This window comes from Streptomyces sp. CB02980, assembly GCF_014451325.2.
GTDB lineage: Bacteria > Actinomycetota > Actinomycetes > Streptomycetales > Streptomycetaceae > Streptomyces.
Genome location: NZ_JACSCH020000025.1, coordinates 1 through 107,551 on the forward strand (window position 1 = coordinate 1; position 107,551 = coordinate 107,551).

The 107,551-nt window shown below is 71.5% G+C and carries 104 protein-coding genes; 45 read left to right on the forward strand and 59 right to left on the reverse strand.

The features are described 5' to 3' along the window. Positions 1 to 205: 205 nt before the first annotated feature. Positions 206 to 1,036, reverse strand: a complete 831-nt coding sequence (locus E0F75_RS35615) for an LLM class F420-dependent oxidoreductase (protein WP_229315119.1) — start codon at positions 1,034 to 1,036, stop codon at positions 206 to 208. Between the two features lie 99 nt (positions 1,037 to 1,135). Between E0F75_RS35615 and E0F75_RS35620 the strand changes: the two genes are divergently transcribed. The 3 genes from E0F75_RS35620 to E0F75_RS35630 all read left to right on the forward strand — a co-directional run bounded on the left by E0F75_RS35620 (position 1,136) and on the right by E0F75_RS35630 (position 4,094). After that, on the forward strand, positions 1,136 to 2,614 hold the full coding sequence (locus tag E0F75_RS35620) for a CehA/McbA family metallohydrolase (protein ID WP_229315120.1): 1,479 nt from the start codon (positions 1,136 to 1,138) through the stop codon (positions 2,612 to 2,614). Positions 2,615 to 2,755: 141 nt separating this feature from the next. Further along, the gene (locus tag E0F75_RS35625; protein ID WP_308189637.1) at positions 2,756 to 3,496 is read left to right on the forward strand and encodes a GNAT family N-acetyltransferase; all 741 of its coding nucleotides are present in this window, start codon (positions 2,756 to 2,758) and stop codon (positions 3,494 to 3,496) included. A gap of 130 nt (positions 3,497 to 3,626) precedes the next feature. Then, the gene (locus E0F75_RS35630) at positions 3,627 to 4,094 is read left to right on the forward strand and encodes a carboxymuconolactone decarboxylase family protein (RefSeq protein WP_229315122.1); all 468 of its coding nucleotides are present in this window, start codon (positions 3,627 to 3,629) and stop codon (positions 4,092 to 4,094) included. 30 nt (positions 4,095 to 4,124) lie between these two features. On the opposite strand, the gene E0F75_RS35635 is transcribed toward E0F75_RS35630, so the two are convergent. Continuing rightward, positions 4,125 to 4,598 carry a GNAT family N-acetyltransferase gene (locus E0F75_RS35635; protein WP_229315123.1) on the reverse strand — a complete coding sequence of 158 codons (474 nt, stop codon included), beginning with the start codon at positions 4,596 to 4,598 and terminating at the stop codon, positions 4,125 to 4,127. A 69-nt stretch (positions 4,599 to 4,667) separates the two neighbouring features. On the opposite strand from E0F75_RS35635, the gene E0F75_RS35640 reads away from it, so the two are divergent. Continuing rightward, on the forward strand, positions 4,668 to 4,883 hold the full coding sequence (locus E0F75_RS35640; protein ID WP_229315124.1) for a hypothetical protein: 216 nt from the start codon (positions 4,668 to 4,670) through the stop codon (positions 4,881 to 4,883). 130 nt (positions 4,884 to 5,013) lie between these two features. Here the strand turns inward: E0F75_RS35640 and E0F75_RS35645 are convergent, their stop codons facing one another. The 6 genes from E0F75_RS35645 to E0F75_RS35670 all read right to left on the reverse strand — a co-directional run bounded on the left by E0F75_RS35645 (position 5,014) and on the right by E0F75_RS35670 (position 13,093). Then, the gene (locus E0F75_RS35645; protein WP_229315125.1) at positions 5,014 to 6,597 is read right to left on the reverse strand and encodes an APC family permease; all 1,584 of its coding nucleotides are present in this window, start codon (positions 6,595 to 6,597) and stop codon (positions 5,014 to 5,016) included. Between the two features lie 238 nt (positions 6,598 to 6,835). Continuing rightward, a complete protein-coding gene (locus E0F75_RS35650; RefSeq protein WP_229315126.1) occupies positions 6,836 to 8,287 on the reverse strand; it encodes an aldehyde dehydrogenase family protein in 1,452 nt (483 codons plus the stop codon). Beyond that, entirely contained in the window at positions 8,284 to 10,023 is a 1,740-nt protein-coding gene (locus E0F75_RS35655) for an amidohydrolase family protein (protein WP_229315127.1), read from the reverse strand. The genes E0F75_RS35650 and E0F75_RS35655 overlap by 4 nt, the downstream gene beginning before the upstream one ends. 145 nt (positions 10,024 to 10,168) lie before the next feature. Next, positions 10,169 to 11,293, reverse strand: coding sequence for an LLM class flavin-dependent oxidoreductase (locus E0F75_RS35660; RefSeq protein WP_229315128.1), 1,125 nt, complete (start codon positions 11,291 to 11,293; stop codon positions 10,169 to 10,171). 109 nt (positions 11,294 to 11,402) lie between these two features. Next, positions 11,403 to 12,164, reverse strand: coding sequence for an SDR family NAD(P)-dependent oxidoreductase (locus E0F75_RS35665; protein WP_229315129.1), 762 nt, complete (start codon positions 12,162 to 12,164; stop codon positions 11,403 to 11,405). A gap of 11 nt (positions 12,165 to 12,175) precedes the next feature. Beyond that, complete coding sequence (locus E0F75_RS35670; RefSeq protein WP_229315130.1) at positions 12,176 to 13,093, reverse strand: LLM class F420-dependent oxidoreductase; 918 nt, start codon at positions 13,091 to 13,093, stop codon at positions 12,176 to 12,178. A gap of 242 nt (positions 13,094 to 13,335) precedes the next feature. Here E0F75_RS35670 and E0F75_RS35675 point away from each other — a divergent pair, with 242 nt between their 5' ends. Then, on the forward strand, positions 13,336 to 13,812 hold the full coding sequence (locus E0F75_RS35675) for a DUF2690 domain-containing protein (protein ID WP_229315131.1): 477 nt from the start codon (positions 13,336 to 13,338) through the stop codon (positions 13,810 to 13,812). 124 nt (positions 13,813 to 13,936) lie between these two features. Further along, positions 13,937 to 14,413, forward strand: a complete 477-nt coding sequence (locus E0F75_RS35680; protein ID WP_229315132.1) for a DUF2690 domain-containing protein — start codon at positions 13,937 to 13,939, stop codon at positions 14,411 to 14,413. Positions 14,414 to 14,489: 76 nt separating this feature from the next. Here E0F75_RS35680 and E0F75_RS35685 read toward each other — a convergent pair whose 3' ends face one another. Then, the gene (locus E0F75_RS35685; RefSeq protein ID WP_229315133.1) at positions 14,490 to 15,707 is read right to left on the reverse strand and encodes an amidohydrolase family protein; all 1,218 of its coding nucleotides are present in this window, start codon (positions 15,705 to 15,707) and stop codon (positions 14,490 to 14,492) included. A gap of 184 nt (positions 15,708 to 15,891) precedes the next feature. On the opposite strand from E0F75_RS35685, the gene E0F75_RS35690 reads away from it, so the two are divergent. Continuing rightward, positions 15,892 to 19,026: an AfsR/SARP family transcriptional regulator gene (locus E0F75_RS35690; protein ID WP_229315134.1), complete on the forward strand. Its 3,135-nt coding sequence runs from the start codon at positions 15,892 to 15,894 to the stop codon at positions 19,024 to 19,026. A gap of 224 nt (positions 19,027 to 19,250) precedes the next feature. Then, positions 19,251 to 19,481, forward strand: coding sequence for a hypothetical protein (locus E0F75_RS35695; RefSeq protein WP_229315135.1), 231 nt, complete (start codon positions 19,251 to 19,253; stop codon positions 19,479 to 19,481). Positions 19,482 to 19,721: 240 nt separating this feature from the next. Here the strand turns inward: E0F75_RS35695 and E0F75_RS35700 are convergent, their stop codons facing one another. After that, complete coding sequence (locus tag E0F75_RS35700; protein ID WP_229315136.1) at positions 19,722 to 20,384, reverse strand: hypothetical protein; 663 nt, start codon at positions 20,382 to 20,384, stop codon at positions 19,722 to 19,724. A gap of 219 nt (positions 20,385 to 20,603) precedes the next feature. Further along, positions 20,604 to 22,160, reverse strand: a complete 1,557-nt coding sequence (locus tag E0F75_RS35705; RefSeq protein ID WP_229315207.1) for a FadD3 family acyl-CoA ligase — start codon at positions 22,158 to 22,160, stop codon at positions 20,604 to 20,606. An 89-nt stretch (positions 22,161 to 22,249) separates the two neighbouring features. Between E0F75_RS35705 and E0F75_RS35710 the strand changes: the two genes are divergently transcribed. The 3 genes from E0F75_RS35710 to E0F75_RS35720 are packed head-to-tail and all read left to right on the forward strand — an operon-like array spanning position 22,250 to position 24,613. Next, positions 22,250 to 23,392 carry a lipid-transfer protein gene (locus tag E0F75_RS35710; RefSeq protein ID WP_229315137.1) on the forward strand — a complete coding sequence of 381 codons (1,143 nt, stop codon included), beginning with the start codon at positions 22,250 to 22,252 and terminating at the stop codon, positions 23,390 to 23,392. 13 nt (positions 23,393 to 23,405) lie between these two features. Continuing rightward, a complete protein-coding gene (locus E0F75_RS35715) occupies positions 23,406 to 23,831 on the forward strand; it encodes a Zn-ribbon domain-containing OB-fold protein (RefSeq protein ID WP_229315138.1) in 426 nt (141 codons plus the stop codon). Then, entirely contained in the window at positions 23,828 to 24,613 is a 786-nt protein-coding gene (locus E0F75_RS35720) for an enoyl-CoA hydratase/isomerase family protein (RefSeq protein ID WP_229315139.1), read from the forward strand. Before E0F75_RS35715 ends, E0F75_RS35720 begins: the two co-directional genes overlap by 4 nt. 13 nt (positions 24,614 to 24,626) lie before the next feature. Here the strand turns inward: E0F75_RS35720 and E0F75_RS35725 are convergent, their stop codons facing one another. Continuing rightward, positions 24,627 to 25,205: a hypothetical protein gene (locus E0F75_RS35725; protein WP_229315140.1), complete on the reverse strand. Its 579-nt coding sequence runs from the start codon at positions 25,203 to 25,205 to the stop codon at positions 24,627 to 24,629. A gap of 124 nt (positions 25,206 to 25,329) precedes the next feature. Between E0F75_RS35725 and E0F75_RS35730 the strand changes: the two genes are divergently transcribed. Next, on the forward strand, positions 25,330 to 25,938 hold the full coding sequence (locus tag E0F75_RS35730) for a hypothetical protein (RefSeq protein ID WP_229315141.1): 609 nt from the start codon (positions 25,330 to 25,332) through the stop codon (positions 25,936 to 25,938). Positions 25,939 to 26,009: 71 nt separating this feature from the next. Here the strand turns inward: E0F75_RS35730 and E0F75_RS35735 are convergent, their stop codons facing one another. Then, complete coding sequence (locus E0F75_RS35735; protein ID WP_229315142.1) at positions 26,010 to 28,445, reverse strand: PQQ-binding-like beta-propeller repeat protein; 2,436 nt, start codon at positions 28,443 to 28,445, stop codon at positions 26,010 to 26,012. Positions 28,446 to 28,582: 137 nt separating this feature from the next. Beyond that, positions 28,583 to 29,368 (reverse strand): VOC family protein, encoded by a 786-nt coding sequence (locus E0F75_RS35740; protein ID WP_229315143.1) that lies wholly within the window; start codon positions 29,366 to 29,368, stop codon positions 28,583 to 28,585. Between the two features lie 352 nt (positions 29,369 to 29,720). Here E0F75_RS35740 and E0F75_RS35745 point away from each other — a divergent pair, with 352 nt between their 5' ends. Then, positions 29,721 to 30,368, forward strand: coding sequence for a TetR family transcriptional regulator (locus E0F75_RS35745; protein WP_030315615.1), 648 nt, complete (start codon positions 29,721 to 29,723; stop codon positions 30,366 to 30,368). 138 nt (positions 30,369 to 30,506) lie between these two features. Here the strand turns inward: E0F75_RS35745 and E0F75_RS35750 are convergent, their stop codons facing one another. Together E0F75_RS35750 and E0F75_RS35755 are read right to left on the reverse strand one after the other, a co-directional pair. Then, the gene (locus tag E0F75_RS35750) at positions 30,507 to 30,977 is read right to left on the reverse strand and encodes a nitroreductase family deazaflavin-dependent oxidoreductase (RefSeq protein WP_229315144.1); all 471 of its coding nucleotides are present in this window, start codon (positions 30,975 to 30,977) and stop codon (positions 30,507 to 30,509) included. Next, complete coding sequence (locus E0F75_RS35755; RefSeq protein ID WP_229315145.1) at positions 30,978 to 32,180, reverse strand: acyl-CoA dehydrogenase family protein; 1,203 nt, start codon at positions 32,178 to 32,180, stop codon at positions 30,978 to 30,980. Between the two features lie 105 nt (positions 32,181 to 32,285). On the opposite strand from E0F75_RS35755, the gene E0F75_RS35760 reads away from it, so the two are divergent. The 3 genes from E0F75_RS35760 to E0F75_RS35770 all read left to right on the forward strand — a co-directional run bounded on the left by E0F75_RS35760 (position 32,286) and on the right by E0F75_RS35770 (position 35,609). Beyond that, entirely contained in the window at positions 32,286 to 33,521 is a 1,236-nt protein-coding gene (locus tag E0F75_RS35760) for an acetyl-CoA acetyltransferase (protein WP_229315146.1), read from the forward strand. Between the two features lie 109 nt (positions 33,522 to 33,630). Further along, positions 33,631 to 34,959, forward strand: a complete 1,329-nt coding sequence (locus tag E0F75_RS40515) for an FAD-dependent monooxygenase (RefSeq protein ID WP_229315147.1) — start codon at positions 33,631 to 33,633, stop codon at positions 34,957 to 34,959. Then, positions 34,956 to 35,609: a pyridoxal 5'-phosphate synthase gene (locus tag E0F75_RS35770; RefSeq protein WP_229315148.1), complete on the forward strand. Its 654-nt coding sequence runs from the start codon at positions 34,956 to 34,958 to the stop codon at positions 35,607 to 35,609. Before E0F75_RS40515 ends, E0F75_RS35770 begins: the two co-directional genes overlap by 4 nt. Before the next feature lie 3 nt (positions 35,610 to 35,612). On the opposite strand, the gene E0F75_RS35775 is transcribed toward E0F75_RS35770, so the two are convergent. The 4 genes from E0F75_RS35775 to E0F75_RS35790 form a co-directional block, all read right to left on the reverse strand. Beyond that, complete coding sequence (locus E0F75_RS35775; protein WP_374115495.1) at positions 35,613 to 37,493, reverse strand: long-chain fatty acid--CoA ligase; 1,881 nt, start codon at positions 37,491 to 37,493, stop codon at positions 35,613 to 35,615. Between the two features lie 186 nt (positions 37,494 to 37,679). Then, the gene (locus E0F75_RS35780) at positions 37,680 to 38,324 is read right to left on the reverse strand and encodes a TetR/AcrR family transcriptional regulator (RefSeq protein ID WP_229315149.1); all 645 of its coding nucleotides are present in this window, start codon (positions 38,322 to 38,324) and stop codon (positions 37,680 to 37,682) included. 106 nt (positions 38,325 to 38,430) lie between these two features. After that, positions 38,431 to 39,771 carry a dicarboxylate/amino acid:cation symporter gene (locus E0F75_RS35785; RefSeq protein ID WP_229315150.1) on the reverse strand — a complete coding sequence of 447 codons (1,341 nt, stop codon included), beginning with the start codon at positions 39,769 to 39,771 and terminating at the stop codon, positions 38,431 to 38,433. A 374-nt stretch (positions 39,772 to 40,145) separates the two neighbouring features. Beyond that, entirely contained in the window at positions 40,146 to 40,406 is a 261-nt protein-coding gene (locus E0F75_RS35790) for a DUF4229 domain-containing protein (protein WP_229315151.1), read from the reverse strand. Between the two features lie 166 nt (positions 40,407 to 40,572). On the opposite strand from E0F75_RS35790, the gene E0F75_RS35795 reads away from it, so the two are divergent. Next, complete coding sequence (locus E0F75_RS35795) at positions 40,573 to 41,106, forward strand: GNAT family N-acetyltransferase (RefSeq protein ID WP_229315152.1); 534 nt, start codon at positions 40,573 to 40,575, stop codon at positions 41,104 to 41,106. A gap of 130 nt (positions 41,107 to 41,236) precedes the next feature. After that, positions 41,237 to 42,118 carry an AraC family transcriptional regulator gene (locus E0F75_RS35800; RefSeq protein ID WP_229315153.1) on the forward strand — a complete coding sequence of 294 codons (882 nt, stop codon included), beginning with the start codon at positions 41,237 to 41,239 and terminating at the stop codon, positions 42,116 to 42,118. Positions 42,119 to 42,164: 46 nt separating this feature from the next. On the opposite strand, the gene mqnE is transcribed toward E0F75_RS35800, so the two are convergent. Beyond that, the gene (mqnE, locus tag E0F75_RS35805) at positions 42,165 to 43,343 is read right to left on the reverse strand and encodes an aminofutalosine synthase MqnE (RefSeq protein ID WP_055600340.1); all 1,179 of its coding nucleotides are present in this window, start codon (positions 43,341 to 43,343) and stop codon (positions 42,165 to 42,167) included. A 50-nt stretch (positions 43,344 to 43,393) separates the two neighbouring features. Beyond that, positions 43,394 to 43,849 (reverse strand): Lrp/AsnC family transcriptional regulator, encoded by a 456-nt coding sequence (locus tag E0F75_RS35810; RefSeq protein ID WP_030324379.1) that lies wholly within the window; start codon positions 43,847 to 43,849, stop codon positions 43,394 to 43,396. A gap of 113 nt (positions 43,850 to 43,962) precedes the next feature. Between E0F75_RS35810 and E0F75_RS35815 the strand changes: the two genes are divergently transcribed. After that, the gene (locus E0F75_RS35815) at positions 43,963 to 44,100 is read left to right on the forward strand and encodes a hypothetical protein (protein ID WP_167537137.1); all 138 of its coding nucleotides are present in this window, start codon (positions 43,963 to 43,965) and stop codon (positions 44,098 to 44,100) included. Here E0F75_RS35815 and E0F75_RS35820 read toward each other — a convergent pair. The 3 genes from E0F75_RS35820 to E0F75_RS35830 all read right to left on the reverse strand — a co-directional run bounded on the left by E0F75_RS35820 (position 44,097) and on the right by E0F75_RS35830 (position 47,210). Beyond that, on the reverse strand, positions 44,097 to 44,768 hold the full coding sequence (locus tag E0F75_RS35820) for a UbiX family flavin prenyltransferase (protein ID WP_229315209.1): 672 nt from the start codon (positions 44,766 to 44,768) through the stop codon (positions 44,097 to 44,099). The two genes, E0F75_RS35815 and E0F75_RS35820, sit on opposite strands and share 4 nt — an antisense overlap. An 85-nt stretch (positions 44,769 to 44,853) precedes the next feature. Beyond that, the gene (mqnP, locus tag E0F75_RS35825; protein ID WP_229315154.1) at positions 44,854 to 45,756 is read right to left on the reverse strand and encodes a menaquinone biosynthesis prenyltransferase MqnP; all 903 of its coding nucleotides are present in this window, start codon (positions 45,754 to 45,756) and stop codon (positions 44,854 to 44,856) included. Beyond that, complete coding sequence (locus E0F75_RS35830) at positions 45,753 to 47,210, reverse strand: menaquinone biosynthesis decarboxylase (protein ID WP_229315155.1); 1,458 nt, start codon at positions 47,208 to 47,210, stop codon at positions 45,753 to 45,755. Before E0F75_RS35830 ends, mqnP begins: the two co-directional genes overlap by 4 nt. Positions 47,211 to 47,299: 89 nt before the next feature. Between E0F75_RS35830 and E0F75_RS35835 the strand changes: the two genes are divergently transcribed. After that, complete coding sequence (locus E0F75_RS35835) at positions 47,300 to 47,668, forward strand: PLD nuclease N-terminal domain-containing protein (protein ID WP_229315156.1); 369 nt, start codon at positions 47,300 to 47,302, stop codon at positions 47,666 to 47,668. Continuing rightward, entirely contained in the window at positions 47,668 to 48,552 is an 885-nt protein-coding gene (locus tag E0F75_RS35840) for a LysR family transcriptional regulator (RefSeq protein ID WP_229315157.1), read from the forward strand. Before E0F75_RS35835 ends, E0F75_RS35840 begins: the two co-directional genes overlap by 1 nt. Here the strand turns inward: E0F75_RS35840 and E0F75_RS35845 are convergent. Next, entirely contained in the window at positions 48,455 to 49,384 is a 930-nt protein-coding gene (locus E0F75_RS35845) for a DMT family transporter (protein ID WP_229315158.1), read from the reverse strand. The genes E0F75_RS35840 and E0F75_RS35845 overlap by 98 nt on opposite strands. Positions 49,385 to 49,521: 137 nt before the next feature. Then, the gene (locus tag E0F75_RS35850) at positions 49,522 to 49,713 is read right to left on the reverse strand and encodes a hypothetical protein (RefSeq protein ID WP_229315159.1); all 192 of its coding nucleotides are present in this window, start codon (positions 49,711 to 49,713) and stop codon (positions 49,522 to 49,524) included. A gap of 239 nt (positions 49,714 to 49,952) precedes the next feature. Between E0F75_RS35850 and E0F75_RS35855 the strand changes: the two genes are divergently transcribed. The 6 genes from E0F75_RS35855 to E0F75_RS35880 all read left to right on the forward strand — a co-directional run bounded on the left by E0F75_RS35855 (position 49,953) and on the right by E0F75_RS35880 (position 56,868). Then, entirely contained in the window at positions 49,953 to 50,405 is a 453-nt protein-coding gene (locus E0F75_RS35855) for a nucleoside deaminase (protein ID WP_229315160.1), read from the forward strand. Further along, positions 50,398 to 51,369, forward strand: coding sequence for an isopenicillin N synthase family oxygenase (locus E0F75_RS35860; RefSeq protein ID WP_229315161.1), 972 nt, complete (start codon positions 50,398 to 50,400; stop codon positions 51,367 to 51,369). The genes E0F75_RS35855 and E0F75_RS35860 overlap by 8 nt, the downstream gene beginning before the upstream one ends. Before the next feature lie 109 nt (positions 51,370 to 51,478). Next, on the forward strand, positions 51,479 to 52,291 hold the full coding sequence (locus E0F75_RS35865; RefSeq protein WP_229315162.1) for a TetR/AcrR family transcriptional regulator: 813 nt from the start codon (positions 51,479 to 51,481) through the stop codon (positions 52,289 to 52,291). 97 nt (positions 52,292 to 52,388) lie between these two features. Then, positions 52,389 to 53,078: a hypothetical protein gene (locus tag E0F75_RS35870; protein ID WP_229315163.1), complete on the forward strand. Its 690-nt coding sequence runs from the start codon at positions 52,389 to 52,391 to the stop codon at positions 53,076 to 53,078. A gap of 120 nt (positions 53,079 to 53,198) precedes the next feature. Continuing rightward, a complete protein-coding gene (locus E0F75_RS35875; protein ID WP_229315213.1) occupies positions 53,199 to 55,292 on the forward strand; it encodes a hypothetical protein in 2,094 nt (697 codons plus the stop codon). Between the two features lie 4 nt (positions 55,293 to 55,296). Next, positions 55,297 to 56,868, forward strand: a complete 1,572-nt coding sequence (locus tag E0F75_RS35880; protein ID WP_229315164.1) for an ABC transporter substrate-binding protein — start codon at positions 55,297 to 55,299, stop codon at positions 56,866 to 56,868. A 6-nt stretch (positions 56,869 to 56,874) separates the two neighbouring features. On the opposite strand, the gene E0F75_RS35885 is transcribed toward E0F75_RS35880, so the two are convergent. The 8 genes from E0F75_RS35885 to hemL all read right to left on the reverse strand — a co-directional run bounded on the left by E0F75_RS35885 (position 56,875) and on the right by hemL (position 65,421). Then, positions 56,875 to 57,408 carry an SRPBCC domain-containing protein gene (locus tag E0F75_RS35885; RefSeq protein ID WP_229315165.1) on the reverse strand — a complete coding sequence of 178 codons (534 nt, stop codon included), beginning with the start codon at positions 57,406 to 57,408 and terminating at the stop codon, positions 56,875 to 56,877. Positions 57,409 to 57,465: 57 nt separating this feature from the next. After that, a complete protein-coding gene (ccsB, locus tag E0F75_RS35890) occupies positions 57,466 to 58,551 on the reverse strand; it encodes a c-type cytochrome biogenesis protein CcsB (RefSeq protein ID WP_055599592.1) in 1,086 nt (361 codons plus the stop codon). Then, positions 58,548 to 60,332, reverse strand: a complete 1,785-nt coding sequence (locus tag E0F75_RS35895) for a cytochrome c biogenesis protein ResB (protein ID WP_229315166.1) — start codon at positions 60,330 to 60,332, stop codon at positions 58,548 to 58,550. The genes ccsB and E0F75_RS35895 overlap by 4 nt, the downstream gene beginning before the upstream one ends. Before the next feature lie 5 nt (positions 60,333 to 60,337). Then, on the reverse strand, positions 60,338 to 61,075 hold the full coding sequence (locus E0F75_RS35900; RefSeq protein WP_229315167.1) for a cytochrome c biogenesis CcdA family protein: 738 nt from the start codon (positions 61,073 to 61,075) through the stop codon (positions 60,338 to 60,340). Between the two features lie 4 nt (positions 61,076 to 61,079). After that, the gene (locus E0F75_RS35905; RefSeq protein ID WP_229315168.1) at positions 61,080 to 61,685 is read right to left on the reverse strand and encodes a TlpA disulfide reductase family protein; all 606 of its coding nucleotides are present in this window, start codon (positions 61,683 to 61,685) and stop codon (positions 61,080 to 61,082) included. Between the two features lie 98 nt (positions 61,686 to 61,783). After that, positions 61,784 to 63,079, reverse strand: a complete 1,296-nt coding sequence (locus tag E0F75_RS35910) for a hypothetical protein (protein ID WP_267499959.1) — start codon at positions 63,077 to 63,079, stop codon at positions 61,784 to 61,786. 291 nt (positions 63,080 to 63,370) lie between these two features. Next, a complete protein-coding gene (locus E0F75_RS35915; RefSeq protein WP_229315169.1) occupies positions 63,371 to 64,078 on the reverse strand; it encodes a histidine phosphatase family protein in 708 nt (235 codons plus the stop codon). Continuing rightward, positions 64,075 to 65,421: a glutamate-1-semialdehyde 2,1-aminomutase gene (gene hemL, locus E0F75_RS35920; RefSeq protein WP_229315170.1), complete on the reverse strand. Its 1,347-nt coding sequence runs from the start codon at positions 65,419 to 65,421 to the stop codon at positions 64,075 to 64,077. The genes E0F75_RS35915 and hemL overlap by 4 nt, the downstream gene beginning before the upstream one ends. A gap of 230 nt (positions 65,422 to 65,651) precedes the next feature. Between hemL and E0F75_RS35925 the strand changes: the two genes are divergently transcribed. Beyond that, the gene (locus tag E0F75_RS35925; RefSeq protein ID WP_229315171.1) at positions 65,652 to 66,275 is read left to right on the forward strand and encodes a hypothetical protein; all 624 of its coding nucleotides are present in this window, start codon (positions 65,652 to 65,654) and stop codon (positions 66,273 to 66,275) included. Positions 66,276 to 66,357: 82 nt separating this feature from the next. Here E0F75_RS35925 and E0F75_RS35930 read toward each other — a convergent pair whose 3' ends face one another. Beyond that, positions 66,358 to 68,331 carry an APC family permease gene (locus E0F75_RS35930; RefSeq protein WP_229315172.1) on the reverse strand — a complete coding sequence of 658 codons (1,974 nt, stop codon included), beginning with the start codon at positions 68,329 to 68,331 and terminating at the stop codon, positions 66,358 to 66,360. A 126-nt stretch (positions 68,332 to 68,457) separates the two neighbouring features. Here E0F75_RS35930 and E0F75_RS35935 point away from each other — a divergent pair, with 126 nt between their 5' ends. Further along, the gene (locus tag E0F75_RS35935; protein WP_229315211.1) at positions 68,458 to 68,877 is read left to right on the forward strand and encodes a MerR family transcriptional regulator; all 420 of its coding nucleotides are present in this window, start codon (positions 68,458 to 68,460) and stop codon (positions 68,875 to 68,877) included. 123 nt (positions 68,878 to 69,000) lie between these two features. Here the strand turns inward: E0F75_RS35935 and E0F75_RS35940 are convergent, their stop codons facing one another. After that, a complete protein-coding gene (locus tag E0F75_RS35940) occupies positions 69,001 to 69,849 on the reverse strand; it encodes an ABC transporter substrate-binding protein (protein ID WP_229315173.1) in 849 nt (282 codons plus the stop codon). A gap of 268 nt (positions 69,850 to 70,117) precedes the next feature. Between E0F75_RS35940 and E0F75_RS35945 the strand changes: the two genes are divergently transcribed. Continuing rightward, positions 70,118 to 70,366, forward strand: a complete 249-nt coding sequence (locus tag E0F75_RS35945; RefSeq protein WP_229315174.1) for a hypothetical protein — start codon at positions 70,118 to 70,120, stop codon at positions 70,364 to 70,366. A 43-nt stretch (positions 70,367 to 70,409) separates the two neighbouring features. On the opposite strand, the gene E0F75_RS35950 is transcribed toward E0F75_RS35945, so the two are convergent. After that, a complete protein-coding gene (locus E0F75_RS35950) occupies positions 70,410 to 71,012 on the reverse strand; it encodes a TIGR03086 family metal-binding protein (protein ID WP_229315175.1) in 603 nt (200 codons plus the stop codon). 84 nt (positions 71,013 to 71,096) lie between these two features. On the opposite strand from E0F75_RS35950, the gene E0F75_RS35955 reads away from it, so the two are divergent. Together E0F75_RS35955 and E0F75_RS35960 are read left to right on the forward strand one after the other, a co-directional pair. Next, positions 71,097 to 72,035: an AraC family transcriptional regulator gene (locus E0F75_RS35955; RefSeq protein ID WP_229315176.1), complete on the forward strand. Its 939-nt coding sequence runs from the start codon at positions 71,097 to 71,099 to the stop codon at positions 72,033 to 72,035. Positions 72,036 to 72,049: 14 nt separating this feature from the next. Beyond that, positions 72,050 to 72,604: a GNAT family N-acetyltransferase gene (locus E0F75_RS35960; RefSeq protein WP_229315177.1), complete on the forward strand. Its 555-nt coding sequence runs from the start codon at positions 72,050 to 72,052 to the stop codon at positions 72,602 to 72,604. Here the strand turns inward: E0F75_RS35960 and E0F75_RS35965 are convergent. Beyond that, positions 72,601 to 73,050 (reverse strand): GNAT family N-acetyltransferase, encoded by a 450-nt coding sequence (locus E0F75_RS35965; RefSeq protein ID WP_229315178.1) that lies wholly within the window; start codon positions 73,048 to 73,050, stop codon positions 72,601 to 72,603. The two genes, E0F75_RS35960 and E0F75_RS35965, sit on opposite strands and share 4 nt — an antisense overlap. Positions 73,051 to 73,174: 124 nt before the next feature. Between E0F75_RS35965 and E0F75_RS35970 the strand changes: the two genes are divergently transcribed. Beyond that, positions 73,175 to 74,026 carry an NAD(P)H-binding protein gene (locus E0F75_RS35970; protein WP_229315179.1) on the forward strand — a complete coding sequence of 284 codons (852 nt, stop codon included), beginning with the start codon at positions 73,175 to 73,177 and terminating at the stop codon, positions 74,024 to 74,026. Positions 74,027 to 74,077: 51 nt separating this feature from the next. After that, the gene (locus tag E0F75_RS35975; RefSeq protein ID WP_229315180.1) at positions 74,078 to 74,818 is read left to right on the forward strand and encodes a Mut7-C ubiquitin/RNAse domain-containing protein; all 741 of its coding nucleotides are present in this window, start codon (positions 74,078 to 74,080) and stop codon (positions 74,816 to 74,818) included. A 91-nt stretch (positions 74,819 to 74,909) separates the two neighbouring features. Here E0F75_RS35975 and E0F75_RS35980 read toward each other — a convergent pair whose 3' ends face one another. Then, positions 74,910 to 75,395 carry a MarR family winged helix-turn-helix transcriptional regulator gene (locus E0F75_RS35980; protein ID WP_229315181.1) on the reverse strand — a complete coding sequence of 162 codons (486 nt, stop codon included), beginning with the start codon at positions 75,393 to 75,395 and terminating at the stop codon, positions 74,910 to 74,912. A gap of 73 nt (positions 75,396 to 75,468) precedes the next feature. Then, on the reverse strand, positions 75,469 to 76,029 hold the full coding sequence (locus tag E0F75_RS35985) for a TetR/AcrR family transcriptional regulator (RefSeq protein ID WP_229315182.1): 561 nt from the start codon (positions 76,027 to 76,029) through the stop codon (positions 75,469 to 75,471). Between the two features lie 115 nt (positions 76,030 to 76,144). Here E0F75_RS35985 and E0F75_RS35990 point away from each other — a divergent pair, with 115 nt between their 5' ends. Then, positions 76,145 to 77,632 carry an FAD-dependent monooxygenase gene (locus E0F75_RS35990; RefSeq protein WP_229315183.1) on the forward strand — a complete coding sequence of 496 codons (1,488 nt, stop codon included), beginning with the start codon at positions 76,145 to 76,147 and terminating at the stop codon, positions 77,630 to 77,632. A 4-nt stretch (positions 77,633 to 77,636) separates the two neighbouring features. Here the strand turns inward: E0F75_RS35990 and E0F75_RS35995 are convergent, their stop codons facing one another. Continuing rightward, complete coding sequence (locus E0F75_RS35995; protein WP_229315184.1) at positions 77,637 to 78,119, reverse strand: hypothetical protein; 483 nt, start codon at positions 78,117 to 78,119, stop codon at positions 77,637 to 77,639. Positions 78,120 to 78,283: 164 nt separating this feature from the next. On the opposite strand from E0F75_RS35995, the gene E0F75_RS36000 reads away from it, so the two are divergent. Next, positions 78,284 to 79,048 (forward strand): SDR family NAD(P)-dependent oxidoreductase, encoded by a 765-nt coding sequence (locus E0F75_RS36000; RefSeq protein ID WP_229315185.1) that lies wholly within the window; start codon positions 78,284 to 78,286, stop codon positions 79,046 to 79,048. A gap of 153 nt (positions 79,049 to 79,201) precedes the next feature. Further along, positions 79,202 to 80,062 (forward strand): LAGLIDADG family homing endonuclease, encoded by an 861-nt coding sequence (locus tag E0F75_RS36005; RefSeq protein ID WP_229315186.1) that lies wholly within the window; start codon positions 79,202 to 79,204, stop codon positions 80,060 to 80,062. Positions 80,063 to 80,123: 61 nt separating this feature from the next. Here the strand turns inward: E0F75_RS36005 and E0F75_RS36010 are convergent, their stop codons facing one another. Further along, positions 80,124 to 81,317 (reverse strand): RtcB family protein, encoded by a 1,194-nt coding sequence (locus E0F75_RS36010; protein ID WP_229315187.1) that lies wholly within the window; start codon positions 81,315 to 81,317, stop codon positions 80,124 to 80,126. Between the two features lie 174 nt (positions 81,318 to 81,491). On the opposite strand from E0F75_RS36010, the gene E0F75_RS36015 reads away from it, so the two are divergent. From E0F75_RS36015 to E0F75_RS36025, 3 genes are all read left to right on the forward strand, one after another. Continuing rightward, positions 81,492 to 82,454: a DUF3558 domain-containing protein gene (locus tag E0F75_RS36015; protein ID WP_229315188.1), complete on the forward strand. Its 963-nt coding sequence runs from the start codon at positions 81,492 to 81,494 to the stop codon at positions 82,452 to 82,454. 87 nt (positions 82,455 to 82,541) lie between these two features. Continuing rightward, positions 82,542 to 83,279, forward strand: a complete 738-nt coding sequence (locus E0F75_RS36020) for a DUF3558 domain-containing protein (protein ID WP_229315189.1) — start codon at positions 82,542 to 82,544, stop codon at positions 83,277 to 83,279. A gap of 154 nt (positions 83,280 to 83,433) precedes the next feature. Next, positions 83,434 to 84,651 carry a DUF2637 domain-containing protein gene (locus E0F75_RS36025; protein WP_229315190.1) on the forward strand — a complete coding sequence of 406 codons (1,218 nt, stop codon included), beginning with the start codon at positions 83,434 to 83,436 and terminating at the stop codon, positions 84,649 to 84,651. Between the two features lie 79 nt (positions 84,652 to 84,730). Here E0F75_RS36025 and lysS read toward each other — a convergent pair whose 3' ends face one another. After that, positions 84,731 to 86,512, reverse strand: a complete 1,782-nt coding sequence (gene lysS, locus E0F75_RS36030) for a lysine--tRNA ligase (RefSeq protein ID WP_229315191.1) — start codon at positions 86,510 to 86,512, stop codon at positions 84,731 to 84,733. A gap of 161 nt (positions 86,513 to 86,673) precedes the next feature. Between lysS and argS the strand changes: the two genes are divergently transcribed. Next, entirely contained in the window at positions 86,674 to 88,470 is a 1,797-nt protein-coding gene (argS, locus tag E0F75_RS36035; RefSeq protein ID WP_229315192.1) for an arginine--tRNA ligase, read from the forward strand. Between the two features lie 63 nt (positions 88,471 to 88,533). Here argS and E0F75_RS36040 read toward each other — a convergent pair whose 3' ends face one another. Continuing rightward, positions 88,534 to 88,803, reverse strand: a complete 270-nt coding sequence (locus E0F75_RS36040) for a DUF1876 domain-containing protein (protein WP_229315212.1) — start codon at positions 88,801 to 88,803, stop codon at positions 88,534 to 88,536. 110 nt (positions 88,804 to 88,913) lie between these two features. Here E0F75_RS36040 and E0F75_RS36045 point away from each other — a divergent pair, with 110 nt between their 5' ends. After that, positions 88,914 to 89,690, forward strand: a complete 777-nt coding sequence (locus tag E0F75_RS36045; protein ID WP_229315193.1) for a DUF4253 domain-containing protein — start codon at positions 88,914 to 88,916, stop codon at positions 89,688 to 89,690. Here the strand turns inward: E0F75_RS36045 and hemB are convergent. The 6 genes from hemB to E0F75_RS36075 form a co-directional block, all read right to left on the reverse strand. Next, a complete protein-coding gene (gene hemB, locus E0F75_RS36050; RefSeq protein WP_229315194.1) occupies positions 89,687 to 90,691 on the reverse strand; it encodes a porphobilinogen synthase in 1,005 nt (334 codons plus the stop codon). The genes E0F75_RS36045 and hemB overlap by 4 nt on opposite strands. 587 nt (positions 90,692 to 91,278) lie before the next feature. Further along, positions 91,279 to 92,949: a uroporphyrinogen-III synthase gene (locus E0F75_RS36055; protein ID WP_030324274.1), complete on the reverse strand. Its 1,671-nt coding sequence runs from the start codon at positions 92,947 to 92,949 to the stop codon at positions 91,279 to 91,281. Beyond that, entirely contained in the window at positions 92,946 to 93,932 is a 987-nt protein-coding gene (hemC, locus tag E0F75_RS36060) for a hydroxymethylbilane synthase (protein ID WP_229315195.1), read from the reverse strand. Before hemC ends, E0F75_RS36055 begins: the two co-directional genes overlap by 4 nt. Next, positions 93,929 to 95,311 (reverse strand): glutamyl-tRNA reductase, encoded by a 1,383-nt coding sequence (locus E0F75_RS36065; RefSeq protein WP_229315196.1) that lies wholly within the window; start codon positions 95,309 to 95,311, stop codon positions 93,929 to 93,931. Before E0F75_RS36065 ends, hemC begins: the two co-directional genes overlap by 4 nt. Further along, positions 95,308 to 96,105: a redox-sensing transcriptional repressor Rex gene (locus tag E0F75_RS36070; protein WP_229315197.1), complete on the reverse strand. Its 798-nt coding sequence runs from the start codon at positions 96,103 to 96,105 to the stop codon at positions 95,308 to 95,310. The genes E0F75_RS36065 and E0F75_RS36070 overlap by 4 nt, the downstream gene beginning before the upstream one ends. A 272-nt stretch (positions 96,106 to 96,377) precedes the next feature. After that, positions 96,378 to 96,659: a glutaredoxin family protein gene (locus E0F75_RS36075; RefSeq protein WP_055599622.1), complete on the reverse strand. Its 282-nt coding sequence runs from the start codon at positions 96,657 to 96,659 to the stop codon at positions 96,378 to 96,380. Between the two features lie 93 nt (positions 96,660 to 96,752). On the opposite strand from E0F75_RS36075, the gene E0F75_RS36080 reads away from it, so the two are divergent. From E0F75_RS36080 to E0F75_RS36090, 3 genes are all read left to right on the forward strand, one after another. Then, entirely contained in the window at positions 96,753 to 97,712 is a 960-nt protein-coding gene (locus tag E0F75_RS36080) for an HAD family phosphatase (protein WP_229315198.1), read from the forward strand. 438 nt (positions 97,713 to 98,150) lie between these two features. Then, positions 98,151 to 98,939, forward strand: coding sequence for an ECF subfamily RNA polymerase sigma factor, BldN family (locus E0F75_RS36085; RefSeq protein ID WP_229315199.1), 789 nt, complete (start codon positions 98,151 to 98,153; stop codon positions 98,937 to 98,939). 298 nt (positions 98,940 to 99,237) lie between these two features. Beyond that, positions 99,238 to 100,482: a DUF5667 domain-containing protein gene (locus tag E0F75_RS36090; protein ID WP_229315200.1), complete on the forward strand. Its 1,245-nt coding sequence runs from the start codon at positions 99,238 to 99,240 to the stop codon at positions 100,480 to 100,482. Between the two features lie 72 nt (positions 100,483 to 100,554). On the opposite strand, the gene E0F75_RS36095 is transcribed toward E0F75_RS36090, so the two are convergent. From E0F75_RS36095 to E0F75_RS36130, 8 genes are all read right to left on the reverse strand, one after another. Beyond that, on the reverse strand, positions 100,555 to 101,628 hold the full coding sequence (locus tag E0F75_RS36095; RefSeq protein WP_229315201.1) for a lysophospholipid acyltransferase family protein: 1,074 nt from the start codon (positions 101,626 to 101,628) through the stop codon (positions 100,555 to 100,557). A 15-nt stretch (positions 101,629 to 101,643) separates the two neighbouring features. Then, on the reverse strand, positions 101,644 to 102,756 hold the full coding sequence (locus tag E0F75_RS36100; RefSeq protein ID WP_229315202.1) for an NAD-dependent epimerase/dehydratase family protein: 1,113 nt from the start codon (positions 102,754 to 102,756) through the stop codon (positions 101,644 to 101,646). A gap of 138 nt (positions 102,757 to 102,894) precedes the next feature. After that, on the reverse strand, positions 102,895 to 102,993 hold the full coding sequence (locus E0F75_RS36105) for a 30S ribosomal protein bS22 (RefSeq protein ID WP_003948845.1): 99 nt from the start codon (positions 102,991 to 102,993) through the stop codon (positions 102,895 to 102,897). A 164-nt stretch (positions 102,994 to 103,157) separates the two neighbouring features. Then, positions 103,158 to 103,367, reverse strand: a complete 210-nt coding sequence (locus E0F75_RS36110; protein ID WP_015034391.1) for a helix-turn-helix domain-containing protein — start codon at positions 103,365 to 103,367, stop codon at positions 103,158 to 103,160. 127 nt (positions 103,368 to 103,494) lie between these two features. Next, the gene (locus E0F75_RS36115; RefSeq protein ID WP_229315203.1) at positions 103,495 to 104,310 is read right to left on the reverse strand and encodes a phosphatase; all 816 of its coding nucleotides are present in this window, start codon (positions 104,308 to 104,310) and stop codon (positions 103,495 to 103,497) included. A 96-nt stretch (positions 104,311 to 104,406) separates the two neighbouring features. Continuing rightward, a complete protein-coding gene (locus tag E0F75_RS36120; RefSeq protein ID WP_229315204.1) occupies positions 104,407 to 105,582 on the reverse strand; it encodes an acetoin utilization protein AcuC in 1,176 nt (391 codons plus the stop codon). Next, positions 105,551 to 106,771, reverse strand: coding sequence for an MFS transporter (locus E0F75_RS36125; RefSeq protein ID WP_229315205.1), 1,221 nt, complete (start codon positions 106,769 to 106,771; stop codon positions 105,551 to 105,553). Before E0F75_RS36125 ends, E0F75_RS36120 begins: the two co-directional genes overlap by 32 nt. Positions 106,772 to 106,814: 43 nt before the next feature. Next, positions 106,815 to 107,462, reverse strand: coding sequence for an HAD family phosphatase (locus E0F75_RS36130; protein WP_229315206.1), 648 nt, complete (start codon positions 107,460 to 107,462; stop codon positions 106,815 to 106,817). Between the last annotated feature and the right edge of the window lie 89 nt (positions 107,463 to 107,551).

The following is a 107,551-nucleotide window of genomic DNA, read 5'->3' on the forward strand; positions in this document are numbered from 1 at the left end:
CGGCCGCCTCACCGACATCGAGCGCGACCCCGTCCCTGGCCCGCTTCAGAGCACGGCGCATGGCATTCGCGGTGGGGCGAGCTTCCTGGTCATCCGTCATGAACCGAGCATACGAGCGGGCACCACGAGCAGGCTTCGGGTCCCCGCAGGAAGCAGCGGATCCGGCCACGCGGTGAGTCGGTCCCCTGGGGACGGAGCCGAGGAGTCAGAGGTACTCGGCGTACGCGTCCAGGACGCGCAGGACCTCCGGTTCGGCCGCCGGGGGGAGCTGGAGGACGACCTCCTCGCAGCCCAGTTCCGCGTAGTGCGCGAGCTTGCCCGGGGTCGGGAGGACCGCGTACGGGACGATCTCCAGGGTCTTCGGGTCTCGGCCCGCCTTCTCCCACGCCTCCTTCAGGACCGGGAGCGACTCCGTCAGGCCGCGGCCGCCGATCGGCATCCAGCCGTCCGTCTGCGCGGCGATCCGGGCGAAGAGCTTCGGGCCCGCCGCACCGCCCATGAGGATGCGGGGCGCGCCGCCCGTGGGCTTCGGCCAGGCCTCCGAGGCGCGGACCGAGTGGCCGAACTCGCCTTCGTACGCGGTGGGTTCAGGGGCCCAGAGTGCTCGCATCAGGTTCAGGCGGTCGCGGCCGAGCTCCCGGCGGGTGCGCCAGTCCACGCCGTGGTCGGCCGCCTCCTCGCGGTTCCAGCCGAAACCGAGGCCGAGGGTGAAGCGGCCGCCGGAGACGTGGTCGAGGGTCGCGATCTGCTTGGCGAGGGCGATCGGGTCGTGCTCGGTGATCAGGGTGACGCCGGTGCCGAGCGCGAGGCGTTCGGTGACGGCGGCGGCCTGGCCGAGGGCGACGAAGGGGTCGAGGGTGCGGCCGTACTCGCGGGGCAGCTCGCCGCCCGCCGGGTAGTCCGTGTCCCGTGCGACGGGGATGTGGGTGTGTTCGGGGAGGTAGAGCCCGCCGAACCCGCGCTGTTCGAGCTCGCGTGCGAGCCGCACGGGGCTGATGGTCTCGTCGGTCAGGAAGATCGTGGTCGAGATCCGCATAGCGGCACGGTAGGGCGTACGGCCCGGATTTCCGAGGGGTGCGACACGAGTGCGTTCCGCGTTGGCCGGGCGTTCACGGGTACGCACCAGGGTGCCTCCATGAGCGAACCGAGCAGACGTGTACTCCTCGCGACAGGCATCACGACAGGCATCGCTTCGGCCCTGACCCTGGGCGGTGTGAGCTTCGCCCACGCCGAGGGCGGCGAACAGACGGAGACCGTGACCGGCACCCTGCCGCCCGGCTCCCCCGACTACGTGTACCTCCCCGTCGAGCTGCCCCGCGGCGTCCGCGAGCTCCATGTCGCGTACTCCTACGAGCGGCCCGCCGTCCCCGCCGGAACCCAGGGCAACGCCCTCGACATCGGTCTCTTCGACCAGCGCGGCACCGCACTCGGCGGGAACGGTTTCCGCGGCTGGTCGGGCGGTGCGCGCAAGGAGTTCTTCGTCCGGACGGACGAGGCGACGCCGGGCTACATCGCCGGGCCGCTGAAGGCCGGGACCTGGTACGTCGTCCTCGCCCCCTACACCGTGGCCCCGCGGGGACTCCCGTACGGCGTCACGATCACCCTCCGGTTCGGTGCCGCGCTGCCGGTGCGCCGTCCCGCGTACCCGCCGGAGCGGGCCGCGGGGCGTGGCCGCGCCTGGTACCGCGGCGACTGCCACCTCCACACCGTGTACTCGGACGGGCGCCGCACCCCCGCCGAGGTCGCCGCGCTCGCCCGCGCCGCCGGGCTGGACTTCCTGACGGCCACCGAGCACAACACGCATGGCGGGCACGGCGCGTGGGACGGGCTCGGCGGGGACGACCTGCTGATCCTGCTCGGCGAGGAGGTCACCACCCGCAACGGGCACGTCCTCGCGATCGGCACCGATCCGGGCACCTTCGTCGACTGGCGCTACCGGGCCCGGGAGAACCGTTTCGGGCACTTCGCACGCGAGATCCGCCGGGCCGGCGGCCTCGTCGTCCCCGCCCATCCGCACGCCACCTGCATCGGCTGCATGTGGAGGTTCGGCTTCGGCGAGGCGGACGCCGTCGAGGTGTGGAACGGCCCCTTCACCCCGGACGACGAGGTGTCCCTGGCCGGCTGGGACGCGGCGCTCGCCCAGGGCCGCTGGACCCCCGCGATGGGCAGCAGCGACGCCCACCGCGACCCGGATCGCGTCGGCACCCCGCAGACCGTGGTCCTCGCCGACGACCTCAGCCGGCGGTCGATCCTCGCCGGGCTGCGGGCGGGCCGCTCGTACGTCGCCGAATCCTCCGCGGTCTCCCTGGACTTCTCGGTGACGGACGGCCGGGGGCGGACGGCGGGCATCGGGGAGCGGCTGCGGGTCGACGACGACGAGCCGGTGACGGTACGGCTGAAGGTGACCGGTGCGCCTGAGGGCGGCACGATCCGCTTCGTCACGGATCAGGGGGTCCTGCACACGACGCCGGTGGCGGCCGGGCCCGCCTCGTGGTCGACGACGGCCGCGTACGCCACGTACGTACGCGCCGAGGTCCGCCACCCGGCGGCCCTGCCCCCGCTGCCGGGCGCCCTGGTGGCCTTCACGAACCCGGTGTTCCTGGAGGCCCGCTGACGAACCGGGGCCTGGCGCCCGCCCCGCTCACCCCGGTGCGGGCACACCACGCCCCGGGTGGGTGGGCACCGCCCCATGGGTGGGGGCGGTGCCCCGGGAAATCCGCAGGCGGGTTCCCGCTTCGGCGCCTACCGTGACCCCGTGCTGAAGCAAATCGAGACGTACTACGACGCCGTCCCCCGTTCCGCCGCCCGCGCCGAGGAGTTCGGACCGCTGACCCTGTTCGTGCGGGAGGGGGCGGGCTGGCCGTACTACGCGCGGCCCGCGCTCGGGTACGACGGGGAGGCGACGGTCGCCGACGTGGACCGGGTGCGGGCGCGGCAGCGGGAGCTGGGGGCGCCCGAGGCGTTCGAGTGGGTGGCGGAGACGACGCCGGGGCTGCGGGCGGCCGTGGAGGCGAGCGGGCTCACCGTGCACGAGCATCCGCTGATGGTCCTGGAGGGCGACGTGCTCCCGGTGGCCGGGCCCGAGGGCGTCACCGTACGGATGGTCGGCGCGCGCGATCCGTTCCTGGCGAGCGCGGTCGCCGCCCCGTACGCGGCCTTCGGCGCCGAGCCGGCGCCGGACGCCGTCGCCCAGGTCGCCGGTCGGATCACGGCGGGTCTCACCCATCTCTCGGCCGCCCTCGACGACGCCGGCACGGCGCTCTCGGCGGGGCAGCACCAGCCCGTCGGGGCCGTGTCCGAGGTCGTCGGCGTCGGCACCGTCCCGGCGGCCCGGCGGCGGGGCCTCGGTCTTGCGGTGACGGCGGCCCTGGTGGCCGACGCCCGGTCGCGCGGCGTGGAGCTGGTGTTCCTGTCGGCGTCGGACGCGGACGTGGCCCGGCTCTACGGGCGCCTCGGTTTCCGCACCGTCGCCACCGCGCTCATCGCCGAGGCGTAGAGGCGTAGGCGTAGAGGTGCGGAGGCCTGGAGGTGTAGCGGCCTGGAGGATGTCACATCTTTCGCGTCCGCTCCGTCAGTGCGGTGAAGGCAACCGAAACGGCACACCGAAACGCTGAGGAGCGATCACCATGGCGCACGCGACCACCCCCCGGATGACCAACCCCGCCTACGTCCTCCCCGGAGCCGGCCCGGCGATCCAGGAGCTGGTGAAGGCGACCCGCGAGGGCGGTGTCCCGGAGTCGACCCTGGAGCTGGTGCACCTGCGGGCCAGTCAGATCAACAGCTGCGGGTTCTGCGTCGACTACGGCGCGAAGAGCGCCCGGAAGAACGGCGTGAGCGACGAGAAGCTGTTCGCCGTCGCCGCCTGGCGCGAGGCCCCGTACTTCTCCGACGAGGAGCGCGCGGCCCTCGCCCTGGCCGAGGCGGCGACCCGGCTCGCCGACACCTCGGACGCCGTGCCGGACGAGGTCTGGGACGCCGCCGCCGACCACTACGACGAGAAGCAGCTCGCCGCGATCGTGCTGATGGTCGCGGTCACCAACCTGTTCAACCGGATCAACGTCACCGTCCGCCAGCCGGCCGGAGTCGCCCTCTGACGAGGCGGCCGGTCGCGCGCGGCCGGCCGGTCAGGCGGGGGCTGCGGCGACCCGTGGCTCGCGTACGAGCAGCACGTCCACCGGGTCCTCGGACTCGTACGTGAAGCCCTGCCGTTCGTAGAGGCGGCGGGCGGCGCTGCCCTGGAGCACGACCAGGCGGACCGGGGCCGCGGCCTCGTCCGCCCGGGCGAGGAGCTCCCGCAGCACCGCCGTCCCGAGGCCCCGCCCCTGGGCCCCGGGGGCCAGGTAGAAGTGCTCCAGGTAGAAGCCTCCGCCACCTTCGTACGGGCGCATCGTCACGCAGCCCGCGAAGCAGCCGTCCACCTCGACGACCGAGGTGTGCTCCGGCGAGAAGCCGTCCCGCAGCCGCTGCCGCACCCGGTGCTCGTCGTAGCGTCCGAGGCGCACCAGGTCGTCCCGCATGACGACCGCCCGCAGCTCGGCCATCGCCTCGACGTCCTCGGCCCGCCCGGGGCGCAGCGACCAGTTCGTCTCCCCATGCATGGATGCATCCTAGGGAGGCTTCGGGAGCGCCCTCGTAACCGGATCCATGCCGTCCGCGTTGGTGCGGGCATGAAGAAGATGCTCACCGCAGTCGCCCTGACCTGTTTCGCCGCGACCGGCGGCCTCGCCGCCGCCGGAACCGCCGCCGCCGACGCGGGCGGGATGAACCTGCCGTCGGTCGTGCCGCTCAGCGGCGTCCTGACCCCGAAGGCCAAACCGGCCGGTACGCCGGACCTGCCGCCCGCGAACGCGGCGGTGGAACGCCTGCTCCCCGGACACCACTGAGCCGTACGGCGGGCGACGAGAAGACGAAGGTGGCGGGACCCCCACGGGCCCGCCACCTTCGCGTTCTCGATGACTCAGGAATGCTCCGCCGGACCCGCCGGACTCACCGGACTCACCGGACTCACCGGACTCAGTCGGCGACGACCAGCGACGGCGTCTCCTTCGTCAGGACCTCGCCGCGGAAGAACGCGGGGCTCCGGCGCTGCATGACCAGCATGATCACCACGCCGACGAGCAGCAGTCCGACGCCGATCACGAAGACCGAGCCGACGCCGAAGACCGCGGAGCCGGAGCCGTACGCCGGGTCCCACATGTCGTACAGCGTCTTGCCGAAGACGGCCGTCAGCATCAGTCCGCCGAGCAGCGGCATCAGGCCCTTGTAGGCGAAGTTCCGGCCGGAGCGGAAGAGCTCGCCGCGGAAGTACCAGACGCACGCGAAGGCCGTGAGCGCGTAGTAGAAGCAGATCATCAGGCCGAGCGCGTAGATGGTGTCGACCAGGACGTTCTCGCTGAGCAGGGTCATCACGGTGTAGAAGACGCCGGTGGCGACACCGGCCACGATCGTGGCCTTGCCGGGGGTCTTGAAGACCGGGTGGACCTTGGTGAAGGACTTCGGCAGGGCCTCGTACGTGGACATCGCGAGCACCGTGCGGGCGACCGGGATGAACGTGGTCTGGAGGCTGGCGGCCGCCGAGGCGAGGACCGCGACGAAGAGCAGGATGCCGAGCGTGGGACCCATGACCGGGCCGGCGAGCGCGGCGAAGACGTTGTCGGAGGTCTCCGGGTTGGCGAGGCCGAGGCCCTTCTCGCCGGAGCCGACGACCATCTGGGCGGCGATGCCGGTGGCCAGGTAGGAGCCGACCAGGACGACCATCGCGATGAGCGCGGCGCGGCCGGGGGTCTTGGCGCTGCCGGTGGTCTCCTCGTTGGTCGCCATGCAGGCGTCCCAGCCCCAGTACATGAAGATCGAGAGGGAGAGGCCGGCGGTGAAGGCGGCGAAGGACTGGACCGCGAAGGGGTTCATCCAGGACCAGGAGAAGTCGACCGAGGTCTCGAAGGAGCCGGCCTTCGTCAGGGCCATGCCCACGAAGACGGCGAGGACGACGAGCTGGAGGCCGACGAGGGTGTACTGGACGCCCTTGGTGGCGGTCATGCCGCGGTAGCTGATCGCGGTGGCCGCGGCGATGAGGGCCAGGCAGGTGACGATGTGGACGGCTTTGTTGTCGTCCAGGGCGGCGATGGACTCGCTGCCGCTGATCTCACCGGCGAGGAGCCAGAAGTAGGAGGTCGCGACGCCCGCCAGGTTGGAGAGGACGATGATCGTCGCGATGACGAGGCCCCAGCCGCACATCCAGCCGATGCGGGGCCCGAAGGCCTTCACGGTCCAGGTGAACGAGGTGCCGCAGTCGGGCATGACCTTGTTGAGCTCCCGGTACGCGAAGGCGACGAGGAGCATCGGGAGGAAGCCGGCGAGGAAGATCGCCGGCATCTGCAGTCCGACCTCGCCGGCGGTGGAGCCGAGGGTCGAGGTCAGGCAGTAGACGGGGGCGACGGTCGAGATGCCGATGACGGCACTGCCGAGGAGGCCGACGGAGTTTCCGCCGAGGCCTTTGGTGCGCACGCCATGGGCGCCGGCCGCGCCGTCGGTGTCACCCGGGGCGTTGACGCCCCTTACCGTGTCTCCGGCCTGGGGCCGCGCTTCCACCTGAGTCATGAACAGGACGTTAAATGCTGCGGTTTCCATATCCGGAGGATCAAAATCCGCTCATCTGATCGATCGCCGCCTTGTATTGCGCGGGTCGAAGCGGACACGCACCAATGATTAAAAGATCGACCACCGGCACGGGCCGACCAACTGGTAGGTCGGTCGACCCGTGTCCGTTATGCGGGAACCGCAGCCAGGCCCGAAATGTCCGTTTCGAAATTTTCCCGAGGAATTTTCGAGGACGTCGTCAGCCCGGCCACACCACCGCTTGCAGCTCGCTGTACGCGTGCAGCGCGTACGAGCCCACGTCCCGTCCGACCCCGCTCCGCTTGAATCCGCCGAACGGCGCCTCCATGTTCCGTCCGATCGTGTTCACGCCCACCCCGCCGGCCCGCAGCCGGGCCGCGATCCGGAAGGCGCGGGCCACGTCGCCCGACCACACGTAGTCGAGGAGCCCGTAGTCGCTGTCGTTGGCGAGCGCGATCCCCTCCTCCTCGTCGTCGAAGGGGACCACCACGACGACCGGACCGAAGATCTCCTCCCGCACCACCTGCATCTCGTTGGTGCAGTCGGCGAGCAGCGTCGGCGCCACGTAGAAGCCCTTCGGGAGGTCCGGCCGCTCGCCGCCGACGACGACCCGCGCCCCTTCCTTCCGGCCGAGCTCGACGTACGACTCCACCCGGTCGCGGTGGGCCGCCGAGATCACCGGGCCGACGATCGTGCCCTGCTCCGCCGGGTCCCCCACCTTCATGAAGGCCAGATAGCCGGTGAGCTTCTCGATCAGCCGCTCGTAGATCCCGCGCTGGGCGAGCACCCGGGTCGGGGCCGTACAGATCTGTCCGCTGTAGAAGGAGAACGTCGTCCCGATCCCCATCACCGCCGAGTCCAGGTCGGCGTCGTCGAAGACGAGGGCGGCCCCCTTGCCGCCCAGCTCCATCAGCTGCCGCTTGAGCGTGCGGCCGCAGACCTCGCCGATCGCCTGCCCGACCGCCGTGGAACCGGTGAACGACACCATGTCGACGTCCGGGGAGTCCACGGCCGCCTGCCCCGCCTCCACCGAGGAGCCGGTGACCACGTTGACGACACCCGGCGGGACGCCGGCCTCCTCCAGGGCGCGGGTCATCGCGTACACGGAGAGCGGGTCCTGCGGGGCGGGCTTCACCAGGACCGTGTTGCCCATCGCGAGCGCGGGGGCGACCTTGCCGGCGGGGTTGGCCCAGGGGTTGTTGTACGAGGTGATGCAGGTGACGACCCCGACCGGGCGGCGCACCGCCACCGCGCCGAACACCCCGGCCCTCCCCATCGGGCCCGCCTCGTTGATCTGTGGGGGCAGCGCCTGCTCGACCGGTTCCATGGCCCCGCGCGCGTACCGCCGGAAGCGGGCCGAGCCGACCGCGACCTGCATGCCGCGCGCCGTGCCGGTGGTGGCGCCGGTCTCGGCGCGGGCGAGGAGGGTGTTCGCCTCGGCGTCCCTGGCCATCAGGTCGGCGGCCCGGTCGAGGATCGCCGCCCGCTCCTCCGGTCTCGTCCGGGACCAGGAGCCGAAGGCCTCGCGGGCCGCGGCTGCCGCGTCGTACACCTGGGCACGGGAGGCCTCCGGGGCGAGGCCGACGACCTCCTCGGTGGCCGGGTCGATCACCTCGTAGTGACCGGCGTCGGGCTCGACCCACTCGCCGCCGATGAAGAGCTTCTGGTTCACCTGGTCGCCACCGTCCTCGTGTCACGGCCGGAGCGCAGTACCTTCCCCGGGACCGCGCCGGTCACCTCGTCGTCCCGTACCGTCTCCACGCCGTTGACCCGTACCGACACGATCCCCACCGCCCGTGAGTCGAGCCGCGGGCTGTCCCCCGGCAGGTCGTGCACGAGGGTCGCCGGGCCGGCCTCGATCCGCTCCGGGTCGAAGAGGACCAGGTCGGCGTGGAAGCCCTCGGTGATCCGGCCGCGCTCGCGGAGCCCGAAGAGCCGGGCCGGGTCGTCGGTCAGCATCCGCACCGCCCGCTCCAGGGGCACCAGCTTCCGGCCGCGCAGGCAGTCGCCGAGGAACCGGGTCGTGTACGGCGCCCCGCACATCCGGTCCAGGTGGGCGCCCGCGTCGGAGCCGCCGAGCATCACGTCCTCGTGGTCCCAGGTCTCGCGGCGCAGCGCCCAGGAGGCCGGGTCGTTGTCGCTGGGCATCGGCCACAGGATGGTCCGGAGCTCGTCGTTGGCGCAGATCTCGACGAGGCACTGGAAGGCGTCCTGGCCGCGCTCGGCCGCGATGTCGTCGACGACCCGGCCGGTGAGACCCTCGTTCCCGGGGCTGTACGTGTCCCCGATGACGTACCGCCCGAAGTGGGCGAGGCGCCGGAAGACCCCGGCCTCCTTGGAGTCGGCGCGCCGCAGCATCTCGGCCCGCACGTCCGGGTCGCGGAGCCTCGTGATCCGCTCGGGGACGGGAAGTCCGAGGATCTCGCCCCACCCCGGGATGAGGTTGAGGGCGCAGAAGGTCCCGAGCGACATGTTCATCGGGGTCAGGATCGGCATGGTGAGGGCGACGATCCGGCCGCCGGACTTCCGGGCCCGCTCGGAGGCGGTGAGCTGGCGCGGGACGCGTTCGGGGACGGCGGCGTCGATGGTGAGGACGTTCCAGTTGAGGGGGCGTCCGGCGGCGGCGGTCATCTCGACGAACAGCTCGATCTCGTCGTCGGAGAACTGGTCGAGACAGCCGGCCAGGATCGCTTCGAGCTGGGTGCCCTCGTGCTCGCCGACGGCGCGGGAGAGCGCGATGAGCTCCTCCGGACCGGCGTGCCGGGAGGCGACGGGGGCGCCGTCGCCGTCGGAGTGGGTGGACGACTGGGTGGTGGAGAGCCCCCAGGCGCCGGCCTCCATGGCCTCCTTGAGGAGGGCGACCATGTGCGCGAGCTGCTCGGGGGTGGGCTGCCCGCCGACGGCGTCGGCGCCCATCACGTACCTGCGCAGGGCGCAGTGGCCCACCATGAAACCGGCGTTGACGGCGATGCGGCCGTCGAGGGCGTCGAGGTACTCGGCGAACGACGACCAGGACCAGTCGACGCCCTCCTCCAGGGCCTTCAGGGCCATCCCCTCGACCTTGGACATCATGCGACGGGTGTAGTCGGCGTCCTCGGGCCGGTCCGGGTGGAGCGGGGCGAGGGTGAAACCGCAGTTGCCGCCGGCGACGGTGGTGACGCCGTGGTTCATGGACGGGGTGGCGTACGGGTCCCAGAACAGCTGGGCGTCGTAGTGGGTGTGCGGGTCGACGAAGCCGGGCGTGAGGACGAGACCGGTGGCGTCCTCGGTGCTCCGGGCCTCCTCGCGTACGGTGCCGGGCTCGGCGACGACGGCGATCCGGCCGTCGCGGATGCCGACGTCGGCGGTGAAGGCGGGGGCGCCGGTGCCGTCCACGACGGTGGCGCCCGTGATGAGGTGGTCGAGCATGACGGTCCCTTTCTGGACGTGGACACGGGTGTGCCCCGGACCGGGGGCCGCCGCGGAACGGCCTCCGGCCGGGGCCGGTACGGGGCGGCGGTCCGGGAAGACACCACCCCGCGCTCGTCGTGCACCGCGCCCCGGCGGCAGCCCGTCAGGCGCCCGCGGACTGGCGGAAGCGGGTTGTGCGGTGGATCGGGTCCGTGTCGATCTTCGGGATCACGTGCTCACCGATCAGCTTGATCGAGTTCATCGTGTCCTCGTACGAGATCCCGATCGGCAGCCCGAAGGACAGCTGGTCCGCCCCCGCCTGCTCCCACCGCTTGCACTGCGCCAGGACCTCCGACGGATCGCCGCAGATCATCAGCTCCTCCTGGATGAGGAGTTCGATGATCTCGGCCGAGTACTCGGGCAGGAGCTCCGGCCACTCCGGGATGCCCTCCGGCCGCGGGAAGGTGTCGTGGTAGCGGAAGAGGAGGGACTGGAGGTAGTTCAGGCCGCCGCCCACCGCGATCTCGACCGCCTTGTCGTGCGTCTCGGCGCAGATCGCCGTCGAGGTCACCATGACGTTGTCGTTGACGAAGTCGCCGATCGCCTTGGCTTCCTTGATCGCGGTCTTGTACGACTCGACGACCCACTCCATGTCGGAGACCTTCTGCACGCTGAAGCCGAGGACGCCGAGGCCCTTCTTGCCGGCCATGGCGTACGAGGAGGGGGACCCGGCGGCGTACCACATGGCGGGGTGGGACTTCCCGTACGGCTTCGGGAGGACCTTGCGGGGCGGCAGCGACCAGTGCTTGCCCTGGAAGCCGACGTACTCGTCCTGGAGCCACATCTTGGGGAACTCGGCGATCGTCTCCTCCCACAGCTCCTTGGTGTGGTTCATGTCGGTGATGCCCGGCATGAACCCGAGGATCTCGTGGGAGCCCGCGCCCCGGCCGGAGCCGAACTCGAAGCGTCCGGCCGAGAGATGGTCGAGCATGGCGACCTTCTCGGCGACCTTCACCGGGTGGTTGACGGGGGCGAGGGGGTTGAAGATGCCGGAGCCGAGGTGGATCCGGTCGGTGGCGTGGGCGAGGTAGCCCAGGTAGACGTCGTTGGCGGAGAGGTGCGAGTACTCCTCCAGGAAGTGGTGCTCCGAGGCCCAGGCGTACTTGAAACCGGACCTGTCCGCCTGGATGACGTACTCGGTCTCCTCCATGAGTGCCTTGTGCTCGGCTTCGGGATCGGTCTCGGCGCGCTTGCCGACGTATCCCTGTACGAAGATCCCGAATTCCAAGGGGGTTCACCGTCCTCGTGAGTTTCTGACGTGTCGTCAGATTCATGATGTGCCCGACTGTCGCACCGCGGGGTGGGCCCGTCAATACCTGACGAGCCGTCAGGTATGACTAGAAGAGGCTGACTCCCGCCAGCCAGCCGCCGTCGATCACGAACGGCTGTCCCGTGATGTACGCCGAGTCCTCCCCGGTCAGGAACAGCGCGAGGGCCGCCACCTCGTCCGGGCGCCCGATCCGCCCGAGCGGCACGAGCTTGCGGTACAGCTCGGCCGTGGCGGCCGGGTCCACGCCCTCCGGGTTGCTCATGGGGGTGTCGATGGCGCCCGGGCAGACGGCGTTCACCCGTATCCCCTTCGCGGCCAGCTCCAGGGCGGCCACCCGGGTCAGCCCGAGGACGGCGTGCTTCGAGGCGGCGTACGCGCCGACCCCGGCCATCCCGGTCAGGCCCGTGTACGAGGCCGTGTTGACGATCGTCCCGCCGCCGGCCGCCGCGATCTCGGGCGCGACGGTACGGATGCCGAGGAAGCAGCCGGTCTGATTGACGGAGACGATCGCCTGGAACTCCTCCAGAGGGGTGGAGAGCAGCTCGTTGAAGCGGAGGATGCCGGCGTTGTTGACCAGCCCGTCGATCTTCCCGAACCGCTCCTTGGCGACGGTCACGGCCGCGGCCCAGTCGTCCTCCCTGGTCACGTCCAGATGGACGTAGACGGCCCGCTCCTCCCCCAGCTCCTTGGCCAGTGCGGCGCCGGCGTCGTCGAGGACGTCCGCGAGGACGACCCTCGCCCCCTCCCCGGCGAACAGCCGGGCCTCCTGCTCGCCCTGTCCGCGCGCCGCGCCGGTGACGAGGACGACCCGCCCGTCGAGTGTGCCCATGTCCGTACTCCCTAGAGGTGAGGGGCGACCTCCGTGCCGAAGGCCGCCATCTGGTCGATGAGTTCGGTACGGCTCCGGGAGCGGAACCGGACCTGGATCTGGTGCACGCCCATCTCCCCGTACGCGCGCAGGGAGGCGGCGATCTCCTCCGGGCGGCCGCTGAGGGTGCGCCGGCCGACGGGCCATTCGGGCGTGCCGACGTACAGCGGCTCGGCGATCGCGCCGACGGTGATCGGCTCCGCGATCCCGGCCTCGGCGCGCAGCCGCAGCAGCTTCTGGATCTGTACGGCGAGCCGCTCGCGCGGGTCGCCCTGCGGCAGCCAGCCGTCGCCCTTGAGCGCGGCGCGGCGCACGGCGGCCGGTGAGGAGCCGCCGACCCAGAGCGGGACGCGCTCCTGCGCGGGCCGGGGCAGCTGCCCGAGGTCCTTGAAGGCGAACCGCTCCCCCAGGTGCTCCGGGTACTCCTCGGGCCCGAGCGCGGCCCGCAGGGCGTCCATGGTCTCGTCGAGCACGGCGCCACGGCGCGTGAAGTCCACGCCGAGCGCCTCGAACTCCTCCTGTACGTGCCCGGCGCCGACCCCGAGGACGAGCCGGCCGCCGGAGAGGTGGTCGAGCGTCGCGTACGCCTTGGCGGTGACGAGCGGATGGCGCAGCCCGACGACGGCGACGTGCGAGAGCAGCCGGACGCGTTCGGTGGCGGCGGCGAGGAAGGAGAGCGTGGCGACCGGGTCGTACCAGACGGTGCTCATGGCCTCGGCGAGCCGGCGCGGGATGGCGACGTGGTCGCAACCGGCGAGGTAGTCGAATCCGTGGTCCTCGGCGGCGCGGGCGACGGCGAGCAGATCGGCTGCCCCGGCGGCCGCCTCCCAGGGTTCGGCGTAGATCGCGCTCTGCGACTGGACCGGCAGCTGCATCCCGTAGACCACCATGAGGAACCCCCTTGAGTCCCGGCCGCCCCGCGGCGGCCGCGCATCTGACGAACCGTCACCTGCACGAGCGGGGCCCATGCTCGTACCTGACGATCCATCAGGCAAGGGGTGGGGGACACGGGCGTTCGCTTTTGTCCAAGACCCATGGCGTGCCCCGCCCCAGGATGGGTTCCGGCGGCAAGGCGTCGCGGCCGAGCTGTCGACCGCCGCCCTCACCCACCGGACCTGAATGGACGTCCTCCATGCGTTCCCTGCTTCGCCGCACCGCGCAAGCGAGCTCCGCCCTGCTCCTCGCCGCCGGCGGCCTGATGTTCACGGGCGGCTCGGCCCAGGCCGCCCAGTACGACGGCGCCGACCCGGCGTCCACCTACTGCGGCGGCACCACCAGCACGCCCCGGTCCGCCGCCCTCTACGACCCGCGGTTCGGCTTCCACGTGGGCACCATCGACCTCCGGTACAACTCGGGCTGCCGCACGGTGTGGGCGCGGATCACCCTGGACAGCGCCCAGGGCTGGTGCGGGGACTCCGCCGCCGGACAGCCCTGCGCCACGGCCGAGGTCATCCGGGAGTCCGACGGGGCGACCCTGTCCTGCCAGGTCCCGCAGGGCGGCACCTCCTGCTACACCCGCATGCTCAACGACGCCGGCGTGCAGTCCCACGCGCAGGGCATCACGTACACCTCGGGCGGCCTCAGGTACACGCCGACGGGCAGCTACTGACCCGAAGCGCCCCGAGCCCGGGCCACCGCACGACCGGAGACGCCACGGCGCTCCACTCCGACCCCGCTCCCACCACGGCCGACGGATTCAGGACCGCCGGCCCTACCCGAACGGACACATCCCCATGCGTTCCCTGCTCCAGCGCACCGCCCAGGTCGGCACCGCCCTGCTCCTCGCGGCCGGCGGTCTGATGTTCACGGGCGGCTCGGCCCAGGCCGCCCAGTACGACGGCGCCGACCCGGCGTCCACCTACTGCGGCGGCACCACCAGCACGGTGAAGTCGGTCGGCGTGTACGACTACCACAGCAACCGGCTCGGCACCCTCGACCTGCGCTACAACTCGGGCTGCCGCACCGCGTGGGCGCGCCTGACGATCACCTACGGCTACAGCGACTGCGGCAACGCCTCCGCGGGCATCGCCTGCGCGCAGGCGCGCATCGTGCGGGACAACGACGGCAGGACCTACTCCTGCACCGTGCGGCCGGGCAACTCCTCCTGCTACACGCCGATGGTGAACGACGCGGGCTACACGTCCCACGCCGAGGTCAGCACGGACACGGCGGGCGGGTACCGCGAGGACATCCGCACCCCCAGCTACTAGTCCGCGGCTCCCCCGGCCCCCGCCCGGTCCGCCTCCCTCGGCGGGCCGGGCGGGCCCTTCGCGGCGCGGGGCGCCCCTACGGGCGCCAGAGGCCGTCCGGGGTGAGGCCGAGCAGGTCGATCGCGTTGCCGCGCACGATCCGCTCGACGACGTCCGGGGCCAGGTGCCCCATCTGCGCCTCGCCGACCTCCCTGGACTTGGGCCAGGTGGAGTCCGAGTGCGGGTAGTCCGTCTCGTACAGGACGTTCCCGACCCCGATCGCGTCGAGGTTCTTCAGGCCGAACGCGTCGTCGAAGAAGCAGCCGAAGACGTGCCCGGCGAAGAGCTCCGACGGCGGGCGCAGCACCTTGTCGGCGACCCCGCCCCAGCCGCGGTTCTCCTCCCACACGACGTCGGCGCGCTCCAGGATGTACGGGATCCAGCCGATCTGCCCCTCCGCGTACATGATCTTCAGGTGGGGGAAGCGCTCGAACTTGCCGCTCATCAGCCAGTCGACCATCGAGAAGCAGCAGTTGGCGAAGGTGATGGTCGAGCCGACGGCCGGCGGCGCGTCGGCGGAGGTCGACGGCATCCGGCTGGACGAGCCGATGTGCATCGCGATGACCGTGCCGGTCTCGTCGCACGCGCGGAAGAAGGGGTCCCAGTGGTCCGTGTGCACCGAGGGGAGCCCGAGGTGCGGCGGGATCTCCGAGAACGCGACCGCCCGCACCCCGCGCGCGGCGTTGCGGCGGACCTCGGCGGCGGCCAGCTCCGGATCCCAGAGCGGGATGAGGGTGAGCGGGATGAGCCGCCCGTGCGCCTCGGGCCCGCACCACTCCTCCACCATCCAGTCGTTGTACGCCCGGACGCAGAGCAGCCCGAGCTCGCGGTCGCTCGCCTCGGTGAAGGTCTGCCCGCAGAAGCGGGGGAAGGTCGGGAAGCAGAGCGCGGACTGGACGTGGTTGACGTCCATGTCGGCGAGCCGCTCGGGCACCGAGTGGGAGCCGGGCCGCATCTGCTCGAACGTGATGACTTCGAGCCGTATCTCGTCGCGGTCGTAGCCGACGGCGGTGTCGAGGCGGGTGAGGGGCCGGTGCAGGTCCTCGTAGACCCACCAGTCGCCGATCGGGCCCTCGTCCCCCTTGGCCCCCATGACGGGGGCGAACTTCCCGCCGAGGAAGGTCATTTCCCTGAGCGGGGCGCGGACGATCCGGGGTCCGGTGTCGTGGTACCGGGACGGGAGCCGGTCCCGCCAGACGTGCGGGGGCTCCACGGTGTGGTCGTCCACCGAGATGATCTTCGGGAAGTTCTCCATGGCTTTCACGGTAGCGCTGATCTGACGACCCGTCAGCTATCGTGCGGGGAATCGACGGTGTGACGGGCTCACTACGGCCGTATCACGGCCCGGACTACGGCCGACCCGATGCTGACGGACTCCCTCCGGACAAGGCAGACTGTCCAGGGCGAAACAAGCGTTGGCGGTACGGGCAGGGGGAGCGATGGACCGTGAGAGCGGGCCGCGAGTTCCGGTGCAACGGGCTCCGAAGACGGGCGCGGACGCCGGCACGGGCCTGAACCCCGACGAGGGCGGTCGCGGACGGGCGGGCACGGAGGCGCAGGCCGTCACGGGCCGGGACGAGGCCGGAAGCAAGGGCGTGGGTCAGGGCGCGGGTACGAATTCCGGCCATGTCGCGGGTACGGACGACGAACCCGTCCCCCACCCCACCGCACCCGCCTCCGGACTCCTCCGGTTCGCCGTGCTCGGGCCCGTCCGGGCCTGGCGGGACGGGGAGCCCGTGCCCACCGGGTCGCCGCAGCAGCGGGCCCTGCTCGCCGCACTGCTCCTCCGGGGCGGACGTACCGCCACCGCCTCCGAGCTGATCGACGCCCTCTGGGGCGAGGAGTCGCCCTCGCAGGCCCTCGCGGCCGTACGGACGTACGCCTCCCGGCTCCGCAAGGCGCTCGGCCCCAAGGTCCTCGTCAGCGAGTCCGGCGGCTACGCCCTGCGCACCTCCGCCGCCGCGCTCGACGTCGCCGGCGCGCAGGAACTCGGCGCCGAGGCCGAGAAGCTGCGGGCCGCCGGAGACCGGGCGGGCGCCCGCGACCGGCTCGCGGAGGCGCTGGACCTGTGGGACGGCGAGGTACTGGCCTCCGTACCGGGGCCGTACGCCGAGACGCAGCGGACCCGTCTGGAGGAGTGGCGGCTCACGCTCCTGGAGACCCGGCTCGACATCGACCTGGAGGTCGGCGCGCACGCGGAGGCCGTGTCCGAGCTGACCGCGCTCACCGCCGCGCATCCGCTGCGGGAGCGGCTCCGCGAGCTGCTGATGCTGGCCCTCTACCGGAGCGGACGGCAGGCCGAGGCGCTCGCGGTGTACGCGGACACGCGCCGGCTGCTCGCCGACGAGCTGGGCGTCGACCCCGCCCCCGAACTCTCCCGGCTCCAGCAGCGCATCCTGCAGGCCGACGCCGAACTCGCCCGCCCGGTGGAGGAGGCCGCCCCGGCCGCTCCGCCCGTCGCCCGACCCGCGCAGCTCCCGGCGACGGTCCCGGACTTCACGGGCCGGGCGCCGTTCGTACGGGAGCTGGGCGCCCGGCTCGCCACGGCCGAGGGCCACGTCATGGCGGTGTCGGCGCTGGCCGGCATCGGCGGGGTCGGCAAGACGACGCTGGCCGTGCACGTCGCACACGAGGCGCGACCGCACTTCCCGGACGGGCAGCTGTACGTGGACCTCCAGGGGGCGGGCTCCCGCGCGGCCGCGCCCGAGACGGTCCTGGGCTCCTTCCTCCGGGCCCTCGGCACCCCGGACTCGGCCATTCCGGACTCGCTCGACGACCGGGCGGCGCTGTACCGCTCGACCTTGGACGGGCGCCGGGTCCTGGTCCTCCTGGACAACGCGCGGGACGCGGCGCAGATCCGCCCGCTGCTGCCGGGGACGGCGGGCTGCGCGGCGCTGGTGACGAGCCGGATCCGGATGGTCGACCTGGCGGGGGCCCATCTGGTGGACCTGGACGTGATGTCCCCGGAGGAGGCGCTCCAGCTGTTCACGCGGATCGTGGGCGCGGAACGGGTCCAGTCCGAACGCGAGGCGGCCCTCGACGTGGTGGCGGCCTGCGGTTTCCTGCCCCTGGCGATCCGGATCGCGGCCTCGCGCCTGGCGGCCCGCCGGACGTGGACGGTGTCGGTCCTGGCGGCGAAGCTGGCGGACTCGCGGCGGCGCCTGGACGAACTCCAGGCGGGCGACCTGGCGGTGAAGGCCACGTTCGAACTCGGCTACGGGCAGCTGGAGCCGGCGCAGGCGCGCGCGTTCCGGCTGCTGGGCCTGGCGGACGGCCCGGACATCTCGCTCGCGGCGGCCGCGGCGGTCCTGGACCTCCCCCTCTGGGACACGGAGGACCTCCTGGAGGCGCTGGTCGACACGTCCCTCCTGGAGTCGGCGGCACCGGGCCGCTACCGCTACCACGACCTGGTGCGGCTCTACGCGCGTGCGTGCGCGGACCGCGACGAACAGCCCCCGACGGAGAAGGAGGCGGCCCTGTCCCGCCTCCTGGACTTCTACCTGTCGACGGCGGCGCGGGTGTACGCGATCGAGCGTCCCGGCGACCGCCTCGTCGACCACCTGGAACCCACCACGCACGAGGGCCTCACCTTCACCGACCGCCACACGGCCCAGGACTGGCTCTACGCCGAGGCGAACTGCCTCCTGGCCACGGTCCGCCAGTCGGCATCGAGCCCGGAGACGCTCCGCCGCGGGGTGGACCTGCTGTGGGCTTCGCTGGACCTCGCGGAGTCGGGGGCGAACTCCCGGGAGTACGAGACGGTGGCGACGACGCTGCGCGAGGCGGCGATCGGGGCGGGCGACGTGCGGGCCGAGTGCCGGGCGTCAATCACCCTCGCGTACGGTCACCACGTCTCGGGCCGCTTCTCGCAGGCGGACGAGGAGGCCCGTACCGCCATGCGGCTGGCCACCTCGGTGGACGACCCGCTGCCCCTGTGCTGGGCACCGAACATCCTGGGCGTCATGGCGTTCTACGAGAACAACCATGCCGAGGCGGAGCGCCACTTCACCCGTGCCATCGAGTACTTCCGGAGCTGCGAGGACCTCGCCGGCGAGGCGAGCGCGCTGTGCAACCTGTCCCGCATCTACCTGATCACCGGGCGGACGGACAGCGCGGTGCGGCTCGCACAGCAGGGCACGGACATGTACGACTCCCTGGGGCACGCCCTGAAGGGCGCCAACGGGCGTTACGCGCTGGGCATGGCCCTGGCCCAGAGCGGTCAGTTCGGTCCCGCCGCCGAGCGCCTCAAGGAGGCCCTGGCCGTCTTCGCCGACAGCCGCCAGCGGCTGTGGGAGGGCATGACCCTGTACCGGCTCGCCGAGGCCGAGGTCACGGAAGGCCGCTACGCCCAGGCCGCGTCGAACGCGGAGATGGCCCTGACGGTCCTGCGGGGCATCGGCGGCGAGTGGCGGCGGGGCAACGTCCTCACGGTCCTGGGCCGCGCCCTGAACAGCATCGGCCAGTCGGGGCGCGCCGAGGTCTGCTGGCGCGACGCGCTGGAGGTCTTCGACTCCCTGAACTCCCCCGAGGCCGAGGCCGTGCGACGGCTGCTCGATCCGGCGGCGGTTGCCTGATCCCCCTTGGCCTGGGCGTTCATCGTTCGTTTATCGCGCTCCGACATGCTCTGAATCAGTCGATCCGTCGCGTCGGGGGGCACACGGGTCGCCGAGAAGGCCGTCGCTCGGACGCATTAGGGTGAGCGGCCCTGCAGAAGAGGCCCGTCCGGCCGTCCAACGGGGGAATGACCGGACGGGCCCCTCAGCACCAACTCACCCGATTCTTCGAGAGGTTGCACCCAGTGAGTGACGAGCGAACCGTCAGCCCCACCAACACCCACATCACCGGTGGCGAGACCACTGATGTGACCACCAAGAACATCCACATCACCGAGGGTGAGGACGGCGCGGCGATCGCCGAGAAGATCGGCATCAAGAACATCCACATCACGGGTGGGGGCGAGGAGCCCGTCGCCGCCGCCGACAAGGGACCGGCCGGCAACATCCACATCACGTCCGAGCCTGCCAACTAGCCACTCCCGACGGGGAACGGCCGCGGCGGCGACTTCGGGGGAGCTGCCGGGGCCGGCAAGGGAGGTCCGGTCGACGGGGGAGCACACGGGCTTGGGGGACACCTGGCGGAACCAGGGGGGATCCGTCCGGACAGGACCCGTGCGCAACGCGATCGGACCACCGCAAGTGGAGGGGCCGGGCAACTGCCCGGCCCCTCCGGTGTGCGTACGGCCCCTCGGAGCGCGGCGCCGCGTCCTCGGTCAGCGGGCGTAGGAGCCGAGGCCGATCAGGCAGTAGACGTACTGGCTGACGACGGCGCCGTTCATCGTGTAGCGGTGCGAGAAGGCGTACTGGGTCTTGGGGTTGGCGTTGCAGCGGTTCATGTCCGAGGTGAACGGAAACGTCTGGATCACCTTGTAGTGCGCGTCGGACGCCGAGCACGGGACCTCGTCGACGCCGCTCACGGACTGCGCGGTCGTCGAGTCCGGGAGCGAGCCGTTGAGGCAGGTGCCCTTCTCGTACGGGTCGGGTTCCTTCTCCGTCGGGGTGGCGGCGGGGGTGCCGTCCACGTCGAAGGTGGGCGGGGGCGGGTAGGAGAACGTCGGGATCGGGCCGGGGCCCGTCGAGCCCGCCCTGTCGTCCTTGTGGTCGTTCAGGACGTACGAGCCCCCGATGATCGCGCCGATCACGGCGAGCGGGATCAGGCAGCCGAGGACGCCGCCCTTCTTCTGTCCGCCCGCGACGGTGATGCGCAGGTACACCGTGCCCTCGCCCAGCCGCGCGGCGACGAGTTCGCCGTGGCGGCAGGGGCGGACACTGAGGTGGGCGGGGCCGGTCGGCAGCGTGACGGCGATGATCACGCCCTGGGCCGCCTGCTGCGGGGTCAGGGTGAGGGGGATCTCGGAAGGCGCTGGCGAGGACACGGGCTGCTCCAGGGGAGGTGGGACTGCGGTTCGCCGAGGACTGCCCCTATGACGTGTACACGGCGGCAGATGGTTGCACTCCCTTCGACGCCGCACGGACTCAGGCGGCGCCCGGACTCGGGGGACGCGCGGACTCGGGGGACCCACGGACTCAGGCGGCGCGCGGACTCAGGCGGCGCCCGGACTCGGGGGTCCTACGGACTCAGGAGACCCACGGACTCAGGCGGCGCCCGCGCACCTCGACCTCAGCTCCCCCTTCACCACCTTCCCGCTCGCGTTCCTCGGCAGCTCCGTCACGAACTCGACCTCCCTCGGCACCTTGAAGTTCGCCATCTCCCGCCGCGACCAGGCGATCAGGTCGTCCGCCGTGACCCGCGCGCCTGGCCTCCGGACCGCGAACGCCTTGCCCACCTCCCCCAGCCTGGCGTCCGGGACGCCGATGACGGCGACGTCCGCGATGTCCGGGTGGAGGCCGAGGAGCTGCTCGATCTCGGCCGGGTAGGCGTTGAAGCCGCCCACGATGAACATGTCCTTGAGGCGGTCGGTGATGCGCAGGTTGCCCTGCTCGTCGAGGACGCCGATGTCTCCCGTGTGGAGCCAGCCGTCCTCGTCGATCGCCGCCGCCGTCTCCGCCTCGTCCTCGAAGTAGCCGGTCATCACGTGGTGGCCGCGGACCAGGACCTCGCCCGTCGGTGAGACGCGGACCTCCGTGCCGGGGATCGCGCGGCCCGACGTGGTGGCCACCGTCCCGGCCGGGTCCTCGCGGCGGCACATGGTGACGATGCCGCTCGCCTCGGAGAGGCCGTACGCCGTGAGGACCGTGCCGACGCCCAGCTCGGAGCGGAGGCGCTCGACCAGGCGGAGGGGGATGACCGCCGCGCCCGTCACGACGAGGCGGAGGGTGGAGAGGTCGTGGCCCCCGCGGGCCGGGTGGTCCAGGAGGGACTGGTGGAGGGTGGGCGGGCCGGGGAGGACGGTGATGCGTTCGGCGGCGACGTTGGCGAGGACCGTGTCGACCGTGAAGACCGGCTGCGGGACGATCACCACGCCCCGCATCAGGCAGGCGAGGATCCCGGCCTTGTAGCCGAAGGTGTGGAAGAAGGGGTTGACCACGAGATAGCGGTCGCCCTCGCGCAGACCCGCCAGCTCGGACCAGATCGCGTAGCAGCGCAGGCTCTGGGCGTGGCTGATGACGGCGCCCTTGGGACGGCCGGTGGTGCCGGAGGTGTAGATGATGTCCGAGGGGGCCGCGGGGTCGATGGCGGCGGCCCGGGCGTGGACCTGGGCCGCCGGGACGGTGTCGCCCTCCGCCAGGAACTCCTTCCAGGTCGTCCACTCCTCGGGCGCGCTGTCGCCGAGGACCACGACCCTCTCCAGGTCCGGGAGCGCGACCCCGGAGCGGCGCAGGGAGGCCACGTACGAGGTGCCGAGGAACGTGCCGGTGACGAAGAGCAGCCGGGCGCGGGAGCGCTGGAGGACGTACGCCGCCTCGGTGCCCTTGAAGCGGGTGTTCAGCGGGACGAGGACGGCGCCGGCGGTGACGGCGCCGAGCGCGGAGACGATCCAGTCGAGGGTGTTGGGGGCCCAGATCGCGACCCGGTCCCCCACCCGTATGCCGGTGGCGAGACAGGCGGCCGCGGCCCGTTCGACGCGTTCACCGAGTTCGGCGTAGCTGACGCGGTGACGGCCGTCGACGACGGCCTCCCGCGCGCCGTACCGCTCGGCGGCCGCTCGTACGAGACCGGGGATCGTGCCCCACTCCAGGTCGCCGCGCATGTCCATACCCAACCTCCTGTAGCTGACTATCCGTCAGATTAGTTGTAGCCTGACGCGCTGTCAGCAGTGCTGCCCCATGAGGAGGTTCGGTGCTCAAGGACGCCACGGCCATCGTCGGCATAGGTCAGACCGCCTTCGCGAAACAGCTCCCCGAGACGGAGAGGACACTCGCCTGCCGGGCGATCCTCGCCGCCCTCGACGACGCCGGGATCGAACCCTCCGAGGTCGACGGCTTCGCCTCGTACACGATGGAGGAGACGGACGAGGTCGAGGTCGCCAAGGCCATCGGCGCAGGCGACGTCACCTTCTTCTCCAAGGTCGGCTACGGCGGCGGCGGTTCCTGCGCCACCGTCGGCCATCTCGCCGCCGCCGTCGCCACCGGACAGGCGAGCGTCGGCGTCGCCTGGCGGTCCCGGAAGCGGGGCAGCGGCCCCCGCCCCTGGAAGAACACCGCCGTCCAGCTGCCCACCCCCGGCCAGTGGACCCGCCCCTTCGGCCTGCTCCGCCCCGCCGACGAGATCGGGATGCTCGCCCGCCGCTACATGCACGAGTACGGCGCCACCCGCGACCACCTCTTCAACGTGGCCCTGGCCTGCCGCAACCGCGCGAACCAGAACCCCGCCGCGATCATGTACGAACGCCCGCTGACCCGCGAGATGTACATGACCTCCCGCTGGATCAGCGAACCGCTCTGCCTCTTCGACAACTGCCTGGAGACCGACGGGGCACTGGCCTGCGTCATCGTCTCCGCCGAGCGGGCCCGCGACTGCCGCCGGAAGCCCGTGTACGTCCACTCCACCGCCCAGGGCCTGCCCGCCCAGCACCACGGCATGGTCAACTACTGGAACGACGACCCGCTCTCGGGACCCGCCTGGACCGCCGCCCGCCACCTGTGGAAGCAGGCCGACTTCGGTCCCCAGGACGTCGACGTCGCCCAGATCTACGACGCCTTCACCCCGCTCGTCCCGCTCTCCCTGGAGGGCTACGGCTTCTGCGGCCGCGGCGAGGGCGCCGCCTTCACCGAGGGCGGCGCGCTGGAGATCGGCGGCCGGCTGCCCCTCAACACCGGCGGCGGAGGACTCAGCGAGGCGTACGTCCACGGCTTCAACCTCATCAACGAGGGCGTGAAGCAACTCCGCGGCACCTCCACCGCCCAAGTCCCCGACGCCGCCACCTGCCTCGTCACGGCGGGCGAGGGCGTCCCCACCTCCGCCATCCTGCTGCGCGCCTGAGGAGCTGATCCGCATGCTGACCCCCGTCACCGACGAGGACGGCGCCCCCTTCTGGGAGTACGCCGCCCAGGGCGAACTGCGCGTCCAGAGCTGCGCCGACTGCGGCGAGCTGCGCTTCCCGCCCCGCCCCTGCTGCCCGCACTGCCAGTCCTTTACGAGCGAGTGGCGCCCGATGTCCGGCCGCGGCCGCATCTGGTCGTACGTGCTCCCCCACCCGCCCCTCCTGCCCGAGTACGCCGCCCAGGCCCCGTACAACGCGGTGATCGTCGAACTCGTCGACGCCCCCCGCATCCGCCTCGTCGGCAACGTGGTCGCCGCCCCGGACGCACCCCTGAACTCGGTCGACCCGAGCCGGCTCCGGATCGGCGCCCCGGTACGGGTGGCCTTCGCCGAGATCGACGGCGTCGTCGTCCCGCGCTGGCTCCTGGAGCGCGGATGAGCACCCCCGGCATCACGGTCGAGCGGGACAAGGAGTCAGGCGTCGCCGTCGTCACGCTCGACCGGCCGGCGAAGCACAACTCCCTCACCCTGGACATGGCCCGCGAACTGGGCGCCGTCTGGCGGGGGTTCCGGTACGAGGACGAGGTCCGCGCGATCGTCGTCACCGGCGCCGGCGGGCGGGCCTTCTGCACCGGCATCGACCGGGCCGCCGTGGGGAACGTGCCGCAGCCCTCGTCCCCGTACACGATCGACGACCCGCTCCTCACGATCGGCCCCAAGGCGAACGACCTGTGGAAGCCGGTCGTCTCCGCCGTCGAGGGGATGGCCTGCGGCGGGGCGTTCTATCTGCTCGGCGAGTCGGAGTTCCTGGTCGCGGGCGAGGACGCCACCTTCTTCGACCCGCACACCACCTACGGCATGGTCAGCGCCTTCGAGACCGTCCACATGGCGCAGCGGATGCCGTACGGGGAAATCGCCCGGATGGCCCTGATGGGCGGCGCCGAACGGATCTCGGCCCGGCGGGCGTACGAGACGGGCCTCGTCTCCGAGCTGACCCCGCCGGGCGGCGCGCTGGCCGCCGCGCGCGAGGCCGCCGCGGTCATCGCGGGCCACCCGACGGAGGCGGTGCAGGGGACGGTCCGGGCGCTGTGGTCGGTGAAGGAGGCCGCCAGGGCCCAGGCGCTGGCGCACGCGCCGCACCTGGTCGCCCTGGGCAACCTGCCGCCGGACCGTCAGGCGGACCTGTTCACGAGGAGACCGGCCGGATTCCGGCTGCGCTGAGGCGGCGGTCCGGCTACCGCTCGGTCACGTCACCGATCGTGCAGCTCTTCACCCGTTCGACGTCCTTGGGGTCGCGTACGTAGACCTCGAACTCCTTCTCGGCGCCGTTGACGGTGACCTCGACGATGTCCGTGTCCACCGACGCGCCCTTGGCGTCGTTGAACTTCACGACGACCACGAACGTCCCCCGGACCTGCAGGTCGTTCGGGGTGATCTTCAACGTCGCGGTCTGGTCGGCGGCGCGGGCCGGCTTGCCCTTGCGCTTCTTCACGGCGGGCTTCACACAGTCGACGACCACGACCTCGGCCCGCGCCCCGGAGACCGGCGTCGGCGTCGGGGCCGTCGTGTACGAGCCGGAGCCGGAGCTCGAACCGTAGTCCGAACCGGAGCCGGAGTCGCCCTCGTAGTCGTCGTTGCTCTTCTTGGAGCTGGAGCAGCCTCCGCCGTCGGAGTCTCCGTCGCGGCTCTTGCCGCTCTTGCTCTTCCCGCTGCCGCCACCGCTGCTACTGCTGCCGTGGCCGGTGTGGAAACCGGTCAGCGCCAGCACCACCACCGTGAGTGTCGCCGCGAGCTTCAGGCGTGTGCGTACCATCGCCACTTCCCCGTTTCCTGTCGTGTCCGCGCCACTTTAGCGACGCCCCGGTGCCACGTGGCGGGCCCCCCTCAGCGGGCGTAGCGTCGGGAGCGAGAGCCGGACCGTCAAGGAGGCCGCATCGATGATCCGCAACATCGCCGGCTCGGTGCTGGCTCTCGCCGGAGCGACGGCCGCCGTCTGGAGCCCCTTCCGTGCCTGGTACGACGGCCGTCACGGACGCGATTACGCGATCGACGAGCTGTTCACCGGCATCACCGACGCCAAGGGCGAGCTGCTCGGCTCGATGCTCGCGCCGTTCCTCTTCGCCGCCCTCCTGACCCTCCTCGGAGTGGTGCTGCGCTCCCGGCTGCTCGTCGCGTTCGCCGGGCTCGTCGTCCTCGGCTTCACCGTCCTGTGGATGGTGCGGGTGGGGCAGGCGGAGGGCAGCCTGACGGTGGGCGGCGACGGTACGGGTCTCGGCGACGGGGTCGCGAACGCCTTCGGCGGCGGGATCCTGCTGCTGCTCGGCGCGCTCGTCATGTCGGGCAGGTCCCGCCCGCCGCACCACGTGGACCGGCCGCCGCGGCCCACCCACCCCACGCTCGACGGGCCGCCCCCGGACGACACGTCCACCCTGGAGGCGCCGCGCGAGCACCCGCAGGCCTCGGCGCCGTACGCGCCGACCCAGACATACGACGTACCGGGCTGGGACCCGGAGCAGGAACGGGGAAACCCGCCGCCGAAGAGCTGAAGCGCTTCGGGGCGGGCCCCTGTCCGTCGTCCTACGCCCTGCCGGCCCGGCGTACGGTCAGGCCGCCCCGGCTACCGCGCGCCGGCCCCCCGGCCCGTGGCCGTGCCCTTGACCGCGTCGAGCGCGTACACGCAGCGGTCCTTGCTGCAGGCGTACACGACCCCGTTCCTGACCACCGGCGAGCCGGTGATCTCGCCGCCGGTCGCGAGCTTCCAGCGGAGCTGCCCGCCGGTCGCGTCCAGCGTGTAGAGGACGTGGTCGGCGGAGCCGAAGTGCACCCGGCCGTCGGCGACGACGGGCGAGCCGACCAGTTCGCCGCCTGCCGCGAACCGCCACCGGGGCGTGCCGGTGACCGCGTCGAGCGTGTAGAGCGCGCTGCCGCTGCCGACGTGGATGCTGCCGTCGGCGACGAGGACCGGCTCGGTCGACTGGCGCGGCTCGGTCGCGATGCGCCAGCGGTCCTGACCGGTGGTGGCGTCGAGGGCGTAGACCGTGCCGAGGTGGTCGGAGAGGTACACCCCGCCGCCGGTGACCGCCGGGCCCGGCGCGAACGCCGGCGGGGAGGTGAAGACGGCCGGCGCCTCGAAGTGCCATCGGACGCGACCTGCGGCGATGTCGATCGACAGGACCCGGGTCCCGGCGGAGACGTACACACAGCCGTCCTCGGCCGGGGCCACCCGGACGGGCACGTTGGCACAGGAGGCGGCGTCGCCGATCGGGTACGACCAGCGCTCCGCGCCCGTGCGGGCGTCGAGGGCCTGGAGCCGCGCGTCCCGCCACACGTACACGGTGTCGCCGTGCACGGCGGGCCCCGCCTCCGGGGTCTCGAAGTCCGTCTGGGCGCCGGTGATCTCCCACAGCTTGGCGCCGTTGGAGGCCTCCCAGCCCTGCACGCCGCCGCCGCGCGTGCCGGTGACGACGGTGCCCCGGTCGACCTGGAGCGAGTACACCCAGGCGTCCGTCCGCAGCCGCCAGCGCTCGGCGCCGTCGGTCGCGTCGAGGGCGTAGAGCGTGGGCCCGTCGGAGGCGTGGATACGGCCCGAGGCGACGGCCATGGACCAGGCCACGTCCCGGGTCTTGAACTGGCGCCGGCCGCTGCCGGTGTCCAGGGCGTGTACCTCGAAAGAGGTCACGTACAACAGGTCGCCGTCCACGACCGGGGTACCCCAGACGTCGTTCGACATCCGGAAGCGCCACGGCCGCCAGGGGCCGGGCTCGGCCGGCGCTGCCTGGTCGGAGCCCTGCGGCGGCACGTTGACCGGGCGGGAGCCGGGCGGCGGGCCGGGCTCCCCGGCGTAGGAACCGGCGTACGAACCGTGGTCCACGCCGTGCGGACCGCCGCCGGGCGGACGGATCCAGCCGGTCGCCGGGCCCGCGTCGGCGCTCCGGCCGACGGCGAGCGCCGCACGCGTGTCGGCGACCCGGGGGCCGGGGCCGATCGGGACGGTCGCGCCCCCGAGGCGTACGGGACCGCCCGAGCTCTCGGCGGGTCCCGCGTGCCGGCCACCGCCCCCGACGGGCGCGGGCTCGGGGAAGCGCGGGTCGCCGCCCCGCTCGGCGGGACCCCGCGGCGGGCGCGGCGGCATCGGCGGCGCGGTCGACACCGGAGCCGGGCGGCCACCGCGGCGGGTCTCGATCATGTCGGTGGCGCTCCGTGGCAGCCAGGCCGAGGCCGTGCCGCTGTCGTCGCTGCCGGGACCGAAGAGATGCGGGGCCAGCTGGGCCTGGAGGTCGGCCGGGGTGGGCCGGCGGCTGACGTCCGTCTGCATGCAGGAGTCGATGAGGGGCCGCAGCTCGTCGGGCAGGCCCTCCAGGTCGGGGCCCTCGCGCAGCAGCATGAAGACGGTCTCGACCGGGTTGGCGCCGTGGAACGGCGCGTGGCCGGTGGCGGCGAAGACCAGCATCGAGCCCAGCGAGAAGACATCGCTCGCGCCGGTGACGCTGCGCGAGTCGCGGGCCTGCTCGGGCGACATGTAGGCCGGGGTGCCGACGGCGACATTGGTCATGGTCAGGCGCGTGTTGGAGACGCCCGACGCGATGCCGAAGTCGATCACCCGGGGGCCGTCCTCGACGACGAGGACGTTGGAGGGCTTGAGGTCACGGTGGACCAGGCCCGCACCGTGGATGGACTGCAGGGCCTCGGCGACACCGGCGGCCAGCCAGCGCACGGCCTGGGCCGGGAGCGGTCCGCACTCGTTCACTATCTCTTCGAGCGAGGGCGCGGGGACGTACGCGGTCGCCAGCCAGGGCACGGCGGCCCGCGGGTCGGCGTCCACGACGGCGGCCGTGTAGAAGCCGGAGACCGCCCGCGCGGCCTCCACCTCACGGGTGAAGCGGACCCGGAACAGCTGGTCCTCAGCGAGCTCCGTGCGCACGGTCTTGATCGCCACGCGCCGGCCCGAGGCCGAGCGCGCGAGATAGACCAGGCCCATTCCGCCCGCGCCGAGCCGGCCCAGCACCTCGAAGGGCCCGATACGTCTCGGGTCGTGCTGCGTCAGCTGTTCCACTTGCCTGCCACCTCCCCGTACGGGCCATGAGGGTACGGCCCCGTGGCCCTGATTCTTCCTGTCCGAGGGCCCGGTTGCGAACCCGGGGGCGGATCGGGGTGTCTCAGGTCATATGGAAGCCATCCGGAAGGGAAGCCTCACATCGTGCCGGACGGCTCCGAGAGGACCGCGAAGCGCGCGCCCTGGTTGTCGTGGAGGACGGCGATGCGGCCGTGCGGGGTGTCGAAGGCGGGGGTGGCGACCCGGCCGCCGAGCCGGACGGTGGTCTCGCAGGCCTCGTCGCAGTCGGGGACGGCGAAGTAGACGAGGACGTGTCCCGGCATCTCGGCGGGGAAGTCGTCGCTGATGACGGCACGTCCGCCGAAGGCGCTGTCGTCGCCGGTCCGGGAGCCGGGGGGCGACCAGACGCGGTAGTCGAAGCCGGCGTCCCTGCCCTCCTCGTCGGCGTCGGCCTGGCGGCCGAGGTAGCCGAAGACGGTGGCGTAGAAGGTGTCGACGGCGTCGGGGCGGCGCGTGTACACCTCCATCCAGCAGAAGGAGCCCGGTTCGTTGATCGTCTCGAAGCCGTCGTCGTCGCCGGACTGGCGGAGGCCGAAGACGGCGCCGCCGGGGTCGGCGGCGAGCGCGAGGACGCCGAAGGGGCCGACGGGGTAGGGCTCCATGACCATCTGGCCGCCGGCGGCCTTGATCCGGGCGGCGAGGGTGCCGGCGTTCTCGGTGGCGAGGTAGACGGTCCAGGTGGTGGGCATGCGGCCGTCGCGCTTGGGGAGGAGGCCGGCGACACGGCGTCCGTCGAGGAGGGCCTCGTCGCGGTCGGGGTCGAAGGTCCAGCCGAAGAGCTCGCCGTAGAAGCGCTTGCCGGCCTTGAGGTCGGGGAGCTGTGCGTCCACCCAGCAGGGGGTGCCCTCAGTACGTACGGCCATGTCCACACGCTAGGTCGGCGGAAACCGTCCCGCAGCGTCCCACCCGGCCGGGAAATGCGAACAAAGTGGCGATTTATCATCCCAGAACCCTTGGGACGCTTGAGTTGTCCACCGAAGTTGTCCACAGGCTGTTCATAAGCCTATTCGGGTACGGGGATCCCCCGGTCCGGGCACGAAGATCTCACCGGCCTCCTGTCCACCCGTCATGAGTGGCGCGATCCCGCCCCTCCCCTCCGCCGCCACTCCCACGGAGACACGCGTGCCGACCTCGGAGAACACGAGTGGCAGGGGGGTGCACCCCATTTGCAGTCGGCCGAATCGCGCGCCGACACCCCCTCGGTAAGCTGACGGCATGACAGGACAAGTACGCACCGTCGACGGCCGCGTGGCCGGACGACGCGGCCAGGCGACGCGGCAGAAGCTGCTCGACTGCCTCGGTGAGATGCTCAGCTCCTCGCCCTACCGGGACGTCAAGGTCATCGATGTGGCCCGGAAGGCGGGTACTTCACCCGCGACGTTCTATCAGTACTTCCCGGACGTCGAGGGAGCGGTTCTCGAGATCGCGGAGGAAATGGCCAAGGAGGGCGCCGGGTTGACCGAGCTGGTCTCCGGCCGTTCCTGGGTCGGCAAGGCCGGCTGGCAGACCTCCGAGGAACTCGTCGAAGGCTTCCTGGACTTCTGGCGGAAGCACGACGCCATCCTCCGGGTCGTGGACCTCGGCGCCGCGGAGGGCGACAAGCGGTTCTACAAGATCCGCATGAAGATCCTGAACTCGGTCACCAACTCCCTCACGGACGCGGTGAAGGAGCTCCAGGCCAAGGGCAAGGTCGACAAGGAGGTCAGCCCCGCCGCCATGGCCGGCTCGCTCGTGGCCATGCTGGCCGCGGTCGCCGGCCACCAGAAGGGCTTCACGACCTGGGGCGTGAAGCAGGCCGAACTCAAGCCCAACCTGGCCCTGTTGGTGCATCTGGGCATCACCGGCAAGAAGCCGACCCGATAGCCCCACCCCCCTCCTCCACCCGTCCTGTCGTCGACGCCGACGGCGGCCCGCCCCCGCGGACCGCCGTCGGCGCCGCCGTGTCCGGGCGGGCTCCGCACCGCCGCCACACCGGCCGCGGGCGGCGCCGGCCGCGATGTCTCATCGCCTGCTCAGCCGGAAGAGTCTGATCTCGCGCTCGATCCGCGCCTGGTACGTGGCGTACGGCGGCCAGAACGCGAGCGCCGCCCGCCACGCCTCCGCGCGCTCCTCCCCCGCGAGCAGCCGCGCCCGTACGGGGATGTCCACGCCCTTCCAGTTCACCTCGACGTCCGGATGGGCGAGCAGGTTCGCCGTCCAGGCCGGGTGTCCGGGGCGGCCGAAGTTGGAGCCGATGAGCAGCCAGCCGCCGTCCGGCTCCGGCATGCAGGCGAGCGGGGTGACACGCGGCAGCCCGCTCTTCGCGCCCCGGGCGGTGAGCACCACGCCGGGCAGCATCTGGGCGCTGAGCAGCACCTTTCCCCTGGTCAGCCGGTGCACGGCCTTGTCCATGGCGGGCACGACGTGCGGGCCGATCCGGGCGAAGGTCCTGGTCGAGGACATCTTCTGCATCAGTGTGCGTCCGACGGGCATCTACGCCGCCACCTCTCCGAAGAGTCCGGTCCGTTCCGCCGCGCGGGCGCGCAGCCGCCGCACGGGCCCGAAGAGCAGTTCGTCGGAGGCGGCCCGCTTGAAGAAGAGGTGCGCCTCGTGCTCCCAGGTGAAGCCGATGCCGCCGTGGAGCTGGATGGACTCGCCCGCGGTGGCGCGGAGCGCCTCCAGGGCGTGGGCGAGGGCGAGCGGCCCGCTGTCCGGTCCGGGTCCGGGTTCCCTGGCCGCGCAGGAGGTGAGGGAGCCGGCTGCCTCGACCTGGACGTACAGGTCGGCGAGGCGGTGTTTGACCGCCTGGAAGGAGCCGACGGGCCGGCCGAACTGTTCGCGCGCGCCGACGTGGGCGACGGTCCGGTCGAGGGCCTCACGGGCCGCGCCGACGGCCTCGGCGGCCAGCATGACGGCGGCCTCGCGGCCGGTGACGGCGAGCGCGCCGAGGACGTCGGCCGGTTCCTCGCCGAGGAGTTCGGCCTCGGTGTCCCTGAACTGGACGGTGGCCTGGGTCCGGGTGGAGTCCAGGGTGGTCTGCCGGGTGCGGACGAGTCCGGCCGCCTCCGCGGACCCTGCCCGCACGAGGAAGAGCAGGGTGCGGCTGCGGGCGAAGCCTCCGGCGTGGGCGGCGACGAGCAGCAGTCCGGCGCTGTGTCCGTCGAGGACCTGGGCGGCCTCCCCGTACAGCCGCCAGCCTCCGTCGACGGCGCGGGCCTGGACGCCGCCCGCACGGCCGCCACCGGACCAGTCCTCGGCGGTGTTGTCGCCGGTGAGGCCGAGGGCGAGCGCGAGCGAGCCGCCGGGGACGGCGAGGGCGCAGGTCAGACTGCCGTCGGCGAGCCTGGGGAGGACTGCGGCGCGCTGCGCGGGGGTGCCGAGGGCGGCGAGGAGCGGGGCGGCGAGGACGCTGGTCGCGAGGAGCGGGGAGGGGGCGAGGGCGCGGCCGGTCTCCTCGCAGGCGAGGGCGAGTTCGGCGGGCCCGCAGCCGACTCCGCCGTACTCCTCGGGGACGGCGAGCCCGGCGACGCCGAGGGTGCCGGACATCCGGGCCCAGAGGTCGGGGTCGTATCCCTGGGGAGTGGCGGTGGCCGCGCGGTTCTCCTGCGGTCCGGCCCGTTCGGCGAGCAGGTCGCGCAGGGTGCGGCGGATCTCCTGCTGCTCCTCGGTGAGCGGGACGGCGAGCGAGGCGTCCATGAGGCTCCCTCCGTTTCTGACGGTGCGTCATGCTAGGCCCGCGCCGGGCCGGTTGCCAGAGCCGCGCCGGTTCCGTTCACATGAATCTGATGTACCGTCAGATTCATGCCGACCACCGTGCCGACCACCGCGCCGACCGACGCGCCCGCCACCGTGCCGACCACCGCCGGCGCCACCGCGCGCACCACCGTCCGCGGCCCCCGCCGCGTCGCCGTCGCGGGCGTCGCCCTCGCCGACTGCGGCCGGGTCGACGAGGCCACCCCCTACGCCCTGCACGCCCAGGCCGCCCGGCGCGCGCTGGCGGACAGCGGCCTGGACCGCTCACTGATCGACGGCCTCGCCTCGGCGGGCCTCGGCACCCTCGCCCCGGTCGAGGTCGCCGAGTACCTCGGGCTCCGGCCCCGCTGGGTGGACTCGACCGCCGTCGGCGGCGCCACCTGGGAGGTCATGGCCGCGCACGCCGCCGACGCGATCGCCGCCGGCCACGCGAACGCGGTCCTCCTCGTGTACGGCTCCACCGCGCGCGCCGACATCCGCGCCCGACGGCGCACCGCGAACCTGTCGTTCGGCTCGCGCGGCCCGCTCCAGTTCGAGGTTCCGTACGGGCACACCCTGATCGCCAAGTACGCGATGGCCGCCCGCCGTCACATGCACGAGTACGGGACGACCCTGGAGCAGCTCGCCGAAGTGGCCGTCCGGGCGCGGGCGAACGCGGCGCTCAACCCGGAGGCGATGTTCCGCGACCCGATCACCGTCGACGACGTCCTGGCCGGGCCGATGATCGCGGACCCGTTCACCAAGCTGCACTGCTGTCTGCGCTCCGACGGCGGCTGCGCGGTGCTGCTGGTCGCCGAGGAGTACGTCCAGGACTGCCTCAAGGCCCCGGTCTGGGTGCTCGGCACGGGCGAGCACGCCTCCCACACCACGATGTCGGAGTGGGAGGACTTCACGGTCTCCCCGGCGGCGGTCAGCGGCCGGCTCGCCTTCGAGCGGGCGGGCGTGACCCCGGCGGACGTGGACCTCGCCGAGGTCTACGACGCCTTCACCTACATGACCCTGGTGACCCTGGAGGACCTGGGCTTCTGCGCGAAGGGCGAGGGAGGGGCGTTCGTCCAGGAGAAGGACCGACTGCCGGTGAACACGGACGGCGGCGGGCTCTCGGCCTGCCATCCGGGGATGCGGGGGCTCTTCCTGCTGGTGGAGGCGGTACGGCAGTTGCGCGGGGAGGCACCGGGGCTCCAGGTGCGGCGGCCGGACGGAAGCCTGCCGGAGGTGGCGGTGGCATCGGGTACGGGGGGCTGGTTCTGCTCGTCGGGGACGGTGGTCCTCGGCCGGTCGTGACCCGCGGCCAAGGATCTATACAAGCGTCATAGACAAGCGTGTAGGACATCCGTATAGTCATGTCTGCGGGCAGGGGAACGGCCCGCAGCCACCGACAAGGAGTCCTGCCGTGAACAGCACCGCGAACAGCACCCCGAACAGCACCCCGAACACCTCCACGCACACCGCCGCGCACACCTCCGCGAAGACCGTCCTCATCTCGGGCGCCTCGGTCGCCGGCCCCGCCCTCGCCCTCTGGCTGCACCGCTACGGCTTCACCCCCACCGTCGTCGAGCGCGCCCCCGAACTCCGCACCGGCGGCTACAAGGTGGACATCCGCGGCACCGCGATCGAGGTCTGCCGCCGCATGGGGATCCTCGACGAGATCCGCGCCGACTCCACGGACATGCGCGGCGGTTCCTACGTCGACGACCGCGGTCGCACCATCGGCGAACTGTCCGCCGACATCTTCGGCGGACGCGTCGAGGGGGACGACGAGATCATGCGCGGCGAGCTGGCCCGCATCCTCCACGAGCGGACCCGCGACGACGTCGAGTACCTCTTCGACGACTCGATCGCCACCCTCGACGAGGACGCCGACGGCGTCACCGTCGCCTTCGAGAGCGGCACCGTCCGCCGCTTCGACCTGGTGGTCGGCGCCGACGGACTGCACTCCCACACCCGGCGCCTGGTCTTCGGCGAGGAGAAGCGCTTCAAGCGCCACCTCGGCGCGTACGTCTCCATCTTCACCGCCCCCAACCACCTGGGCCTCGACCGCTGGGAGACGTACCACGCGCTGCCCGGGAAGCTGGTCTGCGTCTACAGCTCGGCCGGCGAGACCGACGCGAAGAACCTCTTCATCTTCTCCTCGCCCGAGGAACTCCCCTACCACCACCGGGACATCACCGCCCAGCGGCGCCACCTCGCCACGACCTTCGCCGGCGACGGCTGGGAGATCCCCCGGCTCCTCGGCCACGCCGCCGACGCCGACGACCTCTACTTCGACTCCATCTCCCTCATCGAGATGGACCGCTGGTCGAAGGGGCGCGTCGTCCTCCTCGGCGACGCCGCCCACTGCTCCTCCCCCGCCTCCGGCCAGGGCACCGGACTCGCCCTCACCGGCGCGTACGTCCTGGCAGGCGAACTGGCCCGGGCCGGCGGCGACCACCGCGTCGCCTTCGAGCGCTACGAGGCGCACATGCGGCCCGGCGTCGAGCGGAACCAGAGGATGGCGGAGGGCTTCGTCAAGGAGATGACCGTCGGCTCCAAGTGGAAGATCGCGCTGCGGATGTTCATGGTGCGCACGCTGCCGAAGACCCCGTGGAAGAACCTCATCGCGAAGAAGATCCGCGACGAGATCCAGGCCGCGGCGAACGCCGTCCCGCTGGTGGACTACCGGACGCCGATCACGAGCAGCACCCCCGGCGCCACCGCCCCGCGCTCTACCGTGGCCTCATGACCGACTTCCACCACGCCCTGCGCTCCCTGAAGGTCTGGGACACCGAACTGCCCGCCTTCGACCCGGCGGGCGCCCCGCCCGAGCCGCTCCCCCTCTTCCACGACTGGTTCACGGCGGCGGCCGCGGCCGGCCAGACCGAGCCGCACACCCTCTCCCTGGCCACCGTGGACGAGGACGGCAGGCCCGACGTCCGCACCGTGATGCTGCACGACGCCGACGCGCGCGGCTGGCACTTCGCCTCCCACGCCACCAGCGCCAAGGGCCGCCAGCTCGCCGCCCGCCCCGAGGCCGCGCTCGGCTTCTACTGGCCGGTCCAGGGCCGCCAGGTCCGGATCCGGGGCCACGTCACCACCGGGACCCCCGAGGAGGCGTACGAGGACCTCCACGCCCGCTCCACCGGCGCCCTCGCCTCGGCCCTGGTCGGCCGACAGAGCGAACTCCTCGACTCCCCGGAGACCCTCGCGGAGGCGAGCGCCCAGGCCTGGCGCCGGGCCCGGGCGGAACCGGACGCCCCCGCCCCCACCTGGACGCTCTACGTCGTCGAGCCGGCCGAGGTCGAGTTCTTCCAGGGCGACGCACAGCGCCGCCACCTCCGCCTCCGCTACCGCCGCACGGACGAGGGCTGGACCCGCGAACTCCTCTGGCCGTAGCCGCTATTCGCCACCGGAGTCGTACATCTCCTCGATCTCCCGGGCGAAGTCCCGCAGCACCGCCCGCCGCTTGAGCTTGAGGGACGGGGTCAGATGGCCGGAGGTCTCCGAGAACTCGGCGTTCAGGACCCGGAAGTCACGGATCGACTCCGCCCGTGAGACGAGCCGGTTGGCATCGTCCACCGCCCGCCCGAGGGCGGCGAGCAGTTCCTCGTCCCGGGTCAGCTCCCAGAGCGCCAGGTGGTCCTTGTGCCGCATCCGCCGCCAGTGCGTCAGGCCCTCGTGGTCGAGGGTGATCAGGGCCGTGACGTACGGACGGTTGTCGCCGAGGACCACGCACTGGGCGACCAGCGGATGGGCGCGCAGCCAGTCCTCCAGCGGGGCCGGCGCGACGTTCTTCCCCGCCGAGGTGATGAGGATGTCCTTCTTGCGGCCGGTGATCCGCAGATAGCCGTCGGCGTCGAGGGACCCCAGGTCCCCGGTGGGGAACCAGCCGTCGTCGGTGTACGGCACGGCCGCCCCGCGCTGGGCGTCCCAGTACCCGGCGAAGACATGACCGCCCTTGAGCCAGACCTCGCCGTCACCGGCGATCCGGACCGAGGTGCCGGGCAGCGGCCAGCCGACCGTGCCGGTACGGGGCCGCCGGGGCGGGGTGACCGTCGACGCTGCCGTGGTCTCCGTCAGGCCGTACCCCTCGAAGACCTCCACGCCCGCCCCGGCGAAGAACTCGGCCAGCCGCGCGCCGAGCGGGGAGCCGCCGGAGATCACGTACTTCACCCGGCCGCCGAGCGCGGCCCGGATGCGCCGGTAGACGAGCGGGTCGTAGAGCGCCCGCGCGGCCCGCAGCGAGAGCGAGGGGGAGGCCTCCTTGCCGTACCGGCGGGCGACCCGGGCGGCGCGGTCGAAGGAGGCGGCCTTGCCACCGCGTTCGGCGGTGGCGCGGGCGGAGTTGAAGACCTTCTCCAGGACGTACGGGATGGCGAGGAGGAAGGTGGGGCGGAACCCGGCGAGATCGTCGAGGAGCTCCTGGCCCTCCACCGAGGGGGCGTGCCCGACGCGGACCCGGGCCCGCATACAGCCGATGGCCACCATCCGCCCGAAGACATGGGAGAGCGGCAGGAAGAGCAGGGTGGCGGCCGGGTCCTTGTGCTCGGAGACGAAGACCGGGTGGAGGAGCCGGACGGCGTTGTCGACCTCGGCGAAGAAGTTGGCGTGGGTGAGGGCGCAGCCCTTGGGGCGGCCGGTGGTGCCCGAGGTGTAGATGAGGGTGGCGAGGGTCTCCGGGGTGAGCAGTCCGCGCCGGGCGGTGACGGCCTCGTCGGCGACCCGGGCGCCCGCGGTACGGAGCTGGTCGACGGCGCCGGTGTCCAGGACCCAGAGATGGGCGAGGCCGGGCAGCTGCCGCCGCTCGGCGGAGACGAGCCGGGCCTGGGCCGGGTCCTCGACGACACAGGCGGCGGCGCCGGAGTCCTGGAGGATCCAGCGGGTCTGGAACGCGGAGGAGGTCGGGTAGACGGGGACGGTGACGAGCCCGGCGGCCCAGGCGGCGAAGTCGAGCAGCGTCCACTCGTAGGTGGTCCGCGCCATGAGGGCGAGCCGGTCACCGGGCCGCAGGCCGTGCGCGATGAGGCCCTTGGCGACGGAGTGGACCTGGGCGGCGAAGGCCGAGGCGGTGACATCGGCCCACACCCCGTCCGGCCCCTTGCGGGAGAAGAGCACCGCGTCGGGGTCCTGACGGGCGTTGTCGTACGGCAGGTCGGCGAGCGAGCCGCGGCGGATCACGGGGACGAGCGCGGGCACGGAGACCTCGCGGACGACCCCGTCCACCAGGGTCTTGTGCGGCTCGACCGGCTCGCTCTCGGACAGTGCGGTGACGACGGACACGTGCGGCTCCTCGGTCTGCGCGATGAACTGAGGTCGTGCGTCGATCAGCTGAGGTCGTGCGTCGATGAACTGAGGTCGTACGTCGGTCGACTGCTACCGCGCGACGGCGAACCACCGCCGTACGCCGGTACGTTGCATACCCTGCAACTGCCTTGACTAGCCGGTAACCTTACTGCGAGGTAAGCGTCAACGGGGAGACCAGCGCTCGCTTTTCATGAGGTTCCCCAGACCGGACCACGCGAAGTTCATCAGCGTCGCGGCCGCCTCCTTCGCCGTCACCCCCGGAGTCTCGTTGGCCCAGCTCGCCAGCGACTCGGCGGACCCGACGAGCGCCTGCGCGAGCGCGTCGACATCCCGCCCGGTGATCACGGCACCGCCCGGCGCCTCCAGCGCCGCCTCACCGATCAGACCCGCGACGAACGCCGTGATCTCGTCCCGCATCCGCGCCGCCTCCCCCGCGAACGGCTCACCCTGCGTCCGCGCCTGCCGGCTGAGCACCGTCCAGGAGTCCGGATGTTCGGCGGCGAAGGCGAAGAAGGCCATCAGCCCCGCCCACAACCGCTCGTCGGGCGGCGCGCTCCGATCGACGACCGCCTCGGCCACGACCCCGAGCAAGGCCTGCGCCTCCCGCCGGATCACCGCGGTGAAGAGCTCCTCCTTGGAGTGCAGATACAGGTAGACGAGCGGCTTCGACACCCCGGCCGACTCGGCGATCTCGTCCATGGAAGCCGCCTGGTACCCGTTCCGCGCGAAGCACCGCACGGCCGCGTCCACCATCTGCCGCTCCCGCACGGCCCGCGGCAACCGCCGCGCCCCAGCACCACCGGCCATGGCGGCCCACCCCTGCTCCCAAGATCCACTGGCTGCCCCGCCGAAAGCCTACGTGCCCCCTGCCCGACGGGGGCAGGGGGCACGGAGGGTGTGTGTGCGACGAGGGTCAGGCCGCGACCGCGACCTTCTCCTGGGTCTCGCGGGTGTCCACCAGGTCGTCGATGGGCGACGACGAGGCGTTCTCGTACGCCGTGAGGTCGAGGATCTTCTCGCGGGCGGAGACGATCACCGGGACGAGCGCCTGGCCGGCGACGTTCGTGGCCGTGCGCATCATGTCCAGGATCGGGTCGATCGCCATCAGGAGGCCGACGCCCTCCAGGGGGAGGCCCAGGGTGGAGAGGGTGAGGGTCAGCATGACCGTCGCGCCCGTCAGGCCGGCGGTGGCCGCCGAGCCGATGACCGAGACGAAGGCGATCAGCAGGTAGTCGCCGATGCCGAGCTGCACGTCGAAGATCTGCGCGATGAAGATCGCGGCGAGCGCCGGGTAGATCGCGGCGCAGCCGTCCATCTTGGTCGTCGCGCCGAACGGGACGGCGAAGGAGGCGTACTCCTTCGGGACGCCGAGGCGCTCGGTGACCTTCTGGGTGACCGGCATCGTGCCGACCGAGGAGCGGGAGACGAAGGCCAGCTGGATGGCCGGCCAGGCGCCCTTGTAGAACTGGATCGGGTTGACCTTGGCGACCGTCGCGAGCAGCAGCGGGTAGACGCCGAACATGACCAGGGCGCAGCCGATGTAGACGTCGGCGGTGAAGGTCGCGTACTTGCCGATCAGGTCCCAGCCGTAGTCGGCGATGGCGAAGCCGATGAGGCCGACGGTGCCGAGCGGGGCGAGGCGGATGACCCACCAGAGGGCCTTCTGGAGCAGTTCGAGGATCGACTCGGAGAGCGTGAGGATCGGCTTGGCCTTGTCGCCGAGCTTGAGGGCGGCGATGCCGGCGACTGCGGCCATGAAGACGATCTGAAGGACGTTCAGCTCGGTGAAGGGTGTGATGACGTCCGTCGGGATGATGCCGGTCAGGAAGTCGATCCAGGAGCCTTCGCGCTTCGGCAGCTTGCCGTCCTGCGGGGTGAGGCCGGTGCCGGCGCCCGGGTTGGTGATCAGGCCGATGGCGAGGCCGATGGCCACCGCGATCAGCGAGGTGATCATGAACCAGAGCAGGGTGCGGGTGGCGAGCCTGGCGGCGTTGTTCACCTTCCGCAGGTTGGTGATCGAGACCAGGATCGCGAAGAAGACGAGCGGGGCGACGGCCAGCTTCAGGAGCTGGACGAAGATGTCGCCGACCTGGCCGAGGGTCTCCTTCAGCCAGGAGACGTCCTGGCTGCGGGCGATCCAGCCGAGCAGGGCGCCGAGGACCAGACCGGCGATGATCTGGGCCCAGAAGGGGATCTTCGGTATGCGCGAGGAAGCGGGGGACTGCTTCTCGGGTGTGGTCGCGGACGCGGACACAGACACACTCCACAGGTGCGTATCGGGCAATACGGGACGGGGGTGCGGCACACACGCGTTTTCACGCGGGCCGCTGCATGATGCCGGGTCAGACCCCGCGGCAACAGACCGCGGACATACAGCGGCACAGATCGACGTGCAGGCGCGCCACGAGCGGGGTGCTCGCGGCATGGGAGGGGCGCACAACTGTCGTCATGTCGAACACGTTAACACTTGAACTTTGAGAACCTCAAAGCCCTTCTTTGAGGTAGACGGACCCCCCTTTCACCTCCGAAACGCAGAACGCCCCAGGCGGGAGCCTTGGAAGCTCCCGCCCGGGGCGGATGATCTGTGAGCAAGCTTACGCGGCCTTTACAGGCGGCGCGTGGGGTGGACTAGTCCTCCTGGGACCGGTTCGCCGCCAGACGGCCCTTCGCGCGGTCGACCTTCGCCACGACCTCGGCGCTCGCCTCGTCGCGCACCCTGCGCAGCAGGACGAAGCTCAGCGGGGCGGAGATGACGATGGCGAGGACGAGGACCCAGAGCAGGTTCGAGTCGCCGAGGCCGCGCGGCAGCACCTCGATGTAGACGAGACCCCACAGGGCGAGGAAGCATCCGGCGAAGATGCCGAGACGCATCAGCGTGTAGCGGAGCATGTCAGCCCACTCTTCCGTTCCGACGTTCCGAAAAGTTCCCAAGATCCCATACGGGACAAGAGCCCCTCCAGTGAAGCACGACCCCGGGGGCATCCCGGGGCCGGGCCTCTCGACCACCCCGGAGGTCCCTCTTGAGCGCCCCGCGAGTAATAGCTAAGATCGGCTCATGACCCTTACGTTTGAGGTGGATCCGGCGATCGACCCCGCCCTGCGCGACGGCGTGCTCTCCCTCTGGGCCGACGTCTCCAACGTCGGCGGCGCGGTCGGCTTCGTCCCGCCCGTAACTCCCGACGAGATCCGCCCCTCGCTGCTCAGGCACCTCGTCGCGATGAGCGAGGGCGGTACGCGGCTGCTCGTCGGCCGCGACGAGAACGGCGCGGTCGCCGCCACCGCGTTCTTCACCTTCAACACCCACCCCCTGATGCAGCACTGGGTGTGGCTCTACACGGTGATGGTCGACCCCCGGCACCAGGGCAGGGGATACGGCCGCGACCTCATGGCGGCGGTCGAGCACACCGCCCGTACCGCCGAGGGCTTCGAGGACATCGAGGCCGTGCGGCTGGCCTGCCGGGGCGGCACCGGAGTCGACGGCTTCTACGCCAAGTGCGGCTACAAGGAGGTCGGCCGCGTCCCCGACGCGATCCGGGTCGCCCCCGGAGACGACCGCGACGACATCATCATGCTGCTGCCGCTCACCTGACAGGACCGAACCGGACCGGACCCGGCCGCACCGGACGCGACCGGACCCGACCGGACCCGACACAGAATGTCGGGTCCGGGCTCCTGACCTCTTCCTACGGTGAGGACAAGGAAAGGGAAGGACGGATCACGTGCTGGAGCAGCTCAACCAGGCACTCGACCACATCGAGGAGCACCTCGTCACCGAGCTCCACGGCGACCTCGACCCGGCCGAACTCGCCCGGATCGCGACGACCTCGGAGCACCACTTCCGGCGCATGTTCTCGGCGCTCGCCGGCATGCCCCTGTCGGAGTACGTACGGCGCCGGCGGCTCACCGTCGCGGGCGCCGAGGTGCTCGCCGGGGAGCGGACGCTCCTGGAGATCGCGGTGCGCCACGGCTACGGCTCCGGGGAGGCCTTCGCCCGCGCGTTCCGCGCGGTGCACGGGGTCGGACCCGGCGAGGTCCGCCGCACGGGGGCCGCGCTCAACGCCCAGCCGCGGATGTCCTTCCGACTCGTCGTCGAAGGGAACAACAGCATGAAGTACCGCACCGTGGCCAAGGACGCCTTCCGGATCGTCGGCAGCAGGGCCCGGGTCCCCCTCGTGTACGAGGGGGAGAACCCGGCGATCGCCGCCCAGATCCGGGGCCTGGGCCAGGAGACCCTCGACCGGCTCGCGGGCCTGTCGACCGGGGCGCCCGCCGGGCTCGTCTCGGCCGTCGTCCACCTCACCTGCGACCGGGAGGAGGGCGCCGAACTCGACCATTGGTACGGCGTGACCGGCGCGCCGGACGCCGCCCCGGAGGGCTTCGAGACCCTCGACCTCCCGGCCGGGACCTGGGCGGTCTTCGAGAACGAGGGCCCCTACCCGCAAGCGCTCCAGTACCTGTGGCGGGACGTCTTCACCCTGTGGTTCCCGTCCAATCCGTACGAGAGCCGCCCCGGACCGGAGATCCTGTCGGTCCGGCCCTCGGCGGACTGGACGACGGCCGCGGCGGAGCTGTGGATCCCGGTGGAACACACGGCGGGATGAGAGAAGGGCCGGTGGGTGATCCCACCGGCCCTTCCTCTGCCCGTACTCAGAACCGCATCGCCTGCGGCGTCTCGCGCCGCTCCGCGTCCGGGCCCGGGTACTCGCGGATGATCTCGTACCGGGTGTTCCGCTCGACCGGGCGGAAGCCGGCGTCGCGGATCAGCTCCAGGAGGTCCTCGCGGCCCAGCTTGTTCGGCGTGCCGTAGTTGTCGGCGTCGTGCGTGATCTTGTACTCGACGACCGAGCCGTCCATGTCGTCGGCGCCGTGCTGGAGCGCGAGCTGCGCCGTCTGGACGCCGTGCATGACCCAGAAGACCTTGACGTGCGGCACGTTGTCGAAGAGGAGCCGGGAGACCGCGAAGGTCTTCAGGGCCTCGGCGCCGGTCGCCATGGTGGTGCGCGCCTGGAGCTTGTTGCGGACCTTGCCGTCCTGCATGTCGACGAAGTCGTGCTGGTAGCGCAGCGGGATGAAGACCTGGAAGCCGCCGGTCTCGTCCTGGAGCTCACGCAGCCGCAGCACGTGGTCCACGCGGTGACGGGGCTCCTCGATGTGCCCGTACAGCATGGTGCTGGGGGTCTTGAGCCCCTTCTCGTGCGCGAGGCGGTGGATCCGGGACCAGTCCTCCCAGTGGGTGCGGTGGTCCACGATGTGCTGCCGGACCTCCCAGTCGAAGATCTCCGCGCCGCCGCCGGTCAGGGACTCCAGACCGGCCTCGATGAGCTCGTCGAGGATGTCGGAGGCGGACATGCCGGAGATGGTCTCGAAGTGGTGGATCTCGGTGGCGGTGAAGGCCTTGAGCGAGACGTTCGGCAGGGCCTTCTTGAGCTCGGAGAGGGAGCGCGGGTAGTACCGCCAGGGCAGGTTGGGGTGCAGCCCGTTGACGATGTGCAGCTCGGTGAGGTTCTCGTTCTCCATCGCCTTCGCGAGGCGCACGGCCTCCTCGATGCGCATGGTGTACGCGTCCTTCTCGCCCGGCTTGCGCTGGAACGAGCAGTAGGCGCAGGAGGCGGTGCAGACGTTGGTCATGTTCAGATGCCGGTTGACATTGAAATGGACCACGTCGCCGTTCTTGCGGGTCCGGACCTCGTGGGCCAGACCGCCGAGCCAGGCGAGGTCGTCGGACTCGTACAGGGCGATGCCGTCCTCGCGGCTCAGCCGCTCACCGTCCCGGACCTTCTGCTCAAGTTCGCGCTTGAGGCCCACATCTTTGATAGATGCAGTCATGTACGGCCGCCTCCCAGGTCTGACAAGTTCCAAGCTCCCCAACCGTACTCTCAGCCCTCTTCGGGCAGCTCTCCGACCCGGTTCTCCCACTTCGTGGAGAGCACGATCGTCGTTCGGGTGCGGGAGACGCCCTTGGTGCCGCTGAGGCGGCGGATCGTCTTCTCCAGGCCGTCGACGTCGCTGACGCGCACCTTGAGCATGAACGAGTCGTCGCCGGCGATGAACCAGCAGTCCTCGATCTCGGCGAGGTCCTTGAGCCGGCGGGCCACGTCCTCGTGGTCGGCGGCGTCGGAGAGGGAGATGCCGATGAGGGCGGTGACGCCGAGGCCGAGCGAGGCGGCGTCGACGGTGGCGCGGTAGCCGGTGATGACTCCGGCCGCCTCAAGACGGTTGATGCGGTCGGTGACAGAGGGGCCGGAGAGCCCGACGAGCCGGCCGAGCTCGGCGTACGAGGCACGTCCGTTCTCGCGCAGAGCCTGGATGAGCTGCCTGTCCACGGCGTCCATAGGTATGAAGCCTTCCATTGTCCAGCGATACCGCGAGTTTAGGTATAGAATCTAAGGTACACAGGAGAGACGCCCTGTGAATCTTTCAACTGATCAAAGACGATCTTTCAGGAGTGGTGTTCACCGTGTACACGATCGAGATGGCCTACGCACGCATGCGCGAGCTGCAGGACCTGGCCAACCGCTCGCGTGCCCACCAGCCGACCGCCGCCTCGAAGCGTGCCGAGAAGAAGCACGCCAAGAAGCGCTAATCCGACCGGGGGGTCGCTCCACCGAGCTCTCCCTCCCACCGGCGGTACAGCCGATGCGGCACCCCTGCCGCGTCGAGCACCCGCCCGGCGACGAAGTCCACCAGATCCTGGATGTGCGTCGCCCCCGCGTAGAACGCCGGAGAGGCGGGCAGCACCACGGCTCCCGCCTCGTCCAGCGCCACCATGTGCTTGAGCGTCTGTCCGTTCAGCGGGGTCTCCCGCACGGCGACGACCAGCGGCCGCCGCTCCTTCAGCGTCACGCTCGCGGTCCGCTGGAGCAGGTCCTTCGAGAGCCCCAGTGCCACTCCCGCCACCGCCGCGGTCGAGGCCGGCACGACCAGCATCCCCTTCGCCGGGTACGACCCCGAGGACGGCCCCGCGGCCAGATCGCCGGCCGCCCAGTACCGCACGTCGCCGAGGGCGTCCGACACGTCGAAGGTGTCCGGCTTCCCGTCCGCGCCCCGCGCCAGCCAGGCCGCCAGGTCCTCGCGCCAGTGCGCGTCGCGGAAGGAGATGCCCGTCTCGTCGAGCAGCGTGAGCCGCGAGGCCCGCGACACGACGAGGTCGACGCTCTCCCCGGCGGCGAGGAGGCCCCGCAGTACGGCGGCGGCGTACGGCGTACCCGACGCCCCGGAAACCCCCACCACCCAGGGCCGACGACTCTTCATCTCCTGCGACTCCACGACAGAGAGCCTATCCGGCCGGGAAAAGCCAGGCCCGGGCGCGGCTCACCGCTTCGCCCCCGGGCGGGGGTTACGGGGTGAGCCCGCGGACCAGCAGGTCGAGGAGGGCGCACACGAACAGCGCCATTCCGATGAAGCCGTTCACCGTGAAGAACGCCCGGTTCAGGCGTGACAGGTCGTGCGGCCTCACGATCGAGTGCTCGTAACAGAAGGCGGCCACCACGATCACCAGGCCGACCCAGAAGAAGAGACCGGCGTCGGTGGCGAGGGCGTACCAGACGAGCAGCCCCGTGGTGACGACCGCGGAGGCGCGGGCGCCCCACAGCGCGGCCGGGATCCCGAAGCGCGCCGGTACGGACATGACGCCGTGGGCCCGGTCCGCCTGCACGTCCTGGCAGGCGAAGATCAGGTCGAAGCCGCCGATCCAGACGCCCACCGCGAGGCCCAGGAAGACCGCGTCCCAGGACCACTCGCCGGTCACCGCGAGCCAGGCGCCGATGGGCCCGATGGCCTGGGCGAGGCCCAGGATGGCGTGCGGGAAGTTGGTGAACCGCTTGCCGTACGGATAGACGACCATCGGGATGACGGCGAGCGGCGCGAGGGCCAGACAGAGCGGGTTGAGCAGGGCGGCGGCGCCGAGGAAGACGACGACGGCGATCCCGGCCCCGGTCCACGCCGACCGCACGGACACGGCACCGGTCACCAGCTCGCGGTTGGCGGTGCGCGGATTGCGCGCGTCGATCTCGCGGTCGATGATCCGGTTGCAGGCCATGGCGAAGGTCCGCAGCCCCACCATGCAGACGGTGACGAGGAACAGCGTCCACCAGTGGATGTTCCTGTCCACCTGGTACATCGCGGTGAGCGCGGCGGTGTACGCGAAGGGCAGCGCGAACACCGAGTGCTCGATCATCACGAGGCGCAGGAACGACTTCGTGCGCCCCGGCCGGGCGCCGGGCACGGCGGCCGTGGTCACAGCCCGTACTCCTTCCAGCGGCGGTCCACGAGGGCGGCCGTCGCCGGGTCCGACTCGACCATGTCCGGCCAGCCTCCGTCGCGGGTGTAGCCCTCCTCGGGCAGCTTCTTCGTGGCGTCGATGCCCGCCTTGCCGCCCCAGAACTGCTGGTAGGAGGCGTGGTCGAGGTGGTCGACCGGCCCCTCGACGACCGTGAGGTCACGGGCGTAGTCGGTGTTGCCGAGGGCCCGCCAGGACACCTCGTGCAGGTCGTGGACGTCGCAGTCCTTGTCGACCACGATGATCAGCTTGGTCAGCGACATCATGTGCGCGCCCCAGATGGCGTGCATGACCTTCTGCGCGTGCTTCGGGTACTTCTTGTCGATCGAGACGATCGCGCAGTTGTGGAAGCCGCCCGACTCCGGCAGGTGGTAGTCGACGATGTCCGGCACGATGATCTTGAGGAGCGGCAGGAAGAAGCGCTCCGTCGCACGGCCCAGCGGACCGTCCTCGGTCGGCGGCCGGCCGACGACGATCGACTGGAGCAGCGGACGCTTCCGCATCGTGATGCAGTCGATCTTCAGCGCGGGGAACGGCTCCTGCGGCGTGTAGAAACCGGTGTGGTCGCCGAAGGGCCCCTCCGGCAGCATCTCGCCCGGCTCCAGCCAGCCCTCGACGACGACCTCCGCCTGCGCGGGCACCTGGAGCGGGACGGTCTTGCAGTCGACCATCTCGATCCGCTTGCCCTGCACGAAGCCGGCGAAGAGGTACTCGTCGATGTCACCGGGCAGCGGGGCGGTCGAGGCGTACGTGACGGCCGGCGGGCAGCCGAAGGCGATCGCGACCGGCAGCCGCTCGCCCTTCGCGGCGGCGACGGCGTAGTGGTTGCGGCTGTCCTTGTGGATCTGCCAGTGCATGCCGATGGTGCGCTTGTCGTGCCGCTGGAGCCGGTAGAGCCCGAGGTTCCGGACCCCGGTCTCCGGGTGCTTCGTGTGCGTGAGGCCCAGGTTGAAGAAGGAGCCGCCGTCCTTGGGCCAGGTGAAGAGCGCGGGAAGAAGGTCGAGGTCGACGTCGTCCCCGGTGAGCACGACCTCCTGCACGGGTGCGGCGTCGGACTTCACCTTCTTCGGCGGCACGTGGACCATCGAGCCGAGCTTGCCGAAGGCCTCGCGGACACCGACGAAACCCTGCGGAAGCTCGGGCTTGAGCAGCCCGCCGATCTTCTCGCTGATCTCGCTGTACGACTTCAGGCCGAGGGCCTTGAGGAGTCGGCGGTCGGTCCCGAAGACGTTCATCGCGAGCGGCATCGAGGAGCCCTTGACGTTCTCGAAGAGAAGCGCCGGACCCCCCGCCTTGTTCACCCGGTCGACGATCTCCCCGACCTCCAGGTACGGGTCGACTTCGGCCTTGATGCGCTTGAGGTCGCCTTCGCGCTCGAGGGCCCTGAGCAGCGAGCGGAGATCGTCGTAAGCCATAGGGGCCAGTATCCGCCACGGGCTACGCTGGGACTGTCACCGGGGCGGTCGAAACGAGCCCCTTCACTGCTTCCAGGGGGCTGTCCCACATGCTCAGGGCGCTGCTGTTCATCGTCCCGCTGGCGCTGATGATCTACGCCTTCATCGACTGCCTGAACACCCCGGAAGAAGAGGTCAAGCACCTTCCGAAGCCGGTCTGGGCCATCGTCGTCCTGCTGTTCTCCGTGGTCGGCGCGATCGGCTGGATCGTCGCGGGCAAGGACCGGCGGCCGCGGACCCGGGGCGGTGCGGGCGGCTGGGTCGCTCCCGACGACAACCCCGAGTTCCTGAAGTCCCTCAAGGACGAGGGGCAGACCGGGCGGCCGGACGACGAGGACCTCAGGGCCCGGGAGGCGGACCTCCGCCGCCGCGAGGAAGAACTGAGGCGGCGCGAGCGCGGCGAGGACACCGAGAGCTGATGGAGCTCCGGCTCCTGGCCACCTTCGAGAAGGTCGCCGCCGTCCTCTCCTTCACCCGGGCCGCCGCCGAACTCGGTTACGCGCAGTCCAGCGTCACCGGTCAGATCCGGTCCCTGGAGTCCTCGCTCGGGGTGGAGCTCTTCGAGCGGCTCGGCAGCCGCATCCGGTTGACCGAGGCCGGGGAGCGGCTCCTGCCGTACGCCCGCCGCATGGGCGAGCTGGCCGAGGAGGCCCGTACCGCCGTCGCCGTCGCGGCCGAACCGGCCGGGACGATCGCCATCGGCACCATGGAATCCCTCACCTCCTACCGGCTGCCGCCGCTCCTGGAGTACTTCCACCACCGCTACCCGGGTGTACGCCTCACCCTGCGGCCCACCCTCGGCGACGAGACCCGGCAGGCGCTGCGGCAGGGCACGTACGACGTCGGCTTCCTGATGGAGCCCGACACCGAGCACGAGGGCCTGGAGTCGGAGGTCCTCGCGCCCGAGCCACTGGTCCTGGTGGCGGGTCCCGGCCATCCCCTGGTGGGGCGTACGGGGCTGACCGCCGCGGATGTGGCCGGGGCGCAGCTGGTGGGCACCGAGCCGGGCTGCCCGTACCGCGACCTCTTCGAGGCGGAGCTGCGGGAGTGGGCACCGCCGTTCATGGAGTTCGGCACGATCGAGGCGACCAAGCGCGGGGTGGCCGCGGGCCTCGGGGTGGCGCTGCTTCCCCGGGTGGCCGTCGCGGCGGAACTGTCGAACGGAGCTCTGGTGCCGCTGGCCTGGGAGGCCCCGTTCACCCTCTTCACCCAACTCGCGTGGCGACGGGGGAAGCGGCTTCCGGCGCATGTCCGTCTGTTCGTGGAGCAGGCGCGGCGACTGGTGTCCGAGCAGCGAGGGTGACCTTGAGGCTGGCGAGCACGATCAGCGGAACGCCGAGCGCCTGGACGAGCCCGATGTGATGCCCGTACGCGGCCCAGTCGACGCCCATGGCGACGGCGGGGTAGGTGAAGGCCAGCACGGCGATCTTGGCGGTGGGCAGCTTGGCGTAGGCGGCGTACATGAGGACGTACATCAGCCCGGTGTGGATGATCCCGAGCCCGGCGAGCCAGCCCCAGCCGGCGCCGAACCTCGACGCGGCGCCGAAGTCGGCGAACGGGAGCAGCAGCGGGATGCCGACCAGGACCTGGACGAGGGCGATCAGGTGCGGCCGTACGCCGGTGATCCGCTTGGTGACGATCGTCGACAGGGCGTAGAGGACGGCGGCGCCGAGCGCGAGCCCGAGGCCCTTGAGCGAGGCGGTGTCGCCGGGCCGTATCCCGGAGACGAGCACGAGCCCGGCGAACGCGACGGCGAGCCAGCCCAGCTTCGCGGCGGTGATCCGCTCCCGGAACAGCACGGCGCCGAACACCACCAGGAAGAACGGCTGCGTGTGGTAGACGACGGTGGCGAAGGAGATCGAGGTGGCCTCGTACGCCTCGAAGAGCAGCACCCAGTTGAAGACGATGAACACCCCGCCGAGCGCGGCGAGTCCGAACTTCCGCGGAGTGAGGCCGTGCCCGGTGAAGTAACCGCGCACCAGGCTGTACGCGCCGAGGGCGGCAGCCCCGAAGAGGCACCGGAAGAACACCACGTTGAAGGGGGACGCCCCCGACTCCACGACGAAGATGCCGAGGGTGCCGGAGAGCACCATGGCGAGGGTGAGTTCGACGGTTCCCCTGGTCTCGTTTCTCATGACGACGACGCTACGAGCGCCCCGGATCCGGGTCCACGAGCCAGTGGGGGGACCTGCCGATGGGGGCGATCGGCTGAGCCGATGGGGGGCCCGGACCGCTGCCGCGCGCGGCGGCGGGCGGCGGTCCGGGAGGAGGCTCAGTTGTCGGAGCCGACGGTGTTGTCGTGACCGGCGTTGAAGACGTCGTCGTGCGCGAACTGGAGCCAGTCGCCGAAGACGACGGTGTGCGAGGCCTCCGGCTCGAACTCGACGTGGACGTCGGCGCTCGCGATGCCGGCGGCGCCGAGGACGAGGGCACCGGTGGCGAGGACGGTCAGCAGGGAACGCATGGAGGACCTCTCGGTAGAGCGGCGGAACACTCCGCCGACCGGCGGAGCACCCCGCAAGCTAAGGCCACGGCCCGTCCGGCCTCCCGGCGCCGGGCCGGTGGCGCCCCGGCCCTCAGCCGATCGGCGGAGGCCCCTCCTGACCGTTCACGGCGAGGGGACCTTCGTCGCCGATCCGCTGCTGACGGACGAGGGCCACCGGCAGGTGTGACGACCCGGCTCCGGCGGGGAAGGCTCCCCGCATGGACCAGGAACAGGCCCGCAGGTGGCTCGCGACCGCCGTCGCCGAGGCCCGCGCCGGGCTCGCCGAGGGCGGGATCCCGATCGGGGCCGCGCTGTACGGGGCGGACGGCACGCTCCTCGGGCGCGGCCACAACCGGCGCGTGCAGGACGGGGACCCGTCGACGCACGCGGAGACCGCCGCCTTCCGGGCCGCGGGCCGGCAGCGCTCGTACCGGGGTACGACGATGGTGACGACCCTCTCGCCCTGCTGGTACTGCTCCGGTCTGGTGCGGCAGTTCGGGATCTCGCGGGTGGTCGTCGGGGAGGCGGAGACCTTCCACGGCGGGCACGACTGGCTGACGGAGCACGGGGTCGAGGTCCTCGTGCTGGACGACCCCGAATGCACGGCGCTGATGCGGGAGTTCATCGCCGAGCAGCCGGCTCTCTGGAACGAGGACATCGGCGATGAGTGACGAGACGAGCGCGGGGACGCGCGAGGAGGCGAGCCGCGGGACGAGCGACGAGAGCTCGCCCGCGGCGGCCCTCCCCACGATCGATCTGGCCCGCGACGCGGGCCCGCAGCTGCCCGCCGTCGACCGCGCCCTCCGCGAGGCCGGCTTCCTCCTCGTCACCGGCCACGGTGTCGACCCTGGACTGCGGGCCGGGATCCGCGCGGCCGCCCGCCGCTTCTTCCACCTCCCGCACGCCGTGAAGGAGCCGTACGCCGTGCGGGTCGGTGGCCGGGGCTGGCTCGGGCCCGGCGCGGAGGCCAACGGGTACGCGGAGGGTACGGCGACGCCGCCCGACCTGAAGGAGTCGCTGTCCTTCGCGGCGTACGAACCGACCGGCGACCCGGCCGTGGACGCCGAGTGGTTCCTGCCGAACACCTGGCCCGCCGAGGTCCCCGAGCTGAAGCCGCTGGTGGATGCGTATCTGGCACAGATGAAGACGCTCTCAGACCGGGTCCTGGACCTGCTCGGCGTGGCCCTCGGCGAGGAGCGGGACTTCTTCACCCGGCACACCGGACACCCCACGTTCGGCTTCAACATCAACTGGTACCCGGGGCGGGAGCGGACGGGCGAGCCGGAGCCGGGCCAGTTCCGCATCGGCCCGCACACGGACTTCGGCACGGTCACCGTCCTGGACCGGGAGGCCGGCAAGGGCGGCCTGCAGGTCTTCACGGACGCGGGCGGCTGGCAGGACGCCCCGTACGATCCGGCCGCCTTCACCGTCAACATCGGTGACCTGATGGCCGGTTGGACGGGTGGACGGTGGCGTTCGGGACGCCACCGGGTGCTTCCCCCGCCGGCCGACGTCCCCACGGAGGAGCTGATGTCGCTCGTGTACTTCTACGAGTGCACGCCCGGGACGACCATCCACGGCATCGAGTCGCACGGATACCTGCGGGCCCAGCTCGACGCGATCGCCACGGACTGACGGTTCCCCGCATCCGGTCGCGCCGACACACCCATGAGCCGTTGTTTATGTCGTACGCTATGTTTATCGCGTAAACCTGACGCGGTGAACCTGCCTACGGGAGAGGTCCATGCCTCGCGCAGCTCGTTCCGCCCGCTCCACCGGATCCACCGGCCCGGCCGACCTGGGCGCGGTCGCCGACCTGCTGTGGCGCGCCGATCCCGGACATCCCCAACGCGCCGAGGAGACCCGCCCCCGGCTCGGCGTCCGGCTGATCGTGAACACCGCGGTGGCCGTCGCCGACGCCGAGGGACTGGACGCGCTCTCGATGCAGCGCGTCGCCTCCGAGCTGGGCTGCAGCGCGATGGCGCTCTACCGGCACATCCCGAGCAAGGACCAGCTCGTCGCCGCGATGACCGACGCCGCCACGGGCCGCCCGCCCGCGCCGCCGTCCCCGGCCTCCTCAGCCTCACCGGACTCACCGGACTCACCGGACTCACCGGACTCACCGGACACACCGTGGCGCGCCGAGGTCGAGGCGTGGGTGGAAGCGCTGTGGAATCTCTATCTCGGCCACCCGTGGATGCTGCGCGCACCCACCCTGAGCGCACCGGTCGGGCCCAACGAACTGGCGTGGTTCGAGGCGCTCCTCAGCCCCCTCCACCGCGCCGGCCTCGACCGCCGGGAACTCATTCCGATCGCCACCTTCGTGTCCAGCGCCGTGCGCGATCTGGCGCGGGTGGCCACGGAACTCGACCCTGCGGGTGCCGCCGCGTACGGCGAGGTCCTGGCCCGGCGTCTGGACCCGACGCGCTTCCCCACCCTGTGCTCGCTCGCGGGCGAGGAAGGCCTCGACGAGGCGGAGGACGGCGATGTGACGCCGATCGTCCGCCACGGGATGCGGTTCCTGCTCGACGGCATCGAGGCCCGGATCAAGGCCTGAGCCGAAGCCCGGGTCGAGTCCCGAGCCGAAGCCCGAGTCGAGTCCCCAGTCGAGTCCCGATTCGAATCGACCCCCGTACGACGGAAGGAAGACCGACATGGATGACATCGCCATACGACGACTGATGAGCGTCTGCGGCATCGCCGCCGGCTTACTCGCCGCGGTCGGCGTCCCGCTCTACTTCGTGTACTCCGGAGCACCGCCCGCTTCGAACGTACTCGCCAGAATCCTGCTGAACATCCTCACCTGCGGCGCCCTCCTGGTCTTCCTGACGGGGCTGCGCCATCTGATCCGCACCGCGGGCGACGGCTACGAGTGGCTTGCGAGCCTGGTGTTCGGCTCCGGACTGGCCTACGTCGTCGTCACCCTGGTCGCCGCGTCGATCGAGGCGGGGACCGTTCTCGAACATCCCGACGGGACACTGGACCCGACCGTCGACGGCACACTGGCCCACGCCAACATGCTGCTGCACGGATCGGTCGCCCGACTCCTGACGGCGATCCTGCTGGCGGCCGCCGGATACGCGATCCTGCGCAGCGGGGTCCTGCCACGCTGGACCGGACGCCTCGCCCACGCCGTCGCACTCGTCAACATCGCGTTCGTGCCGTCCCTGTTCTTCGGCACCGACGCCGCCGACTTCTACAGCGCCGTCGGCTGGGGCAACACCGCCCTGACCGCCGCGCTGGTCGTCTACTGGGCCCTGGCCGTCGGGATCGCGGTCAGGCCGCGCTCCTCCCGGCACCGGCCGACGCCGACACCACCGCGGCACGGCACCCGCCTCGCCTGAGGACACGCCTTCGCAACGACTCGAAAGCAGAGTCGAAAAGCCCACCGCATTCCCAACATGCCGTCGATATCCTGGAGTTGGATGTGACGGGGGTAACGGGGGCAACGGGGGTGGCGGGTCGTGGACAGGGAGCTGTACGGCCGCGAGGCGGCCTTGCACGATGCCGGACTGGTCGCGCGCCTCAGCGGCCTCACGAAGCACGGCGCCTCCCGGGTGCCGTTCGAGCACGGTGACGATCCGCCGGTCACCGTCTTCACCGGCGGGCGCGGTACGGGCAAGACCGCCCTGCTCAAGGAGGTCCGCAACCGCTACAAGGGGTACACACCGCTGGCGCTCCTCGACTGCGCGCACATCGAGCCGCCCGCCGACCACGGCCCCGGCTGGACCCCGCTCACCGGGGCCCTCGCCGAGCTCGCCGTACAACTGTCGCCGAAGGTGCTCGGCGCACGGCCGGTGAAGTTCCCCCGGGTGTCGCTCGGGCTCGTCGCGGTCGCCTCGCTGGGCTGGTCGCAGGAGGACGACGAGCGGGCCCGGCGCGACCTCCAGCGACTCGGGCCGCTGCTCGCGACCGTCGACCCCACCAGGGGCGCGGCCACCCACTGGGTCGGCAAGGTGCTCGCCAAGCTGGCCGCCACGTTCGCCGAGGCCACCGTCCCGCTCGCCGGGCTGCTTGCCGAGGCGACCGTGGAGACCGTCCTCGAGGAGGTGTTCGGCCGCCTCCAGCGCACCTCGGAGAGCTGGTACGGCACCTATCGCAACGCCGGCGGACGCGGCAAGGCGGGGCTCCAGCAGCTCGCGATCGACTTCGAGCAGGGCGGCCGGCGCCGCGCCGAGGCCGAGGGCTTCCTCGTCGGCGCGCTGACCGAGGACCTCCTCCACCCGTACGTGGGGATCCGGCGCGGCGGCCGGATCGGCCGCCCGCTGGTCCTCCTCGACAACGCCCACGAACCGCTCGGCCGGCAGCTCGTCGAACCGATCCTGCGCTCCCGCGCCGAGGGCCGCCGGGACCGGGTCGTCGTCCTCGCCACCTCCCGGGTCCGCGAGCACGAGGGGTTGCGCAACGCCACCAGGACCCGGCTGCCGGAGACCGCGCACCGGGCGCCGAGCCCGCGCGACTCCCGCGTCGGCTCCGGCATCCTCGCCGTGGAGCTCACGCCGCTCTCCCCCTCCCAGACCCGCTCCGCCTTCGACCACCACGACCCGGCCGGCCGGACGCCCACCGAACTCTCCCGCGCCGTCCACCGGTTGACCGGCGGCCGCCCCCTCGGCGTCGCCCTCCTCGGCCGGGCCGCCGGAGAGGCCCCGGAGCATCTGCGGGCCGGGCTCACCCCGGGCGGGCTGCTCGACCTGACCGTGGAACTCCGCGAGGACACCCCGCCGGTGCCCGTCGCCCCCACCCTCCTCGCCGAACTCCTCCCGGTGCGGCGGCCCGGCCCGTACGCCGTGCTCGCCGCCGCCCACGACGAGGAGTCCGCCCGGATGCTCGCCCACGCCCGGCTCCAGGGCGAGTCCCTGGACGGAGACGTGGCGCTGCGCGTCCGCGACCAACTGCGCTCCGAGGACTGGGCCGCCTCGGAACCGGGCTCGGGCCACTTCGTCGCCGACCCGCTCCTGCGCGCCCTGCTCCTGCACCGCCTCCGCTTCGAGGACGGCGATCATCCCCGGTACGCGGCCTGGCACGCCGTCCACGAGACCCTGCACCGGTACTACGGTCCCGAGCCCGGCCCGTACCGCCTCCATCACGACCTGGCCCTCGGCCGCACCGAGGAGGCCGTCACACAGCTGCGGCTCACCTTCCCGGAGCAGGACGTCCTCGGCTGGCTGGCGCGGCTGCGGTTCATCGGCTCCGCCCCGTACCCCCGCGAGCACGGCCGGACCGGTCAGGACCCGCGCCGGACGATCGCCCTCGGCCGGCGACCGCCGGCAGGCACGAGAGGCGGAGCGGCCGACGATCTCCCTCCCGGACTCGACCACGACACCACCGAACTCCACCTGTCCGTACGGCGACTGCTGCACGCCGTATGGCTGCTGACCGATCCGCTCGCACTGCCCGACGACGAGGTGGCCGACCGCCTCGCGCACGAACTGCGCCGGCTCTCCGGCCGTCATCTGACGGGCAGCGGTTCGCTCTGGGACGCGGCCACCCACTGGCCGCGCGACATCCGTGCCTGGCGGGAGCTGTCGCTGCCGCCGGGCCGCGAGGACGGAGTCTGACGCCATGCCCGACCGCCCGACCGCCCCGCGCATCGGCCGACCGCTCGACCGGCTGCGGCGGCGCGTCCGCACCCCCCGCCAGAAGCTCGTCGCGTCCGTCGTCACCGCCGCCGTCGTCCTGGGACTCGGCGGGTACGCCGTCGCCCGGCTCACCACCCCGGAGGACCGTTCCTGCGCCGCGGGGGTCGAAAGACCGGAGGGCAGCGGCGAATGCGTCGGCGTCAACGGCGACGGCCACGCCTTCGGCGTACCCGAACTCGCGGAGGTCGCCCGGGCCATCGGCGCCGAGAACGCCGCGCTCAAGCCCGGCGAGTACGCCACCGTCGCCGTCCTCCTGCCGCTGACCTCCACCGACAGCGGCATGCGGGTCAAGGTGCTGCACGAGGTCCAGGGCGCGTACGCCTACCAGTACCGGGCCAACCACGAGTCCAACAGCGAGACCCCGAAGATCCGCCTCGTCCTCGCCAACACCGGCAAGGGCAACGCCCACTGGCGCGGCACCGTCGACCGGCTGATCGCCATGACCGGCGCCCCCGACCGGCTGCGGGCCGTCTCCGGCGTCGCCACCTCCTCCACCGAGGTACGCGAGTCGGTGACCGCCCTCACCGGCGCCGGGATCGCCGTCGTCGGCACCACCATCACCGCCGACGACATCGCCAACGGCCCGGGCCCCGGACACAACCGCTACCCCGGCCTCGCCCGCGTCTCCCCCACCAACAACGACGAGGCCAAGGCCCTCGCGAACTTCGGCCGCGTCGACGCCGCCAAGGCCCTCCTCGTCCAGGACACCCGCAGCGGCGACCACTACACCGACACCCTCAAGTCCGCGTTCGCCGCGTCCCTCAAGGGCGCGCCCTACGAGCCGCAGCTCTTCACCTCGCCCGCCGATCCCACCGACGAGGGCACCACCGCCAACACCTTCCGCCAGATCACCCATCTGATCTGCGACACCCGCGCCGAGACGGTCTTCTTCGCGGGCCGCCACACCCAGCTGCGCCAGTTCATCAACGCGCTCGGCTCGCGCGGCTGCCTCGACCGCGCCTTCACGATCCTGACCGGTGACGAGGGCTCGTACCTGGGCGCGGACGAGCAGCTCGACCGGAACGCCCTGAAGGCGAAGCTGACCGTGCGGTACGCGGCGCTCGCCCACCCGGACGCGTGGAAGCAGGCGGCGGGGCGGAAGGTCCCGGCGACGGGCGGTTCGGTGGTGGCGTACTCGACCTTCGTGACGGACATCGCCCGCGCCTCGAAGAAGCCGGTGCCGCTCACGGACGGCCAGGCGATCGTCGCGTACGACGCGATGGCGACGGCGGTGCACGCGATCCGCCAGGCGACCCCGCAGGGCTCCCAGTACCCGGAGCTCGCCGACGTGGTCACCCAGTGGCCGCAGGTCAAGGGCTCACTGCGGGTGCAGGGCGCGAGCGGCTGGATCTGCCTGGACAACTACGGGAACCCGTACAACAAGGCGGTCCCGATCGTGGAACTTGCCCAGGACGGCACCCAGCGCTTCGTCCAGATCGCCTGGCCGGAGGGGAAACCGCCGTCCACTTCCTGCTTGCCGCCGAAGCGGGGGTAGCGGCGCCTACGGCACCCACTTGGGCCAGGGCGCTTCATCCAGCTCGTAGAGGCCCCGCAGGTGCTGCCACCGCTCGGGCGACCACGCGGCCCAGTCGGACGGACGCCCGTCCAGGGCCGCGGCGAGCCGCTCGAAGTGCTCGTGCCACCCCGCGAGACGGTCCAGCCGGTACTCCCGGTCCGCCCGCAGTTCGTTCGTGAAACGCAGCACGGTCGACCCGCCGCCCCCGGGCGCCCCCGGTTCCAGATGGAACCGGATGCGTCCGTGCGTCGGATCGACCGTGTACTCGGCCACGTACTCGGGGTCCCAGGCGGTCACCCGCCCCGACACCACCGTGTCGCCGCCCTGCCAGCGGAGGGTGACCCGGCCGCCGAGCCGGGGTTCCAGCGGGTCCGCCGCGCAGAGCCAGCCCTCCAGGCCCTCGGGGGTGGCGACGGCCTCCCAGACCTCGGACAGCGGATGGGCCAGCTCGACGGCGAACCGCAGCAGGTGCGCGTCCCCGTCGTGGGTCTCGCACCTGCCCCGGGGTATCTCGCTCATACCTCAAGCGTCACCCAGGGGCAGGCCTGCTGCCAGCTCAGACGGCCCGGTGCCGGCTCAGACGCCGGCGTACGAGTGCTTGCTGTTCACGAAGATGTTCACGCCGTAGTAGTTGAACAGGAAGCAGGCGAAGGCGATGAGCGCGATGTACGCGGCCTTCCGCCCCTTCCAGCCGGCCGTCGCGCGCGCGTGCAGGTACGCGGCGTAACCGACCCAGGTGATGAAGGACCAGACCTCCTTGGCGTCCCAGCCCCAGTAGCGGCCCCACGCGTCGCCGGCCCAGATCGCGCCCGCGATGATCGTGAAGGTCCAGAGCGGGAAGACGGCCGCGTTGACCCGGTACGAGAACTTGTCGAGCGAGGCCGCCGAGGGCAGCCGCTCCATGACGGATCGGGCGAAGGCACCCGGGTTCCCGCCGGTCGCGAGCTTGTTCTCGTACGAGTCACGGAAGAGGTACAGCAGGGTGGCGGTGGCGCCCAGGTAGAAGACCGCGCCGCAGAAGATCGCGGTGGAGACGTGGATCCACAGCCAGTACGAGTCGAGCGCGGGGACCAGCTGGTCACTGGGGGTCTTCAGCCAGGTGGTGGCCATGCCCAGGTCGAGCAGGACCGTGGTGACCAGCGGCAGGCCGAGCCAGCGCACGTTCTTCTTGGCGACGAGGAAGCCGAGGTACGCGCCGACCGCCACCGTCGAGAAGGTGGTGGAGAACTCGTACATGTTGCCCCAGGGGGCCCGCTGCACGGAGAGCGCCCGGGTGACCACGCCCGACGCCTCGACCAGGAAGGCGAGGACGGTGAGCGAGACGGCGATGCGGCCGTACAGATCGCCCTTGACCGTGCCGCCGGCGGCGCCGGGGCCGTCCGGGACGTCACGGGTGCCGGCCGCGGAACGGGTGACGACCTTCGGCTTCTCCAGGACGGCCGTGCCACCGGCCGCCTGCTTGACCTGGACGGTCACGGCGGAGGTGGCGGCCGAGGCGCGGGAGGTGAGCGCGGCGGCGGTACGGCCGACCTTGCTGCGGCTGCCCAGCACCCACTCGGCGATGTGGGCGAAGAAGGCCAGGGTGTAGACGGCCATCGAGGAGTAGATGAGCAGGTCGCTCATCCGCGCCAGGCTCTCGTTGGTCGTGGCGGCGAGGATCACTTGTCGGCCTCTCCAGAAGGGGCAGGGTCTTCGGATACGGCGGGGGGTGCCGCCTCAGCTGGTACGGCCTCCGGATCGGCGTCCGGCACCGGCGGCGCGTCCGCCGTGAGCGCGACCGCGAGGTCGCCCAGCTCCTCCGGCAGCTTCGCGGACTCGCTGCGGCCCAGGCCGGCCATCTCGACGACGGTCACGCCGTCCTCACCGCGCACGGCCCGGACCCAGACGCGACGCCGCTGGATGAAGAGCGAACCGGTCAGACCGGCGATCGCGGCGATCGCGCCCGCGAGGGCGAGCCCGTTGCCGGGCTGCTGCGAGATCTGGAAGCTCGCCCACTCCTTGACGTCCTTCTCGAAGGTGATCGAGCCGGCGCCGTCGGGCAGCGTCATGGTCTCGCCGGGCAGCATCCGCTGCGCGAGCTTGTTGCCGGACGTGTCCATGAACTGCTTCATCTTGGACTTGTCGAGCTGGTACACGTTCTGCGGCAGCCCCGAGTTGACCCGCAGGTCGCCGTGGAACCCGGTGAGCGCCATGACGGGGAACTCCAGCGCCGGGAACTGGGAGAACATCGTGCCCTTGCCGGCGCCCGCGAACGTCGGCACGAAGAAGGCCTGGAAGCCCAGCTGCTCCTTCTTCCCGTTCTTGTCGCGGTAGCCGTCCATCACCTTGATGGCGCCGGTGGACGTGATGTTGTTGTCGATGGGGAGCAGCGGCACGGCGCCCTGGAAGACGACCTTGCCGTGGCCGTCCTTGACGGTGACGACGGGCGCGTAGCCGTGGGCGATCAGATAGACCTTGGAGTCGCCCACCTTGAGCGGCTCGTTGACCCGGATGACGGCCTTCCTGTCCGTACCGCCCTGCGAGTAGGAGACCTTCGCCTCGAAGGTGCGGGGCGTGCCGCGCTGGGGGCCGTTCTTCTCGTACGTGCCGTCGAAGGCGTCGAGCTTGAAGCTGAACGGCTCCAGCTCGTCGATGCCGAACTGGGAGCCGGACTTGAAGTCGTCGTACTGGGTGAGCGTGTTGGAGAAGCCGTCGCCCTCGACGATCAGCTTGCCGCCCTCGGACTTGAAGAGCTGGCCCCAGGCGAAGGCGACGAGCATGACGATCAGGGCGACGTGGAAGGCCAGGTTGCCGGCCTCGCGCAGGTAGCCCTTCTCGGCCGCGATCGCGTTCCCCGCCGTATGAGCGCGGAAGCGGCGTCCCTTGAGCAAGGTGAGCGCGGCCGCACGGACCTGCTCGGGCTCGGCCTCGGTGCGCCACGTGGTGTACGCGGGGAGCCGGTCGAGGCGCTTGGGGGCGCTTGGCGGGCGACTGCGGAGCTGGCCGACGAACTGCCAGCTGCGGGGCACGATGCAGCCGATGAGGGAGACGAACAGCAGTATGTAGATCGCGGAGAACCACACGGAGCTGTAGACGTCGAAGAACTGGAGCTTCTCGTACAGCGGCGTCAGCGTCTTGTGGGCGTCCTTGAAGGCCTGCGCCTTCAGCTCGTCCACGCTGGTCTGCGGGATGAGGGAGCCGGGGACGGCGCCGAGGGAGAGCATGAAGAGCAGGATCAGCGCGACCCTCATGGAGGTCAGCTGCCGCCAGAACCAGCGGGTCCAGCCGATGACACCGAGGGTGGGGCCGCCGATGCCGGGCGTCTCGGCGCGGTCGTCGATGGGGGCGGTGGACAGCTGCGCCCCGGCCTCACCGAGGTTCTCCTGCTGCTCCGTGTCCGTCGTGCCGGAGGTGTCCGTCGTACCGGAGGTGTCCGTCGTACCGGACGTGTCGGTCGTGCTCATGGAACTCAGATCCCCACCGTGAAACCGCTGGACCAGCCCTGCATCGTGGCGACCATGCTGTCCCACGCGCCTGTGAGGAGCAGGACACCGGTGACGAGCATCATGCCGCCGCCGATCCGCATGACCCACACATAGTGCTTCTTCACCCACCCGAACGCCCCGAGGGCCTTGCGGAAGGCTATGGCGGCGAGCACGAACGGCACGCCGAGGCCGAGGCAGTACGCGAAGGCGAGCAGCGCGCCGCGGCCGGCGCTGGCCTGCTCCAGGGCGAGCGCGTTGACCGAGGCGAGCGTCGGGCCGATGCACGGGGTCCAGCCGATGCCGAAGAGCGCGCCGAGCAGCGGCGCGCCGACCAGACCGGCGACGGGCTTCCTGTGGAAGCGGAACTCGCGCTGGGTGAACCAGGGCATCAGACCGAGGAAGAACACGCCCATGAGGATCATGAGCACGCCGAGGATCGTGGTGAGCGTCTCGCGGTACTCCTGGAGGGTCGACCCGAAGTAGCCGAAGAGCGCCCCGCCGGACACGAACACGGCGGTGAAGCCGAGGACGAAGAGGACGGCCCCCGCGGTCATCCGGCCGCGGCGGCTCTGGGCGAGGTCGGTGCCGGAGACGCCGGTCACGTACGACAGGTAGCCGGGGACCAGCGGGAGGACGCAGGGCGAGAAGAAGGAGACCAGGCCGGCGAGGAGGGCGACGGGAAGTGCGAGGAGCAGGGCTCCGCTGGTGACGGTCTCGTTCACCGGCTCACTTCTCCTTGAGGAGGGGGTCGATCATCGACCGCAGCTTCTCCTCGTTGAGCGCCATGAGCGAGCGGGCCGCGATCCGGCCCTCCTTGTCGAGGACGACGGTGGAGGGGATGGACTGCGGGGAGAGCGTGCCCTTGGGGAAGCCGAAGAGGATCAGCTTCCCCTGCGGGTCGTAGAGGCTCGGGTAGGTGACCCCGAAGTCCTCCTCGAAGGCGAGGGCGGGCTGCTTGTTGGGGTCGCGGGTGTTGAGTCCGACGAACTCGACGTCCTTGCCCTCCAGGTCCTTGGCGACCTTCGCGAAGTGCGGGGCCTCGGCGCGGCACGGGGCGCACCAGGAGCCCCACACGTTGAGGACGACGACCTTGCCCTTGAGGTCGGCGACGTCGAGCTGCTTGCCGTCGAGGGTCTCGCCCGCGAGCTTCCCGGTGGCCGCGCGCTCGCCCTTGGGCGCGGTGGCGATACCACCCGTGTTGGTCACGAAGTTGGTGTTGCCACCGCCGCCGGACTTGCCGTTGCTGTCGCCGCCGCAGGCCGAGAGCGTGAGGGCGGCGGACAGCACTCCGACGGCGAGCAGGGTGCGTCGAGGGGCACGGCTAAGGCTCATGTGAAAAGTTTCGCATGGGCGTTTGGGGGATCTTGGGCACCCCCCTACGTGCCCGGAAAGCCCCTTGTCAAGATCGCCTAAGCGAACACGGCCGACGACTATGCGGACGGGGTCGACGAGGGCGTCGAACCGTTCGGCGCGGGCTTGAGGAAAGTATTCCAGCCGCCGGCCGGCTTCTGTCCCACTTCCAGCGAGCGCAGCTTCTGGAGGATCTTCGGGTCCTGGACGTCGAGCCAGTCGACGAACTGCCTGAAGGAGACGAGCCGGACGTCCTTCTTGCCGGCCATGCCCTTGAGCGCGTCCTCGACGGCGTCCATGTAGATGCCGCCGTTCCACTGCTCGAAGTGGTTGCCGATGAAGAAGGGCGCGCGGTTCGACTCGTACGCGCGCGTGAAGCCGCCGAGGAGCGCCTCGGTGGCCTGCTTGCGCCAGCCCGGGTAGCGCGAGGGCATGCCCTTCGTCGTGTTCTTCGACTGGTTGGCGAGCATGTTGTAGTCCATCGACAGGACCTCGAAGGAGTGCCCGGGGAAGGGCACGGCCTGCAGCGGGAGGTCCCAGATGCCCTGGCGCTTGGTGGGCCACGTCTGCCGGCCGCCGGGCGAGCTGGCGTCGTAGCGCCAGTTGAGCCGCTTGGCGGTGGGCAGCAGGTTGTCCTGGCCGAGGAGGCAGGGCGTACGGCCGCCGACGAGCTCCTTGGAGTAGTCGAAGGGCAGCGGGTCGAGGTCGGTCCAGCCGCTGTTCGTCTTCCACTCGGTGACGAACTTCATGGCCTGGTCGATCTCGCTCTGCCACTGGGCGGGGGTCCAGTTGCCCACGGAGCCGGAGCCGCCGCAGAAGTGCCCGTTGAAGTGGGTGCCGATCTCGTGGCCCTCGAGCCAGGCCTGCCGGACGTACTTCAGGGTGTCCTTGATGTGGCCGTCGGTGAGGTAACCGATGTCCGAGGCGCCGACGCGGTTGTTCGGCGGGCGGTAGAGGTTCATCTTCGACTCGGGGAGGACGTAGATCCCGGAGAGGAAGAAGGTCATCGCCGCGTCGTGGTTCTTGGCGAGTTCGAGGAAGCGCGGGAACAGGCCGTTGCCGACCTCGCCGGCACCGTCCCAGGAGAAGATCACGAACTGGGGCGGGGTCTGGCCGGGTTCGAGCGGGACGGGGGCGTCGGGCTGGTGCGGCTGCTTTCCGGTGTCGGCGGTGGAACCGTCGCCGATGAGCTTGACGTCGTCCTTGGTCGGGGTGTTCGTGCTCGGCTCCGCCGAGACGTCGCCCCCCTTGCCGGGTCCGGAACGCCCGGACTTGTCCTGATTGTCGCTGCTGCACGCGGCGATGCCCATCGCCGCCGCGGCACCAACGCCCGCCCCGAGCAGCCCCCTTCGACTGATCCCACTGATCCCGCGCATGACATCCCCATTCGCGCTGACGTATTAACGAAACGTCATCCAAACCGACAATGAGTGAGATGCCGGGAGGAACACGGAGGTTCCGGGAAATCGCACAAAAATTTCAGGGCGGTCGGTTGGCATGAACACCACCCGACCGCCCTGAACTGTGGACCGCCGACTCCCGCACTGTCCAGCGGGGACGTAATCCTTCACCGAAGGACTACATGCGGCTCCGGAAGAGCCGCCGCCACGCTTCGGAAGAACTGCGTCCCGCTCCTGGGGGGAGAACTACGTCCTGCTCAAGAAGGCTTACGCTCCGAAAGCCTTCGACTTCCCCTTGACCGGCTTCGCGCCGGCCAGGAGATGCGCCGGAACGAGGTCCCGGGCCGGCTCGCTGTACCCGACCGAGACGATCTTGTCGCCCTTGTACGTGAACGAGGTCAGCGAGGCGAGCGTGCACTGGCGCCGCCGCGGATCGTGCCAGAGCCGGCGCTTCTCCACGAAGCTGCGGACGATCCAGATCGGCAGCTGGTGACTGACCAGCACCGCCTCGTGCCCCCGGGCCGCGTCCTTCGCCGCGTCGAGCGCCCCCATCATGCGGACGACCTGCTCGACGTACGGCTCGCCCCAGGACGGCTGGAACGGGTTCGTCAGGTGCTTCCAGTTCGCCGGCTTGCGCAGCGCCCCGTCACCGACACCGAACGTCTTGCCCTCGAAGACGTTCGCCGCCTCGATGAGCCGCTCGTCCGTGGCCAGATCCAGACCGTGCGCCTTGGCGACCGGCGTCGCCGTCTCCTGCGCCCGCTCCAGCGGGGAGGCGACGACGTACGTGATGTCCCGGTCGGCCAGGCTCTCCGCGACCCGGTCCGCCATCTGCCGGCCGAGCTCGGAGAGGTGATAGCCGGCGCGGCGCCCGTAGAGGACACCGTCGGGGTTGTGCACCTCGCCGTGCCGCATCAGATGGACGACCGTGATGTCCTGATCGGCGCCGTGGGTGCCGTTGCCGCTCTCGCTCATGCCGTCGCCTCCGCGGCGGCGCGGGCGGCGGCCGGCAGGGCGGCGGCGATCCGCTCGATCGCCCGCTCGTCGTGGGCGGCCGACACGAACCAGGACTCGAAGGCGGACGGCGGCAGGTAGACGCCGTCGGCCAGCATCGAGTGGAAGAAGGCGTTGAAGCGGAAGGCCTCCTGCTGCTTCGCCTCGTCGTAGTTCCGCACCTCGTCGGCGGTGAAGAAGACCGAGAACATGTTGGACGCGGTCTGCAACCGGTGCGCCACGCCCTCCTTGGCGAGCGCGTCGGTGACCAGGCCCCGGACCGTCTCCGAGACCGCGTTCACCCTGGCGTACGCCGCGTCGTCGAGCAGCCGCAGCTGCGCGAGCCCGGCGGCCGTCGCGATCGGGTTACCGGAGAGGGTGCCCGCCTGGTAGACCGGGCCGGCCGGGGCGAGGTGCCCCATGACGTCGGCGCGGCCACCGAACGCGGCGGCCGGGAAGCCGCCGCCCATGACCTTGCCGAAGGTCAGCAGGTCGGCCTTGACGCCGTCGACGCCGTACCAGCCGGCCTTCGACGTACGGAAACCGGTCATCACCTCGTCGGAGATGTACAGCGCGCCGTTCTCCCGGCACAGGTCCGCGAGGCCCTGGTTGAAGCCCTCGGCCGGCGGCACGACGCCCATGTTGCCGGGCGAGGCCTCGGTGATGACACAGGCGATCTCGCCCGGGTGCGCGGCGAACGCGGCCCGGACGGCCTCCAGGTCGTTGTAGGGGAGCACGATCGTGTCCCCGGCCTGGGCGCCGGTCACGCCGGGCGTGTCGGGAAGCCCCAGGGTGGCGACACCGGAACCGGCCGCGGCGAGCAGCGCGTCCACGTGGCCGTGGTAGCAGCCCGCGAACTTGACGACCTTGGCGCGCCCGGTGAACCCGCGGGCGAGCCGGATCGCGGACATCGTGGCCTCGGTGCCCGAGGAGACGAGCCGTACCTGCTCGACGGGCTCGACGCGCGCCACGATCTCCTCGGCGAGCGCGACCTCGCCCTCGCCCGGCGTACCGAAGGAGGTGCCGCGGGCGACGGCCTGCTGCACCGCGGCGGTGACCTCGGGGTGCGCGTGGCCGAGGATCATCGGCCCCCACGAGCACACCAGGTCGACGTACTCACGACCGTCCGCGTCGGTGAGGTAGGGACCGGAACCGGACACCATGAACCGGGGCGTTCCGCCCACGGCCCGGAAGGCACGCACCGGTGAGTTCACGCCGCCGGGCGTCACGAGGGAAGCGCGGTCGAAAAGCGTCTGTGAGACTGGGGCTTCGTATGAATACGGCACTGTGATCCTGACCTGCGAGAACGACTTCGGGCACGACATCGGGGACGGAGGGAGGGTGTGAACATCCTGAGTATTACGCCGGGGCGTTCGCCCTCCGCGTCTGCGAAACTGGGGCCTCATAGGGATGGCTCACGGAATCCATGGTGTCAGAGGCCACGGCGTTCTTGCGGACAGGTGTTTCACCGTACGAACGCGGGGGAGGTCACTGACACGATGATCGGGTTGCGCGGCGGGGTCGTGTTGCCGAGAAAAAGCAGTCGGGTGGAGATATGCATCGCGGTGGCGGACCGGGCGAGGGGACGGACGATCTGGGTCCGGAGTCTGCCCGCCGGGGCAGGCACCGGCGCCGGCGGGGCGAGGACTCGGCCTCGGGAGCCCCGGGCATTCCCGGCATCCCCGACACCTCGGGCCCTCCGGGTGATCCGGTCAGCGGAAGCGCGAGCGGGAGTGGCCGGTTGGGGGTGACGTACAAGTACTTCGGTGCGCCCGACGGCGCCACGGCGGCCCGCGTCCCGATCTCGATGCGCCCGGAGGAGCTCGGCGGCGACGAGCTCGGCATGGGCGGCATGTTCACCAAGATCAAGCCGGAGACGATAGCGGCCATGGTCCTGACCGGCATCCAGGGCATGCCCCTGAACAAGGTGCCGCCGCTCGAGCTGGTGGTCCTGCACCCGGACTACGCCGTGGTGAAGCTGCCGATGACCGTGGTCGACCCGCTGCGCGCGATCGGCGAGGAGTCGGTCGGCGCCGCCGCGTTCATCTGGTCCACGGTCCCGGACCGCGGCGGCCCGCGCGACGCCTTCGACGTCTACCAGCTGCTCCACGAGTGGCAGGACTTCTCGGTCCGCCTCCACGAGGCGGGCCACCAGCCGTACTGCTTGGTGTGGCCGTAGGGATCCGGTAGCACCGGGAGGACCGGTCCTCGGTCAGGTCCGGTCAGGTCCTCGGTCAGATCCGGTCCGGTCCGGTCCTCGGTCAGGTCCGGTCCTCGGCCGCTTTCGCGGCGTCCGCCGCCTTCGCGCGCTCGGCGGCCAGCTCGCGGGCGGAGGCGAGCCGGTACGGCACGTCGATGACGACGACGTTCTTCATGAACAGCAGCCGGGTCTTGAGGCGCAGTGCGCTCTGGTTGTGGAGCGGCTGCTCCCACCAGTGACCCACCACGTACTCGGGGATGACCACCGAGATCACCGCGTCCCCCGTCCGCTCGGGCGCCTCCCGGACGTGCCGCAGGACCGGCTGGACGATCGAGCGGTACGGGGAGCCGAGCACTCGCAGCGGTACGTCGATGCCGTGGGCCTCCCAGGTCGCGCGGAGCACCTCCGCCTCGGCCGGGTCCTCCGCGACGGTGACCGCCGTGAGCGAGGCGGGGTGCAGGGTCTTCGCGTACGACAGGGCCCGGAGGCTGGGCGCGTTGACCGAGGCCACCAGGACGAGGACGTGGTTCTCGGCGAGGGCGTGCGGCCGCTGCCCGGGGGCGACGGCCACCTCGGCGGCGACGGCGTCGTAGTGCCGCCGCACCCCCTTCATCCCGGCGAAGAGCACCGGCATCGCGATGACGACGATCCAGGCGCCGTGGGTGAACTTGGTGATGAGCACGATGACGAGGACGACCGCCGTCAGACAGGCGCCGAAGGCGTTGATCGCGAGACGGCGGTGGATGTTGTGACGGTCGGCGGCGCCCGCGGGTGTGGCGAGTTCTCGCCGCCAGTGCTTGACCATGCCGGCCTGGGAAAGGGTGAAGGAGACGAAGACGCCGAGGATGTACAGCTGGATGAGGCGGGTCAGCTGCGCGTCGAAGGCGACGATGAGGACGATCGCGGCGAGCGCGAGGAGGACGATGCCGTTGGAGTAGACGAGCCGGTCGCCGCGGTGGAAGAGCTGGCGGGGCGCGTAGCGGTCGCGGCCGAGGACGGAGGCGAGCATCGGGAAGCCGTTGAAGGCGGTGTTGGCCGCCAGGATCAGGACGCCCGCGGTGACGGCCTGGAGCACGTAGAAGAGGATGTGCCAGTCACCGAAGGTGGCCCGTCCGATCTGCGCGAGCGCGGTGGACGTCGGGGTGCCGGGCGCGAGCCCGAGTTCGGTGGGGTCCTCGGCGACGTGGACCTCGTAGACCATCGCGAGCACGGTGATCCCGAAGAACATGGTCACGGAAAGCCCGCCCATGATCGCGAGCGTCATCGCCGCGTTGCGGCTCTTGGGCTTGGCGAACGCCGGTACGCCGTTGCTGACGGCCTCGACACCGGTCAGCGCGGTACAGCCGGAGGCGAAGGCGCGCAGCGCGAGCAGCACGAGCGCGATCCCCGAGTAGGTGGAGACCGCCTCGACGGGCAGGTCGGCGGACTCGGCCCGGATCGTCGCACCGGTCGCCATCCGTACCGCGGCCACCGCGAACATCAGATAGATGACCGCGATGAAGGCGTACGTCGGCAAGGCGAACCAGCGCCCCGACTCCCGCACTCCGCGCAGGTTCAGCCAGGCCAGCACGGCCACGAAGAACACCGACATGGCCACGGCGTGCCCGTCGAGCGAGGGGACGGCCGAGGTGATGGCGGCGACCCCGGAGACGACGGAGACGGCGACGGTCATCACGTAGTCGATCAGCAGCGCGGAGGCGGCGGTGAGCGCGGCGGTCTGCCCGAGGTTCTCGGCGGAGACGACATAGGCCCCGCCGCCGCCCGGATAGGCGTAGCAGGTCTGCCGGTACGAGGCGACGACGACCAGGAGCAGGATCACGATGCCGACCGCCGCGTACCAGGCCAGATGGAGCACCGCGAGGCCGCCGAGGGCCAGGATCAGCAGGATCTCCTCGGTGGCGTACGCGACCGAGGAGAGCGGGTCGCTGCAGAAGATCGGCAGGGCGACCCGCTTCGGCAGCAGGGTCTCCCCGAGCCGGCCGCTGTCCAACGGACGACCTACGAGCAGGCGTTTCGCCGCACTTCCAGCTCTCATAAGTGCTGAAGTTAGGACGAATGGTATGTAATGCGCGGAAGCCGCGCCCTGTGGGGACCCCGTACGCCCGGTGGGAGCCCCGTACGAGGAAGGACCTGACGCGTGAGCGGAGTACGAGGAATGCGGATGGCCGGCGAGCCCATGCAGATCGGCGAGGTCGCCGCACGGACCGAACTGTCCCTGCGCACGATCCGGCAGTACGAGGACAGCGGCCTGGTCGTCCCGTCCGCGGCCTCACCGGGCGGCTTCCCGCTCTACACGGACGCGGACGTGTCCCGGCTGATGGTCGTCCGCCGGATGAAGCCGCTCGGCTTCACCCTCGACGAGACCCGCGAACTCCTCACGGCCGTGGACCTGCTGGCCGCCGAACGCGCGGGCACGGACACCGAGCTCGACCCGGACGAGCGGGCCGCGCTCGTGGCCCGCGTCCGCGGCTACGAGCAGGCCGCCGCGGAGCGGGTCGCCGAGCTGCGGGCCCAGCTCTCCCGCGCGGAGGAGTTCGCCGACTCGCTCCGCCGGACCCGCCTCACAGCGACCCCGGCCTGAAGCCGACGCCGACGCCGGCCCCGGCCCCGGGCCCGGCGTGGGGTCGACACCGGGCCCGGCCCCGACTTGAGGTCGACGCCGGCCCTAGATCGGCGCCGGCCCGAGATCGACGCGCGTGCCGGTTCAGTCGGCGAGCGCTCCTGCCAGTGCGCGGAAGAAGCGCGCGTACGCGGCCGGGCTGGGCGGGGTCTCCGGGTTCCACGGCGTGAACCGGACGCCGGACAGGGCCTCGTCCGGCGCCGTGGCGTGCGCCCTGCTGTCGAAGAGGACCAGGTCGGGCCGGAGCTCGGCGGCCCGGCCCCAGTCACCGGTGAGCCAGTTGGCCCCGGGCCCCGGGCCCGGGTCGACGAGCCGGACGCCGAGCTCGGCGAGCCTCGCCAGCTCGGGCCAGGCGAGCGGCCGGGCGAGGTGCACCTGGTCGGGACCGGCCCCGGAGAGGGCGAGCACCCCGAGCCCGGTCCGCGCGGCGGCCTCCCGGAGCTCGTCCTCGGCGGCCCGGAGGCCGGCCGGGGAACCCTCGGCGGTCGTCCCGTCGACCGCCGCCGCCCCCAGACTCACCGCCAGCGCGCCGAACCGGTCGAGGATGGCCGGCAGGGTGAGCTCGTTGCCGACGGAGAGCGCGACGAGCGGCACCCCGAGCCGTTCGGCGACGGCCTCGTCGAGCGCGTAGGGGCTCTTCCCGTCGTAGGTCACGTCGACGATCACGTCCGGCCGCAGCTCCCGCAGCAGCCCCTCGTCGAGGACCCGGCCCGGCCCGAGGTAGGTCACCGCGGCCGCCGTCAGCCCGCCCTCCTTCGCCGGGTCGAGGACGTCCCCGTCGTGCCCGGAGCCGTACACCGCGACCGGCGTCACGCCCAGGTCACACAGGGCGGCCCCGGCCCGCACGTACGCGATCACCCGCCGCGGCACGCGGGCCGCCCCCAGCTCCGTACCTCTGTCGTCCGTGAATCCCCATGCCTGCGTCCCGGACATACGGCTGCTCCCTCCCCGGCCGGAAATGTGCCTCTTCCGAGCACCTTGGAGCGGTTCCGCGGCCCGCACAAGAGGGCCTGCCCGCTGTGCGGGCCACCGGGCGGCCGGGTCCGGGACCAAGGTCCCGGACCCCCCTGCCGAAAGTCCCCCAGGGTGGTGTTAACTGAACAGGTCGGGAGGAAGCAGTAGGAATCGTCGGGCTCTCGTGCCCGTGCGCCACCTGCCGGGGCGCACGGCGTCGGGCGGCCCTCACGCCCTGGAGTGAGTCATGTCCGTGCCCGGCCAGTTCTCCGATCCCCGTGTGATCACGCTCTTCGGCCTGCTCGCCGTCTCGACGGTGGTGTGGCTGTCGCTCGGCCTGCGCGCCCGCGCCCGTGACCGCCGCGACCGGGCGCGCACCCCGCTGGAGCGGGTCTGGCATCCGCAGGAGTCGATACCGCTGACGCCCGCGGAGGAGCACGCCTTCGGCCAGGTCGTCTCGCGGCTCTCCCCCGGCCCGGCGGGCCGCCTGCGCTGAGCGCCGGCCCTCCGGCCACCTGCCGGCAGACCGGCCCCGGGCCTCAGGCCTCCCAGGCGCGCGGATCGCGGCCCGTCGTCGCGAGCAGCCGCTCGAAGGCGGTGGCATCGCCGGGCACCTCGACGGCCTCCCCGAAGACACCCATCTTGCGGGCCATGGGCGCCATCCGCTCCACCTCCTCGACGAGCCCGTCGACCACGCCCGGGTCGGGTGTGAAGCTCCGCCCGGTGGCGCGGGCCAGGTCCCAGGCGTGCACGGTGAGGTCGAGCAGCACCATGGACCCGACGGTCCGCGCCGGCATGGCCATGCCCCCGGTGGTGCCCTCCTCGGCGCCGGGCGCCGACCAGGCCTCGACGAGCTTCCCGGTCTCGACCTCGAAGCGGTCCCGCCAGTCGGCGTCGGCGAGCCGGTCCGTGGTGGCGGAGAGATCGGCGGGCTGCTTGGCGGCGAGCGCCTGGAAGTGCACGACGACGCCGAGAAGATGGTTCAGCAGGGCGCGCACGTCGTACTCGGCGCAGGGCGTGGGCGCGCCCAGCGAGGCGTCGGCGATGCCCCTGACCAGGGGCGTGGCCTGCGCGGCGGCGCTACGGAGCAGATCACCGATGCGGGGCGGGGCACCGGTACGGAGCAGGTCCTCGTTCGTCATGGGAGCGACGTTAGGAGAGGCTGCCCACCCCCGTCTTGAAGAAACACGCCAGGACGGGATCCCGTCCCGACCTAGCATCGGAGCATGTCCGACTCCGCTCCCCGCAAGGACACCCGAGGCATCGTCGACCCCGCCGAACTGCTCTCCCGCGTCCGCTTCCGCCGGCACACCCCGGCGCCGGAGCTGCGGCCCTATCTGGAGCACTACTGGCTGATCGACTGGGAGCTGCCGGAGCCGTACGCGACCCATGTCGTCCCGCACCCCTCGATGAACATCGTCTTCCAGCGGTACGGGGCACTCGGCGCCCCGGCGGCGGACGCGCGCGCGTCCGCCGAGGTCTCCGGGATCGGGCTCGGCCTGTTCACCCGGAAACTGACGGAGGCGGGCCGGGTCTGCGGGATCCAGTTCCGCCCCGGCGGCTTCCGCCCCTTCGCGCCCGCGTGGCCGGTGTCGGCCTGGACGGGCCGCCGGGTCCCCCTGGCGGAGGTCTTCCCGGACGCGGGCACCGAGGCGGGGGGCGGTACGGGCGCGGAGACGGGACACGGGGGCATCGTTACGGGCACGGAGACGGGACACGCGGGCACGGACGCCGACCTCCTGTCCGCCGTCCTCTCCCCCGGCACCGACCACGCGCGCGTGGCGGCGCTCGACGCCTTCCTGCTCGCCCACGGCCCCGCGCCCGACCCGGCCGCCGACCGGGCCATGGAGCTGGTGGACCTGATCCGGGGGGACCGTACGGTCCGCAAGGTGACCCAACTGGTCTCGGCGTCCGGCCTGTCGGCGCGCTCGCTGCAGCGCCTCTTCGCGGCCCACGTCGGCGTCGGCCCGAAGTGGGTGATCCTGCGCTACCGCATCCACGAGGCCCTGGAGCGCGCCGAGGCCGCGGGCGCGGCGGGCGGCCCGGACTGGGCGGCCCTGGCGGTGGAGCTGGGCTACAGCGACCAGGCCCATCTCGTACGGGAGTTCACGGCGACGATCGGGGTGTCGCCGACGGCGTACGCCCGGGGAGTGTCAGCGCCCTGACCTACCGTACGGAGATGGACACCGACACCACCTCGCCCGTACGGCTCGAACCCTGGTCCGAGGCCGATGCCGGCCTGCTGCGCGCCCTGAACGCACCGGAGTTGATGGATCACCTCGGCGGCCCGGAGACGGACGAGCAGCTCGTCCGGCGCCACCGGCGGTACGTGGACCTGAGCGCCGGCGAGCCGGGCGCGGGGCGCATGTACCGGATCGTGCTGCTGCCGGGGGAGGCCGTGGTCGGCAGCATCGGCTTCTGGGTGCGGACCGGCGACGGCGAGCCGGCGTACGAGACCGGGTGGGCCGTGCTGCCGGGCTTCCAGGGCCGGGGCGTAGCGAGCGCCGCCACGCGCGCGGTGGCCGTGGAGGCCCGGGCCGCGGGCCTCCATCGCTTCCTCCACGCGTTCCCGTCGACGGAGAACGCCGCGTCGAACGCGGTGTGTCGCAAGGCGGGGTTCGAGCTGCTCGGCGAGCGGGACTTCGAGTACCCGCCGGGGCACCCGATGCGCTGCAACGACTGGCGCCTCGACCTGGAGAAGCCGGTCCGCACGACACCCCCCAGGGGCGCTTAGGAGGCGTCTTCCGGCGTGGTGAGCGGCCGGATGAAGTGGAAGGCCGCGATGTCGAAGCGCTCACGCAGGTAGAAGCGGTGGGCTCCGGTGCGGTGGGTGCCGGAGTCCAGGTTGAGCTCGTGGCAGCCGGCCGCGCGGGCGTGGCCCTCCAGATGGTCGATGAGCGCGTGGCCGACCCCGGTGGAGCGGGTGTCGGCGGCGGTCACGAGGTCGTCGACGTAGAGCTGCCGCAGGGAACTGGTGTTGATGACGATCCGCCAGCCGGCCGCGCCGACGCAGCGCCCCTCGTCGGTGTAGGCGGCGCTGAAGCGCAGTCCCTGGGAGTGCCCGGTCTCGTACACCTCGCGGAAGAGCTCCGGGGTGAGGTGGGGGCGGAGTTCGGAGAGGACGGGCAGGAGGTCCTTCTCCAGCCGGGGGTCACCGGGCTCGAGGTCGATGATCTTCATGCCGGGACGGTACCTCAGGGTTTCATCCGGGTTGACGCACATGGCACGACCCTGGATATTTATCTGTGTGACGCAGATGATGTGTCACGAAGGGAATCGCAACCGCTCTGGAAGGAGCCCCCTCATGACCGTTCTCGTCACCGGCAGCCGCGGCCGCGTCGCCTCCACCCTGCTCGGCCTCCTCGACGCCGCCGGCATCAAGGCGAAAGCCGCCTCCAAGAACCCCACCGACCTCTCACCACCGCCCGGGGTCGACACAGTGCGCTGCGACCTCACCGACCCGGCCACCTTCGACACCGCTCTGACCGGCGTCGACTCCGTCTTCCTGTACGCCGAGGCCGGCCACGCCGAGGCCTTCGCCGACCGGGCCCGCGCCGCCGGCGTCGAGCACGTCGTCCTGCTCTCCTCCAGCTCCGTCCTCGCCCCGGACGCCGCCGAGAACCCGATCGCCGCCTCCCACCTCGCCGCCGAGCGCGCCCTCTCCGCCGCCGCGGACACCGGGGCCTTCGAGGCCACCCACCTCCAGCCGGGCGCCTTCGCCACCAACGCCCTGCAGTGGGCCCGGGCCCTCCGCAGCGGGCGGGGACCCGCCCTGCCCCACCCGAACGCGTACGGCGACCCGATCCATGAGCGCGATGTCGCCGAGGCGGCCTTCGCGGTCCTCACCGAGCCCCGGCTGCGCGGCTCCTCGTACCTCCTGACGGGCCCCGAGTCGCTGACCTTCGTCGAGCAGCTGGCGATACTCGCCGAGGTGACCGGCCGGCCCGCACCCCACACCGTCGTGACCCCCGAGGAGTGGAAGGCGTCGGTCACCGGCTTCATGCCGGAGCTCTTCGCCGACGCCCTGCTGTCCTACTGGGCCACGCACGACGGCCGGCCGACACCGCTGACCCGCACGGTCGAGGAACTGACCGGCCACCCGGCCCGCACCTTCGCCGCCTGGGCCGCCGACCACGAGGCGGACTTCCGCCCCTGACGGCGACGAATTCCCTGGCCGCCCGTCCCGCCCCGATGCGATCCTGTCCCCGTGAACGGACCGGAGATCCACATCAGCTTCGCCCCCGACCTGGGGCTCTTCGTCTCGGCCGACCGCCGCTCGGGCCGCACGCCCGTGACCACCGACGGCGCCTCCTCGCTCGGCCACGTCGTGGAGTCCCTCGGCGTACCGCTCACCGAGGCCGGCCGGCTACTGGTCGACGGACGGCCCGTCGACGTCTCCTACGTCCCCGCGGCGGGCGAGACCGTCGAGGTGGAGGGCGTCACCCGCCCGCAGCCGGTGCGACCGGGCGCGCCCCTCCGGTTCCTGCTCGACGTGCACCTCGGCACACTGGCCCGGCGGCTTCGGCTGCTCGGGGTGGACGCGGCCTACGAGAGCGAGGACATCGGCGACCCCGCCCTGGCCGCGCTCTCCGCGCGCGAGCGGCGCGTCATGCTCTCGCGGGACCGCGGCCTGCTCCGCCGCCGCGAACTGTGGGCGGGGGCCTACATCTACAGCGACCGTCCGGACGACCAGCTCCGCGACGTCCTGGAGCGCTTCGCGCCGCCGCTCGCGCCATGGACGCGGTGCACGGCGTGCAACGGACGACTGAGCGACGCCGACAAGGACACGGTGCGCGAGCGCCTTGAGCAGGGCACCGAGAAGTCGTACGACGTGTTCGCCGAGTGCGTGGAGTGCGGCCGGGTCTACTGGCGCGGCGCCCACCACGCCCGGCTGGAGGCGATCGTCTCCGACGCGGTACGCGAGTTCGGCGGCGCGACGGCCGGCTGACCCCCCGAGCCCCATCTCCCCAGCCCCCAGCCGACAGCCGACAGCCGGCCGACCAGCCGATGGCCGATGCCAACGCGCCGCCCGGCCCCGCTCAGCCCAGGTCGCCGCCGCGCAGCCGCTCGATCTGCGCGGCGCTGATCTCGACGGTGCGCTGCATATGGGCGATGAGCAGGGCGAGCTCGGCGTCGCTGTAGACGTCGAACATCGTGCCCCAGGTGCTGTTGAGCTTGCGCCACAGAGCGCCCAGTTCGGCGATGCGCTCGGGCACGAGGGCCACCAGGACCCGGCGCCGGTCCTCGGTGTCCCGTTCGCGCGTGACGTAGCCGGACCGCTCCAGGCGGTCGACGAGCCGGGTCGCGGAGCCGGTGGTGAGCCCGGTCAGCTCGGCGACCCGCCCGGTGGTCACCGGGCCCTCCTCCAGGCTGAGCAGGTTCAGGCACTGCACATCGGTCGGGTGGAGCCCCAGACGGTCGGCGACGGCCTGGTTGAACAGGGCGTACGCCGCCATGTAGCGGCGGGCCTCCCCGTACAGCTCGGTCATCAGCGCCTCGCGCCGGCCTGAACTCTTCTGCGTCATGCAGAGATTGTACGAACCAGGCACCGCCCCGCACCGGCCCGCGCCGACCGACCCGCCCCCACCGCGGTCGCCCTCAGGGCGTCTCGGCGGTCAGATAGCGCTGCACGGTCGGGCCCAGCCAGGCCACGATCTCCTCGGGCGTCATCTCGACGACCGGCGGCAGCCGCAGCACATAACGGGTGAGCGCCATGCCGAGGATCTGGGACGCGACGAGCGCCGCCCGCCGCGGCGCCTCTGCCGGGTCGGGGCAGACGCCCCGGGTCACGGGCCCGAGCTGCTGGGCGAAGACCGCCCGCATCCGCTCCGCCCCGGCCTCGTTGGTGACCCCCACCCGCAGGAGCCCGGTGAGGACGTCGTCCCGCTCCCAGCGCTCCAGGAAGTGGGTGACCAGGACGGCCCCGATGTGCCGCGCGGGCAGGCCGCCCAGCTCGGGCAGGTTCAGCTCGATCTCCGAGGCGGCGGCGAACAGGCCCTCCTTGTTGCCGTAGTAGCGCATGACCATCGACGGATCGATCCCGGCGTCCCGGGCGATGGCCCGGATGGTGGCGCGGTCGTATCCGTCGGAGGCGAAGCGCTCGCGGGCGGCCTCCAGGATGGCGGCTCTGGTGGCGTCGGAACGGCGGGCGGTCGTCATACCAACGACTGTAGGCCAACGGGCGTTGACATTCCATCAGAGCGGCTTCTACAGTTGCCAACAAGCGTTGACCAACAGCCGTTGGCAAACGACCGTGGGCACCCCGGAGGCAGCCATGAGCACCGCGGAGACACCGAAGACCACCCAGACCACCCAGACCACCGAGAGCACCGAGAGCACCGAGAGCACCGACCCGACGGACACCCAGGTCCTCGTCATCGGCGCCGGCCCCACCGGCCTCCTCCTCGCCGGCGACCTCGCCACCGCCGGCGTCGACGTCACCCTCGTCGAGCGCCGCCCGCACGGCCTCGCCAACATGACCCGCGCCTTCGGCGTCCACGCCCGCACCCTGGAGCAGCTCGACGCCCGCGGACTCGCGGACGAACTCGTCGCCACCGGCACGACCCTCGGCACCGCACGGCTCTTCGGCCGACTGGACCTCGACCTCACCCGGCTGCCCAGCCGCTTCAACCACCTGCTCGTCACCCCGCAGTACGAGGTCGAGCGCCTCCTGGAGCGACGGGCGGTGGCCGCCGGCGTCACCTTCCGGTACGGCACGGAGCTGCGCGGACTGCGCCAGGACACCGGCACGGTGACGGCGGAGTTCACCGACTCCGCCGGAGCCCCGCTCACCCTCACCGCCCGCCACCTGGTCGGCACGGACGGCGTCCGCAGCGCCGTCCGCACCGCCCTGGGCCTGCCCTTCCCCGGCGGATCCGTGATCCGCTCCCTCGTCCTCGCCGACGTCCGCCTCGCGGAGGAGCCCGCCGACGCGTTCAGCGTCAGCGGTTCCGGCGACACCTTCGCCTTCCTCGCCCCCTTCGGCGACGGCTGGTACCGGGTGATGGGCTGGAGCCGCACCCGCCAGGTCCCCGACACCGAACCCGTCGACCTGGACGAGGTCCGCGAGATCACCCGCCGTGCGCTGGGCACCGACCTCGGCATGCACGACCCCCGCTGGATCTCCCGCTTCCACAGCGACGAGCGCCAGGTCCCCTCGTACCGCGTGGGCCGGGTCTTCCTCGCCGGCGACGCCGCCCATGTCCACTCCCCCGCCGGCGGCCAGGGCATGAACACCGGCCTCCAGGACGCCGCCAACCTCTCCTGGAAGCTCGCCGCCGTCCTGCGCGGCGACGCACCCGCACCCGAAGCCCTCCTCGACAGCTACCAGTCCGAGCGCCACCCCGTCGGCGCCACCGTGCTCCGCACCAGCGGCGCGCTCGTGCGCCTCGCGATGGCCCACACCCCGCTCACCCGCGCCGCCCGCTCCCTCGCCGCCCGACTCCTGAGCGCGGTACGACCCGCCTCCGCCCGCGCCATGGGCATGATCAGCGGACTCGGCATCGCGTACGCACCCCCGGCGGGCTCCAAGCGCCCCGCGGGCCGCCGCGCACCGGATCTACGACTGCGCGAAGGCCGTCTCTACGAGCTGCTGCGAGCGGGCGAGTTCGTACTGATCACCCCGGAGGCCGGGCTCCCGGACCTGCCCGGGACCGCCCCGGTCTCCCCCGAGCGCCTCGTGCGGGCCACCTGGGCGGACCCGACGCGAAGCACGGCGGTACTGGTCCGCCCCGACGGCTACGTCCACTGGGCGGGCAACTGAACCCTCAGAACACGTAAGGATCACCGGTGGCGAGCACAAGCACCCGATGCCGGTCGTTCCGCGGATTCCGGTCGGCCACCCCGTCCCGCCAGGCGGTGGTGATGTCCACGGTCAGCTCGTCCGGAAGGCCCGCGGTCCGCAGGTCGAGCGCCAGCTCACCGGCACCCCCCGCGGCCGGCAGCTCGCCCGTCCGACAGGAGACCGCCCGGTCACTGCTCCACAGACAGGCCTCCGGCAGCTCCAGCCCACCCGCCATCGGCACGGAGAACGCGAGCCGGACCGTCGCCTGGGAGAGATCGGTGGGACCGAAGTTCTCACTGACCAGCCAGACCCCGACCCGCCCGTCCCAGAGGGAGACATGACCGTGATGGGACAGATCCGCCTCGGGCCCCACCACCGGCCCCACGGCACCGGCACTCACGCCCGCGCCCATCACCACCGCGGCCGCGAGAGCGACCCCGAGCACAGCCTTCCGCAATCCACGCATAGGGCCAAAATACCCACAGATCATCTGATCTTCTGACAACCACTCAGTCAGCGTGTCTCCCGGGCGGGCCGCCCCTCACACGCACCGCGCCCTTCGAGATCGGCGCCGCCTATCCTGGCCGGGCGATCGACGTAATCGACCATCTGCGCGAGGAGCACGACGTCATGACTGCCCCCGGTACCCCCATCGCCGTCATCACCGGAGCGAGCAGCGGAATCGGCGCCGCCACGGCCAGGCAGCTCGCCGCCGCCGGCTACCGCGTGGTCCTCACCGCCCGGCGCAAGGACCGCATCGAGGAGCTGGCCGCCGAGATCAACGAGGCCGGCCACCAGGCCGCCGCCTACGCCCTCGACGTCACCGACCGCGCCGCCGTCGACGAGTTCGCCACGGCCTTCCAGAGCCTCGCCGTCCTGGTCAACAACGCCGGCGGCGCCCTCGGCGCCGACCCCGTCGCCACCGGCGACCCGGCCGACTGGCGCCAGATGTACGAGGTCAACGTCATCGGCACGCTGAACATGACCCAGGCCCTGCTCCCGGCCCTCACCGCGAGCGGCGACGGCACGGTCGTCGTCCTCTCCTCGACCGCCGGCCACTCCACCTACGAGGGCGGCGCCGGCTACGTCGTCGCGAAGAACGGCGCCCGCGTCCTCGCCGAGACCCTCCGCCTGGAGATCGTCGGCACTCCGGTCCGCGTCATCGAGATCGCCCCCGGCATGGTCAAGACGGACGAGTTCGCCACCACCCGCTTCCGCGGCGACACCGAGAAGGCCGCCAAGGTCTACGCCGGCGTGGCCGAACCCCTCACCGCGGACGACGTGGCCGACACCATCACCTGGGCCTGCACCCGCCCCCCGCACGTCAACATCGACCTCCTGGTCGTCCGCCCCCGCGCCCAGGCCTCCAACACCAAGGTCCACCGCGAGCTCTGACAACACGGCGACACGTTCGGGTGAACCACCTAGATCACCTGCGCGGCGCCCGCACTCGCGCCATAGCGTCGAAGACAACTCCATACAGAACGGCCCTCGGCAGGGATTGCACTCCCGGCCGAGGGCCTCACCAGAAGGAAGAAGCAACTTCCCATGGCTGAACAGGACCCTAGCGCGCCCGCGCTTTTCGACATGAGCGCCCTCACGCCGACGTTCATGGATCTCCAGACCCCCGAGTACGCCTACATGTTCGGCTTCCTGCAAGCCGACGGGCACCTGGCTCGCGGGACCGGCCAGAAAGGCAAGCTGACCGCCGAGATCAACGCGCGGGACATCCACATCCTCCGCGAGTTCCAGCGCTTGACCCCCTACTACAGCTCCGTCACGGAGCGGGTACGCGCCACCAACTTCGCCGAGCAGGCCCACTCGGCCACATGGACCCTGTGCGCACTCGAGGCCAGGACCATCATCAACGAGCTCGGAATCCCCTACGGCAAGAAGTCGCGAGTCATCCGGCCACCCCGCTTCGACTTCTCCCGGCCGGACTACCTCCGCGGCGTCATCGATGCCGACGGATCGCTCGGCTGGACCGCCGAGGGCATCCCCTTCCTCTCCTTCACATCAGCCAGCACGGCCCTGGCCGCATACCTGTGCCACTACGCAAAGAAAGTCACGGGCACCGAGCGCATCGCCCGCCGCAACGCCCGTGACCAGGTCTACGTCATCACCTACTACAAGGAGCGAGCCCAGCAGCTCGCCGAGCACCTCTACTACCCCGGCTGCCTCGCCCTGGACCACAAGAAGGCCAACGCGGCATCGATCCAGACCTGGGTGCGTCCAGCAGACATGAGGTTCGCACCACCCCGTCGACGCTGGACCGAGACCGACGACCGCGAACTGCTGCGGCTCAACGACCCCGCCGCCGCAGCCATCGCGCTCGACCGAACCGAGCAGAGCTGCTCGATGCGCCTGTGGCGACTCCGTACCGGCCAGACGCCGTCACCCACCCGATAGCCACGCACGTGGGACGGGGCGCCGCCGACGCGGCGCCCCGTCCCCGTTCCGCCCGAAGCCTTCACCCCTTCACGCAGATGACCTGCTTCAGCTTGGCGACGACCTCCACCAGATCCCGCTGCTGCTCGATGACCTTCTCGATCGGCTTGTAGGCACCCGGGATCTCGTCCACGACGCCGGAGTCCTTGCGGCACTCCACACCCCGCGTCTGCTCCTCCAGGTCTTGCGTCGAGAAGCGCCGCTTCGCCGCGCTCCGGCTCATCTTCCGGCCCGCGCCGTGCGAGGCGGAGTTGAAGGACGCCGCGTTGCCCAGGCCCTTCACGATGTACGAACCCGTACCCATCGAGCCCGGGATGATCCCGAACTCCCCGGAGCCGGCCCGGATCGCACCCTTCCGGGTAACGAGCAGGTCCATGCCCTCGTACCGCTCCTCCGCCACGTAGTTGTGGTGGCAGGAGATCACCTGGTCGAAGGTCACCCGGGCCTTGCGGAACTCCCGGCGGACGACCTCCTGGAAGAGCGCCATCATGATCGCGCGGTTGTACTTCGCGTACTCCTGGGCCCAGAAGAGGTCGTGCCGATAGGCCGCCATCTGCGGGGTGTCCGAGACGAAGACCGCCAGGTCACGGTCAACAAGGCCCTGGTTGTGAGGCAGCTTCTGCGCCTCGCCGATGTGGTATTCGGCGAGTTCCTTGCCTATGTTCCGGGAGCCGGAGTGGAGCATTAGCCATACCGAACCGACAGAATCGATACAAAGTTCAACAAAGTGGTTGCCCTGTCCGAGCGTTCCCATCTGCTGTCGCGCCCGTTCCTGACGGAATTTGACCGCGTCCGCCACCCCGTCGAACCGCGACCAGAAGTCGTCCCAGCCCGACGTCGGGAACTGGTAGAGCCGCCCCGGGTCCACCTCCGAGCGGTGCAGACCCCGGCCCACCGGAATCGCCTGCTCGATCTTCGAGCGGAGCCTCGACAGATCACCCGGAAGGTCGTTCGCCGTCAGCGAGGACTTGACCGCCGACATGCCGCAGCCGATGTCCACACCGACCGCCGCGGGACAGACCGCCCCCTGCATCGCGATCACCGAACCGACCGTCGCGCCCTTGCCGTAGTGCACGTCCGGCATCACGGCGAGGCCCTTGATCCACGGCAGCGTCGCCACGTTCTGCAGCTGTTGCATGGCACCGCCCTCCACCGTGGCGGGGTCGGCCCACATCCGGATGGGAACTTTCGCACCAGGTACCTCTACGTACGACATACTTCCTCGATTCCCCCGAAAAGTCTGATAACGCAAAAACCGGCGCCAAAGCCCGTACAGGTGACAGCGGACCGGCATCAACAGCTGCGTGTGCGATAGACATTGTGTCCATCGGCCGGGTTCGCGCGGCAAACAGTTTTCGGGAAAGACCTCGGGAGAAGGGAGCCTGGGAGCGTGCAGCGAAAGAGGTACACCCCCGGCCGCACCGGGTCCACGGCTCGCACCGCCGTCGTCCTCACACTCGGCCTCGGCCTCGGAATCGGCCTCACGGGCTGCTCGTCCAGCACCCCGGCCGACGACATCGCCGTCGACGCCAAGGCCGGCCCCGCCGCGCCCGTCGCCCCCCCGGGCCGCTACCGCACGCTCTTCGAGCCCTGCGGCGCCGTCCCCCAGGCGACGCTCAAGGACCTGCTCCCCGGCGCCGCCGCCCTCGGCGACGCCGAGCGCAGCAAGGCGTACCGTGGCGTCGCCTCCGTGACGTACGACACCGACCGGCGGGTCGGCTGCACCTGGAAGGCCGACACCCCGGACATCTCGCACCGGCTGGTGCTCGACATCGAGCGGGTGGTCTCGTACGACACCGCCGTCAGCGACGAGGACCGGGCGCAGGAGGTGTACGTCCGCAAGCAGCTCGCGGCGGGCATCCCGCTGCCCCCGACCGCGCCGCCGACCACCGCCCCGACCGCGACGACGACGCCGTCGATCCCGGCGACGTCCGGCACCCCGACGACGACCGGCCGGCCCCCGGGCGCGACACAGGGCGCGACCCCGCCGGCGGCCACGACGGCGGGTGCCACCAAGGCCGGCGACGCCGCCGGCGCCCCGTCGGGGAAGCCCTCCGCCGGCGCCACCGCGCCCTCCTCCGGAGCCACCCCGTCGAACCCCTCCCCCACCGGCCTCGAACCCCGTGTCCTCGAAGGCCTCGGGAACATCGCGTACCTCGACGACACCCTCAGTTCGGTCGGCGCGAACGGCCATCAGCGTGCCGTCAGCGTGGTGTTCCGCACATCCAACGTCATCGTGACCGTCTCCTACCGGGAGCAGACGACCGGTTCGGCCGAGGCCCCCGACAGCACGGAGCTGCAGGAAAGGGCCCGGAACCTGGCCCGGCTGCTCGCCGAGCGCCTGGAGGAGTAGCCGTCCGCACCCGCTCCGCGAGCGGACGGACACCACGTAACGTGTCGGCGTACCGGCCGGACCGTACGACAAGCGACTGAAGGAACCATGCAGCGAACAGCCCCGCGACTCACCCGCATACTCGCCTGCGCCGCCGTCCCGGTGATGCTCGTCGTCGCAGGCTGTTCCTCGGACTCCGGCGACGGCGGGTCCGGCTCGACGGGTTCGAAGGACAAGGCGGCCTCGTCGGCCTCCGCCACTCCCTCGCCCTCGCAGACGACGAAGACGGTCGAGCCGGCGAAGTTCGCGAAGCTGCCCGAGGCCTGCAAGGCGATCGTCGCGAAGACGACGTCCTCGCTGGTGCCCAAGGCGAAGACCAAGAACGGCACGCCGGCCGTCTCCAGCGACCTCGGCAGCCGGAGCGGCTGCTCGTGGAACGGTCTGGACGACAAGGGCGTGAAGGGTTCGCAGTACCGCTGGCTCGACGTGTCCTTCTACCGGTACGAGTCGGACACCGCGCTCGGGAGCGGTCAGGAGCGCGCGCAGGAGAACCTGGCGAAGGAGCTCGCCAAGATCGAGGAGACGCCGGGCGCGAAGAAGCTCCGCACCGCCACGGCGACGGGCATCGGTGACGAGGCGAAGTCCGTCGCGTACCAGCTGCGCAAGACCGACGAGGACTTCGTCTACGGCTCGATCGTGGCGCGCACGGGCAATGTGCTGGTGCTGCTCTCGTACAACGGCGCCGGGTACGCGGGTGCGGCCACGCCGTCGGACCAGACGGTCATGAGTGGTGCGGTGAAGGCGGCCAAGGAGGCCGTCGCCGCGGTCGCCGCCGCGAACAAGTAGGCGCTGGCGAAGTCCGACAACCAGTCGCAAACCAGCGCAGAGTGGCACGTCGATGCGGAGCCCGTCCCTCCCCCGGGGGCCGGGCTTCGCGCACATGTGCCAGTCTGTGCGCGCGAGATGTCGATTGACGGGGAGGGGATCGCGGGTGGCCGCGATGCAGCTGACACGCACACACCGGATACTCATCGGCCTCGTCATCGCCGGTGCGTTGATCATCGCGGGGATCGGTTTCGCGGGTTCGTACGCCGCCGTGCGCGAGCTCGCCGTGCAGAAGGGCTTCGGCACCTTCTCGTACTTCTTCCCGATCGGTATCGACGCGGGCATCTGTGTGCTGCTCGCCCTGGATCTGCTGCTGACGTGGCTGCGGATCCCGTTTCCGCTGCTGCGGCAGACCGCGTGGGTGCTGACGGCGGCGACGATCGCGTTCAACGGCGCGGCCGCCTGGCCCGACCCGCTGGGTGTCGGGATGCACGCGGTGATCCCGATCCTGTTCGTGGTGGCCGTCGAGGCCGCCCGGCACGCGGTGGGCCGGATCGCGGACATCACGGCGGACAAGCACATGGAGGGCGTTCGGCTGACCCGCTGGCTGCTGTCCCCGGTGCCGACGTTCCGGCTGTGGCGCCGGATGAAGCTGTGGGAGCTCCGCTCGTACGAGCAGGTGATCAAGCTGGAGCAGGAGCGGCTGATCTACCAGGCGCGTCTCCAGGCCCGTTTCGGCCGGAGCTGGCGCCGCAAGGCGCCGGTGGAGGCGCTGATGCCGTTGCGTCTCGCGCGGTACGGGGTACCGCTCGCGGAGACGGCGGCGGCGGGTCTCGCGGCGGCCGGCATCGAGCCGGCGGTGCTGCCTCCGCAGCCGCAGGGCACGTCGCCGCTGCTGCCGCAGCAGCCGCAGCCTCTGCAGCCGGCCCAGCAGCCGCAGCCGGTGCAGCTCGCGCCGGCGCCGCAGCCGGTTCCCGATGCGCCGGAGGGCCCTGAGGAGAGCCCCTGGTTCGCCGGGCAGGCGCGGCCGGACGGCTATCAGGGCTCGTACAATCCCCAGATCGTCGACGGCCTGGAGCCGATCCCGGTGCCGGTGCCGCTCGGCCCTGAGGACGTTCCCCCGCCGGGGCCGGAGGAGTTCGTCGAGTACCCCGAGTACGTCGAGGAGCAGCCGGCGCCGCAGGAGGTCGAGGAGTTCCGCGAGGTCGTCTACAAGCAGACCTGGGCGTACGCCGTGGAGAACGATCGCTTCCCGGAGACCCAGGAGCTCGAACGGCTGGTGGCTGATCATTACGGCGTCGAGCAGCTCCGCAACCCCGAGCTGCTCCACCGGATGATCCCCGAGGTCCAGCAGCGGATCCAGCAGGACATGCAGGAGTACCGCACCCCCTGACCCGCACGGGAGTACGTGAAGGGGCCGCCGCCCGGCATCCGGGCGGCGGCCCCTTCACGTACTCAGGTCACCCGCGTGCTCATGCGCCGAGCAGCTTCCTCACCCGGTCGGCTCCTACGGCGAGCAGCAGCGTGGGCAGTCGCGGCCCGGTCTCGCGGCTGACGAGGAGCTTGTAGAGCAGGGCGAAGAACGAGCGCTGCGCGAGCTTCAGCTCGGGCGTCGGCTTGGCCTCGGCGTCGAGACCGGCCATGACCTTCGGGACGCCGTAGACGAGGGTGGTGAGCCCGTCGAGCGACCAGTGGCTGTCGAGGCCTTCCAGGAGCAGGCGGAGCGACTCGTGGCCCTCGTCGTCCAGGGAGCCGAGGAGCTCGGTGTCGGGTTCCTCGCGGACGATGGTGCGCTGGTCGGCCGGGACCTGGCTGGTGATCCAGTTCTCGGCGCGGTCGAGGCGCGGCCGGACCTCGTCGAGGGACGCGACCGGGTTCTCGGGGTCGAGGTCGGTCAGGATCCGCAGGGTCTGCTCGTCGTGGCCTGCGGTGATGTCGATGACCGAGGCGAGGGTGCGGTACGGGAGCGGGCGCGGGGTGCGCGGGAGCTCACCGGCGGCCGTGCGGGCGGCGCGGGTGTGGGCGGCGGCGTCGGCGGGCAGCACGCTGCCGTCGGCGACCTTGGCCTCCAGCTTGTCCCACTCGTCGTAGAGCCGCTGGATCTCCTGGTCGAAGGCGATCTTGAAGGACTGGTTGGGGCGGCGGCGCGCGTACAGCCAGCGCAGCAGCGGCGCTTCCATGATCTTCAGTGCGTCGGCGGCGGTCGGGACGCCACCTCGCGAGGAGGACATCTTGGCCATGCCGCTGATGCCGACGAAGGCGTACATCGGGCCGATGGGCTGGACGCCGTCGAAGATCTCGCGGACGATCTGGCCGCCGACGACGAAGGACGAGCCGGGCGAGGAGTGGTCGACGCCGGAGGGCTCGAAGATGACGCCCTCGTACGCCCAGCGCATCGGCCAGTCGACCTTCCAGACCAGCTTGCCGCGGTTGAACTCGCTCAGCTTCACGGTCTCGGAGAAGCCGCAGTTGGTGCAGGTGTAGGCGAGCTCGGTGGTGTCGTCGTCGTACGAGGTGACCGTGGTCAGGTCCTTCTCGCACTGCCCGCAGTACGGCTTGTACGGGAAGTAGCCCGAGGAGCCGCCGGAGCCGTCGTCCTCGTTCGCCGCGCCGGAGCCTTCCTCCGCCTCCAGCTCGGCCTCGTCGAGGGGCTTCTGCGACTGCTTCTTCGGCGTCTTCTTCGTCCGGTACTGGTCGAGGATGGCGTCGATGTCGCCGCGGTGCCTCATCGCGTGCAGGACCTGCTCGCGGTAGGTGCCCGCGGTGTACTGCTCGGTCTGGCTGATCGGGTCGTACTCGACGCCGAGTTCGGCAAGGGACTCGACCATGGCGGCCTTGAAGTGCTCGGCCCAGTTGGCGTGGGGGGAGCCGGCGGGGGCCGGGACGGAGGTCAGCGGCTTGCCGATGTGCTCGGCCCAGGACGCGTCGATGCCCTCGATGCCGTTGGGCACCTTGCGGTAGCGGTCGTAGTCGTCCCAGGAGATCAGGTGCCTGACCTCGTGCCCGCGGCGGCGGAGCTCGTCGGCGACCAGGTGCGGGGTCATGACCTCGCGGAGGTTGCCCAGGTGGATCGGGCCGGACGGGGAGAGGCCGGAGGCGACGACGACCGGTTTGCCAGGCGCACGTCGCTCCGACTCGGCGATGACCTCGTCCGCGAAACGGGAGACCCAGTCGGTCTCGGTGCTGCTCTGAGCCACGGTCGGTACGTCCTTCTTCCTGGGTGGGGTGCTGCCTGAGGGCCCTACGTGAGCCATTCTCCCAGACGGAAGAGTGCTCCCCGAGGTTGTCCACAGGTGGAGATCGTCCGCGTCCCGTGGTTGTCCACAGGCGGGGAAATCACGTTGCGCTCCCATGGGACACTTGACAAGCGATTTGGTCGCACAGAACTCCCCGAACTCAACAGGAACGGAAGCTCATGGCCTCGGTCCCTTCCCTCGCTTCGACCGTGCAGCAGCGCCTCGCGGACGGCCTCTCGGCGGCTCTGCCGGACGCCGGGTCCGCCGACCCGCTGCTGCGACGAAGCGACCGGGCCGACTTCCAGGCCAACGGCATCCTGGCGCTCGCCAAGAAGCTCAAGGGGAACCCGCGTGAGCTGGCGACCCAGGTCGTCGCCGCGATCCCGGAGAACGATGTCCTGAAGGAGATCGAGGTCTCGGGTCCCGGCTTCCTGAACATCACGGTCACGGACGCGGCGATCGTGCGGACCCTGGCGGCCCGCGCGGCCGATGCCCGGCTCGGCGTGCCGTTCAACGAGTCGGCCGGCACGACGGTCATCGACTACGCCCAGCCGAACGTGGCGAAGGAGATGCACGTCGGGCACCTGCGCTCCGCCGTGATCGGCGCCGCGATGGTCGAGATCCTGGAGTTCACCGGCGAGAGCGTGGTCCGTCGCCACCACATCGGCGACTGGGGCACCCAGTTCGGCATGCTCATCCAGTTCCTGATCGAGCACCCGCACGAGCTGGACCACAAGGCCGAGGACGGCGCCGAGGTCTCCGGTGAGGAGGCCATGTCGAACCTGAACCGGCTCTACAAGGCCTCGCGCGCGCTGTTCGACTCCGACGAGGAGTTCAAGACGCGGGCCCGCGCGCGCGTCGTCGATCTCCAGGCCGGCGACGAGCAGACCCTCGCCCTGTGGCAGCGGTTCGTCGACGAGTCGAAGATCTACTTCTACTCGGTCTTCGACAAGCTCGACATGGACATCCGGGACGGCGACGTCGTCGGTGAGTCCGGCTACAACGACATGCTGGTGGAGACCTGCCGCATCCTCGAGGAGTCGGGCGTCGCGGTCCGCTCCGAGGGTGCGCTGTGCGTCTTCTTCGACGACGTGAAGGGCCCGGACGGCAACCCGACCCCGCTGATCGTCCAGAAGTCCGACGGCGGCTTCGGCTACGCGGCGACGGACCTGTCCGCGATCCGCGACCGCGTGCAGAACCTGAAGGCGACGTCCCTGCTGTACGTGGTGGACGCCCGCCAGTCGCTGCACTTCAAGATGGTCTTCGAGACGGCCCGCCGGGCCGGCTGGCTGAACGAGGACGTGAAGGCGGTCCAGCTGGCCTTCGGCACGGTCCTCGGCAAGGACGGCAAGCCGTTCAAGACCCGTGAGGGCGAGACGGTCAGGCTGGTGGACCTGCTGGACGAGGCCGTGGACCGGGCGACGACGGTCGTGCGCGAGAAGGCGGACGACTACCTCGCGAAGACCGGCGAGACGCTCCTGACCGAGTCGGAGATCGTCGAGAACGGCCAGTACGTGGGCATCGGCGCGGTGAAGTACGCCGACCTGTCGACATCGGCCGCGCGTGACTACAAGTTCGACCTGGACCAGATGGTCTCGCTGAACGGCGACACCTCGGTGTACCTGCAGTACGCGTACGCGCGGGTCAGGTCGATCTTCGGGAAGGCCGGCGACCGCACGCCGCTCGCCCACCCGGAGCTGGAGCTGGCCCCGGCCGAGCGCGCGCTCGGCCTGCACCTGGACCAGTTCGGCGAGGTGATCGCCGAGACGGCCGGGGAGTACGCCCCGCACAAGCTGGCCGCGTACCTGTACCAGCTGGCGTCGCTGTTCACGACGTTCTACTCGGAGTGCCCCGTCATCAAGCCCGCGCCGGCGCAGGACGTCGCGGAGAACCGCCTCTTCCTCTCCGACCTGACCGCCCGCACCCTGCACCAGGGCATGGCTCTCCTGGGCATCAGGACGCCCGAGCGTCTCTGACGGCCCCGAAGCGGCATCGAGGCGAAGCCCCCGTCACGGAACACCGTGCCGGGGGCTTCGTCGTCAACGGAGGGTGTGCGAGGTCCGGCCCGAGACCTCGTCGATCTCCGTGTGGGCCTTCTGGAGCAGCTGGGAGGCGAGGTCCATCAGCGCGCGTGCGCCGGCGATCTCCTCGCCCACCCTGAGCTGATCCGGGTCGGAGGGGTGACGGTTGGCCGTTCCGTGGGCCCGGAACTCGGTGCCGTCGGTGAGCCGCACCATGGCCGCCGCCCGCGTCCGGTCACCCTCCTCCTGGAACTCCATCTCCACATGCCATCCGACAAGCGTGTGCATCATGAGGACCACCTCCAGCGAGGTACCTGTCGGCTACCCCTCCAGGGTGCGCCGACGCGTGCCGCACCACCACTCGCTCCGTTGTCAGTGGCGCCCCGTACGTTCTCCGCATGGCGATGATCCCGAACCAGCTGCCCCGGCTCGCAGCCGATCCGACCGGCCGGTCCCTCGGCCTCGACCTGCCGCCCGGCGCCCTCACCGGCCCGGCGGACGCCCCGTACATCTGGTCGGGACACGGCGCGGCGGGCCCCTCCGCGTGGGGTGCGCTGCGCCCGGCGGCCCGCACGGCGGGGCTGCTGCCGGTGCTGCTGGGCGGTGACTGGAGCCTGGACCGGTGGGAGCTGATGCCGGAGCGGATGAGCGACCCGGCCGATCACGAGGCCGACGAGGTCCTCGCCGAGTTCTGGGACGCGAACGCGTCCGAGGAGATACCGGGAAGCGCCGACTGGCCGGGCCTGGCCCCGGCGCAGCCGTGCGACGCGGACCCCGACGAGGCGGCGGCCGCCGTCGCCGAGATGCTGACGGAACCGGGCTTCTGGCTGGAGGACGCCCGCCCGGCCCTGGTTCCGGCACGGCGCAGCGCGGACATACCGGCGGTGATCGGCTGGACCGGGCCGCTGAACCACGAGAACGACGTGGCCCGGCTGTGTGCGGTGCTGCGGTCCTGGGAGGACCGCTTCGGAGCGCGTGTCGTCGCGCTCACCTTCGACCAGCTGGTGGTCTCGGTCGCGGCCCCGCCCGGGACGCTGGAGGAGGCCGAGGCGCTGGCGGCGGAGCACTTCGCGTTCTGCCCGGACAACGTCGGCCAGGGCAGCCACGGCGGGCTGCGCGCGTACGCACGGACGGGGCTGCTGGACAGCCCCGTCTGGACCTTCTGGTGGGACTAGCCGCGCGCGTCGGACAGCTTCTGGGCGACCTCGGTGGCCCAGTAGGTGAGGATCATCTGCGCGCCGGCCCGCCGGATGCCGGTCAGCGTCTCGAAGATCGCCCGGTCGCGGTCGATCCAGCCCTTCTCGGCGGCGGCCTCGACCATCGAGTACTCGCCACTGATCTGGTACGCGGCGACGGGCACCTCCACGGACTCGGCGACCTTGGCGACCACGTCGAGGTACGGCCCCGCGGGCTTGACCATCACCATGTCGGCGCCCTCCTCCAGGTCGAGGGCGAGCTCGCGCAGGGACTCCCGCAGGTTGGCGGGGTCCTGCTGGTAGGTCTTGCGGTCGCCCCGGAGGGAGGAGCCGACGGCCTCGCGGAAGGGGCCGTAGAAGGCGGAGGAGTACTTCGCGGTGTAGGCGAGGATCGACACGTCCTCCTTGCCGATGGTGTCCAGGGCGTCCCGGACGACGCCGACCTGGCCGTCCATCATCCCGGAGGGGCCGACGACGTGGACGCCGGCGTCCGCCTGGACCTGGGCCATCTCGGCGTAACGTTCCAGCGTGGCGTCGTTGTCGACGCGGCCGTCGGCGTCGAGGACGCCGCAGTGGCCGTGGTCGGTGTACTCGTCGAGACAGAGATCGGACATGATCACGAGCTCGTCGCCGACCTCGGCGCGGACGTCCCGGATGGCGACCTGGAGGATCCCGTCGGGGTCGGTCCCGGCCGTCCCCGCCGCGTCCTTCTTCTCGTCCTCGGGCACGCCGAAGAGCATGATCCCGGAGACCCCGGCCTCCACCGCCTCGGCCGCGGCCTTCCGCAGGGTGTCGCGGGTGTGCTGGACGACGCCGGGCATGGCCTGGATCGGCACGGGCTCGGTGATCCCCTCGCGCACGAACGCGGGAAGGATCAGATCGGCGGGATGCAGCCGCGTCTCGGCCACCATCCGCCGCATGGCGGGCGTCGTCCGCAGCCGCCGCGGCCGCGCCCCGGGAAAGGATCCGTACGAGTTCATAGCCCCGAGGCTACGCCCGCCCAAAGAGTGCTTTTACCGACACGATGTTGCCTCACCAGCCCACCCCCACGGGGCCAAGCCGCCGCCCTCGCCACCCTCGGCGTGGGCAATCGCCCCGCAGGGGCGGTGCCCACCCGCACGGGCGGCGCCCGCCACCCCGCCCACCCCCGTGTGGGCAATCGTCCCGCAGGGCGGGACGGGTGGGCACACGGGACGGCGCGCTCGGCGGCGCCTCCGCCCCTCGTGCCTGGACCCGCACCACCAAGCACGGTGCACAAGGGTGCGGGTCAAGGCGCAGGGAGCCTGGCCCCGGCAAGGAGCGCCGTTCCGTTGTGCCCACCCGTTCCGCCCCTGGGGTTCCCCCCGGACGGAGTCTGGGGGAGGAACAGTCGCCCACAACGGGGGCGGCGGAGCGGGGGCGCGCGCCCAGCGGGCGGGCACCGCCCCTGGGGGTCTGCCGGACAGAGTCTGGGCAAGGAACAGATGCCCACAACGGGCGACGGCGGGCGGGCTCCGCCTCGGCGGAACAGTCGCCCACAACGGAAAAGGGCGCGGGCCCCATCAAGGACCCGCACCCCAAGAACCCGCTACGTCGTCCGACGCCTCCGCGCACCCGGCCGCCGCTCACTGGGCCGAGTAACAGGATCCCCCGCCTCCAGCGCGGCCTCCCGTCGCCGTAGCCCGAAGTCCGCCAGCGCCTCCGCCAGCTTGTGCACCGACGGCTCGGGCGACAGCACGTCCACCCGCAGCCCGTGCTCCTCGGCGGTCTTCGCCGTGGCGGGACCGATGCACGCGATGACGGTCACGTTGTGCGGCTTCCCTGCGATACCGACCAGGTTCCGCACCGTCGACGAAGAGGTGAACAGAACAGCGTCGAAGCCACCGCCCTTGATCGCCTCACGCGTGTCCGCCGGCGGCGGCGAAGCCCGTACGGTCCGGTAGGCGGTGACGTCGTCGACCTCCCACCCGAGCTCGATCAGGCCCGCGACCAGCGTCTCCGTGGCGATGTCGGCCCGCGGCAGGAAGACACGGTCGATCGGGTCGAAGACCGGGTCGTACGGCGGCCAGTCCTCGAGCAGACCCGCCGCGGACTGCTCCCCGCTCGGCACCAGGTCCGGCTTCACGCCGAAGTCGACCAGCGCCGCGGCCGTCTGCTCGCCCACCGCCGCGACCTTGATCCCGGCGAAGGCACGCGCGTCGAGCCCGTACTCCTCGAACTTCTCCCGTACGGCCTTCACCGCGTTGACCGACGTGAAGGCGATCCACTCGTAGCGCCCGGTCACGAGCCCCTTGACCGCACGCTCCATCTGCTGGGGCGTGCGCGGCGGCTCGACGGCGATGGTCGGCACCTCGTGGGGCACCGCGCCGTACGAACGCAGCTGGTCGGAGAGCGACGCGGCCTGCTCCTTGGTACGCGGCACGAGCACCCGCCAGCCGAAGAGCGGCTTCGACTCGAACCACGACAGCTGGTCCCGCTGCGCCGGGGCGCTGCGCTCGCCGACCACGGCTATGACCGGCCGGTGGCCCTCGGGCGAGGGGAGGACCTTGCCCTGCTTGAAGACCTGGGCGATGGTGCCGAGCGTCGCGTTCCAGGTCCGCTGCCGGGTGGTGGTGCCGGCGATGGTGACGGTGAGCGGGGTGTCCGGCTTACGGCCGGCCGCCACCAGTTCACCGGCGGCCGCGGCCACCGAGTCGAGCGAGGTGGACACGACGACGGTGCCGTCGGAGGCGCCGACCTCGGTCCAGCACCGCTCGTCGGCGGTGCGGGCGTCGACGAAACGCACGTCGGTGCCCTGGGCGTCGCGGAGCGGGACACCGGCGTACGCGGGTACGCCGACGGCCGTGGCGACGCCGGGGACGACCTCGAAGGGGATGCCCTCGGCGGCGCAGACGAGCATCTCGGCTCCCGCGTTGCCGTCGAGGCCGGGGTCGCCGGTCACCGCACGGACGACCCGCCTGCCGCCCCTCGCGGCCTCCATGACAAGATTGGCCGCGTCCCTCAACACGGGGACACCGGCGGTTGTTGACGCCTCGTCAACAACCGTCAGCTCCGGCGTGCTCACCCCCGCGCGCGCGTGGCCGCGAACGACCTCGAGCACCTCCGGCTCGGCGATCAGGACATCCGCTCCGGCGAGGGCCTCCACGGCCCTGAGGGTCAGGAGTCCGGGGTCACCGGGGCCTGCGCCGAGGAATGTGACGTGTCCATGGCCCGCGAAGGCCGGGGACAGCGGGCTGGTGGTCGGGCTGGTGGGGTTCAAAGTGCTCGCTCCCCCATAAGACCGGCCGCACCCTTGGCGAGCATCTCGTCCGCGAGTTCGCGTCCGAGCGCCATGGCCTCGTCGTGCGAGGTGGGTACGGGTCCGGTGGTGGACAGCTGCACCAGCGTCGAGCCGTCGGTGGTGCCGACGACGCCGCGCAGGCGCATCTCGGTGACAACCTGCCCGTGACCGGGGTCGTCGGCCAGCAGGTCGGCCAGCGCACCCACGGGTGCGGAGCAGCCGGCCTCCAGGGCGGCGAGCAGGGATCGCTCGGCGGTCACGGCGGCCCGGGTGAGCGGGTCGTCGAGCTCGGCGAGCGCGGTGACGAGTTCGGCGTTCGACGCCAGGCACTCGATCGCCAGGGCCCCCTGGCCGGGGGCGGGCAGGACGGAGTCGACCGACAGGTGGTCGAGCGACAGGGAGCCGGTGAGCTCCGCCGTCCCGCCGATGCGGTTGAGGCCTGCCGCGGCGAGAACCACCGCGTCCAGTTCCCCGCTGCGTACGTAGCCGACCCGGGTGTCGATGTTGCCCCGGATCGGGACGCAGGTGATCTCCAGGCCGTGACTGCGCGCGTACGCGTGGAGCTGGGCCATGCGCCGCGGAGAGCCGGTGCCGACCCGGGCGCCCTTGGGCAGCCGGTCCAGCGTCAGCCCGTCGCGGGCGATCAGCACGTCGCGCGGGTCCTCGCGCTCCGGGATCGCGGCCAGCACCAGGTCCGGGTGCTGCGCGGTCGGCAGGTCCTTCAGGGAGTGGACGGCGAAGTCCACCTCGTCCGCGAGCAGCGCGTCACGCAGGGCGGCGACGAAGACGCCGGTGCCGCCGATCTGCGCGAGGTGCTCCCGGGAGGTGTCCCCGTACGTCGTGATCTCCACGAGCTCGACGGGCCGGCCGGTCAGCTGCCGGACGGCGTCGGCCACATGCCCGGACTGGGCCATGGCGAGCTTGCTGCGCCTGGTCCCGAGCCTCAGTGCCCTCTCGGTCATACTCGCCCTCGGTTCTTGACGTCGGCGTCATTCAGGTCGGCCCGGCTGACAGAAGCCACCGTCTCCGGGTCGAGGTCGAAGAGTGTCCGCAGCGCGTCCGCGTACCCGGCGCCGCCGGGCTCGCTCGCCAGCTGCTTGACCCGCACGGTCGGCGCGTGCAGGAGCTTGTCGACCACGCGGCGCACGGTCTGGGTGATCTCGGCGCGCTGCTTGTCGTCGAGGCCGGGCAGCCGGCCCTCGAGCCGGGCGACCTCGCCGGCCACCACGTCGGCGGCCATGGTGCGCAGGGCGACGACGGTGGGGGTGATGTGGGCGGCGCGCTGGGCGGCGCCGAAGGCCGCGACCTCGTCGGAGACGATGCCGCGCACCTGGTCGACGTCGGCGGCCATGGGCGCGTCGGCGGAGGCCTCGGCGAGCGACTCGATGTCGACGAGCCGGACACCGGGGATGCGGTGGGCGGCGGCGTCGATGTCGCGGGGCATGGCGAGGTCGAGCAGGGCGAGCGGGGTGCGGCGGCCCTGGACGGCGGTCTCGATGTCGTCCCCGGTGAGGACGAGTCCGGTGGCGCCGGTGCAGGAGACGACGACGTCGGCACGTGTCAGTTCGTCGCCGACGGCAACCATCTCGACCGCGTGCGCGGCCACTCCCGCACCTTCCCCGGAGCTGCCTCTGGGGGTGCCCCCGGGCTCGTTCAGGATCTGCGCGAGTCGCTCGGCACGGGCCAGGGTGCGGTTGGCGATGACGATCTCGGAGACGCCGGAACGCGCGAGCGTGGCGGCGGCGAGCGAGGACATCGAGCCGGCGCCGATGACGAGTGCCTTCTTGCCCGTGGCCCAGGTGTCGACGTCGGTGCCGTCGGCGAGCTGCTCAAGGCCGAAGGTGACGAGCGACTGCCCGGCCCGGTCGATCCCGGTCTCGCTGTGGGCACGCTTGCCGACCCTCAGGGCCTGCTGGAACAGGTCGTTGAGGAGGCGGCCGGCAGTGTGCAGCTCCTGGCCGAGGGCGAGGGCGTCCTTGATCTGGCCGAGGATCTGGCCCTCGCCGACGACCATCGAGTCGAGCCCGCAGGCCACCGAGAAGAGGTGGTGGACGGCCCGGTCCTCGTAGTGCACGTAGAGATAGGGGGTGAGCTCGTCCAGGCCGACGCCGCTGTGCTGCGCGAGCAGCGTGGACAGCTCGGCGACACCGGCGTGGAACTTGTCCACGTCGGCGTAGAGCTCGATGCGGTTGCAGGTGGCAAGGACGGTGCCCTCGGCGGCCGGTTCGGCGGCGAGGGTGTCCTGGAGGAGCTTGGCCTGGGTGTCCGCCGCGAGTGCCGCCCGCTCCAGGATGGAGACGGGGGCGCTGCGGTGGCTGAGGCCGACGACGAGAAGACTCATGCCGGCATCACGGCGGGGACGTCCCCGTCGGGTCCCTTGCGGTTGCCGCCCGTCGCGCCACGGGGGGCCGGCGGTGCGACGGCCGTGGCGGTCTCCGCCTCGGCGGCGGCGTCGGCCTCGGCGTTCGACTCCTCGCCTGCCTTGCGCTGCTCGTGGAAGGCGAGGATCTGCAGCTCGATGGAGAGGTCGACCTTGCGTACGTCCACGCCGTCGGGCACGGAGAGCACGGTCGGGGCGAAGTTCAGGATGGAGGTGACTCCGGCGGCCACGAGCCGGTCGCAGACCTGCTGGGCGACGCCGGCCGGGGTCGCGATGACGCCGATGGAGACGCCGTCCTCCTCGATGATCTTCTCGAGGTCGTCGCTGTGCTGGACGGGGATCCCGGCGACCGGCTTGCCGGTCATGGCGGGGTCGGCGTCGATCAGCGCGGCGACGCGGAAGCCGCGGGAGGCGAAACCGCCGTAGCCGGCGAGCGCGGCACCGAGGTTTCCGATACCGACGATGACGACCGGCCAGTCCTGGGTGAGCCCCAGCTCGCGGGAGATCTGGTAGACGAGGTACTCGACGTCGTAGCCGACCCCGCGGGTGCCGTAGGAACCCAGGTAGCTGAAGTCCTTGCGCAGCTTCGCGGAGTTGACCCCCGCCGCGGCGGCGAGCTCTTCGGAGGAGACCGTGGGTACGGAGCGCTCCGAGAGCGCGGTGAGTGCGCGCAGATACAGCGGAAGCCGGGCGACGGTGGCCTCGGGAATTCCTCGGCTACGGGTCGCCGGTCGGTGAGTTCGGCCAGTTGCCACGGTGCTCCTGCGGGATGAGCGGGGCTGCAGGCGGCCATATGTCCCAAGACCGCCCCGTCGAATGCAGGCTATGTCTTTGTGAACGCGTGCACAAAGATGGTGTCCGTTTTGTCCGGCCAAAGTGACCGGGGTCACGCGGCTGGTTCGTATCGTCACGGAACCGCGCGGCGTGTCAGCGCGTTGAGAACCCGAAGGGGGCAAAACCGCACACACTCCTCACGACACCGCCCCCGAAGCCCAACAAAACGTCCATGATGGTAGCCGTCTTTCGGTCACGCACCCAGTTCGCGCCGGAGCCGCCCGGCGTCGACGCGCCAGAAGGTGTGCTGCTCGCCGTCGACCAGGACGACGGGGATCTGCTCCCAGTACGCCCGGTGGAGCTCCTCGTCCCGGGTGATGTCCTTCTCCTCCCAGCGCGCCCCCGTCTCCGCGCACACGGCCTCGATCACCGCGCGGGCGTCGTCGCAGAGATGGCAGCCCGGCTTGCCGATCAGCGTCACGGTGCGCGACCCGGCGTCCGTCTTCTTCTTCGTCCGTCCGAACATGACGTCCATTCTGTCCCCGATTAACAGGGGAGCCCCGCAGTGTTCACGCCGCGGCATCGTCACAAGTCGGGAAGTACCGAACAGACTGGCTATGCTCACGGCATGGCCGCTCTGGGATGGCTCACCCCCCGTAGGCGCTCCGCCACCGCGCGCAGCGTGCTCGCAGGCGAGGCCGCTGCCGAGGCAGCGCGCAAGTCCTCGCTCCAGCTGGAACGGGAGCGGGAGGAGTCGGCGGCCCAGGAACCCACGGAGGCCGAGGCCCCGGCCGAGCCCGAGTTCCCGGTCGTCGGCGACGTACGGGCGGCCGCGTTCTTCGATCTCGACAACACCGTGATGCAGGGCGCGTCGATCTTCCACTTCGGCCGCGGCCTGTACAAGCGGAAGTTCTTCCAGCGCCGTGAACTCGCCCGCTTCGCCTGGGCACAGGCCTGGTTCCGGATCGCCGGCGTCGAGGACCCCGAGCACATCCAGGAGGCCCGCGACAGCGCCCTGTCCATCGTCAAGGGCCACCGCGTCTCCGAGCTGATGTCGATCGGCGAGGAGATCTACGACGAGTACATGGCCGACCGCATCTGGCCCGGCACCCGCGACCTCGCCCAGGCGCACCTGGACGCGGGCCAGAAGGTCTGGCTGGTCACCGCCGCCCCGGTCGAGACGGCCATGATCATCGCCCGCAGGCTCGGTCTGACCGGCGCGCTCGGCACGGTCGCCGAGTCCGTCGACGGCGTCTACACGGGCAAGCTGGTCGGCGAGCCCCTGCACGGCCCGGCGAAGGCCGAGGCGGTACGGGCCCTCGCCGCCGCCGAGGGCCTCGACCTGAGCCGCTGCGCCGCCTACAGCGACTCGCACAACGACATCCCGATGCTCTCGCTCGTCGGCCACCCGTACGCGATCAACCCGGACACCAAGCTCCGCAAGCACGCGAAGGCCCGGGACTGGCGACTGCGCGACTACCGGACCGGCCGCAAGGCCGCGAAGGTCGGCATCCCCGCCGCCGCGGGCCTGGGCGCCCTGGCCGGCGGCACGGCGGCCGCGGTCGCCCTGCACCGCCGCCGCCACTGAGGCCCGGCTCCACCCTTCTCTCCCGGTGCGCCGGAGCGGTCTGCCGATACGTTTCGGCTGCGATCATCTGCGACAACCCCGGACCAGGCGCCCTCACCCGTCCGTGGTCGAACACCACCGCACAGGTCGACTCCCAGGCATTCGGGGCTCCTTACCCCGCAGCGGCCCCGATCACTCACCGGTCCCGCACTTGAGCACAACGCAACGCCTGCGCAGTCACACTCGGAAGCAAACCGATCAACAATCGGTCACCGATCGCACCTTATTCCGACTGCAAGCAGTAACAGAACCGACGGAACCGGTGATTTGAGCAACTGGGTGTAGCGCTGCCTGTACGAAGCGTTATTCTCCTGGGACGCACAAAGGACCCCTCACGTCGCCACGACGGGTGAACGGTCCCGCACTGCACGTGATGGAAGCTCTGCCTCTGGGAGTCCCGTGTACCCACACGTCGGGGTTGACACCTCGGGCCTGGCTACGCTGCGCGCAACGGTCATCGACCGTTTGCGCGGCTTCGTCCCCACCGCGTACGCCGGCCCCGTCCCCGCCTTCGCCTTCGCCGCACCGGCACCCGCCGGCCCTTGCTATGCCCTGGCCGACGGTGGCGCCGCCGTGGGCAGACGCGGTGCCCGGTCCGGAACCTCGACCACCACCCCCCGCCGCCCCACCGCCGACAGCGACAGCGCCCGCATGATGGACCTCGTCGAGCGCGCCCAGGCGGGCGAGGCCGAGGCCTTCGGCCGGCTGTACGACCAGTACAGCGACACCGTCTACCGCTACATCTACTACCGCGTCGGCGGGAAGGCGACGGCGGAGGACCTCACAAGTGAGACGTTCCTGCGCGCCCTGCGCCGGATCTCCACCTTCACCTGGCAGGGCCGCGACTTCGGTGCCTGGCTCGTCACCATCGCCAGGAACCTGGTCGCCGACCACTTCAAGTCCAGCCGCTTCCGCCTGGAAGTGACCACCGGCGAGATGCTCGACGCCAACGAGGTCGAGCGCAGCCCCGAGGACTCCGTCCTGGAGTCCCTCTCCAACGCCGCACTCCTCGACGCGGTCCGCCGCCTCAACCCCCAGCAGCAGGAGTGCGTCACCCTGCGCTTCCTCCAGGGCCTCTCGGTCGCCGAGACCGCCCGGGTCATGGGGAAGAACGAGGGGGCGATCAAGACCCTCCAGTACCGGGCCGTCCGCACACTGGCCCGCCTGCTCCCGGACGACGCCCGCTGACCGGTTCGCGCCCCCCACACACGCCCACGCGGACCGGACCGCGCCCCGGTCCCCGCCTCTCCCCCCACATCCCTACGACCCCCGCCCAACTCACAGTCGGTGACGCCTCGATGACGCACTGGTCCGATCATCTTTCGCGCGTAACCCAAGTGCCGCGCCGCTCGTTGTGCGGGATGCAGGCTCCCTGTGGACACGCCATGTCCGCAGCCACTCACTCTTTCGTGTGGATGCGCTCAAGGTGTGCAACCTTCCGGACACCCCGGGGAGTCGACCGTCATGACGAGAGGAGGTGCCGCCAGTGATCGCGAACGTATCGGCGCACCGGCGGGCGAACGCCTTCGCCCAGGCCCTGGAGGACCGGGAGTCCGAGGGCGCGGCGGCCGATCAGCCGGAGACTCCGGCAGAACCGGCCGAACAGGGGCGGCTGTTGGCCGCGGCGAGTGGCCTCGGCGAACTGCCGAAGCCACAGCTGGATCCCGAGGTCAAGGTGGTGCAGCGGGCCCAGCTCGTCGCCGCCATGGAAGCGATGCTCATGGAAGGGAGCGCGGCCGGAGCCCCCACGGTGCCCGAGCAGCGCACCGCCGGCGGCAAGGGCGCCCACCGGGCGTCCCCACTGCGGAAGCTACGGCCCCGCTCCCGCTGGTCCAAGGGCCTCGCCGCCGGCGGCCTCACGGTCGGTGTGGCGGCGGGCGCCTTCGGCGGCGTCGCGGCTGCCAGCTCCGACGCGCTCCCCGGTGACTCGCTCTACGGGCTCAAGCGAGGCATGGAAGACATCAAGCTGGGCATGGCGGACGACGACGCGGACCGCGGCGGCATCTACCTCGACCAGGCGTCCACCCGGCTCAGCGAGGCCCGCAGACTCATGGAGCGCGGCCGCATCGGCGACCTCGACCACGAGTCGCTCACCGAGATCCGCCGGGTCCTGGGCGGGATGAAGCACGACGCCACCGAGGGCCACCGGCTCCTCCGCCAGGCGTACGAACGGGACGGCGAGATCGCCCCGATGGCCCGGCTCAACTCCTTCGCCCAGGCCCACCGGGACACCTGGAACGGCCTCCGCGACCGACTCCCCGTCCAGTTGTCGGACGTGGGCAGCGAGGTCACGCACGTCTTCGACGCCATGGACGAAGAGGTCGGGCCCCTCCAGTCGGTGCTCCCCCGCACCCCCGAGAGGGGCGCGGTCGGCACGGAAAGCCCCGGCGGCCGCCCGAGCACGCCACAGACCTCCCAGGGCACGGACACCCAGCGTCCGCCGTCCACCCACGAGGTCCCGCCCTCGGGCAGCCACTCCGCACCGCCCCGCCCGTCGGGCCCCAGCACGGGCACCAGCCCGAGCGCCGACAGCGGCACCGAACCACCGGAGGACGACGGTCTCCTCGGTGGCAGCACCGGCGGGCTGCTCAAGCCCCCCGTCTCCCCGACGGGCACACCGACCGCCCCCACGGACGGTCAGACCCCACCCGAGATGCCGGACGTCACCATTCCGCCCATCCTGCCGGGCCTGCTTCCAGGCCTCGGCATCGACAGCGAGGACGCTCGCTAGCAAGAAGAAGGGGCGCCCCCACGGACGGGGGGCGCCCCTTTTTCCGTGCTCCGAACCTCAGCGGTCCCCGGCTCAGAAGAAGACCGACCGCCGCTGCACCAGCAACTTGTAGAGCGTGTGCTGGATCTGCTCCCGCACCTGATCCGTCAGGTTGAACATCAGCATCGGGTCCTCCGCCGCCTCCGGAGCGTACGAATCCGTCGGGATCGGCTCACCGAACTGGATCGTCCACTTCGTCGGCAGCGGCAGCGCCCCGAGCGGCCCCAGCCAGGGGAAGGTCGGGGTGAGCGGGAAGTACGGGAAGCCGAGCACCCGCGCCAGCGTCTTGGCGTTCCCCACCATCGGGTATATCTCCTCGGCCCCGACGATCGAGCAGGGCACGATCGGCACCCCGGCCCGCAGCGCCGTCGACACGAAGCCGCCCCGCCCGAACCGCTGGAGCTTGTACCGCTCCCCGAAGGGCTTCCCGATCCCCTTGAAGCCCTCCGGCATCACGCCGACGATCTCACCGGAGCGCAGCAGCCGCTCCGCGTCCTCCGCACAGGCCAGGGTGTGCCCCGCCTTGCGGGCCAGCTCGTTGACGACCGGCAGCACGAAGACCAGATCGGCGGCGAGCAGCCGCAGATGCCGCCCGGCCGGATGGTGGTCGTGGACGGCGACCTGCATCATCAGCCCGTCCAGCGGCAGGGTCCCCGAGTGGTTGGCGACGATGAGCGCCCCGCCCTCGGCCGGGATGTTCTCGACGCCCTTCACCTCGACCCGGAAGTACTTCTCGTACAGCGGGCGGAGCAGCGACATCAGGACCTGGTCGGTGAGCTCCTCGTCGTAGCCGAACTCGTCGACCTCGTAGTCGCCGGTGATCCGGCGCCGCAGAAACGCGAGCCCGCCCGCGAGCCGCCGCTCCCAGCCGCCGGCCCCCGCCTCGGCTCCGGCGGCGGTCTCTCCGCCGGCCCCCACGTCGCCGCCAGCGGCCTCCCCGGCCGTGCCGGGAGCCGGACCCTCCCGGCCCTCCTCCGGCTCCTGAGGGCCCTGCTGCGGCCCCGGCAGGGCCCGTACGGCCGCCGCCTCGCCGTCGGCTCGGCCGCCGGGCCGTCGCCGGGCCCGCGACCGGTCGTCGTCGAACGGAATGACCTTGGCGTCCGCCATCGCTGTCCGGTCTCCTCAGGCGCCGTCGTGAACAGAGTGAACAGAGCGCACATCGTGCGCAGGGGATACGGCGGGCACGGGGTCGCCCGGCCGCGCGGCCGACGAACCCAGCCGCCCCGCGATCCGGTCCACCGCCCCCGCCAGCATCTCCGGCGGCAGCAGCCCCGGCCCCCGGCCCCGCGCGAAGTCCGCGAGGGCCTCCGCCGTGGTGTAGCGCGGCGAGAAGCCGAGGACCTCACGCGTCTGCACCGTCGACACGACCCGGCCGTGGGTGAGCAGCCGGATCTGCTCCGGAGCGAAGTCGGTGATCCCGACGGTCCGCAGCGCCGTCCCCACCCAGGTCACGGCCGGCAGCAGCACCGGCACGGTGGGCCGCCCGAGCCGCCGCGCGCACTGCGAGAGCAGGAGCACCCCGTCGCCGGCGACGTTGAAGGTGCCGCTGTTCAGGGTGGCCCTGCGGGGTTCGTGCGCCGCCAGGCGCAGCACGTCGATGACGTCGTCCTCGTGGACGAACTGCAGCCGCGGGTCGTAGCCGAGGACGGTCGGCAGCACCGGCAGCGCGAGGTACTCGGCGAGCGGCGAGTCGATCCGGGGCCCGAGGATGTTCGCGAACCGCAGCACGCACACGGCCACGTCCGGGCGGCGCCGGGCGAACCCCCGCACGTACCCCTCGACCTCGACGGCGTCCTTCGCGAAGCCCCCGCTGGGCAGCGACTTCGCGGCCGTCGTCTCGGTGAAGACGGCCGGGTCGCGGGGAGCGGAGCCGTAGACACTGGTACTGGACTTGATCACGAGCCGGCTGATCCGCGGCGACTTCTGGCAGGCGCCGAGCAGCTGCATCGTGCCGATGACGTTGGTCTCCTTGACCGACGTACGGCCACCACCGCCGAGCGCCGTACCGGTGACGTCCAGATGGACCACCGTGTCGACGTCGTGCTCGGCGAGAACCTTCGCGATCTCCGGCCGGCGGATGTCCGCCCGTACGAACTCGGCGGCGCCGAGCTGGTGCGCCGGGTCGACCGCGTCCACCGCGATCACCCGGTCCACCTCCGGATCCCGCTGGATCCGCCGCACGAAGCGGCCCCCGAGATGCCGGGCGGCACCGGTGACGAGCACGACCTTGCCCAAGATCAGCGCCTTCCGTCCGTCTTCCGTTGGTCGCCACCGTAGCGCCTCGAGATTTCCGCGCAAATAAAACGTGGCCCTCCACCGCGAACGGTGAAGGGCCACGTCTGACGCACTGAACGCTGCGAAGCAGCTGTCGCCTTACTTCTTGTTGCGACGCTGAACGCGCGTGCGCTTGAGCAGCTTGCGGTGCTTCTTCTTGGCCATCCGCTTACGCCGCTTCTTGATAACAGAGCCCACGACTACCCTCGCTCACTTCTCGGAACATCCCCGCCTCCCGGCGGGGATCGGTGCGGGGCGTCTGGGCCCACACGACCTACGTCGGCCTAGCCTACCGTCCCGAGCACCGCGCTTGTAATCCGAGGGACATACGGAGCTTTCCCGGCGTCGTCGCCGCGCTCGCGCTACGCGGTCCCCACCCCCACGAAGGACTCCCGCAGGTACTCGTGAACCGCCTGTTCCGGCACCCGGAAGGACCTGCCCACCCGGATCGCCGGCAGATGACCGCTGTGCACCAAGCGGTACACGGTCATCTTGGACACGCGCATCACCGAGGCGACTTCCGCCACGGTCAGAAACTTGACCTCGTTGAGAGGTCGTTCGCCAGCAGCCATGACCCACCTGTACCTTCCGCCGCGACGCCCACCGGCTTCCCCTCCGGTGACTCTTCGTCGCCGAGCGCTCACGCTCCAGACTAGGGGCGGGTGGTACGAGTGGGGAAGAGGAGCTACCACCTGCCGTTTACCGTGACAGACACGCTCGATTGAGTACATAGCGCGTCAGCGGACGGTAGTAGTCGGAGCGCACGCCGTCATCAAGCGGAACGGCCACCGACACCTGCCCCTCCGCCTCACCGACGAACAGCGCCGGATCATCCGTATCGGCGAGACCGATGGCCTCAATACCCAGCTGACCAGCACCGCAGACCCAGCCGTGGTCGCCGACGACGAGTTCCGGCAGCGGCCCGCCGGCCTCGGCGGCACTCTCCAGAGCCGCCCTAACCGGCAGCGGAGAGTGGGAGTGCGCCCCCGGCTCGCGCCCACCCCCCGACGGCCCCGGCTCTCGCACCAGTGCGACCCCCCGTACGTAGTCGATGAGGTACGTACGTACGCCGAACCGGGTCGTTATGTCGACACATCGCCCCTGCGCCGGTGTGAGAACAAGACATCCCGCCGCCGACAAGGCGTCTGCGAGAGCGACGTAGAAACCGAGCAGACGGTGCGGATGACCCGTCCCGAGGAGCACCGGAACCCGCCGCGCGGCCGCCGCACCCAAACGCGCCGCGAAGGCGTCGAGCCCCCTCAGCGTCCGCTCGGGATCGATGACGTCGGGCCCCGACCGATGCGCAGGATCGTCCGACACCCCGCACTTGTCGGCCATCAGCCGCAGCAGATCGGACTCACCCCACCCCCAGGTGGGATCGAGTCCAAGAAGCACCCGCGGATCCCTCGCCGCGAAGAGCCGATAGCTCCGCAGGCTCTCCTCCCGCGACGTCGCCACCGTTCCCGCCAACCCCGCCGCCAACAGATGCGCCCGCAGCGCCCCGGTACTCAACACCCTCCCGATGCTGCCGGAACACCCCCTCCCCGGAGCCGAAACCCCCGGGACACCCCACAGTCGGCGTAACGCCCGCCAGAACGTTCCGGGCGAGGTCTAAGCGAGCATCCCCCGCAGCGGAAAAGCCGCCTTCCGGGTCGCGAGCACCGCCTGATCCAGCCGGTCCGCCGGGTCGTAACCCTCGGACCAGTCCCGGAAGCCCACCGGCCACAGCCCGTCCGTCATCCGCCCGGGCCCCGGCTGCCGGGTCCGCGCGTACACCTCGTCCCGCCAGGACGACGGGATCACCGACTCCGGATCCACCGGGGCGTGCGCCGCGATCCCCACCAGATGCGTCCACGACCGCGGTACGACGTCGACCACCGCGTATCCGCCACCGCCCAGGGCCAGCCAGCGCCCCTCCGCGTACTCGTGCGCCAGCTCGTGACAGGCCTCCTGCACCGCCCGCTGCGCGTCGAGCGACACCGCGAGATGGGCCAGCGGATCCTCGAAATGCGTGTCCGCCCCGTGCTGCGTGACGAGAACCTGCGGCCGGAAGTCCGCGAGCAGCTCCGGTACGACCGCGTGGAACGCCCGCAGCCACCCCGCGTCCCCCGTCCCGGCCGGCAGCGCCACGTTCACGGCCCCACCCTCGCCGGGCCCGGCCGCCCCGGTCTCCTCCGGCCAGCCCGTCTGCGGGAACAGCGTCCTGGGATGCTCGTGCAGCGACACCGTCAGCACCCGGGGGTCCTCCCAGAACGCCGCCTGCACCCCGTCCCCGTGATGCACGTCCACATCCACGTACGCGACCCGCTCCGCGCCCAGCTCGAGCAGCCGCGCGATCGCCAGGGACGCGTCGTTGTAGATACAGAACCCCGAAGCGCCCCCCGGCATCGCGTGGTGCAGACCGCCCGCGAAGTTCACCGCGTGTGCGGCCTCCCCCCGCCACACCGCCTCCGCCGCGCCCACCGACTGCCCTGCGATCAGCGCCGACGCCTCGTGCATCCCGGCGAACGCCGGATCGTCGACCGTGCCGAGCCCGTACGACTGGTCGGCGTGTCGCGGATCGGCCGACGCCGCCCGTACCGCCGCCACATAGTCCTCACGGTGGACGAGACGCAGCGTCGAGTCCCCGGCCGGCTTCGCCGCGACCACGTCCACAGCCCGGTCGAGCCCGTACGCCCGCACCAACGACATCGTCAGCGCGAGCCGTACCGGATCCATCGGATGCTCGGACCCGAAGTCGTACTGCGTGACAGCTTCATCCCACATCAACAGTGCGCGGCCGCTCATGCCCGCCACCGTATCGGGCCGGTCGCGAACCGAACGACGTGGCATACACCACCGTCACCAGGACAAGCACCATCGGCACGAGCATGGCCCCCCGGTAGCTCCACGCGTCCCCCAGCGCCCCCACCAGCGGAGAGCCGATCAGGAACCCGACGTAGTTGAAGACATTGAGCCGCGCCACCGCCGCGTCGCTCGCTCCGGGACCGTGACGTTCGAAAGCCAACCGCCCGGCCGCCGCGAAGGTCTGCGGCACGATCACACTCAGCCCGAGCCCCAGCACCGTGAACCCGGCGATCCCCACCCAGGCCCCCGGCGACACCGCCACCACCGCGAACCCCAGCGCCCCCAGCACGGCGCCGGCCCGCACGACCGTCGCCGCCCCGAACCGCCGCACCCCGAAGTCCCCCACGGCCCGCCCGAGCAGGGTCGTCACCATGTACGCGTTGTACGGCACGGTCGCCAGCTCCTCCGAGCTTCCCAGCACGTCCTGGAGGTACTTGGCACTCCAGTTGGAGACGGTCGAGTCCCCGATGTACGCGAAGGTCATCACCAGACAGAGCGGCAGCAACAGCTTGAAGGCGACACCGCTCCCCTTGCTGTCCCCCGCCTCCGTTCCGGCCTCGGCCCCCTCGCCCCCGGCCACGTACCACCGGCTCACGACGAAGGCGAGGGGCAGCAGCACCGCCACCACCGGCAGATAGGACACGAAGAGCGACAGATGCCAGTGCGCCCCCACCCAGGCCAGCGAGGCCCCCGCGATCCCGCCGAGGCTGTACGAGGCGTGGAAGCCGAGCATGATGCTCCGCCCGTACGCCCGCTGGAGGCTGACCCCCAGCATGTTCATGGAGGCGTCGAGCGCCCCCACCGCGAGCCCGAAGAGCCCAAGCGCCAGGGCCGCGTGCCACAGCTGGTCCCCTACTCCCACGGCAAGCAGCGCGAGAAGCACGAACGGCTGGGTCCACCGCAGCACCACCGCGGGCCCCACCCGGGCGACGACCTTCTCGGTCATCACACTCGCGACACCGGCCAGGATCGGCACGGCGGCGAGGAAGGCCGGCAGCAGCGCGTCCGAGATCCCGTACCGGTCCTGGATCGCCGGTATTCGGGTCACGAGCAGGGCGAAGGTCACCCCCTGCACGAAAAAGCTGACCGCCAGGGATCCCCGCCCACGCCTCAACCGCGCATCCGTCATGGCGGCACAGCGTACGGCCGGAACCTACCCGGGGGTAGATGGATCACAGTCCGAATATCGCCGGCAGCTCGTCCATGGCCCCGAAGAACCCCTTGGCGCCCGCAAGCTTCTCCTCGGGCGTCATCGCGGTGAACCCGTACACGTCCATCCCGGCCGCCACGGCCGCCTGCACCCCGAGCCGACTGTCCTCGACCACCACGCACCGCTCGGGCGCCACCCCCATCCGCGAGGCGGCATGGAGGAACAGATCGGGCGCCGGCTTCCCCCGGCCGACGTCCTCGGCGCTGAAGACGAGCTCGTCCGGGAACCAGGCGTCGAGCCCGGTCTTCCGGTGCCCCACCCGGATCCGCTCATGACTCCCCGAGGAGGCCACACAGTACGGAACCCCCGCCTCGGCAAGCTGCTTGAGCACCTCCCCAGCCCCTGGCACGGCCTCGAGCTCGGCCTGGAAGGCGGCGAAGACCCGCGCATGGAACGTCTCGTCGAACCCGGCCGGCAACCGCTGCCCGCTCCGCTCCTCGACGAGCTCGTGAATACGGTGCATGGCGGACCCCATGTAGTCGCGCACGGAATCCTCGTACGTGGTGGGATGCCCGAGCTCCGTCAGATAGCCGGCCAACAGCGTGTTGGAAATCGGCTCGCTGTCCACGAGCACACCGTCGTTGTCGAAGATCACCAGGTCGTAGCGCATGCGCCCAGCTTAGAACGCAAAAATGCCTCAACCCCCGGACAAGGTCCGGGGGTTGAGGCTAAAAATTGTTCGGCGGCGTCCTACTCTCC

Coding starts and splice junctions, on each gene's coding strand:
- E0F75_RS35615 (WP_229315119.1), bottom strand. CDS start 1,036: ATGCGGATCTCGACCACGATCTTCCTGACCGACGAGACCATCAGCCCC.
- E0F75_RS35620 (WP_229315120.1), top strand. CDS start 1,136: ATGAGCGAACCGAGCAGACGTGTACTCCTCGCGACAGGCATCACGACA.
- E0F75_RS35630 (WP_229315122.1), top strand. CDS start 3,627: ATGGCGCACGCGACCACCCCCCGGATGACCAACCCCGCCTACGTCCTC.
- E0F75_RS35635 (WP_229315123.1), bottom strand. CDS start 4,598: ATGCATGGGGAGACGAACTGGTCGCTGCGCCCCGGGCGGGCCGAGGAC.
- E0F75_RS35640 (WP_229315124.1), top strand. CDS start 4,668: ATGAAGAAGATGCTCACCGCAGTCGCCCTGACCTGTTTCGCCGCGACC.
- E0F75_RS35645 (WP_229315125.1), bottom strand. CDS start 6,597: ATGACTCAGGTGGAAGCGCGGCCCCAGGCCGGAGACACGGTAAGGGGC.
- E0F75_RS35655 (WP_229315127.1), bottom strand. CDS start 10,023: ATGCTCGACCACCTCATCACGGGCGCCACCGTCGTGGACGGCACCGGC.
- E0F75_RS35665 (WP_229315129.1), bottom strand. CDS start 12,164: ATGGGCACACTCGACGGGCGGGTCGTCCTCGTCACCGGCGCGGCGCGC.
- E0F75_RS35670 (WP_229315130.1), bottom strand. CDS start 13,093: ATGGTGGTCTACGGGATGCAGCTGCCGGTCCAGTCGCAGAGCGCGATC.
- E0F75_RS35675 (WP_229315131.1), top strand. CDS start 13,336: ATGCGTTCCCTGCTTCGCCGCACCGCGCAAGCGAGCTCCGCCCTGCTC.
- E0F75_RS35680 (WP_229315132.1), top strand. CDS start 13,937: ATGCGTTCCCTGCTCCAGCGCACCGCCCAGGTCGGCACCGCCCTGCTC.
- E0F75_RS35685 (WP_229315133.1), bottom strand. CDS start 15,707: ATGGAGAACTTCCCGAAGATCATCTCGGTGGACGACCACACCGTGGAG.
- E0F75_RS35690 (WP_229315134.1), top strand. CDS start 15,892: ATGGACCGTGAGAGCGGGCCGCGAGTTCCGGTGCAACGGGCTCCGAAG.
- E0F75_RS35705 (WP_229315207.1), bottom strand. CDS start 22,160: ATGCGCGGCGACCTGGAGTGGGGCACGATCCCCGGTCTCGTACGAGCG.
- E0F75_RS35715 (WP_229315138.1), top strand. CDS start 23,406: ATGCTGACCCCCGTCACCGACGAGGACGGCGCCCCCTTCTGGGAGTAC.
- E0F75_RS35720 (WP_229315139.1), top strand. CDS start 23,828: ATGAGCACCCCCGGCATCACGGTCGAGCGGGACAAGGAGTCAGGCGTC.
- E0F75_RS35725 (WP_229315140.1), bottom strand. CDS start 25,205: ATGGTACGCACACGCCTGAAGCTCGCGGCGACACTCACGGTGGTGGTG.
- E0F75_RS35730 (WP_229315141.1), top strand. CDS start 25,330: ATGATCCGCAACATCGCCGGCTCGGTGCTGGCTCTCGCCGGAGCGACG.
- E0F75_RS35740 (WP_229315143.1), bottom strand. CDS start 29,368: ATGGCCGTACGTACTGAGGGCACCCCCTGCTGGGTGGACGCACAGCTC.
- E0F75_RS35745 (WP_030315615.1), top strand. CDS start 29,721: ATGACAGGACAAGTACGCACCGTCGACGGCCGCGTGGCCGGACGACGC.
- E0F75_RS35750 (WP_229315144.1), bottom strand. CDS start 30,977: ATGCCCGTCGGACGCACACTGATGCAGAAGATGTCCTCGACCAGGACC.
- E0F75_RS35755 (WP_229315145.1), bottom strand. CDS start 32,180: ATGGACGCCTCGCTCGCCGTCCCGCTCACCGAGGAGCAGCAGGAGATC.
- E0F75_RS35760 (WP_229315146.1), top strand. CDS start 32,286: ATGCCGACCACCGTGCCGACCACCGCGCCGACCGACGCGCCCGCCACC.
- E0F75_RS35770 (WP_229315148.1), top strand. CDS start 34,956: ATGACCGACTTCCACCACGCCCTGCGCTCCCTGAAGGTCTGGGACACC.
- E0F75_RS35780 (WP_229315149.1), bottom strand. CDS start 38,324: ATGGCCGGTGGTGCTGGGGCGCGGCGGTTGCCGCGGGCCGTGCGGGAG.
- E0F75_RS35790 (WP_229315151.1), bottom strand. CDS start 40,406: ATGCTCCGCTACACGCTGATGCGTCTCGGCATCTTCGCCGGATGCTTC.
- E0F75_RS35795 (WP_229315152.1), top strand. CDS start 40,573: ATGACCCTTACGTTTGAGGTGGATCCGGCGATCGACCCCGCCCTGCGC.
- mqnE (WP_055600340.1), bottom strand. CDS start 43,343: ATGACTGCATCTATCAAAGATGTGGGCCTCAAGCGCGAACTTGAGCAG.
- E0F75_RS35810 (WP_030324379.1), bottom strand. CDS start 43,849: ATGGACGCCGTGGACAGGCAGCTCATCCAGGCTCTGCGCGAGAACGGA.
- E0F75_RS35820 (WP_229315209.1), bottom strand. CDS start 44,768: ATGAAGAGTCGTCGGCCCTGGGTGGTGGGGGTTTCCGGGGCGTCGGGT.
- E0F75_RS35830 (WP_229315155.1), bottom strand. CDS start 47,210: ATGGCTTACGACGATCTCCGCTCGCTGCTCAGGGCCCTCGAGCGCGAA.
- E0F75_RS35835 (WP_229315156.1), top strand. CDS start 47,300: ATGCTCAGGGCGCTGCTGTTCATCGTCCCGCTGGCGCTGATGATCTAC.
- E0F75_RS35840 (WP_229315157.1), top strand. CDS start 47,668: ATGGAGCTCCGGCTCCTGGCCACCTTCGAGAAGGTCGCCGCCGTCCTC.
- E0F75_RS35845 (WP_229315158.1), bottom strand. CDS start 49,384: ATGAGAAACGAGACCAGGGGAACCGTCGAACTCACCCTCGCCATGGTG.
- E0F75_RS35850 (WP_229315159.1), bottom strand. CDS start 49,713: ATGCGTTCCCTGCTGACCGTCCTCGCCACCGGTGCCCTCGTCCTCGGC.
- E0F75_RS35855 (WP_229315160.1), top strand. CDS start 49,953: ATGGACCAGGAACAGGCCCGCAGGTGGCTCGCGACCGCCGTCGCCGAG.
- E0F75_RS35860 (WP_229315161.1), top strand. CDS start 50,398: ATGAGTGACGAGACGAGCGCGGGGACGCGCGAGGAGGCGAGCCGCGGG.
- E0F75_RS35865 (WP_229315162.1), top strand. CDS start 51,479: ATGCCTCGCGCAGCTCGTTCCGCCCGCTCCACCGGATCCACCGGCCCG.
- E0F75_RS35870 (WP_229315163.1), top strand. CDS start 52,389: ATGGATGACATCGCCATACGACGACTGATGAGCGTCTGCGGCATCGCC.
- E0F75_RS35880 (WP_229315164.1), top strand. CDS start 55,297: ATGCCCGACCGCCCGACCGCCCCGCGCATCGGCCGACCGCTCGACCGG.
- E0F75_RS35885 (WP_229315165.1), bottom strand. CDS start 57,408: ATGAGCGAGATACCCCGGGGCAGGTGCGAGACCCACGACGGGGACGCG.
- E0F75_RS35895 (WP_229315166.1), bottom strand. CDS start 60,332: ATGAGCACGACCGACACGTCCGGTACGACGGACACCTCCGGTACGACG.
- E0F75_RS35905 (WP_229315168.1), bottom strand. CDS start 61,685: ATGAGCCTTAGCCGTGCCCCTCGACGCACCCTGCTCGCCGTCGGAGTG.
- E0F75_RS35910 (WP_267499959.1), bottom strand. CDS start 63,079: ATGCGCGGGATCAGTGGGATCAGTCGAAGGGGGCTGCTCGGGGCGGGC.
- E0F75_RS35915 (WP_229315169.1), bottom strand. CDS start 64,078: ATGAGCGAGAGCGGCAACGGCACCCACGGCGCCGATCAGGACATCACG.
- hemL (WP_229315170.1), bottom strand. CDS start 65,421: ATGTCGTGCCCGAAGTCGTTCTCGCAGGTCAGGATCACAGTGCCGTAT.
- E0F75_RS35925 (WP_229315171.1), top strand. CDS start 65,652: ATGCATCGCGGTGGCGGACCGGGCGAGGGGACGGACGATCTGGGTCCG.
- E0F75_RS35930 (WP_229315172.1), bottom strand. CDS start 68,331: ATGAGAGCTGGAAGTGCGGCGAAACGCCTGCTCGTAGGTCGTCCGTTG.
- E0F75_RS35935 (WP_229315211.1), top strand. CDS start 68,458: ATGGCCGGCGAGCCCATGCAGATCGGCGAGGTCGCCGCACGGACCGAA.
- E0F75_RS35940 (WP_229315173.1), bottom strand. CDS start 69,849: ATGTCCGGGACGCAGGCATGGGGATTCACGGACGACAGAGGTACGGAG.
- E0F75_RS35945 (WP_229315174.1), top strand. CDS start 70,118: ATGTCCGTGCCCGGCCAGTTCTCCGATCCCCGTGTGATCACGCTCTTC.
- E0F75_RS35950 (WP_229315175.1), bottom strand. CDS start 71,012: ATGACGAACGAGGACCTGCTCCGTACCGGTGCCCCGCCCCGCATCGGT.
- E0F75_RS35955 (WP_229315176.1), top strand. CDS start 71,097: ATGTCCGACTCCGCTCCCCGCAAGGACACCCGAGGCATCGTCGACCCC.
- E0F75_RS35960 (WP_229315177.1), top strand. CDS start 72,050: ATGGACACCGACACCACCTCGCCCGTACGGCTCGAACCCTGGTCCGAG.
- E0F75_RS35965 (WP_229315178.1), bottom strand. CDS start 73,050: ATGAAGATCATCGACCTCGAGCCCGGTGACCCCCGGCTGGAGAAGGAC.
- E0F75_RS35970 (WP_229315179.1), top strand. CDS start 73,175: ATGACCGTTCTCGTCACCGGCAGCCGCGGCCGCGTCGCCTCCACCCTG.
- E0F75_RS35980 (WP_229315181.1), bottom strand. CDS start 75,395: ATGACGCAGAAGAGTTCAGGCCGGCGCGAGGCGCTGATGACCGAGCTG.
- E0F75_RS35985 (WP_229315182.1), bottom strand. CDS start 76,029: ATGACGACCGCCCGCCGTTCCGACGCCACCAGAGCCGCCATCCTGGAG.
- E0F75_RS35990 (WP_229315183.1), top strand. CDS start 76,145: ATGAGCACCGCGGAGACACCGAAGACCACCCAGACCACCCAGACCACC.
- E0F75_RS35995 (WP_229315184.1), bottom strand. CDS start 78,119: ATGCGTGGATTGCGGAAGGCTGTGCTCGGGGTCGCTCTCGCGGCCGCG.
- E0F75_RS36000 (WP_229315185.1), top strand. CDS start 78,284: ATGACTGCCCCCGGTACCCCCATCGCCGTCATCACCGGAGCGAGCAGC.
- E0F75_RS36005 (WP_229315186.1), top strand. CDS start 79,202: ATGGCTGAACAGGACCCTAGCGCGCCCGCGCTTTTCGACATGAGCGCC.
- E0F75_RS36010 (WP_229315187.1), bottom strand. CDS start 81,317: ATGTCGTACGTAGAGGTACCTGGTGCGAAAGTTCCCATCCGGATGTGG.
- E0F75_RS36020 (WP_229315189.1), top strand. CDS start 82,542: ATGCAGCGAACAGCCCCGCGACTCACCCGCATACTCGCCTGCGCCGCC.
- E0F75_RS36025 (WP_229315190.1), top strand. CDS start 83,434: ATGCAGCTGACACGCACACACCGGATACTCATCGGCCTCGTCATCGCC.
- lysS (WP_229315191.1), bottom strand. CDS start 86,512: ATGGCTCACGTAGGGCCCTCAGGCAGCACCCCACCCAGGAAGAAGGAC.
- argS (WP_229315192.1), top strand. CDS start 86,674: ATGGCCTCGGTCCCTTCCCTCGCTTCGACCGTGCAGCAGCGCCTCGCG.
- E0F75_RS36040 (WP_229315212.1), bottom strand. CDS start 88,803: ATGCACACGCTTGTCGGATGGCATGTGGAGATGGAGTTCCAGGAGGAG.
- E0F75_RS36045 (WP_229315193.1), top strand. CDS start 88,914: ATGGCGATGATCCCGAACCAGCTGCCCCGGCTCGCAGCCGATCCGACC.
- hemB (WP_229315194.1), bottom strand. CDS start 90,691: ATGAACTCGTACGGATCCTTTCCCGGGGCGCGGCCGCGGCGGCTGCGG.
- hemC (WP_229315195.1), bottom strand. CDS start 93,932: ATGACCGAGAGGGCACTGAGGCTCGGGACCAGGCGCAGCAAGCTCGCC.
- E0F75_RS36065 (WP_229315196.1), bottom strand. CDS start 95,311: ATGAGTCTTCTCGTCGTCGGCCTCAGCCACCGCAGCGCCCCCGTCTCC.
- E0F75_RS36075 (WP_055599622.1), bottom strand. CDS start 96,659: ATGGACGTCATGTTCGGACGGACGAAGAAGAAGACGGACGCCGGGTCG.
- E0F75_RS36080 (WP_229315198.1), top strand. CDS start 96,753: ATGGCCGCTCTGGGATGGCTCACCCCCCGTAGGCGCTCCGCCACCGCG.
- E0F75_RS36095 (WP_229315201.1), bottom strand. CDS start 101,628: ATGGCGGACGCCAAGGTCATTCCGTTCGACGACGACCGGTCGCGGGCC.
- E0F75_RS36110 (WP_015034391.1), bottom strand. CDS start 103,367: ATGGCTGCTGGCGAACGACCTCTCAACGAGGTCAAGTTTCTGACCGTG.
- E0F75_RS36120 (WP_229315204.1), bottom strand. CDS start 105,582: ATGAGCGGCCGCGCACTGTTGATGTGGGATGAAGCTGTCACGCAGTAC.
- E0F75_RS36125 (WP_229315205.1), bottom strand. CDS start 106,771: ATGACGGATGCGCGGTTGAGGCGTGGGCGGGGATCCCTGGCGGTCAGC.
- E0F75_RS36130 (WP_229315206.1), bottom strand. CDS start 107,462: ATGCGCTACGACCTGGTGATCTTCGACAACGACGGTGTGCTCGTGGAC.